The following is a 115343-nucleotide window of genomic DNA, read 5'->3' as shown; positions in this document are numbered from 1 at the left end:
CTTGGTTGGCATCACAGTATGGTTGATGTTGTTGCCCTTTAGACGCCAGCTTGGCAAATTGCTGGATGCTATGGAAGACATTGCTGAGGGTGATAGTGATTTATCCCAACGCATTTTAATGGAGCGCGAAGATGAGTTAGGCAAGCTGGGTGATGCCTTCAACCGCTTTGCCGAAAAGGTGCAGCAGATGCTGCTGCATACCCGACATCTTACTCAAGAGGTTGGCACCGGGGTGATGGATGCGCGCCAAGTGTGCGATCTAGCCGTCTCTTCAGTGTCGTCGCAAAAACAACAAATCGATTCAGTGGCCACGGCCGCTACCCAAATGGCGCAGACGAGCCAAGAAATGGCGATTAGCGCTCAACGGGCGAATGATTTTGCCGAAAAGGCACAGACTCAGGCCCATGACGGTACTCAAATTGTGTCCCGCGCGACCGAAGGCATGAAGGCATTATCGGTTCAAGTGATTGAGGCGGCTAAAGTCATCAAGGAGTTACGTAGCAGCTCAGAGCAAATTGGCGAAGTGTTAAGCGTAATCCGCAACATTGCCGACCAAACCAACTTGCTGGCGCTCAATGCGGCCATTGAGGCAGCGCGGGCGGGTGAGCAAGGCCGAGGTTTTGCTGTGGTGGCCGATGAAGTGCGAACTCTCGCATCCCGCACCCAAGATTCTACCGCCAACATTCAAGGGATTATCCAAACCCTGCAGCAGAGCGCGCTACAAGCCGAGCAGGTGATGGAGTCTGGGGTTGAGCAGGCAAGGGTCGGACAAGACTTGACCACACAAGTGGAGCAAGCCTTAAGTGATATCGCCAGTGCGATTGTGTCGATTCAGCAGCAAACGGTGGAAATTACCGTGGCGATAGGCCAGCAGGCAGTGGTTGCCGATGAAGTGGCGCAAAACGTGGTGAGCGTGCGTGGTTTATCCGATCAATCCCTATTGTCAAGCCAAGATCTCTCCCAAAGTCTACAAGGATTTGAGCAAGCAACTCGAGAACTGACACGTAATATTGGTCAATTTAAAATTTAAACGCTGTTGTTTTAAAACCAAAGGAGCCTTAGCGCTCCTTTGGCTTTTTTGGGAATGTTATGCTTGGATAAGGATGCTTGAGTCGATAGATGAACTTCGCGACTGCGTAAATATGTCCTAGATACTTGATTACTGTTTTTATATACAGTATTTTGGGTGTTGGAGGAACCTTTAGTGCGAAAAATCATTCATGTTGATATGGATTGCTACTTTGCTGCGGTGGAAATGCGAGACTTTCCCGAATACCGTGGTAAACCGCTGGCCGTTGGTGGTAGCCGTGAGCGGCGAGGGGTTATCAGCACCTGTAATTACGAAGCGCGCCGATTTGGTGTGCGCTCTGCTATGGCAACGGCTTATGCGCTTAAACTGTGCCCTGACTTAATCCTTGTCCCCGGTCGAATGCAGGTCTATAAGGAGGTATCGCAACAAATTCGCGCTATCTTCTCTCGATATACTGAATTGATTGAACCCCTCTCCCTCGATGAAGCCTACTTAGATGTTAGCGATTGCAAGCTGTTTAAGGGCTCTGCAACTCTGATTGCAGAAGCGATTCGCCATGATATTTTGGCCGAAACAGGGCTTACTGCTTCGGCTGGCGTTGCTCCTGTTAAATTCCTCGCCAAGGTGGCCTCTGACTTAAATAAACCTAATGGTTTGTATGTTATTTCGCCCGACAAGGTTCCTGAGTTTATTAAAACCTTATCCCTACGCAAGATCCCCGGTGTGGGGAAAGTCACCGCAGAAAAACTTTCCTCTTTAGGGTTGAATACCTGCGGCGATATACAAACTTATCCAAAACAAGACCTTATTACTCGTTTTGGCAAATTTGGTGCTGTATTAATTGAAAGATCCCATGGGATTGATGAGCGTGGGTTATCAGTGAGTCGCGAGCGTAAATCTGTCGGCGTTGAAACTACGTTGGCGCAGGATATTTACAGCCTCGAGCAGTGCCAGCAGGTAATGTCGGGATTAATACAAGAGTTATCAACTCGCCTAAGTCGTAGTGCCAAGGATCGACAAATCCATAAGCAGGTGGTGAAGCTTAAATTCAGTGACTTTAAACAGACCACAATCGAGCATCGCAGTGACGAGGTATCCATAGTGATGTTTTATGAGTTACTGAGCCAAGCAATGGCAAGGCAAGAGGGCCGTGGAATTCGATTACTCGGGATTTCTGTTGGACTCGCCGAGAGTAAAGATACGCTTCAGCCAATCATGGCTCGCGAGACTAAGCAGTTGGATTTGGTATTTTAATATCAATCTTACTGGGCGGATCTCGCTCAGCGCTAATCAAACCTAACTTAGTTAACGCGATAATAAGCCTTACGCAGTGCATAAATAAAAGGTACAAAAAGACCGCATTGGTGAACTCTCTGCGGCCTTTGTCATTTAAGTCTGCTTAGTGACTATTCATCTGTAGCGACTATTCACCTTTAGCGGGAATGCGCTCTAGCACGGCTAATAGTAGATCCCAGTATTGACCAACGGTGGTGATATTGACCATTTCATCTGGGCCGTGCGGATAACGGATGGTCGGGCCAATCGACACCATGTCCATTTCTGGATAGGGCTTTTTAAACAGACCACATTCAAGGCCGGCGTGGATCACCATAATAACCGGTTCTTTATTGTAGATTGACTCATAGGTCTCACGCACAATTGCCATTACCGGCGAAGTGTTGTCTGGCTTCCAACCCGGGTAAGCACCGCTAAGTTCAATATCTGCACCCGCTAAGTTGGTTAACGCAGTAAGCATGCCTTCAACTTGGCTACGGCCAGAATCGATGAGCGAGCGAATTAAGCAAAGAATGCTGACTTCTTCATCGTTAGTGCTGATCACACCAACGTTGAGTGAGGTTTCGGTTACGCCAGTTACTTCATCACTCATGCGCATTACCCCGTTAGGGCAAACATGCAATAAGTCGATAAGGGTATTTTGGCTGTTTTCGCTCATCACGCGTTTTGGCGTTGGGATTTCGCTCAATACTAAGCGCATATCTGGGTCGGCAATGGCCAGCTCGGCGCGGACTAAGGCTTCAAAAGCACGCACTTTTTCATTCAGTGCATCGACATTTTCAGCAGGTAACATAAAGCTGATATTGGCTTCGCGTGGGATAGCATTACGCAGTGAACCACCGGTAAATTGGGTTAACTCTAGGGCTAATTCATCGGCATTTTCGAACAGGAAGCGCGCCAAAATCTTGTTGGCGTTGCCACGACCCAAATGGATGTTGACCCCAGAGTGACCACCTTTTAAGCCCGATAAATGCAGGCTAAATGATGCATAACTTTGCTCCGACGCTTGCCATACCATAGGCAAAGTGATCTGAGCATCGACACCGCCAGCGCAGCCCATGTAGATCTCACCTTCTTGCTCTGAGTCGGTGTTGATCAGGATCTCGGCATCAAGCATACCTGCTTGTAGTCCAAAGGCGCCTGTCATACCGGCTTCTTCGTCAATGGTGAGCAGTACTTCGAGTGGACCGTGTTTGATGTCATCTGAGCCTAAAATCGCTAAGGCCGATGCCATACCAATGCCATTGTCGGCGCCTAAGGTTGTGCCTTTGGCTTTTACCCAGTCACCGTCAACATAGGCTTCGATAGGATCTTTGGTAAAGTCATGCACTTTGTCGGCATTTTTTTGCGGCACCATATCGATATGGGCTTGGATCACAACGACTTTACGATCTTCCATTCCCGCAGTTGCGGGTTTGCGAATGATTAAATTGCCGACGGCATCTTCTACTACATCGAGTTGCTTGCTCTTAGCCCAGGTTTGGATGTGTTGGCTGAGTGCTTGTTCATATTTGGAAGGGTGGGGAATTGCACAGATTTGTTCGAACCATTGCCATAAAGGCTGTGGGTATAACTGACTTAACGCTGTCACAGAAGGTCCCTCATCAGGTCTTGTGGGTATGGGGCAAATTTGCGCTAATCCTAACACATTCTGCTCGGGCGATTAATCATCTCGATAACTCCGTGTGCGTTTGTGGCAGCGAAAGTTGCCACCCTCTGTATTTTCGATAGTGGCAAAGCGATTTTTTGATTGGTAATTAAGCGTTATAGCGGGAATAATGCTGGCACAATAATGAAAAAGGATGGGTCATGTTTCAAGTTAACTTTATTGATGTACAAGCAGAAAATTCCATTTTTGATGGCGAAGGTTGGGATGCGGTTGTGGTGGTCACACCGGATCTCGTTTCTATCGGAATTGATGAGATCAGTTTGTTGGCCGAGCACGGTGCTAAGGTCGATAAGCGGGTTGGTAAGAGCCCGACGTTACTGTTTGCCCCCGGTTTAGCCGGTGGCCGTTTAATCATAGCGCCCGTCACTCAAGTGACTGATGATTATGCCGATGTGCGTATTTATGGCGATGCGGCAAGAGCCGCGATTGCTATCGCCAAAGACGCGGGGGCTAAGCGTCCGCTGCTTTATGTTGTTCCTTCAGCAACCCCTAAGTTTGGTTTTGCGACCGAAGTCGCGGCGTTGGCCTGTGGTCAAGAATTATGGCAAACCTTAGAGTTACGTGAGGCGACAGGTTTAACGCCGGCCTTTGAAGCGATAGGTTTATTGTCGTTATCATCTGAAAAGAGTCAATTGCTCAACGCATTAGAAGCTGGCCGTGTGTTGGCAAGAGATTTATGTGGTACTGAGCCTGAGCGTATGTCGGCGAAGGCCTTTGCTGAATATTGTTTGCAAGCCTTTAAAGGCAGTGTGATTAAAACCGCATTGGTGGAAGATCGGGATATCCTTGAACGGGATTATCCGCTGTTAAGTGCGGTGGCGCGTTCTTCCTTTGCTGTTGGCCGGCATCAACCGCGGGTGGTGAAACTCGAATATCTGCCCGACGGTGAGATTACTCGTACCTTCTTATTTGCTGGCAAAGGCGTGGTCTACGATACGGGCGGCGCCGATCTGAAAGTGGGCGGCGCAATGGCAGGCATGAGCCGCGATAAAGGCGGCGCCGCTGCAGTGGCTGGGTTATTTAAAACCTTGTCTATGCTTAAGCCTAAAGGGATCCGCGTAATTGCCGAACTGGGTTTAGTGCGTAATAGCATTGGCAGCGAAGCGTTTGTCACCGACGAAATTATCACCAGCCATGCGGGCGTGCGGGTACGCATTGGTAATACGGATGCGGAAGGGCGCTTAGTATTGGCAGACCTGTTAAGCCATCTACGGATCAAAGCAGTAACGGCTGTTAAGCCTGAGCTGTTTTCGGTTGCGACGCTCACGGGACATGTGGTGCGCTGCTACGGTAATTATCCCGCAGCGATTGAAAATGCGGTCGCTAGTGGTGCACTGTGCGCGCAGACACTTGCGTCACAAGCGAGCCACTGGGGCGAACCCTTTGAGGTTTCCACATTACGCCGTGAGGATTTTGCCAAGATCCGCGAAGTGTCTGGGGCGGCTGATATTTTATCTTCAAACAATGCGCCGTCTTCAGTAACTGCCCGCGGGCATCAATATCCTGCAGCCTTTCTACTTAAGGCGTCAGGTCTGTTTGAACACGGTGTTAATGCCGCTATTCCTTTAGCTTACACACACTTAGATATTGCGGGCAGTGCAACTGAGGGCGATCCGCTCTACGGTAAACCCACTGCCAGCCCCTTGGTTAGTTTGTATCAATATCTGATCAATCGTTAACGAAATAACGTAACAAATAGAAATAATTCTGTAATATCTTATTTATTAGGTGGTTACAGGGTTATTTCTGTTTTTATGTGATGCAGGTCGCCAATATTTTTGATGGTTTGTGTAATTTAATTACATTAAAAAGCCTTAATCAAAATAAATACAAAAAAAGCTTGTAATAAAACTACGAAAACATATAATAGTTTTCGTGGACAGGGCATTAAGCCTTTCCCCTCTAGTCTATCCAGGATGGATACCCTTCTCCAAGGACCCGAGTGACAAGTCGTCTCAACGGATTTGAGAATCTCTAGTTCCAAGGAACCGAGCCAAGCTTTACTAGAGTACTTAATCTCAACTTTACTTAGGAGTAATTGACTATGTCTTATACAGGCAACAACCATTTTTATTGGCAAAATACTTGGTTTAACACTGATGTTTTGCGTGGCGGTTTATTCGCTATGAGCTTTAAGGGCTAACTATCCCTTTAAACCTAGTTTCCATCATCCATCAACCTTTGTATCGCCTTTTTGGGCGTGTTTAGACTCAAGTAGCATATCGGTGTTTTTGCATGGGTATGCCAGGTTTTTCCCGCTAGCGCGGTAATGTACTTCCCCGAAAGGGACGCTTGAAACATGTCTTGCCTGCTCATTGAGCAGGCTTTTTTTTAGCTTTTTCTGTCGTTATGACGCAATGCCTCTCATTCCTTCCCATAAACGTAAAATTTTTTGCGGCCATCTTGCGATGACTACTCTTCGCAATAGTTAATTTAATTAGCTGTTTTTAAAACATAAAACCTTGTCATTAATCTATTCATCTTTTTGTACGACTTAAGAATGATGAATTTGTTACATTTGTCACATAAAATACAAATGCAAATCGTTCTCAATGGTGTTACCGTATGCGCACCTTGACAAAACTTGCTGAACGACTATGCGTTTTAATCTACTTCCTCTGGCGGCTGCGGTCACGCTAGCCTTGAATCCTTTGGCATTGATGGCTGAAGAACAAACCTCTTCTAAAACAGAGGCACAAGATCAAAATATCGAAAAAATCACAGTGATGGGTAAATACACTGTGAGTCGCAATATTGATACCGCGACAGGTCTAGGACTCACATTACGAGAAACGCCTCAGTCGGTCAGTATCATGACGGCAGATCGAATTGAAGATCAGGCGTTAAATACTGTGGTCGATGTGGTCAACAACACTGTGGGTTTATCATCTTCAAAAACCGACAATGTGCGTAACGGTTTTTCGGCCCGCGGTTTTACCGTGCAAAACTATCAAATTGATGGTGTGCCTTTATCTTGGAGTTTAGGCGGTGATGCTGGCGAAACGGTATCAGATGTGTCTATCTACGAGCGCGTTGAAGTCGTGCGTGGCGCTACCGGATTATTAACTGGCGCTGGCGATCCTTCCGCCTCGATTAACTTAGTGCGTAAGCATGCTGACAGTTCTGATCTTAAAGGTTATGTGGATGTCGCCACTGGAAGTTGGGATAAAAAACAAGTCACCGCGGATGTGTCTAATGGTCTGAATGAAGACGGTAGTGTGCGTGGCCGTTTGGTCGCTAAGTATGTGAATAGCGATTCCTATCAAGATCTATATCAAGACCGTAAAACCATTCTCTATGGTGTTGTCGATAGCGATATCACCGCCAACACTTTACTGCGTGTCGGTGGTAGCTATAACCACAACGATCCGAAAGGGGCGATGTGGGGCGCATTGCCCGCCGTCTTTAGCGATGGTTCTGCCACAGATTGGGATACATCGACCACTACAGCCGCCGATTGGAGCCGCTGGGAAACTAAAAACATTAACTACTTTGCTAACCTAAATCATTACTTTAGCAATGGCTGGCAAGTGGTGGCCAACTACAACCGCATGGAATATGAAACCACCACTAAGATGATTTACATGTCGGGTTTACTCGATAAAGACACGGGGGCGGGGCTTAGTGGTCAGCGTTATCACAGCCATGGTGAAAGTAACTCGAATAACTTTGATGTGCAGCTTAAGGGCGACTATGACCTCTTTGGTCAAACCCATGAGTTTGTGACGGGGGCTTTGTATAGTAAGCAAAAATCCTACGCTGATACCTATGAGCCTATCCGTGACAATATGACGGGTTGGGACTCACAAGTGGTCGATAACTTCTACAAATGGCAACAAAATCAGTTTGCTGAGCCTGAATGGTCGAGCAATGCGAACCGTCAACTGAATATGGATACCGAGCAAAAAGGTTTCTACGCGGCGACCCGCTTGACCATTACCGATGATTTTAAACTGATTGCCGGTGGACGTATTTCAAGCTGGAACCGTGAAGGCGTGAGCTATGGTACCGATACTAACTTTGGTGATGATGGCGTGTTTGTGCCCTATGTTGGCACCTTGTACGATATCAATGACGCGCATCGTATTTACGCCAGTTATACCGGGATTTTTAATCCGCAGAATAAACAGGATGCAAGTGGTGATTATCTTGACCCATTAGAGGGGAAAGCATATGAGATTGGTTTAAAAAGTGCGTATTTAGATGACCGTCTGCACACATCGTTAGCATTGTTTAAAATCGATCAGGATAACTTTGGTAAACAAGACCCGGACTTTGTACCGACTGAAGAGCAAATCGCCAACGGCCAAACGACCGCATACTATGCTATCCAAGGTACGGAAAGTAAGGGCTTCGAGTTAGAAGTGGTTGGGGAGTTTATCGACGGTTGGAATATTTCAGCTGGCTATTCACAATTTAAAGCCGAAGATGCTGAAGGAAATAAGTTGGATACAACCAGTCCACGTAAGCAATTTAAACTGTTTACTACCTATCAATTTGTGGATTTATTGCCAGAGTTAACCATTGGTGGTGGAGTGAATTGGCAAAGCGACAGTTATTCTACAGGTGGCAATGTCACTATCACGCAGGATGCCTATTCTTTGGTGAATCTAATGGCGCGCTACGATCTGGCTGAAAACATGGATTTGCAGTTTAACGTAGAGAATTTGCTGGATGAGAAATATTACGCTTATATGTCAACCTCTAGTTATTTACCAGAAGCTTACAGTGTGTATCACTACGGTGCTCCACGTAACTTTACCGTCAGCTTTAACTATCGCTTTTAAGCATTTTTCCCGTTGAACTCAAAAAGCCGATGCCCTTAAGGGCGCTGGCTTTTTGCTATCGACTTCGATCCCATAGGCTGCGCAGATGCAGCCTAATATGCCTGTATGGGAAAACCATTGTACTGTTTTGTGATTATTTCGCTTTAAAAACAATGCGCTGTTAATCCTGAACGACGTTTGAATTTTTCCTAGATTAAGACTGGTATGCTAACCCCTATTTACAGTGAACTTTAATGTAAATTAAGTGCGGTGGTTTTTTGTTCTGTTTAGCGATTTCTATCAATAAAATCCCTATCAATTTTCTGGCCTGACCAGCACAAACTCCCTATAATCCCCTGCGAAAAACACTGCTACATAGTGTTTACATTTTTAGACCCTACCTACTTAAAAATAAAAGGAACCCAGTTCCATGTTAGAAAAGCTGTTCAAACTGAAACAAAATCAAACGAGCCTCAAGCAGGAAGCGATAGCAGGTTTGACAACATTTATGACGATGGCCTACATCATTTTTGTGAATCCCATGATGTTAGCCGATGCGGGTATGGATCATGGCGCCGTGTTTGTGGCTACCTGTTTAGCTGCGGCCGTAGGTTGTATCGTGATGGGTCTGATGGCGAATTATCCTATCGCGCTCGCCCCAGGTATGGGACTCAATGCCTTTTTTACCTACACTGTGGTGGGTGAGATGGGCTACAGCTGGGAAACGGCACTCGGTGCGGTTTTCTTATCGGGGATCTGCTTTCTAATCCTATCTTTAGTGCGTATTCGCGAGTGGATTGTTAACAGTATTCCTATGTCGCTGCGTATTGGTATTGCTGCGGGTATTGGTCTGTTCTTAGCGCTGATCGGCCTTAAGAGTGCAGGCATTGTAGTGGCAAGCCCTGCAACCTTAGTGACCATGGGCGATATTACTGCGTTTCCGGCGGTGATGGCTGTATTAGGTTTCTTCCTGATTATTGCTATGGTGCAGCGTGGCATGAAGTCAGCGGTGATTTTAAGTATCCTGATCATTACTGGGCTTGGATTGGTGTTTGGCGATGTGCATTACAACGGCATCGTCTCTATGCCGCCTTCAATTGCGCCCACGTTTATGGCGATGGATTTATCCCAAGTGTTTGAAGTAACGATGCTCTCAGTGGTGTTTGCCTTCTTATTTGTGGATTTGTTTGATACTTCAGGCACCTTGGTTGCGGTTGCACAGCGTGGTGGCTTTCTCGATGAAAAGGGCCGTTTACCTCGATTAAATCGTGCCTTAACCGCTGACAGTTTAGCGACGATTGCGGGAGCAGCTTTGGGGACTTCTACCACCACCAGTTATATCGAAAGTACTGCTGGGGTGAGTGCGGGCGGTCGAACTGGCTTAACGGCGGTGGTGGTTGGTTTGCTGTTTATCTTGGCATTATTTTTATCGCCTTTAGCAGGGATGATCCCCGCCTATGCCACGGCAGGTACGCTGTTTTATGTGGCTATTCTGATGATGTCAGGGTTGGTTCACGTTGAATGGGAAGACTTAACTGAGGCTGCGCCTGTAGTCGTGGTGTGTATCCTGATGCCGCTGACCTTCTCGATTGCGACGGGGATTGCACTGGGAATTATTTCCTATGCGGCCATCAAACTGTTAACGGGTCGGTTTAGCGATTTAAATATCGGTGTGCTTGTGCTCGCGGCGATGTTTATTGCGAAATTTATTTACGGCTGATACTTAGAACGAGTTGCCGTTTAAGGGATATTTTTTGAGGGTCATCTAATCGATGGCCCTTTTTAATGCGCGATCCCAAGCAGAATTGAAAATTTCTACCCGCATCCAGCCCTCTGACTACCAATTATCTAGCGGATTAGGTATAAGGATTGTACGGTTATTTTCTACAAATGAATAATGAACTTAAGTGAGATAGCGTATCGCCGCGTGGTGGTGAAGTTGGGGACGAGTGTGCTGACCTCTGGCAGTAAACAGCTAGATAAAGCCCATATGGTTGAGCTTGCTCGTCAAATGGCCGCACTGATGAGATCAGGGGTCGAAGTCGTATTATGTACTTCTGGGGCAATTGCCGCAGGACGCGAACATCTCCAATACCCGGTATTGCCCGACACTATGGCTAACAAACAGTTATTAGCCGCTGTCGGGCAGAGTCAGCTTATTCTCGCTTGGGCGCAACTCTTTAGCATCTACGGTTTACATGTGGGCCAATTGCTGTTGACCCGTGCAGACCTACACGATAGAGAGCGCTATTTGAATGCCCGCGATACGCTTAATGCCTTGCTGGCACACAATATTATCCCCATCATCAATGAAAATGATGCGGTTGCAACTAACGAAATCAAAGTGGGTGACAACGACAACTTGTCAGCGCGCGCAGCATTGCTGTGTGATGCTGATCTGTTGATTTTGTTGACGGATCAAAAGGGCTTATTCGATGCTGATCCACGCACCAATCCCAATGCCAAACTGATTTCGCAGGTTGAGAAAATTGATGACAGTTTGCGCCTGTTAGCGGGTGGTTCGGTCTCGGGGTTAGGCACCGGGGGGATGTCGACTAAGCTCGAAGCGGCCGATATCGCTCGTCGTGCGGGGATTGAAGTGGTCATTGCCTCGGGCCATCATCCTGATGTGATTAAAAAGGTGGTCGCTAAAGAATCCATTGGCACCCATTTTAGTGCCATCGAAAATCCGTTAGAGAGCCGTAAACAGTGGATTTTAGCGGGACCCGCCGCCCAAGGTTCACTGGTGCTCGATGCGGGCGCCGTTAAAGCCGTGACCGAAAAAGGTCGCAGCCTGTTATCGAAGGGCATTATTGGCGTTAAAGGGGAATTTGAACGCGGGGCAACCCTGCAATTGGTTGACCAAAAAGGCAAAATCATTGCCAGAGGCATAACTCGTTACTGTGGTGAGGCCTTAGGGTTAATTGCAGGTAAACATTCCGACGAAATCGAGTCTGTACTCGGTTACGATTATGGTGACGCAATAGTGCACCGCAACGACATGGTCGTCTTATAAGCGAGGTCTGTTTTGAGTCAAACTAATCAAGCGCAATATTTACAACAACTGGGTAGTCAAGCTAAGCAAGCCAGCTATGCCTTAGCAAATCTAAGCGCCGCACAGAAAGCGGATTTACTCGAGGCGATTGCCGAGGCCTTGACGCAGAACACTCAGGCTATTCTTGCGGCGAACGCCAAGGACGTTGTAGCCGCAAAGGCTGATGGTTTGAGTGATGCGATGATCGACCGTCTATTACTGACCGAGTCGCGCCTAGCGGGGATTATCGGTGACATTAGCGATGTGGTTCGCCTTGCCGATCCCGTTGGCGAAGAGTTCGGTAGCCGAGTGTTGGACAATGGCTTAAGGCTCACGCGCCGCCGAGTCCCGCTTGGGGTGATTGGGGTTATCTATGAGGCACGGCCGAATGTAACGGTCGATATTGCGGTGTTGGCACTTAAAACCGGTAATGCGGTGATTTTACGTGGCGGAAAAGAGACCCTCGAATCCAACAAACTGATTAGTGAAGTGATCCGTGGCGCGATTGCAAGCCAAGGGCTGCCTGTCGATGCGGTGCAATTGATTGATTCTCCCGATAGAGCCTTAGTCACAGGGTTACTTAAGCTCGACCAATATGTCGATATGATAGTCCCCCGTGGCGGACAAGCCTTACAGCGTCTTTGCGCCGAGCAAGCGACAATTCCGGTGATTTTAGGTGGCATTGGGATCTGCCATCTGTATGTCGATAAACATGCCGATCTTGAGCGGGCTCTTGAGGTGATTGCCAACGCAAAAGTGCAGCGCCCAACGGTATGCAACGCTCTGGATACCTTGCTGGTGGATAACGCTGTTGCCGAGCGCTTTGTGCCACAAATTGCCGAATACTTACATCGTTTAGGTGTGCGTTTTTCGGTGTGCGAACAAAGCTATACACTGCTCGATGGGTTGGGGTTTGATATTTCCCCGGCAACGGAGCAAAGCTTTGCGACCGAATGGTTATCTTTGACCTTAGGCATTAAAGTGGTGAGTGATATTCATGCAGCAATTGCCCATATCCGTACCTATTCCAGTGGACACTCTGAGGCGATTCTGACCGATGATATCCATGCTGCAACGTATTTTATGAATGAGGTTAATTCGGCCGCTGTGTATGTAAATGCCAGTACCCGCTTTACCGATGGCGGCCAATTTGGCCTAGGTGCCGAGGTGGCAGTGAGTACGCAAAAGCTCCATGCCCGTGGTCCAATGGGGCTTGAGGCGCTAACCACCTATAAGTGGTTAGCGTGGGGCGATTATACGAGTCGTTCATAGCCTGATTGGTACACTAAAAAGCCGCTGAAAAGCGGCTTTTTAGTGGTAAATCTTTATCTTAGTGGATAAGTGGGGTATAGGTGGCAATCAGCCATAAACATACAAAAGCGATTGACATCACTGTGGTGAATTTTCGAAAGGGCCGGATATATTCCAAGGTATAGATAAAATACTTCTCTTGCACTTTGCGAGTCAGTAATACCGACGGAAGTAAAAAACTGCAATAGAGCATCACCACCATGGTGGTAAAACCATTCCCCCAAAAATGCTCGTAGATAAAAAGGGCGATACACACCAGCATGGCAACCCAACCGATAGGGGTTATGCCATCTTCTTGATTCCAATGGGTTGATTTTTCCATATGACTATCCTTAGTCACTTAACCGATTGTTTAATTTATAGACGGTTAAGGGGGGCTTTTCAATGATTTTATGGATAGCGTGTAAAAGAATTTTCTAGACCGAGTTTAAGTTATAGGGTTTTAATATCGGCAAATGATCCGCGGCACAACTTCGCTAAGTCATTTGCAGCGAGACATATCTCAAGCCCACGGCGACCAGCACTGACATAGATGTTGTCAAATTGCTTCGCAGTTTCATCAATCAGCGTTGGCAGTTGCTTCTTTTGCGCTAACGGGCTGATCCCTCCAACCAAATAGCCGGAAGACTTTTGCGCTAAATCCGCATCGGCCATTTGCAGTTTTTTCTGGCCTAAACATTTGGCTACGGCTTTTAAATTGAGTTGATGATCAACCGGAACGAGCGCAACCGCAAGCGGCGAATGCGCTTTATCGGTCGCGACCAGTAAGGTTTTAAATACCTGCGCGGGAGCGAGGCCTAATACATTGGCGGCTTCTTCGCCGTAGGCGGCGCAGTGTGGGTCGTGGCTGTATTCTAAGATTTCAAAGGGGATTTTGGCTTTCTTTGCCATTTGTACGGCAGGTGTCATGCTTTACTCCTTGCGTCAATTTCTGGGGCAATAAAAGTCCGCCATAGTAGCTCTTTATTGGCGTTTAAAATGTTAGCTCGGGCATAAATTATCTATACCCGAGTAAGGCACCTTATCCGTTGCTTAGTCCGCAAGTTTGGTATTGAGTTTGGTTTTGCGCTCCAGATAGCGCGGGAATAACTGCTGCAACATCATGCCGCTTAAAATAAAGCCTAGGCCAATGTAGGTTGCGGTGGCGATGGTTTCTTGCAAAATCCAAGCAATAAAACCAATCGACATCACCGGCGATAAAAACACTAAGGTGCTGATATTGGCGGTACGAGTCGCAGTTTTAAGCGCCATTAACCAGAGTACAAAGGTAATCCCCATTTCAAATAAGCCGACATACATCCCCGCCATCACGGCTTTAATGCTAAAGCTAGGGATCGCATCGGTAAGTAACAGCGTGATGGTAATAAAGGGTAAACCGATTAAAAAGCTCAACAGTAGGCTGACGACGGGGTCGCCTTGATCTTTGGTGTTCACAATCCAATATAGGCACCAGAGCAGGGTGCTAGTCAGCGCCAGCCCAATGCCAAGGGGGCTATCGAAGCGAAAACCGCTAATATCGCCGCCAGTGGCAATAATAAATACCCCAGAGTAGGCAATCAGTGCCGCAATCATATCGCTCTTACGTAAATGTTGTTTTAGCAGTGGCGCAGCTAACAGCGGTAGCAATACCGCCCAGGTATAATTAAGTGAGAGCGCCTGCTGGGCGGGTAACAGTGAATAGGCTTTAAACAGCACCACATAATAAAGAAAGGGATTAATCAGCCCAGTGATCAGATAAAAAGTCGGGCGACGTAACAGCTGCGCTTTAAGTAGCGGTAGCTTTTTTTGCCAAGCGAGAATGGCGCCAAGGGCGACGATAGAGGTGAGTACCGCCACAAACACCAGTTGCAACGGGCTATAAAATCCGAGGGCAATCTTAAAGGCGGTTGCCACCGTCGACCAGAGGAATACCGCAGCCATGCCGTACACATACGCCAAATTTGAAGACTTCACACTCTTACCTTATGTACTTAAACCGCCACTCAATGTGCGCAGATTGAATAACAGCTATTGTTGATATGCAAGCGGATTTTACCATTTTGAATATTTTATACAGCTGAGTTTTTCGAAAAGATAAATCAGAAAATTTTTTGTATGGCCCTTGTAATTAAATTCCCTGTCCCAATATAGGTGTTAAGGCTGAGAAGGTGGCCAACAGTGGACTTGAAAAAAATGCGTCCGGCCCCATATCAAAACCAACTTATTAATTTAGTTTGACAGAAATTTTTCGGAGGACCTCATGGGTAAAATTATTGGTATCGACTTAGGCACAACAAACTCTTGTGTAGCTGTCCTCGATGGTGGCAAAGCACGCGTATTAGAGAATGCTGAAGGCGATCGCACAACTCCGTCTATCATCGCTTACACCGATGATGAGACCATCGTGGGTCAGCCAGCAAAACGCCAAGCTGTAACTAACCCAAATAACACATTCTTCGCGATCAAGCGTTTGATCGGTCGTCGCTTCAAAGATGACGAAGTTCAACGTGACGTGAACATCATGCCATTCAAAATTATCCAAGCCGACAACGGTGATGCTTGGGTTGAATCACGTGGCAACAAAATGGCTCCACCACAAGTTTCTGCTGAAATCTTGAAAAAGATGAAGAAAACAGCAGAAGACTTCTTAGGTGAAGAAGTGACAGAAGCGGTAATTACCGTTCCTGCATACTTTAACGATTCACAACGTCAAGCCACTAAAGATGCTGGCCGCATCGCAGGTCTTGAAGTTAAACGTATTATCAACGAACCAACGGCTGCAGCTCTGGCCTACGGTATCGACAAGAAGCAAGGCGACAACATCGTTGCAGTGTACGACTTAGGTGGTGGTACATTCGATATCTCGATCATCGAAATCGACAGCAACGACGGCGACCAAACCTTCGAAGTATTAGCGACTAACGGTGACACTCACTTAGGTGGTGAAGACTTTGACAACCGTTTAATCAACTACTTAGCTGACGAATTCAAGAAAGAGCAAGGCTTAGATCTACGTAAAGATCCATTAGCAATGCAACGTCTGAAAGAAGCGGCTGAAAAGGCGAAGATTGAGCTTTCAAGCACCAACCAAACTGAAGTGAACCTGCCATACATCACTGCCGATGCAACAGGTCCTAAGCACTTAGTGGTGAAAATCACCCGTGCTAAGTTAGAGTCACTGGTTGAAGACTTAATCATTCGTACCTTAGAGCCATTAAAAGTGGCACTGGCTGACGCTGACTTATCAGTATCAGACATTAACGAAGTGATTTTAGTGGGCGGTCAAACCCGTATGCCTAAGGTTCAAGAAGCGGTTTCTAACTTCTTCGGTAAAGAACCTCGTAAAGACGTAAACCCAGACGAAGCCGTAGCCGTAGGTGCTGCGATTCAAGCGGGCGTACTGTCAGGCGACGTGAAAGACGTTCTGCTGTTAGACGTAACACCACTGTCTCTGGGTATCGAAACCATGGGCAGCGTAATGACCAAGCTGATTGAGAAAAACACTACTATTCCGACTAAGGCACAGCAAGTGTTCTCAACAGCCGATGACAACCAAAGTGCAGTAACCATTCACGTACTGCAAGGTGAACGTAAGCAAGCAAGCGCGAACAAGTCATTAGGTCAGTTCAACCTTGACGGTATTGAGCCAGCACCACGTGGCATGCCACAAATCGAAGTGATGTTCGATATCGACGCTGACGGTATTCTGCATGTTTCTGCAACCGATAAGAAAACCGGTAAGAAACAAAACATCACCATCAAAGCTTCTTCTGGCTTAAGCGAAGAAGAAGTGGCGCAAATGGTACGTGACGCTGAAGCCCACGCTGAAGAAGACAAGAAGTTTGAAGAGTTAGTGCAATCTCGCAACCAAGCAGATGGCTTAGTTCACGCAACTAAGAAACAAGTTGAAGAAGCGGGCGATGCACTGCCAGCAGACGACAAAGCTAAGATTGAAGCGGCAATGAGCGCAGTTGAAGTTGCAGCAAAAGGCAACGACAAAGAAGCCATTGAAAAAGCGACTCAAGAGCTGATTGAAGCGTCTGCTAAGCTGATGGAAATTGCTCAGGCTAAAGCTCAAACTCAAGGCGGCGCACAAGAAGGTGCTGCTAAACAGTCTAACGCGACTGCCGATGACGTTGTCGATGCTGAATTTGAAGAAGTGAAAGACGACAAGAAATAACATTTGCTCTCAATCAAATTGATTGATTTCAAATAGTTAATTTCTAGGCGGGCGTTACGGGGAAACCCTAACGCCCGTTCGTTCAACTTAAGCTGAGAAGCATGAGATTATGTCAAAGCGAGATTATTACGAAGTATTAGGCGTTGGTCGTGACGCCAGCGAACGTGAAATTAAAAAAGCCTACAAGCGTTTGGCGATGAAGTTTCACCCCGATCGCAACCCTGGCGACAAAGCTGCTGAGGCGAGCTTTAAAGAAGTTAAAGAAGCCTACGAAATCCTTACCGATGCCAACAAAAAAGCGGCCTATGACCAATTTGGTCATGCGGGTGTGGATCCGAATCGCGGCGGCGGTGGTGGCTACGGCGGCGCGGGAGATTTCGGCGATATTTTCGGTGATGTCTTTGGCGATATTTTCGGCGGTGGACGTCGTGGCGGTCAACGCCAAGCGGCCCGCGGCTCAGATTTACGTTACAACCTAGAGTTATCACTGGAAGAAGCCGTAAAAGGCCTCACCAAAGAACTGCGTATTCCAACCTTAGCTAGCTGTGATGTGTGTGACGGCAGCGGTGCGAAAAAAGGCACTTCGGCGACCACTTGTACAACCTGTCATGGTCAAGGCCAAGTGCAAATGCGCCAAGGTTTCTTCACCGTACAACAGCCATGTCCAACCTGTCATGGACGCGGCAAGATCATTAAAGATCCTTGTACTAAGTGCCATGGCGATGGCCGTGTCGAAAAAACGAAGACATTGTCAGTTAAGATCCCAGCAGGTGTCGACACTGGCGACCGTATTCGTTTAGCGGGTGAAGGTGAAGCGGGCGAGTTTGGCGCGCCAGCGGGCGATTTATATGTTCAGGTCAGTGTGCGTGAACATGCCATCTTTGTTCGCGATGGCAACAACCTCTACTGCGAAGTGCCGATTTCATTCAGTAAAGCGGCGCTCGGCGGCGAGATTGAAGTGCCAACACTGGACGGTAAAGTCAGCCTGAAGATCCCTGCCGAAACGCAAACGGGCCGTATGTTCCGTCTGCGTGGTAAAGGGGTTAAATCGGTTCGCAGCCATGCCGTTGGCGATTTGCTCTGCAAAGTCGTGATGGAAACGCCAGTCAACCTAAACGAGCGTCAGAAAGAATTACTGCGTGAGTTTGAAGCGACCTTAACCGGCGAATCAAAGAAGCACAGCCCAAAGGCTGAAGGCTTTTTCGATGGCGTGAAGAAGTTTTTCCAAGACCTAAATAGCTAATTAGGTTGGGTGGCGCAGCGGTTATGTTAGCAGCGCACGAGATAAATAAAGCCTCGCAGTGTTTAGCACTAGCGGGGCTTTTTTATGCTTGATTGCATGCTCAAATTTCAAACTCTGTCCGCAGCAATCAATTAAGCACTGTCATTTCAGTGACTCGCCATAAACTCTTCCCTGAGGGCTCGACGACGGCATCCATGCCGTCAACGGTCACTTCCATGGCAGTGCTTAATTCTTTTTAAGTCCTGCGTATACCTGATAAATGTTCTGTCTAGCCGATCTTTCCTGTAACGGTGCTCCATGAATGGGAGGCAATCAAATCGGCAAAATAGCGCTTCAAATCATATGTAGTCAAGTGGGCTGGGCGGCAATCAAAATAAGTCGCAATTCGGCGTATCGCTTGGCTATAGACATCAATGGTTGCAGACCTCTTGCCATGCAAGGTTAAGTGGGTAAGATGTTGTTCATCAGGTAAATCAAAGCGTTGTTGTTCGTGAATGTCCATGATGATATTTCTAGGTGTGCGGCCGAAGCAGGTTGCGTCTAGCAAGTATTTTGAATGTAGGGAAAAAGATGGCTTTATCTTGTTCCTGGCAAAAAGCGACTTCGTTCAACAAGTGGCTCAACTGTTCGCTTCGTTCACTGGGACGTTCTAAAGCCCGCCTCTTGACTAAAGTTATGCACTAAATCAAGGTTGAAAACATGGAATCAAATCAGTTTTTAGGTCTAGTAAAATTCTTCAGGAACGAAGATTTCCTTGATAGTTTACGAGATGGTTGTTTCCACTGTACACCTCCAGAAGTTTATCGGCTTGATGAGCAAGAAGGTGTTTCAGACAAGTTTGAGAGCTGCGCATACTCTTATAGAAAAGATCGAGGCGACTCGCCAATCATAGCCAAATTTGGTGATATTGATATTAGCGATGCTTTAGGGATAACAGTACATAATCGAAAAGAAAAAGATGCTTGGATGCATTGCTGGTTTTCACTGCGTTTACCTAAGGATCTGGAAGCTCTAGAAAAGCTGAAAGATGATGTGGCTAAAATGAAAGCTCAATTTGGGACTCATTACGCGTTCTTACCTGCTCAAAATCTAAAGCCACTGGTTTCCAAGTTACAAGGCTTAAGTAATAAACCACTATTTTGTGGTGAGGTTGAATACACTGGAGACAGATCAAAGTGGGGAAATTTGGTTAAAGCTCTGGATTATGCATATCAACGCGAATATAGATTTTTGTTTGGTGAATGTTCTACAACTGAGACTGATTACTATATATTCAATAGTCATGATGGCTTTTCAGATCTAATTCTTAAAAATACCGATTTTAAACTACAGAGTGATGATGGCGAACAAATTTGGTTTGATCTCAGAGCATAGCAAATAGTTGGTGCTCGTAAATTTCCGTAGAGCGCGGTGTTATGTATGCGATAAACACTAGTAATAAGAAACGCGAAGATTTTTTACTAACCACCGACTTGTATAGGATTTTATAGGTTGATTCTTAAATGCAAATACAAATTTTAATGAGTACATATTTATCTATACATCACGCAAAATCAGCCGCTCATTTTTCCAGACTTGCTGCCCGTATAGAAAATAATGAAAATCAACTGAATAGGAGCGAAATAGCCTCCCATGTGGGAGCTTCAATACTTTCTGCTGTCGCATTTTTGGAGGCAACAATAAATGAGTTGTTTGCTGAATCGGAAAGGGACTCAAATGCTTGGTTAGCTAATGTCACGGACAAAAGTAAGAAATTAATCAAAACGTTGTCAGAAATCGATGCAATAGATAGAGCCAATATACTTGAGAAATATGACATATTTTTAGTTGCTGCGGGTTTTGAACCAATAAGTAGAGGTTGTCCTGAAAGCCAAAATGTAAAGGCCCTGATTACTTTGAGGAACAACATTACTCACTATAAGGCTTCTTGGCTGGACTCTGGATCTAAGGAGCTAATGCGCAAAGGTAGCTCTCACAAGGGTAATTATTGGATTGAACTGAACCAGCTTATTTTCGGTAAAAATCACAATCACAAAGCACATACGTGGGAACAAAGCGAGTATGCCGAATGGGCTTGTAAATCTTCATTTGAATTCGTTGAGGCCGTGTTTAAAGTATTAGGATCTCCGTCAAACATTAATCATGTGCAAGAAGATTTACTTCTGAGATAGCATCAATAAAACAATTTCAGAACAGGCACAAAAAGTAGTTCATTCTCTAGTGGCAGAACAAAAGAAACACAAAAGAAAGGACAGGCGGAACTCTTTCAAGATTAACAGCTGACACAGTAATTTCAGGAGTTCACCTTCCCCTGCGAAGTTGCTGAAGGGCGTTGAAGGAAATCGCGTGAGCGAGGCATGGATGCCGAGTTAGCTTTCGGGGTACAGGATGTACCATCGGAAGCGTTAGCGATTTTCGAATAAGCACGAAGCCAGTCTCTAATGCATGTAACTTCGCTAGGGCGGCAAGGGAGATCCAAGAGGGGATTGCTGTTGATCCCCTCTTGGTCGGGTGTGGGTTGAAGACCCACGACTTTGATTTAAAAACCTTTAACTCAATCATTGCTTGTCGATAGTTGGTAATCCGATACGTCACTGGATATGACGAAACAACTATCCCAAGGCTTTAGTCCAAGCCGAAACAACATTGGTATTAGCAGCCAACTCTGCGTAAACTTTCGCTCCCATGTTTTTATCGGTGTTGTGATGACCATTCCTAAACCTTCTCCTTCCACAGAGTCTTCCCCTGAGCCGTTAACCTTTGCCGAGCTTGGCGTCAATGTGGCGTTATGTTCGGTATTGCCAGCCGGGCTCAAGCATCCGACACGGGTGCAGCAATTAGCGATTCCGGCGATTCTGGCGGGGCGGGATGTGTTAGCGCTGTCGCAAACCGGTAGCGGTAAGACCTTGGCTTTCGGTTTACCTTTGCTGCAAATCCTCTGGCAACAAATTGCTGAGCAAACGATGGCTAAATCCGTGCCTGCGGCTAATCCACTGGCATTAGTGTTGGTGCCAACGCGTGAGTTAGCGCAGCAGGTAACGATAGCGTTGCACGCGCTGGCGAGTAAGTTATCGTCTTCTTTGAATATTCAGCTCCTCTGTGGCGGTATCGCGCAGGAAGAGCAATTAGCCGAACTTGCCGCTAAACCGCAGTTTGTGGTGGCAACCCCTGGGCGCTTATTGGATTTATGCACGCAGTCCTATATCCGTCTCGATTCGATAAAATATCTAGTGCTAGACGAAGCCGACCGCTTACTGGAAATGGGATTTTGGCCCGATGTGCAAAAGCTGATGACCATGATGCCTAAGCGTAAGCAAACCTTACTGTTTTCAGCCACCTTGCCAGAGGCGTTGGATTCCTTGGTGGGTAAATTGCTGAGCAATAATCCCCTGCGGGTTGAAGCCAGTACACGCAATGCTGTCGCCGCCGAAATCGAAGAGCAACTGTATTTAGTCAATAAGGGCAGTAAGGCGCAGGCATTGATTGCGTTACTCAAACAATATCAATGGCCGCAAGTGCTAGTGTTTATCAGTGCCCGCGATGATGCTGATGCGATAGCGAAACGACTCGTTAAGGCGGGGATAAATGCTGCTGCGCTGCACGGTGAAAAAGATCAAACCGTGCGCAGCCAAACCTTGGCCGACTTTAAAGCCAATCGTATTCAAGTGGTGGTGGCGACAGATTTGATGGCCCGAGGTATTCATGTTGATGCCTTACCAGTGGTGATCAATTTAGATTTACCCACCAGTGCGCCTGTATATGTGCACCGTATTGGCCGCACCGCAAGGGCGGGCGCCAAAGGGCTCGCTATCTCTTTGGTGTGCCATGGTGAAGTGCCAAGCTTAACCGCGATCCGCAACTTGACGGCGCGTGAGTTACCGTTAGCATCATTGGCAGACTTTCCGGTGACCGATAAGCCGAGCGAAAGAGCTAGAGAAGATGGGGCCGAGAATAAGGTTGTACCTAAGCGTCCACCTCGGGATAAACAGGCGAATCGTCGCAGTATTAATAAGCACAGCGTCAAAGCCTTTAAAGGCAAGCGTTGAGATAAGCCCGCGCTGCTATCCATAAACTGCTAGCACTTATTGGTACTGTTTACCGGTTTCCGCTGGGTGAACTATATAGCGAGTTTAGGGACTTACTGACATTAGCGGTTTATTCACATGAAAGGAGCTGGCATGGCGTCGACATTGGCGATAGGTAACGCACTTCACCATATGGTAAATCACGGTTTAACCACCCAACGTTTTACGCTTCGAGCATTTCAGCGAGCGGATCTTGAAGCTTTTACCGCCTATCGAGCCGAGCCTAAGGTCGCCAAATATCAAAGCTGGACGGATTACTCTTATAGCGATGCTGTCGCGTTATTCGAGAATATGGATTACGCACAATTTGGCGCGGCGGACACTTGGTTTCAATTGGCGATTGTCACTGAGGCATCGTTTGCGACGCCTGCCACCTTAGTGGGCGATGTGGCGCTGCATTTTATCGATGAGCAGCAAATGGAAATCGGCTTTACGATTGCGCCTGAGTATCAAGGCCAGCAGGTTGCGTTTGAGGCCGTCAGCGCATTGCTGGGTTATCTCTTTGTGGAATTAGATAAGCATCGTGTTATTGCGATAACCGATGTAGACAATCTTGCCTGCTGTAGATTACTCGAAAAACTCGGCTTTCGGCGCGAAGCCCATTATGTCAAAAATATCTTCTTTAAGGGTGCATGGGGCGATGAGTATCTCTATGCCATGTTAAGGGAAGACTATATTGCACCTTAACTGGCGCTAGGCTCACTCGTGCTACCAGACAAGATTCTGAATCTCGTTTGGCTTCTGCTTGCTATCTCAGTAAAATCTTAATCATGATTAGTTGAGTCTGCTAGCTTCAGCCTCGTTCGGATTAAGGAGTTCCCTATGAAATCAATAACACTCGCCTTAGTGGCGGTTGGACTCACGTTAGGATTATCGGGCTGCGCGACCACTAAATCGCCCACGGGGCGTGGCCAAACCTTGCTGTATTCGGCATCGCAAATGCAGCAAATGGGGGATGCTTCTTTTGAAGAAATGAAAAAGCAGCAAAAGATCAGCAGCGATAAAAAGCTCACCCAGTATGTAAATTGTGTGGCGAATCGCGTCACCGCTGTGCTACCCGATCAAAGCCAGAAGTGGGATGTCGTGCTATTCAACTCCGAGCAAGTGAACGCCTTTGCATTGCCTGGCGGACACATTGGCGTGTATACCGGATTATTAAAAGTCGCGAGCACGCCGGATCAACTCGCGACAGTCTTAGGCCATGAAGTGGCCCACGTATTAGCCCAGCACGGTAATGAGCAGGTCTCTCGGGCGCAGATGACGGGGATGGGGATGCAAATCGCCGATGCCGCCCTTGGCGCGAGCGGCGTTTCAAACCGTGACTTATATATGTCGGCTTTGGGGCTTGGTGCGCAGGTCGGGGTGATTTTACCCTTTGGCCGCGCTCAGGAGAGTGAGGCGGATGTGATGGGGCTGGAGCTGATGGCACGGGCAGGGTTCGACCCTGCCCAGAGCGTGGTGCTGTGGCACAATATGTCGAAAGCGGGAGGTAGCCAAGGGCCAGAGCTGTTATCAACGCATCCATCCAACAGCAATCGCATTGCCCAACTCGAGCAATTACAGGGGCAAATGCAGCCTTTGTATCAGAGCGCAAAGGCGAGTATCAAAAATCAATGCGTGTTGCCTAAATAGTCATTCAGAGCGTGGCGATCGTTTAGATGCAGGCCTTATCTTGCCGCAATTAGGCGCTATTGCTGGATAAATACGCATCGGTTACGTAAAATCGCCGCCAAAGTTAAATAAGCAGTCAGTTTATCAGCATAGGGCGTGGAACTATGGTAAACTGGCGCGCAAAATTCCATTGAACATTGAGAGTCGTTAATTATGTCTGATAAATTCAGTACTGTTGAACAGCAAGCAAGCTATGGTGTTGGTCGTCAAATGGGCGAGCAACTGGCTGCCAATTCTTTTGAAGGTGTGGATATTGCTGCTGTTCAAGCAGGCTTAGCCGATGCGTTTGCTGGCGTTGAAAGCGCTGTATCTATGCAAGATATGCAAGTTGCATTCACTGAGATCAGCCGTCGCATTCAAGCGGCTCAAGAGCAAGCAGCTGCTGCGGCTTCTGCTGAAGGTGAAGCGTTTTTAGTGGAAAACGCTAAACGTGCAGGCGTGATCGTGACTGACTCTGGTCTGCAATACGAAGTATTAGTTCAAGGTAGTGGTGCAAAACCAACCTACGAAGATACTGTTCGTACTCACTACCATGGTTCTTTCATCAATGGTGATGTGTTCGACAGCTCTGTTGTTCGTGGTCAACCAGCTGAATTCCCAGTATCTGGCGTTATCGCTGGCTGGACTGAGGCACTGCAACTGATGCCAGTAGGCACCAAGTTAAAATTATTCGTTCCACATCACTTAGCTTACGGTGAGCGTGGTGCGGGTGCTTCTATTCCTCCATACTCAACCTTAGTGTTTGAAGTCGAGTTATTAGACATCGTCTAATGTGATTGAAACGCCTAAGCCAGTCTTAGGCGTTTTTGTATGGAAGACAAAAAAGATTGAGGAGATTGAAATGAGTGGACAAGTGAGAGTTGCAATTGTCGGTGCGGGTGGACGCATGGGACGGACTCTTATTGAATCGGCTTATCATCAAGAGCACATTCGCTTAGGCGCGGCGATTGAGCGTTCAGGTTCAAGCTTAATTGGCGTGGATGCGGGCGAGCTTGTCGGTGTGGGTAAGTTAAATGTCATTATCATGGATTCGCTTGACTATGCGACCGATGACTTTGATGTGCTGATTGATTTTACTGCGCCAGAGGCCAGTATTGTCCATTTAGATTGGTGCGTACGCCATAAGAAAGCCATGGTGATCGGCACAACCGGTTTCAATCATGCTCAAAAAGAACAAATCAATGCCTTTGCCGAGCAAACGCCGGTGGTGATGGCGCCGAATATGTCTGTGGGTGTCAATCTGATGTGGAAATTGCTTGAGTTGGCCGCTGAGGTCATGGGCGATTACACTGATATCGAGATTATCGAAGGTCACCACAGATATAAGAAAGATGCGCCATCTGGCACGGCACTAAAAATGGGTGAAGTGATTGCCAAGACCTTAGGTCGTGATCTTGAAAAATGCGCCGTCTATGGCCGCGAAGGGATCACTGGCGAGCGTGACCGTGAAACCATCGGTTTTGCGACTGTGCGCGCGGGTGATTTAGTCGGTGAGCATACCGCCATGTTTGCCGATATTGGTGAGCGTTTAGAGATCACCCATAAAGCCTCAAGCCGTATGACCTTTGCCAACGGCGCTATGCGTGCCGCTCATTGGTTGGTGGAGCAGAAACCGGGTCTGTATGATATGCAGCAGGTATTAGGTTTACATTAAAATTAAAAAACGCCATTTGGCGTTTTTTTTTGCACTCAGATACCAATGTATAGACGAGTTTGAGTTTATCCTGTAAACTCGCTGGAATTTGTCAAAATTTCGTAAATCAGCGGAAATTGGTATCTTAACATAACATAAAAACATTATATTTCAGTGGCTTGGCTCTTTATGGAGGTCGCGTTGACAAAGTCTGCCTTACTCGTACTCGAAGATGGAACCGTATTCACTGGCACAGCAATAGGTGCCGATGGTCTCTCAGTTGGTGAAGTTGTTTTTAACACTTCGATGACGGGATACCAAGAAATTTTAACTGATCCCTCTTATTCACGCCAGATAGTAACTTTAACCTACCCCCACATTGGTAATACTGGTACCAATAATGAAGATGTCGAATCCAATGGGGTTCATGCTTGTGGTTTAATCATTCGCGATCTTCCGCTCATAGCAAGTAGTTTCCGTAATCAACAAACCCTTAGCGATTATCTCAAAGCAAACAATGTTGTTGGCATCGCAGATATCGATACTCGTAAATTAACTCGAATCCTCCGTGAAAAAGGTGCCCAAGCGGGTTGCATCATGGCGGGTGCTGACTTAGATGAAGTCAAAGCGCTTGCAGCTGCTAAAGCCTTCCCAGGTTTAAAGGGCATGGATTTAGCGAAAGAAGTCACTACTGACAAAGCCTACCAATGGCGTAAAGGTAGCTGGCGTTTAGTGGGTGGTTTGCCTGAAGATACTCCAGCAGAAGCGCTTAAATACAAAGTGGTTGCCTACGACTACGGCGTTAAGCAAAACATCCTGCGTATGTTGGTTGACCGTGGCTGTGATGTGACGGTTGTTCCTGCAAAAACACCCGCTGCTGACGTGTTAGCGATGAACCCAGACGGTGTGTTCCTCTCTAATGGTCCCGGTGACCCAGAGCCATGCGACTACGCGATTGAAGCGATTCAACAAATCCTGAAAACCGATACGCCGATTTTCGGTATCTGTTTAGGCCACCAATTACTGGCATTGGCATCAGGCGCGAAAACCTTAAAGATGAAGTTTGGTCACCATGGTGCTAACCACCCAGTGAGCAATATCGAAAAAGGTAACGTGATGATCACCAGCCAAAACCACGGTTTTGCTGCCGATGAAGCCACATTACCTGCCAATATCAAAGTGACCCACAAGTCACTGTTCGATGGTTCACTGCAAGGTATCCATCTGACGGATAAACCTGCGTTCAGCTTCCAAGGTCACCCTGAAGCGAGCCCTGGTCCGAACGATGCGGCCCCACTGTTCGATCACTTTATCGAGCTTATTGAACACTATCGTCTTGTAACGAAAAGTCAGAACGCTAAGTAATACGCAAGCTAGGAGAAGAGAGAAGCAATGCCAAAACGTACAGATATAAAGAGTATTCTTATCCTAGGTGCAGGCCCGATTGTCATTGGTCAGGCGTGTGAGTTCGACTATTCAGGCGCTCAAGCCTGTAAAGCCCTGCGTGAAGAAGGTTACCGCGTCATTCTGGTGAACTCTAACCCTGCCACCATTATGACCGACCCTGAAATGGCCGATGCCACTTACATCGAGCCAATCCAATGGGAAGTGGTACGTAACATTATCGCTAAAGAACGTCCTGATGCGATTCTGCCTACCATGGGCGGTCAAACCGCTCTAAACTGCGCGCTTGAGCTTGAGGCTAAAGGCGTGCTGGCTGAATTTAACGTTGAAATGATCGGCGCGACTGCCGACGCGATTGATAAAGCCGAAGACCGTAGCCGCTTCGACAAAGCCATGAAGAGCATTGGTTTAGAGTGTCCACGCGCGGGCATCGCCCACAGCATGGAAGAAGCCTATGGCGTTCTTGAGCAAGTGGGTTTCCCTTGTATTATCCGTCCATCATTCACTATGGGTGGCTCGGGCGGTGGTATCGCCTATAACAAGGAAGAGTTCGAAGAAATCTGTTCTCAAGGTTTAGATTTATCGCCAACCAAAGAGCTGCTCATTGACGAGAGCTTAATCGGTTGGAAAGAATACGAGATGGAAGTGGTTCGTGACCGTAACGACAACTGTATCATCGTGTGCTCTATCGAAAACTTCGACCCAATGGGTGTGCATACTGGCGACTCTATTACCGTTGCACCCGCGCAAACTCTGACTGACAAAGAATACCAAATCATGCGTAATGCCTCTATGGCCGTACTGCGTGAGATTGGGGTTGAAACGGGCGGTTCGAACGTACAGTTTGGTATCAACCCGAAAGATGGCCGTATGGTGATCATCGAGATGAACCCACGGGTATCGCGTTCATCGGCATTGGCATCAAAAGCAACTGGCTTCCCGATTGCAAAAATTGCGGCCAAGTTAGCGGTGGGGTTCACCCTCGATGAGCTGATGAACGACATTACTGGCGGCCGTACGCCAGCGTCGTTCGAGCCTGCAATTGACTATGTTGTGACTAAAGTACCTCGCTTTAACTTTGAAAAGTTCGCTGGTTCTAACGACCGCTTAACCACGCAGATGAAGTCTGTGGGTGAAGTGATGGCGATTGGCCGTACTTTCCAAGAGTCACTACAAAAAGCCCTGCGCGGTTTAGAAGTAAGCCGTCACGGTTTAGACCCGATTACTGACATGTCTAAGCCTGATGCGTTAGCCCGTATCCGCCTCGAGCTAAAAGAGCCTGGCTGTGACCGTATTTGGTACATCGCCGATGCGATGCGTGCGGGTTTAACCCTGGATGAAATCTTCCGTTTAACCAATATTGACCCATGGTTCTTAGTCCAGATTGAAGAGCTGATTAAGCTGGAAGGCCAAGTGGCCGAAGGCGGTTTAGCCGGTCTTAACGAAGAACTGCTGCGTAAGCTTAAGCGTAAAGGTTTTGCCGATGCGCGTCTGGCGGCGGTCCTTGGCGTAAACGAGACTGAAGTCCGTAAATTGCGTGACCGTTTCGACATCCACCCAGTTTACAAGCGCGTAGATACCTGCGCGGCTGAATTTGCGACTGACACCGCTTACATGTACTCAACCTACGAGGAAGAGTGTGAAGCGAACCCATCTGACCGTGACAAAATCATGGTGTTAGGTGGTGGTCCAAACCGTATCGGTCAAGGTATCGAATTCGATTACTGCTGTGTGCACGCGGCATTAGCCCTGCGTGAAGACGGTTATGAAACCATCATGGTGAACTGTAACCCTGAAACCGTTTCTACTGACTACGACACCTCAGATCGTCTGTACTTCGAGCCTGTTACCCTAGAAGATGTGTTAGAAATCGTCCGTATCGAGAAGCCAAAGGGCGTTATCGTGCAGTACGGTGGTCAAACTCCGCTGAAACTGGCTCGCGCCCTTGAGGCGGCGGGTGTGCCGATTATTGGTACTAGCCCAGATGCGATTGACCGTGCAGAAGACCGTGAGCGTTTCCAGCAAGCGATTCAACGCCTGGAAATGAAGCAGCCTGAAAACGATACCGTCACTACGGTTGAAGGTGCGGTAATTGCCGCTGAGCGTATCGGTTATCCACTGGTTGTTCGTCCATCCTATGTACTGGGCGGCCGCGCGATGGAAATCGTTTACGACCAACAGGATTTACTGCGCTACTTCAACGAAGCGGTAAGCGTATCTAACGCATCACCAGTACTGTTAGACCACTTCCTAGATGATGCTATCGAAGTGGATATCGACGCAGTCTGTGACGGTGAAACTGTGGTTATCGGCGCGATTATGGAGCATATCGAGCAGGCGGGTGTTCACTCAGGTGACTCAGGTTGTTCTCTGCCTCCTTACACCCTAAGCCAAGAAATCCAAGATCGCATGCGCGTACAAGTCGGCAAGTTGGCGATGGAGCTGGGTGTTGTCGGTCTGATGAACGTGCAGTTTGCCGTGAAGAATAACGAAATCTACATGATTGAAGTTAACCCACGTGCAGCGCGTACCGTGCCATTTGTGTCGAAAGCCACTGGTGTGCCGTTAGCGAAGATTGCCGCCCGTGTGATGGCAGGTCAAAGCTTAAAAGCGCAAAACTTCACTGAAGAAGTTATTCCACCTTTCTACTCTGTGAAAGAAGTGGTACTGCCATTTAACAAGTTCCCTGGCGTTGACCCACTGTTAGGCCCAGAAATGCGCTCAACGGGTGAGGTAATGGGCGTGGGCGATACCTTCGCCGAAGCCTATGCTAAGGCGCAGTTAGGTGCGACTTCTGAAGTGCCTAAGTCTGGTCGTGCACTCTTGTCTGTGCGTAACAGCGATAAGAAACGTGTTGCCGACTTAGCCGCTAAGTTGATTGAGCTGGGTTATCAAATCGATGCCACCCACGGTACAGCGGTTATCCTAGGTGAAGCGGGTATCAACCCACGCTTAGTGAACAAGGTACACGAAGGCCGTCCACACATTCTTGACCGCATCAAGAACGGTGAGTACACCTACATTGTGAACACCACCGAAGGCCGTCAAGCGATTGAAGACTCGCGTCAATTACGTCGCGGTGCACTGCGTTACAAAGTGAACTACACCACGACCATGAACGCGGCATTTGCCACTTGCATGGCACACGCTGCGGACGATCGCACTAACGTGACGTCAGTGCAAGAGCTGCATCAGCGCGTATTGGCTAAATAAGCCATAAGCTTCTGAAATCAAAAGGCCGGATAACGTTGTTATCCGGCCTTTGTTTTTAAGGGGTAAAAGGTTTATAAACCGATACGCTCGGTTTCCATTGGCGGCGCATCATTGGGCAGCCAGCGGTGATAAATTTGTGCAAAGGTGCCATCGGCCTTGATGCTGACTAGTGCTTCTTTCCATTTATCAACTTCCTCCGTTGGTGTGCCTTGAGAAAATGCAATGTACAGATGATTCGCGCTGATGGTGTAGAGGGATTTTACATCATCAATACTGGCTCCGGCTTCTGCAAGAATACTTGGCGCCGTGAGATTAGCGTTGCACCATAGATCGATTCGCTGCTTCATTAACTGCTTTGCGCTTAGTAGTGGTGTCGATGAGGGGGCGAGATTTGTAAACCCATGATCCATTAATAATTGTTCTTCGACAGAGGAACGATACACCCCAATTGCTTTTGCCTGCTTAGCACCTTCAATTGAGTCAATGTTAAGCTTGCTACTTTTTAGAGCATAAAAGTTTGTTGTGCCAACCGCGACAGGGCCTATCAAACTAAACATACGCTCACGCTCTGCGGTACGTGTCATTGTGAATAACACCGTGTTGGGTTGTTCGGTGATAATTTTCCAGCCGCGAGCCCAGGGCACAATCTTGATAGGATCTTGGTTATCGATACGTTTTTGGATTTCTTGCACGACTTGTACAGCTAATCCATCGGGTTGGCCATCAACCGAAAAGCTAATCGGAGCCCATTCTTCTGTATAAATATTGAGTGTGGCCTGAGCTGTGTGCGGGATAACGCAGAGAAGCATAACGCGCACTAAATGGGTAAAAAATGTCATTAATAACCCTAGGAATTAGAATGTTATATGCGAGTCTCACGGCGTGCTCATATTGAATTAAAGATGACAACTCTTAAGCTCGCAAGCCACTTTAGGGTTATTTTGTGATCTGTACTCTTGGGTTAGAAAATTATTGATAAATCATATTGGTCATTGAGGCAAGATAGAATTGCCTCCTTGTTGTGCAAAGGAGGCTGCCGATGCGCTATATCTGTTTTAGTGAGCTTTAGATGAGTGAGGTTGCTAATTGATGCCCCATGAATAGGTCACTTAAAAAGCGCGCTATTCATGGGTATATATTGCTGTTACTAGCGATAAACATCTCGTAGTAGATTATCGAGGCAATTAACGACTCGCATGCTTGAGTCTTCCATTAAACGTAATTGTCTGACCATTTCGGGTAAATTAACCTCAGATCTGGTTAAGCCAGCACTAAATTAGAGCTATCTAACAGTTCAAGCTCCTGAGCTGTTAGATTTAACGATGGCTTTTCTTCTTTTAAACAATATGCAATCAATCCACCAAGTAGATTGAGCATGAACCCATGCTCGCTGCGGTGTCTTGAGTGTTCAATATAGGAAATGTTCTTCAATTGGTCATTCACTGTTTCAATGATGAATCGCTTTTTTAAGATTGCTCTATCCCATAGAGAAATAAACTTTTTCTTCATGTTCTTACGAACTGTGGTGATTAACTCAACGCCCTTTTCCAAAAGCTCACCTGTTAGGGCTTGGCTAATATAGCCTTTATCACCATAAAGCTTACCAAAAAGAGACTCAGCCATTTCACTGACAGGTTGCCTGTCATCGACATTACCTTTCGTCAGTTTTAACGCTACAATTTCACCCAAGTGATTGATAATAAGATGCAGTTTAAATCCAAACGACCAGCCCATAGTTCCCTTTCCATGTTCGGCAATGCCTTCAAAAACCTTATTTCGCTTCGCTCGAATAATATGACAGACTTCAATTTTAGTGGAGTCGACAAACTGAATTCCCGTTGGCTTTCCAAGCTTTGAAGTCAGATAGCTACACATAGGGACAACGACGCTAGGCATTAATGCAAGGAAACGAGTGTAGCTCAACAACTCTGGAAAATAGGGTTTTAGCTGGCGACAAACATAGTGCAGATAATAATTTTTGAAATCTCGGTAATGTGATTGATGGAAATGAATGATAATGGTCATCACTTCTGCGGGAGAAAGGCGACAAGGTCTATTACGCTTCATTTCACCATTATCAAGCAATAAGCGTTGCCAATGTGGGATAAATAACTGACAGAAATCATCGACATCACAGTAAGTTTCAACTAGTTTGTTCATGCTCGTTCCTTTTTCTAATCACTCTTGGTCGAATGATCGGATCAGGGAACGAGCATTTAGTTCCTTTTGGGAGCTAAATTCTTATCCGAAGCTCAGGTTAAATTACCTTGTTGCCTTGCCGCGAGTGCTGCTTTACCTGCATCGTGCACCGCTTTATGGGGAGCATCCAACGCCTTAAAGTTGCTTAAATGCTGATAATTTTCAGCGCCAAAGCCTTTGAAATACCATTGGCCTAAGCGGCACTCAGTATGGGAATTTACGCCATGATTGTGCTGATTTTTTTCAATGAGTTGGTACACATTACTCTTCCAAACAGCGTGGTCGAGTTTAGTGGTATTTAAAAATGATGCGGTCGCAGCATTATGAATCACCTGCTGCATATTATTAGAGCGTTGCAGTACATCTTCAACCACTTGGCCGATTTGGGTGGAAGAGGAGGCGACATCGAGGGCACTGTTTTGATTATTATAAACAATCTCTTTAATATTAGAGGCTTGCGTTACAATCTGTTTAACCAGTTTCTCGATTTGGCTACTGGCCTCATGTGCTTTACTGGCTAATTGCCTGACTTCATCGGCAACAACAGCAAAGCCACGACCCGCTTCACCCGCCCGAGCGGCTTCAATTGCAGCGTTGAGAGCAAGTAGGTTGGTTTGCTCTGAGATACCTTGAATGGCGGCAACAAATTGGTTAATAGATGAGGTGGTACTGTTGAGCTCCGTCACCGCTTGCATGCTACTGGTGGCTTGCTCATTAATATAGGTCGCTCGATTGCCTAAATTAACAATGGCTACCCGCGTTTGATCAAAAATCTTATCTAATTCAGATAATGATTCTTTTTCTTCAGTGAGTAACTCGGCGCTGCTCGCGAGTCCTTCTCTCACCGCATTTAACATCTCGCCACCTTGGTTTTGGCAGGCAATAACTTCACTATAAAGATCGGTATTTTGGCGGGACTGTTGTTGCATGGCTTCATTTTCGCGGGCCATATTTTTTAGCTCTTCGATTTCAACTTCGTATCTATCTTGTTGATCAATGAGCTTTTGCTTCAGCACTTCGTTTTCTGCTTTGAGTCTTGAATTAAACCACATAAAAACCTCTAAACTTTTATTGATATTGTTATGGCCACTGAATTAATAACGTCTAAGGTGCAATCCCTGCGGTATTAGGGTAAGTAGGAAAGTGTGGTAAGAAAATATTAACGTATATCAATGCCATAATCTTACTTTTTTATTGAATAACAATGAATTTATGAACTTGAGCAAATAAATTGCCCAAGTCCATTTTGGGTAACAAGTGAATATCTCGTACTGTATTTCTACAAATTGCGATTCAACCTTAATTGAGCTTGCTAGTTTGAGTGTTAACGCTTTTCATCAGCATCGCAGCAAAAGCGTTGTAACTCTTTTAAGCCACAGGTAAATCTAAAATCATTGTAGCAATACTAAAGTAAACGAGCACACCAATGATATCGGCGATTGAGGTGATAAGTGGTGCGCTGGCTGAAGCCGGATCCATTTTTAACTTGCTGAGTAAAAAGGGCAGTGACATGCCAATCAGGCTGCCAATGATCACGACGATCTGCATGGTTAATGCAACGACCAAGGCGATTTCTGGACCACCGCGCCAAAACCCAAGTAGCGATACTGCTAAGGCCATGCTGGCACCGAGTAATCCTGCTACCCCTAATTCACGCCCCAGCAATGAGAGCCAATCCTTGAGTATCACTTCGCCAGTGGCTAAGGCTCGCACCATCAAGGTGGCTGATTGTGAACCCGCATTACCGCCGCTATCGATGAGCAGGGGAAGAAAGAACACCAAAGAAACATAACTGGCAATGGTATCTTCAAAAAAGGCGATGCCAGCGCCTGAGAAAATATTACCAAACACCAAAATGACCAACCAAACGACTCGTTTACGATAGAGCAAGCCTATGCTGGCGGTTTTTAAATTGTGATCAATATTGCCGATGGCCGCAGTTTTAGTAAATTCAACATCAACCTGTGAACTGGCAATGTCCATCGCATCGTCATAGGTGACAATACCGACTAACTGTCCCTTGCCATTGATGATGGGGAGAGCCAACAAATCGTAATGGGCGATCATCTGTACTGCCTCTTGGCAAAGGGCGTTGGCATCTAAGGCGATGGGGTTGGGTTTCATAAAGTCGACCACTCGCTCTTCTGGCTGCGCTAAAAGTAATTGTCTAAGTGATACCGTTCCAATTAAACGGCCTAACATATCGACCACATAGGCTTGATAAATCGTCTCTTTATCGGCGGTTTCCGTGCGCAGCATTTCAATCGCCTGGGCGGCGGTATGACGGCTATTGAGCAGAGTGTAATCCGATGTCATCGCCGCACCGACCTTGGTTTTATCGTAGGCGGCTAAAGTGCGCATATCCTCTCGTTTTGCCTGTGCTAACACGGGCAATAGTCGTTTTTGTTGTTCAGGTTCGAGCAGGTTATAAAGATCGGCGCGCTCGTCCGCTGCCATAGTGAGCAACAGCGATGACAGCGTGGTTTTATCTAACTGCTGCACTAATTCTGTTTGTAATTCATCACGTAAATAACGAAATAAATCCGCCGCAATTTTGGCGGGCGCAAGTTGCAAAAACCGTAATTGCTGTGGCTGAGTAAAGCTACCAACTACAGCGGCAATATCTGCGGGGTGACGCTCTTTCGCTAAAGCCGTAATGCCTGCTGTATCGCGCTGCTCTAAAATATTTTGGATAGCTACGACGATTTGCTTAGTATTTTTTTGGTTGTTGTTCATGTTCATAGTTCATTCTCCCAACGATCTATTAATTAAAGAAAAAGGTAAAGTCAGCGCCCAGCTGTTGTGTGTTTCCTTTTAGGCTGTTGCCTAGGCTTAGTTGAAGTTGTAACTGTCTTTTAAGTAAATATTGATATGCGAGTTTGTAGGCTCGTTCATGGGACTCATGGCGATAAAATTCGGCTATCCATTGCTGCTCAGTGTCGTATTCGAAGGCGATAGCAACTCCTGCAATAAGCTGGGGCGATTGAGCGCCATACTGATCTATACCTAGGTTGCTATAGAGGCGTAAATTCTGAGCTGCCAAGTCATATCCCAAAATCCCTACAATTTGCGTTGTTAGAGGGTGGCTGCCTTGATGATTTTTTTGCAAATTAACAGCCAGCGCACTTTGCCAAGGGGCATAGTCTGCATTTAATGGCAATTTGAATCCCAGCTCGGTTTGCTGCTCATTGATAGCATTATTACTTTGTTGTTCAATGCCTAAGTGCCATTCCCACTGGCCTGAGTTGCAGGTGCCACTGCCATTTATCTGTTTTGCGCTATGATCGGATCTCGGCTGTTGCCAACCTAGCTGTAACTCGCAGTGTTCGGCGATGCTGGGATCATCCACATCGAGTTGAGAGGCATGTGTTGCGACGCTAATGCATAGTCCCAAAAATGCCCAAGACTGAAAAGCAAAGGTGAATGGCTTGTTTGTGTACGCCATGGTTTAACTCCCTGAGTGTGGGGAGCCAACTGGGGCAAAATAGGCGTGAAGATGTATTCAATAGGCAGCACTTATCCTCCGGCTCAATGCCGGAAAAACCAATAGGCGAGCGCTAACGCTAGCATGACTGGCTAATATTAAGGTCTGAAATTGAATGTACGGGTGTGGGGTGAGATGTGTCACGCTACTACCCTGCTTAGCAGGTAGCAGCAAAATATTGCGGGCTAGTGCTAGGCGTTAAATCCTGTCTTTTGGACAGGGCATCTACTGTCGCTTATGTGTGTGCCCACAGTGGGTCTCCTAATGGTAAAATCGGCTAGATTCTAAACCGCTGACAATGAAAGTCAACCCAATAGGCAATTACCTATGTTTATGTTTCAATTTTGCTTTTATTCTTGAGTTGATTTTTGTTTTAGGTTTTTGCTGTGTTGCATTTTGGTGTGCAGTAGGTTGCCTTGGGGGCTGGCTGTATTTTTATAAGGTTTGATATTTATTAATTGCTGTTGTTCTGCGCCAGTTAATGGATGTATTTAATGATAAAATCGATTTATCGCAATCAGTTAAGAACCGAGTTTAATTAGCACAACGGTTTGGCTAAAGAGGAATCACCTGTGACATTTGCTTCCCAACAGCAGTCCATTTCGGCTGAAAACTGCCATTCGAATATTCGTATTGCGACTATCAATCTATTTAATTTTATTGAACCACCTTTAGCCTTTTACGATTTTGAAAATATCTATAGCCATGGCCAGTGGCAAAAGAAGTGTCAGTGGTTTGGCGAGCTTTTAAACCAATATCATCCGGATATTGTCGGGTTTCAGGAGGTGTTTAGCCCTGAGCCATTAAAACAACTTGCGGCGCAGCAAGGGTTAACACATTTTGCCATAGTTGATAGCGCCACTTTGATCTGTGATTACATTTATCAAAGCCCTGTGGTTGCGCTAGCGTCGCGCTTTCCAATCCTTGAGGTGCATGCGATTGAACCCGATGCACATTTAGTGGCAGCGATGGGGTTATCGAGCCAATTTACCTTTAGTCGTAAAGTACTGCGGGCGACGGTGGATATACCGCAAATTGGCGCTTGTGATTGCTATGTGGTGCATTTTAAATCTAAGCGCCCGGGACTTGCGTTAGAGCCACATCCCTTAGGCTTAACCTTAAGTGCGCCACCTACGCTTGCGTTGCACTCTGAGACTAAGTTATTAACTGAGCAAGCCCTAGGTCGCTGGGCATCGACCATGCAGCGGGGCGCAGAGGCGGCATTGTTGTTCCATACTATTCTCGCGCGGCGGCAAAGCATAAGATATCCGGTGATCCTGATGGGTGATTTTAACGATAGTTTGTCCATGGGGGCGTTGGATGCATTAACGCTCCAAGGCGAGCATCTCCACAGCAACGATATCAAGGCCGCGGGACTTGGGCATTTGTCTGATACTGCACGTTCGGCTGTGTTTGCCCAATATCGACTGCAAGATGCTTACGAGTTATTTATTGCGGCGAATATGCCCGATAACCTAGTCCATTCTCGGGAGCATCGAGCTGCAACCCATTACTACGGCCCTAAAGGTTCGGTACTCGATTATATTTTGCTTTCCAATGAGTTTGATGCCAGTGATAGTCGCAGTTTGGCTCAGGTGGTGGATTATCAAACCTGCGATAGACACTTAGTCAGGCCCGAATATGAGCGCGATGCTTACAGTACCGACCATGCACCGGTATGGGTGGAATTGGCGCTGCGGCGTTAGCAAGTAAAATAACTGTCGAGGATGCCATCAAGAACAACATCTCATCTTGAATCGTTAACACGCCCTCGGCCCAGGGTTTTACCCGCGAAACTGGAGTATGATCGCAGACCATGGGAATGGAGAGCTGATGTTTTGGACAGATGGCTCGCACTTGAACCCTATTAGGTATATTATCCGCTTCCATTTTTAGAGGGCGGCGCCTAGTGTTCGAGCGGTACTATTGATTACGGTGGTACAACACACAGGCGGTACAATTATCAAAGGCGGTACTATGGCTATCAGAATCAAACTTAAACCCGGTCGCGAAAAGTCCCTTGAGCGTCGTCATCCTTGGGTCTTTTCCAACGGGATCCACAACGTTAAAGGTAAGCCTGAACCGGGGCAGACCGTCGATGTGGTTGCCCACGATGGTCATTGGTTGGGCCGTGGTGCTTGGTCTCCTGAGTCTCAAATCCAAGTACGAATTTGGACTTTTGATCGCGAAGAAGAAATTGACCGTGAGTTTTTTAAGCGTCGTATTCTGCGTGCACAAGCGGGACGCGATGATTTGATCCGTGAACAAGGCTTAACGGGTTACCGTTTAATTGCCGCTGAGTCCGACGGCTTACCCGGTATCACTATTGATAAATATGCCAATGTATTGGTGTGCCAATTACTGAGCATGGGCGCCGATGTATGGCGTGACACTATTGTCGATGTGCTCGCCGAGCTGTACCCCGATTGCGCGATTTATGAGCGCTCAGACGTCGATTCCCGTAAGAAAGAAGGCTTAGCCTCTACCATGGGTTTACTCCATGGCACGCTGCCTGAAATGCCCGTCATTATTGAAGAAAACGGTATCAAAATCGCCGTTGATGTGACTAAGGGTCATAAAACCGGTTTCTACCTCGACCAGCGCGATAACCGCGCCATCGCCGCCCGTTTTGTGAAAGGCAAATCGGTACTGAACTGTTTTTGCTACACCGGCACCTTTGGCCTCTATGCTGCTAAGGCGGGCGCGGCCAGCATTGAGAACGTCGATGTCTCATCACTTGCCCTCGATACTGCGCGTTTGAATATGCGAGTCAATGGGTTAAATGATGACAATGTGCATTACAACGAAGCCGACGTGTTTAAGCTGTTACGTCAGTATCGCGATGAGGGTAAAACCTTCGATGTAATTGTACTCGACCCGCCAAAGTTTGCCGACAATAAGTCGCAGCTCAACGGTGCCTGTCGTGGCTATAAAGATATCAATATGATTGCGCTGCAATTATTAAATCCGGGCGGGGTGCTGCTGACCTTCTCTTGCTCGGGATTAATGCCTGCGGATCTGTTCCAAAAAATCGTTGCCGATGCCGCACTGGATGCCAAACGTGAGATCCAATTTATCGAGCGTTTAAGCCAGGCGAGCGATCACCCGATTGGCAGCGCCTTCCCCGAAGGTTTTTACCTCAAGGGCTTAGTGGCTCGAGTGTGGTAATCGCTTAATGGCCATAGGGTCATAAAAAATGCCGGTGCAGTTGCATCGGCATTTTTGTTTCTCGCATGGGAGTCTTTCGACTCACCTTGCCTTAAGCGGTAAAGGTTTTCACGCCTTCAGGGGTGCCAACCAGTAACACATCGGCGCCGCGTTTTGCGAATAGACCGTTGGTCACTACGCCGACGATGGCGTTGATCTTATCTTCTAATTCCTTAGGATTGATGATCTTAAGGTTGTAAACGTCGAGGATCACGTTGCCGTTATCAGTCACAACGCCTTCACGGTACACTGGGTCGCCGCCGAGTTTGACGAGTTCACGGGCCACGTAAGAGCGCGCCATTGGGATCACTTCAACGGGCAGAGGGAATTCACCCAAAATATCCACTTGTTTAGTGTTATCCACGATACAGACAAACTTTTCAGCCACAGCCGCAACGATTTTCTCGCGGGTTAATGCCGCGCCGCCGCCTTTGATCATGTCCATATGGCCGTTGATTTCATCGGCACCATCGACATACACAGATAATTTATCGACGCTGTTTAAGTCATAAACTGGGATGCCAAGGGCTTTCATCTTTTGGGTAGAGGCTTCTGAGCTTGATACTGCACCTTCAATATCGGCCTTCATTGTCGCCAAAGCATCGATAAAGTGGTTAACGGTTGAGCCTGTGCCCACACCTACAATGCTGTCCTTCTCAACGTATTTGAGTGCAGCCCAGCCTGCGGCTTTTTTCATTTCATCTTGAGTCATGTTGACATCCTGTAATGGCAAATGAGTAAAAAATTCTGCGCTTAGTATACTCTTTTCCGCCAAATAGTGTGGTGCTATTGCACTATGGCTGTGATCTTGCTTACAGCCCGCACTGATTTAATCTGTGTATAAAGGGAAGTGCTTTAAGATAAAGTACATCTGGATAGAGACAATACTCTATGCGGGCTTAATCTAACTAAGTTACTATTGCCAAAGCAGAATCGGCAAAATAAAACATTGGTTTAAGGGAGTGTGTATGGCAGGGGCAAGTTTATTAACCTTACTCGACGATATTGCATCCATTTTGGATGATGTGGCAGTGATGAGTAAGGTCGCGGCCAAGAAAACCGCTGGGGTGTTAGGCGACGATTTAGCCTTGAATGCGCAGCAGGTGACAGGCGTGAGTGCCGACCGTGAATTACCAGTTGTCTGGGCGGTGGCCTTAGGCTCTTTTCGCAATAAATTGATTTTAGTGCCAGCAGCCATGTTGATCAGCGCCTTTATTCCTTGGGCTGTGACCCCCTTGTTGATGTTCGGCGGCTTGTTTTTATGTTTTGAAGGCTTTGAGAAATTACACCACAGCTATAGCCATCGAAAAGACAAACACGCGGAGCAGACCGAATCGGACTTACCCGAGATAAGCGATCTGGCGGCCTATGAGAAGGAAAAAGTGAAGGGTGCTATCCGCACCGACTTTGTGTTGTCGGCAGAAATTATCGCCATCACCTTAGGCATAGTCGCGGACAAGTCGCTCTCGACGCAGTTTTTTACCCTCGCCGTTATCGGTATCGTGATGACCATAGGCGTTTATGGTTTGGTCGCGGCGATTGTCAAAATGGACGATGCGGGTCTGTATCTGAGCCAACGTCAGGGCGAGTCGAGCTTTACTCGCTTTAATCGTAAGTTGGGTTTTGGTTTACTCAGCGCGGCCCCCGTGTTGATGAAGAGCTTAACCATTATTGGTACTGCCGCCATGTTTATGGTGGGCGGCGGCATTCTAACCCATGGATTACATTGGGTCGGCGAGCAAATCCACCATGCCGAGCAATTCGTGGAAACCTTTGCCCTAGTCGGCCCAGTGCTTGGGTTACTGACGCCAAGCATTCTTAACGCGCTCTTTGGCATCGCGGCGGGCGCGGTGGCGGTATTGGTGATGACTGGATTTCAAAAGCTGCGTAGCTGATCCGTTGTCATCCTTTCATAGCTGGCGATTATAGCGTCAGCTAATCCGAGCTGTGCGAGTGCGAAGGTGCTCGCCGCGATTATTTCAGCGCTCAAGGACGAATTATGCAATTAATGCGTTATTGCCTTTCCCCCAATAAGTTGGCTTGGCTGCGTGAGGAATTAGGCGAACATGCCGACAAACTGCTGGCGGCGATGGATGCGGCGGGCAGCAACTATCTGGCGGAGTTAACCGAGCTCCAAGCGGGGGATTTATCGGCAGGCGATTCGCAACTCAAGTTTGCATGGTTTCAACAAAAGCTTGCCTTAACCACGCGCTTAACGGATGCCGAGCTGGCTAATCTTTCGCCACTGTCGCTGGTGGATATGCGGGACGACATGCGGGTGGAAATGCGAGTAGAATTAGTCATGCTCGATAAGCTTACCGCCGCCTTACAACAACTTAGCAGTGAATCCGTGCTGGGGTTTGATACCGAAACGCGGGCAAGCTTTGAGCCGGGTGTTCAACATCCCTTGAGCTTAGTGCAATTGGCGACCTCCGATACCTGTTATTTATTTCAACAGGCGGTATTGGGTGAGAGGCTCGCTGAGCTTAAACCTTTGCTCGAAAATGAGCAGATCCTCAAAGTGGGGATTGGATTAAGGGGCGATGGCCAAGCACTGAAACGAGATTGGGATATTCATGTCTCCCCTCGACTCGATTTGAATTGGGCGATGGCGCAGCTCCGGGCTGGGAAGGAGATGGGCACGCGGCAATTGGTGGCGGCATTACTGCATAAACGCATCGATAAACCTAAAAAAATTACCCTCTCGAATTGGCAACAGGTGCCTTTATCCCAAGCGCAAATTCAGTACGCCGCCCTCGATGCATTGGCGGCAAACCTCTGTTTTTGGCAGTTAATCGACAAGCTGCAAGGTTTTTATGGCAAAACGACTGTCGGTAATAAACCCTTATTGCCGCCGAGTTTAGCCACACGACTCGCGAGCTATTTTCATCCAGCTTAAGACTTGAGATAAGGTCGCGAAGATAAGGATTAGGGGGGCAAGAGATGTTGGATGCGATTTGTGTACTCACAACCGAGGCTGCGGCAGAGCAGGCTTCGTCACCATTACGACTCAATCCTCATGCTCAGGCCGGTGTCACCTACAGTGTGTTCAAGTTTCAGCAGTTACCCGAGGCTGAGATTGAGCGTTTGCGCCAGCATTTATATTGCCCCGCCTGCTACGGCAAAGCCTATTTTCGTAAAGCATCTAAGGATGGTAGGGCCGCCTGTTTTGGCTCCCGTTACCATGAGCTCGATTGCATCGAATTTAATCCGTCGGCGCAAAAGTCCCGTGAAGAACAAGATGCCCTCGAAGTGCAGCAACAACTGCTCGACGCAGATGCCTTGGTTATCGATTTCTCACTTAATCCCAGTAATAAGAGACCATCTAACTCAGCGCACAAAATCAAGGCTCCCCAAGAGCAAGAGGTTGGAGCCAAAAGTGACATTGAAAATGATACTGAGCAATTAGCGTCAGTACAGGAGCCCAAAGCTGACTATCAGGTAGCGGCCGATAAGCCAGAAATAGCCATCACGGCAAAGCGTACACCGAGCCAAGGGCTAGAAAAGTTACTCCATAGCCTGCTGCGAGGCTCCGATCTGGCGACTTCGGATCTTTGGGTTTATACCGATGATGAGCGTAAGTACCGCTGGCGGGCGAAGAATTTGTTTGTGAATTTTGCCGATGCGGATCCGACGGATAATAAACCCCATATGTACTGGGGCACTATCTCCCATAGCGACCCGACGTTATCTTGGCTCAATCCTGCCGACAGTAAAGACATAGGCATTCCTATTGAGGCCGTCAAAATCAAACTGTTTAAGCGCTTTAATATCGAAGATAAGCGGGATTTAGAGGGCGCAGGGCTTATCCTGTTTGGTAAGTGTTTTTGGAATAAGGATAAGACCCGCAAGATTATCCAGCTTTGGGACAATGATTTGCGGCGAATTTTTATCTCAACCCTTGATGATTAACTTTCAGCGATGGGATTAATTAGTGAGTGCTTGGTACGCACAGCGCTTAAATTTATCCTTTAAGGCGTTTTCACGACTCTTTTGTGAGTTTCTGGGGCATAGACAGAGCATCAGGTTTCACCGTTTACGCTGTTGCCAGCGGGTTTTGAACATTCTGCAATGAGCTTACATGACGACTTTTTCAGCTTTATGCCAATTAAATCAACAGTAGATGCAAAACTTGTTTGAAAATTCCTCAGTTAATTAAGTTTGTCATAAAAAGTCCTTTACCTTTGAGAGTGCTTTTAGCATAATGCCCCACGTCAACAGGGGTGTAGTTCCAATTGGTAGAACAGCGGTCTCCAAAACCGATGGTTGCGGGTTCGAGTCCTGCCACCCCTGCCAAATAAAACAACGGCTTGCATAGAAATATGCGAGCCGTTTTATTTTAGCCGTCATAAAATTTCGTAGTGCATTTGCTTACATTTGTTAAGTAAAGGTATTTGCAACTTTCGTAGTGTCTAACATACAATCGCAATCCATTTGGTTTGAGGATGTATGGTTTGAGCTCTGTGATGCAAACAAGGCGCAGATTAGCACTATGGCTTGCAGCCATCTTAGTGTTGCTGTCTGTTGCGTTTGCGGTGCACAGTGTTTCCCACCTCAATGATGATACCAAAGCCCATTGCGCGCTGTGTTTGCATCAGCACCAATTGCAGCATGCCCTCTCATACTCTCCTTTAGATTTTCAAGTTGCTCAACAGGGTGTTATCTCGGTTGAGTTTGATGTTATTTCCTTTAAGACGCCATTTAGGCGCAACTTCCTTAGCCGCGCGCCGCCGCTAGCAGCCTAACTCCTGCTTTTTATCTATTTCTCTTATTTTTCGAGCGCCTTGGCTTAACCAAGGCGCCCGATGCTGTTTATTTTTGGAGTAAAAAATGGCTACTTATGTCATTCAAAAGCGCTCGGTATTACTGCTGGGCGTGACGTTGTTGGCGTTGGATACGAGTGTTCCCCTATTGGCCGCCGAGGCGCTGCAAACTGATAACACTGGACTTAATAATGATATCGAGCGTTTAAGCATTCATTATCGACAGGCCTACCGCGGCAATGTGCCTGCGACTGAGTTACCTCAGGCCATCACAGTGCTGGATGAGCAACTGATTAAAGATACTGGGCTGACGCGTTTTCAAGACTTATTGGATTATTCTGCCAGTGTCGCGCGGCAAAACAACGGTGGTGGGCTATGGGATAGTTTTTCGTTACGGGGCTTTCCTGGGAATGAAAACATGCCATCGGGCTATTTAATTAATGGTTTTAATGGTGGCCGAGGTTTTAGTGGTCACCGAGATCTATCGAACGTAGCCTATGTGGAAATCCTTAAAGGCCCGGGCTCGGCGCTTTATGGACGCTCGGAGCCCGGCGGTACTGTGAATATTGTGACTAAAAAACCGCAGTACGAGGCGCAGGGCTATTTAAAAGCCTCCGCGGGGAGTTTTGAGCAATATCGGTTAGAAGGGGATTTTACTTCGGGGCTGACCGATACCTTGGCCTTTCGGATCAATGGCGCTTGGCAGGAGCATGACAGTTTTCGCGATCATGTATTTAGCGATAAAAAGATCGTCACGCCATCGCTACGCTGGCAACTGTCCGATAAGTCATCGCTCCTGTATGAGGTTGAATATCTTAAGCAAGAACAGTTATTTGACCGTGGCGTAGTAGTGCTCAATAACGACTTTAATACCGTGCCCCGTTCGCGTTACTTAGGCGAGCCCAACGATGGGCCAACTAAAGTGGATGCGACTGGGCATCAGCTTACCTATGAGTATGAATTAAATGAGGATTGGTCGCTTACCGCGGGTTATAACTACCGCGATTCGAGTCTGAATGGCTACTCATCGGATGCCGAATTAGCAAAGGGACGTCAATCATTATATGACGATGGCCGTACTCTGACGCGGCAGCATCGCTATCGAGATTACGCTTCTGAAGACCATTCTGTTCGGGCCGAACTCAGCGGCCAGTTTGATACTGGCAACATAAGGCACAATCTGCTGCTCGGGACGGATGCCTATCATTATCGACTAAAAACGGGACTCTACCGTTATCGAGGCAAGAAGGGCGCCTATGCTATCGATATTTTTACGCCCCAATATGGCGCGGCTCAGCCTGAGGTCAGTTTGCTCTATGAAAACCGAGAGACTCAAGATGCCTGGGGTGCCTATTTACAGGATCAATTGGAGTTAACCGAGCACTGGAAATTGCATTTAGGGTTAAGGTTTGACCGTTATTCCCAAGAAATTGCAGAGCAGATCAACGAGAGTCTGTCGGATCAAAGCGATCACAGAGTCAGCCCGAAAGTCGGATTAGTGTATCAATGGTCTGAGGCGTTAAGTGTTTACGGCTCCTATTCGGAAGGGTTTTTACCGCTTTCTGGCACTGATTATGCGGGTAATCCCTTCGAGCCAGAGGAGAGTAAATCCATCGAGTTAGGGGTTAAGTTCAACAACACTTGGTTTGAGTTACCCGTTAATGGCAGCTTGGCTTGGTTTGATGCGCAAAAGAGCAATATCTTGACCTCAGATCCCGTCAATGTCGGCTTTTCGGCAACCCTTGGTGAAGCTAAGAGCACGGGGATTGAATTGGATGTCGCGACCGAGTTGACCGAGAGCTTACAAGCGACTTTGTCCTATGCCTACCTGAATACTCGCACGGTGAACGACAGCCTGAATCTGGATTGGGGCGTGTTAATTCCGGCGGGCAGTCCGCTGGTCAATGTGCCAAAACACACGGGCAGTATCATTCTCAAGCAGGACTTAAATGATCTTTCTATCGACGGTCATTTAGGGCTGAGTTGGCGTTATGTGGACTCTCGTTTGGGTGATTCGGCCGATCCGAGTTTTCAATTACCGAGTTATCAGTTACTTGGAATGTTTTTCACGACTCGACTTGCTGACAACTTAAGTCTCGCGCTCAATGTCGATAACCTGCTGGATGAGCACTATATCGCTAGCAGTTATTCGGCGCTGTGGGCCGTGCCGGGTGAGCCACGTAACGTTAAAGTGAGTGTTAGCTATGAATTCTAATGTCACAGTGACACCCATGGCTTCGTCTGTGGCGCCTCAGCTGCAAGGGCGTCAGCGAATCAATAGCATCGACATGATGCGCGGCTTAGTGATGCTGATTATGTTGCTCGACCATGTGCGGGAGCGGTTTTTCCTGCATATGCAGGTGAGCGACCCAGTGGATTTAAGCACAACAAACTGGGCGCTGTTTGTCAGCCGTTTTGCAGCGCACTTTTGTGCGCCTGTGTTCGTCTTTTTAACTGGGGTCTCGGCCTGGCTTTACACCAATCGTGGCTATGGTGAGCCGCGCTCTGCACGCGAGTTTTTAATCAAGCGCGGGCTATTCTTAATCGCCCTCGAGGTGCTGGTGATTAATTTTTCATGGATGGGCAATTATCACACCCTCTGGTTGCAGGTGATTTGGGTGATAGGGCTGAGCATGTTGGCCCTTGCGGCATTAATCAACCTCCCGAGGTTGTGGATGGCATTACTCGGACTATTGATTATCTTTGGCCATAACCTATTGTCGCCTATTCATTTTACGCCAGACGAGTGGGGCTATAGTCTGTGGACGATACTGCATGACCGAGGTTATTTGATTGCCGAGGGCGAGCTTAAGCTGAAAATAAGTTACCCAGCGCTACCTTGGATTGGCGTGATTTTATTGGGCTATGTGGCTGGCCCCTTATTTGGCAGAGGGAGTGATGCGGGGCTGCGTCAGCAAAAATTAATACTGTTAGGACTTGGCTGCGCTCTGCTGTTTGGCTTGCTGCGCGGATTCAATATCTACGGCGAGACGTTGCCTTGGCAGTTTGGCGATACTCTAGGTCAAACCTTAATGTCGGTATTTAATCTAACTAAGTATCCGCCATCACTGAGTTTTTTGTTGGTGACCTTGTGCGGGATGTTCTACGGCTTAGTGGTGTTTGAGCGCTATTTTGCTACAGGCAGAGTATTAGGTTGGATGGGGCAGAGGTTAGCAGTGTTTGGCTCTGTACCTATGTTCTTCTATATCTTGCACTTATATGTGCTGCTGTTGCTGTATTCGCTGGCTAAAGGGATATTTGGCGCCAACCATGGTGAGCTGTTTGGCGTAGCGCATATGGGGTGGGTATGGCTGATAAGCTTAGTCTTAATTCCTTTGCTCTATTATCCCGTGCGCTGGTTTAGCCGTTACAAAGGACAGAGTCCGCAGGCTTGGCTTAAGTATCTCTAAATTAGCTTTACCCTAAAACAATGCCCAATAAAAATAGCCGAGCGCGTGACTGCTCGGCCATTTGGCTTGGGGATGATGAAAAGGTTATTCGCTTAATAAGCTACGTAACATCCACGCATTTTTCTCATGGAGTTGAATGCGCTGGGTGAGTAAATCTGCCGTGGCCTCGTCGTTGGCTTGGCTAACCAAGGGATAGAGCGCACGGGCATTTCTAATCACTACTTCTTGGTCGCTTAACAGTTCACGGATCATGGTTTCAGCTTTAGTGACACCTTGATCTTCACGGATTTCGGTCAACTTGGCATAGTCCGAATAGGAACCTAATGCCCTTGCGCCCAATGCTCGTACCCGCTCGGCGATTAAATCGACCGCTAAGGCAAGCTCGGTATATTGCTGTTCAAACAATAAGTGCAAGCTAGTGAACATGGGGCCTGTGACGTTCCAGTGAAAGCTGTGGGTCTTAAGGTAAAGGCTGTAGCTGTCGGCCAATAACTGATTTAACCCTGCGGCGATTTCTTCTCTATGAGCTTGGTTGATGCCGATGTTAATCATGGAAATTCCTCCTATTGTCCTACTCAATGAAGATAGATTATCAAATAAGCTAAACATATAAAGCGGTTAAAATAGATTCATAAAATCGATTTTACAGATTAAAGCGTAAGTAAACGTTTGGCTTGAGCCATGAACCGTATCTTGGCAATAACATTCGGCCCATTTAGCTGGTATCCTTATGTGGTGTCAGTGCTTAATGAAACCCCAATAACCCCATGAATAAATCTGCCTATTTAGCCGCGATGGAGATAACTCCTTGGCAGCTTCGCGATACTAAAGTGCGACCTTATCAAGTGGTTTGGGATGTTGATGATATGTCGTCTGCCGCTGAGCCACTGATTGATACTGTCCTTGGTTTAATTGGGATCAGTAAGGATGACTGTGAGTTCAACACTGAGCCACATAAGGGTAAACCCATCGTCTGGGATTTACGTCGCCACAGGGTTAGGCCCAGAGTGGCTTGGTTAGTGTCGGATCCCCTAGCTGAGTTACTAACGCGCAGTGAGGCAAAGCGCGCCTTGTGGGGGCAGATTTGCCAGTGGCGTGAGCAGCAATTAACGGCCTAGTCGTGTCCAGTACACATTATCGTGAGTTACCTTTTAATTTGGATTTTCCCGTGAGTCATCAAGTCCTTAATACCCTTAACGAATCATTGCAAATCGTGCTTCTGACGCCAACCGATGTGAGTCAAATGGCGCGCATTGAAGCGAGTGCTCATTCCCATCCTATGAGTGAGAATAACCTTGCCGATTGTTTTGGCCACTTGTACCGCGTTATTGGGTTAATGCAACGTGATGAGTTGCTCGGCTTCGCGATTGTGCAGCAGATTGTCGATGAGGCAACGCTGCTGGATATTTGTTTGCCGCCAGAACAACAAGGGCGAGGATATGGGCATCTGCTACTCACGGCGGTTGTCGACTGCGCTAAGGCTGCCAAGGCGGTGGTGCTGATGCTGGAGGTTCGCGAATCAAATCTTGCCGCGCGCGCACTCTATCAGAAGCGGGGCTTTGTCGAAACCGGTCGTCGCAAAGGCTATTATCCTTTGGCAGAGGGCAAAGAAGATGCGATTTTGATGGATTTAGCCTTAATCGAAACGGTTTAAGGTTTTCAAAGTAGATATAAAAAAAAACAGCGCCTTAGCGCTGTTTTTTATGGGGCTAATAAAGCGAAGGTTACTTCACTTCTTTACCTTGAGCTTGCAAGTCTGCATGGTAGCTTGAACGCACTAATGGACCACAAGCAGCATGGGTAAAGCCTAGCTCATCGGCAAGGGCTTTAAGCTCATCAAACTCGGCTGGTGAGACGTAACGCTCAACCGGCAGATGGAACTTAGACGGTTGCAGATATTGGCCTAAGGTCAACATTTCAACCTTGTGCTCACGTAAGTCGCGCAGTACTTGGGCGATTTCTTCGTTGGTTTCACCTAGCCCCATCATCAGTCCCGATTTTGTCGGCACATTGGGATGACGCTCTTTAAAGCGCTTCAGTAGGTCGAGTGACCATTGATAGTTCGCACCTGGACGCGCTTTGCGATAATGCATAGGCGCAGTTTCTAGGTTGTGGTTGAACACATCAGGCGGCTCGGTCGACAGAATGTCGAGGGCGGCGTCGATACGGCCACGGAAATCGGGCACTAAGATCTCAATCTTAATCTCGGGATTGAGCTTACGGATCTCACGGATACAGTCGGCAAAGTGCTGGGCACCGCCATCACGCAAATCATCGCGGTCAACCGAGGTGATTACCACGTATTTTAGCTTCATATCACGGATGGTTTGAGCCAATTTAACAGGCTCTTCCGCATCGGGCTTGAGTGGACGACCATGGGCCACGTCGCAGAATGGGCAGCGGCGAGTACAAATTGCGCCCAAAATCATAAAGGTCGCGGTGCCATGGTTAAAACATTCTGCCAAGTTAGGACAAGAAGCTTCTTCACAGACCGAGTGCAGGCCGTTAGCGCGTAACGCTTGCTTAATATCGAGAATGCGTTGGTTAGACGCGGGCAGTTTAACCCTTAACCAATCGGGTTTGCGTAACATGGTTTCGCGCTCAGAGGGCACGATTTTAACCGGAATGCGCGAGACTTTATCGGCATCTCTTAATTTGACTCCGGGTTGTAAACGTTCAGGCCTATTCATGACGCTGCTAATCCTTGATGATGAACTAGATGTTGGTAGCCCAGTAGTTGGCTAAAGGTAATAATGAGTTGCTCGCCTGCTTCAATCACGGTTTGTGGGCCGCCAAGTTCCTTACATTGCACCATCTCAAGACCAGCATAACCACAGGGGTTAATGCGTCGAAACGGCGCTAGATCCATATCCACATTCAGTGCTAAGCCATGGAATGAACAGCCTTTACGGATCCTAAGACCTAAAGAGGCAATTTTGCGCTCATCCACATACACGCCCGGCGCATCGGCCTTGGCGTAGGCATTGATAGCGTATTTGGCGAGCATATCGATAATGCTTTGCTCGATATGGGTCACAAGTTGGCGGACACCCACTTTACTGCGTTTAATATCGAGGAGAGGGTAGACAACTAATTGTCCTGGTCCGTGGTAAGTGACTTGACCACCACGATCCACTTGGATCACGGGAATATCGCCCGGATTCAAAATATGTTCGCTTTTACCGGCTTGGCCTTGGGTAAATACGGGTGGATGTTCAACGATCCACAGTTCGTCTGGACTGTCGCTGTTACGAGTGTCGGTGTAATGCTGCATTGCATGCCACACAGACTCATAATCCTGCTGTCCCAGATGCCGAATATGCAAAGTGGTGTCTTGCAAGGGCAACCTCTCCCCTATAATTGAGTGGCGCTATTATACGCCTCTTGGCCATAAATGTAAGATAGATCACATTTTATAGCCTTGAGGAATACTTATAGTACGCGGCGAACGCCTTCGATACCGGCAAGCTCAGTGTACAGTATTTCGATATGATCTTTGCTGGTCACAGTGACACGGATAGTGACTGAATAGTAGCTCCCTTTGCTCGAGGCTTTAACTGTTGGTGAATAATCACCTGGAGCGTGTTTTTGCACTACCGCAACCACTCTATCCGTTAAGGTTTCGTGGGCATCGCCAACCACTTTGAATGGGAAGGCGCAGGGAAACTCCATGAGTTCATCAAATTTTGTGTTTAACATAGTCGTGCTCAATAACCATTTTAATAGGAACTATATGGTGGCGATTATACCCGATTCAAGGGCGATACTCCCCCAAAAACAACAAAGCCACCCGAAGGTGGCTGAGTTTTGTGAGCCGGATTAGCTAAACCAACCAGAAAACAGTTGCTTAAAGTAATCAACTAATTTGCTGAACCAGCTGCCTTCGTTGACTTCTTGTAAGGTGACTAGCGGGAATTGCGCAATATCTTTGCCATCTAACTGGAAGTATAAACGACCCACTGTTTCACCTTTTTTCAGTGGTGCGTCCAGTGGCTTAGTCAGTTCGAAGTTGGCTTTTAAGTCTTTTGCACGGCCACGGCTGACGGTAACTGGTGCATCTGTAGCGACACCTAAATCGACGGTACTCTTATCACCGTACCAAATTTTTTGCGTCACGAAGCTGTCGCCGGCCTTGTAAGGGGTCACTGTTTCGAAGAAGCGGAAACCATAGGTCAGTAGTTTTTTACTTTCGGCTTTACGAGCGGCTTCACTTTGAGTGCCTAATACCACTGAAATCAAACGCATACCGTCCTTAGTTGCAGAAGCGACTAAGTTATAACCTGCTCCAGAAGTGTGGCCGGTTTTGATACCATCTACATTCATGCTGTTATCCCACAGCAGACCATTACGGTTATATTGTTTGATACCGTTGAAAGTATAGTATTTTTCGCTGTAGACACGGTATTCTTCTGGCACGTCACGAATGAGTGCTGCACCTAAAAGTGCCATATCATAGGCCGTCGTTTTATGGTTCTCTGAATCTAGGCCATGGGAGTTTTCAAAGTAGCTATCACGCATACCAAGCTGCTTTGCCCACGAGTTCATCATGTCAACAAAGGCGCCTTCAGTACCCGCAATATGTTCGGCCATCGCGACACAAGCATCGTTACCGGATTGAATGATGATGCCGCGGTTTAAGTCAGAAACTTTTACGGTTTTACCCACTTCGATAAACATTTTCGATGAGTCAGAGAAGTTCTTCGACCAAGCATTTTTACTGATGGTGACATCATCATCGGGAGATACGTTACCGGCTTTAATTTCCTGACCAATCACATAGCTGGTCATCATCTTCGTTAAGCTGGCGGGGTTTAAACTCTCGTATGCATTTTCTTCGGCAATGATTTGGCCTGAATTATAATCCATCAAGATGTAAGCCTTGGCGGCCACGGTTGGTGCATCAGGGGTAACAATCGGCTGCGCAGCATAAACAGGAAGAGAAACACTCGAAATTAGCAGCAATGTCTTAATGGGACTTTTTACAAAATTCATCATTAACTTAGCACGTCTTTTTGGTTGTATTGAAAGAAAAGGCAAAATAGTTTCGCGAGTATACCACCCTTCGACAAAGGTTTTCAGTGAAGGTTCCTTCATCTGCGGTATTTTTAAGCTAAATTGACTCCATAATGTGAGTGTTCACTATTCCAAAACCATATAGCCTTCGGGATAGCCATCTTGTTTCACTTTAATGAGTAATCGGTCGGCAAGCTCCGTTTGACCAATCGGACCGAGCTGTAGTCTAAACATATTGTTTGCCGGTTGTACACGAGTCTTGACCTGATATTTCTTCTCCAGATCCTTCGCTATTTTATGGAGTCGCTGTTTATCCTTCGAAGCCACTAACTGTATATAGTGGTTTCCTGAGGATTGAATATTGGCTATTGCCGATTGGGTTGCGGTTTTATTGCCAATATAGATGACATCCAGTTTTATGCGTGCCGTGCCTGTGCCTAGCATACCAAGCTTATAGGCGGCGGCATAGGATAAGTCTAAAATCCGGTCAGAGTGGAACGGACCGCGATCATTAATGCGAATAATCACCTGCTTATTGTTATCTAAGTTAGTGACGCGAGCGTAGCTTGGTAGGGGTAGGGTCTTATGGGCACCAGACATGCCGAACATATCGTAGGGTTCACCATTGGATGTCTCATAACCGTGGAATTTTTCGCCGTACCATGAGGCGCGACCCATTTCGGAAAAGCCTTCCCCCGAGTCTAATACCGTATAGGACTCACCATAAACCGTATAGGGTTTGTTACCGCGGCGGCTATAGGGTTCATATTTTGGGGTCGCATTCGGTACATGATCTACATTGGGTGGATTAAGGGGCATCTTATCGTTTTTAAGCGCGTAGCGGCCCTTATTGGGATCCATATTCTTATTCTTCACGCTGGCTGAGCCAGAGTTAGAACTCGAGCAGGCCGCGAGCGCAAAACAGCAGCCGAGCATCAAAAGCGATAAAAGATTATTTTTTAGCGTCATGTTGTTGCTTCAGTTGTTGGCTAAATTGATAAACAGCCATGGAATACAAGGGGCTACGGTTATAACGGGTGATTACATAAAAATTATTGAGCCCTAACCAGTAATCTTTACTTCCCACTTGTTCTAGCTCGATAAGCATGGCTTTTTGCGAGGCATCTAAATCGCGGGCGTTGGCTAGCGATAAGCTCGGGGAGAGAATATCAGAGACCTTGTATTGTAACTTCTCGCCTGCCCACACTTTGGCTTTAGGTGTATTGGCACTGCTATTCACTAAGGGTAAAGCAACGGGGGCATGCAATTGCCAGCCATGTTCATGGAAGTAATTGGCAACACTGCCAATGGCGTCCTCTGGACTCTGGAGTAAATCACGGTTGCCGCTGCCATCAAAATCCACAGCATAGTGGCGGTAACTTGAAGGAATAAACTGACCAAAGCCCATGGCGCCAGCGTAGGAGCCTTTGAGGTTATTGATATCTAAGTGTTCTTCTTTTACCAGCCTCATTAATTCACCAAATTCCTTGCGGAAGAAGGTGGCTCTTGGCTCGTAATAAAATCCTAAGGTATAGAGTGCGTCGATAACCGGATAATTACCCGTGTACTGGCCATAGAAAGTTTCGATACCAATAATAGCCACAATAATTTGTGGTTCGACTTGGTACTTAGTGGCGGCTTTGGCAATCGTCGCCTCGTGTTTTTTCCAGAAGGCCAGACCTGCGTTGAGGCGTTTTTCGGTTAAGAAAATCGGATAATACTGATGCCAAGGTTTCGCTTCCCAAGGACGCGAAATCGCATCGATAACGGCTTGGTTGTAGTTGGCTTTGGCCAAGAAATTTTCGACTTCGGCTTGGGTAAAGCCTTGTGCCATTTGGGTTTTGATAAACTCAGCCTTTAAGGCCTCAGGTAATACTGGTGCCTCGGTTAATACCGGTGTGGGAGCCTGTGTGGTCACGGCGGCACTTGGCTGTGTTGTCGCGGACTCGTTAGCGGTTGAACAGCCAATAAGGTATGAACTGAGGCAAAGCATTGCCAGTGGAGCCAAACAAGCTCGAAGAATCGGCATTAAGAAGTCCCTAAAAATTATCTATCTACAAAACGTCTATGGGTATGAATGCTCATAAGAATGCCAAACCCTGTCATCAATGTCAGCATTGATGTGCCACCATAACTGACAAGGGGTAAAGGTACACCCACCACAGGCAGGATACCTGAAACCATACCAATATTCACAAAAACATAAACGAAGAAAGTCAATGTGATACTGCCGGCAAGGAGTCTGGCAAAGCTGGTTTGCGCCCGAGAGGCAATGACTAAGCCGCGTCCGATGATGTAGAGATACATCAGGAGCAGGATAATGCTACCTATCAGACCAAATTCTTCACCGATCACCGCAAAGATAAAGTCGGTGTGACGTTCGGGGATAAATTCTAATTGGGATTGAGTGCCATCGAGCCAACCTTTACCCCAGAGGCCACCTGAGCCAATAGCAATTTTCGATTGGATAATGTGGTAACCCGCACCGAGGGGATCTTGTTCTGGATCGAGTAGGGTCAAGACGCGGGTTCTTTGGTAATCGTGCATTAGGAAGTACCAGAGAATAGGCAAAAATGCCAACACGGCGGCAATAAAACCGCCCACAATCACCCAGCTCATACCCGATAAAAACAGTACGAAAATACCTGATGCCGCAACTAAAATAGAAGTGCCGAGATCGGGTTGTTTAGCAATTAATAATGTGGGTATCAGTAGAATGACACCTGCGCCCGCTAGATAGCGTTTTTTGGGCGGTAGTGGGAATTTACTGATATACCAAGCCATAGTAATGGGGAAGGCGAGCTTAATCAGTTCAGATGGTTGAAACTCCATAAAGCCTAAGTTCAACCAGCGTTGTGCCCCTTTGTTAATCTCCCCAAAAAAATGCACCCCAAGCAGTAACACAATGCCTGCAAGGTAAATGGGTAATGCCCAGCGTTTTAGCGCCTCAGGATTAATTTGCGCCATGGTAAACATGATGCCCAGGGATAAAAACATCCTAAACAGTTGGCGTTCCATCATGCCAAGATCTTCACCACTGGCGGAATAGATAACAAATAGGCCAAAGCCCATTACAGCCAATAGGCCGAGCAACAGGGGCAGGTCGATATGTAATCGTTGCCAGATATTTTGACGTTGATGGGCACTCATGGCGTTGGTTTCCAAGTGTCTCTGAGCATATATTCATCGAGCATAGCGCGAGCGACGGGGCCAGCGTTTGCGCCACCCCAGCCGGCGTTTTCCATTACCACAGCCAGCACGATTTTCGGATCTTCAAAGGGCGCGTAGGCGACGACGAGGGCATTATCGCGGAAATGCTCGGCAATCTTATTAGCATCGTATTTCGTGTTTTCGGCCACGCCAATCACCTGCGCCGTACCGGTTTTCATCGCCGCGGTATAGCTTGCGTCGGTGAAGCGAGACTTATGGGCGGTTTGGCGCATGGCTTCGTTAATGATATTCCAGTTGCGCGGATTTTTAAGCTCAATCGGTGGTAACTCGTTAATCGGCGAGTCAATTTTGGCCGTATTATCTTTAATCGATCTTAATAAGTGCGGCGGAAAACGGCGGCCCTTATTGGCGAGAATAGCGGTAGCATTGGCCAGTTGTAACGGAGTTGCGGTCCAGTAACCTTGACCGATACCGACTGAAATGGTGTCACCTATGTACCAAGCTTGATTGTATTTTAAGCGCTTCCATTCTTTCGACGGCATATTGCCCGCTGATTCTTCGAAAATATCGACACCAGTATTTTGGCCAAAGCCGAATTGCTCCATAAAACGGGCTATGGGATCAACACCGATTTTATAAGCTAATTCATAGAAGTAGGTATCGCAGGATTCCACGATAGCACTATAGACGTTAACCCAGCCATGGCCCCAGCGTTTCCAGTCGCGATATTTACGCTCAACCCCTGGGATTTGCCAAAAACCAGGGTCCCAAATACGGGTGTGTTCGGTCACGGCTTTTTCATCAAGTCCCAGTAGGGCAATAATAGGTTTAATCGTTGATGCGGGCGCATATTGGCCTTGGGTAGCGCGGTTAATCAGCGGACGTGATTTGTCATTCAATAAATCACTGTAATCCTTGCTGTTAATCCCTTGCACGAACTGGTTGGGATCGTAACTTGGGCTCGACACTAAAGCTAAAATCCCGCCATCTCTTGGATCGATAGCGACGATTGAGCCTTTATGGCCTTGGAGTAGTTCCACGGCTTTTTGCTGTAATTGTAAATCGAGAGTTAAGTAAATATCTTGCCCAGGCTCCGGCGGCACGATTTTAAGCGTGCGGATAGTCCGGCCGCGGTTGTTCACTTCTTCTTCGAGGTGACCAGGCGTGCCGTGCAGCAGAGATTCATAAAATTTTTCAATGCCTTGCTTACCAATATCCTTGGTGGCAGCATAGTTCTTCCATTGATCGTTACGCTCCAATTGGGCGCGATCACGGGTGTTGATTTTGCCCACATAGCCCAGCACATGGGTGAGCTGGCTCGCATAGGGGTAGTTACGCTTTAAACCCGCCTCGACGGAAATCCCAGGAAAGCGATGCTGGTTCACGCTAAAAATCGCAACTTGCTCTTCAGTCAGCTGATTTTTAAGGGTAAGCGGCTTAAAGCGGCGGTGAAACTTTAAAGCGTCGGTAAAGGTTTCGCGCTCATCTGGGGTGATCTCGATTAACTTGCCTAGCTCGTCCAAAGTCTCGGACATATTGGCAATTTTCTCTGGAACCAGATCGAGGGAGTAAAAGGGTTGGTTTTCGGCGAGGAGTACGCCGTTTCTGTCGTAAATCAGGCCACGGCTTGGGGCGATGGGCACGACGCGAATACGGTTGTCATTAGAACGTGTCGCGTAATCTTTATAGGATTCAACCTGAAGGTGATAAAGATTAGTCACCAACACGCTCAAGAGGGCGACAACACAAAAAAAAGTGAACAGCGCACGGCGCTTAAACAGTGACGCCTCGGCGGCGTGGTCGTGCATGGTTATCCGCTTTTTTGGCGACACTTAGGCTATCTCCAGCTGATCCCATCCGGGTGGTTGACACTCGTTAACATCAAGATCCCGCTATTCTCTGTGATAAGGGTGATTGGTGTTCACGCTCCACGCGCGGTATAAGCTTTCGGCAACCACAATCCGCACCAAAGGATGGGGCAGGGTTAATGCCGACAGGCACCAACTCTGATGGGCGGCTTCCTTACAGGCGGGCGCTAAGCCTTCGGGGCCGCCAACCAGTAAGCTCACATCACGGCCATCGAGTTGCCATTTGTTCATGGCGGTCGCCAATTCTGGCGTAGTCCAGTTTTTGCCGGGAAGATCTAAGGTGACAATATGATTGCCCTTAGGGATAGCCGCTAACATTTGCTCGCCTTCCTTTTGCAGGATACGAACGATATCAGCGTTTTTTCCGCGCTTGCCGGCAGGGATTTCAATCAGTTCCAGCGCCATATCTCGGGGGAAGCGGCGTTGGTACTCTTCAAAGCCGCGGGTGACCCAATCGGGCATCCGTGTCCCTACTGCGATAAGTTGCAACTTCATTAGGCTTGCTTTTCTGACCAGAGCTTTTCAAGCTGGTAGAAATCGCGGGTTTGGTCTTGCATAACATGCAGGATCACGTTGCCCATATCCACCAATACCCATTCGCTGCTGTCGCGGCCTTCGATACCGATTGGTGGAATGCCAGCGGCTTTTGCCTCGAGCACGAGGTTTTCGGCGATCGCTTTCACGTGAGTTTTAGATGTACCTGAACAAATCACCATATAGTCGGTGATGTTAGATTGGTTGCTGACATCGATAACCACGACGTCACGGGCTTTTAAATCGTCGATTTTGTCGACAACAAACTGCTTTAATTCGGCGCTCTGCACGCTGATGTACCTCATTTATTTTAAATAGCGCGCTAGTATATCAGTCTTAAGCGGTGGAATACATTATCTTAGCGGCCGAGTTTGTATTATTGGCGCGGGATTTTGGGCCTAGGAAAAATAAAGCCGTTGTTTTTGAATGTAATTTAAAGTGACGGGCAGCAGGGCATCCTGTGGAATTTCCCCCATCGCCAGTTGTGAGCGAATTTGGGTGGACGAAATATCCTGTGGGCTGATATCGACGGTAAAGATGCGTCCATGTTGCGGCGCGCTTGAGTGACTTAACGCATCAAGCGTTGCGTGACGTACGTTTAACTCATGCAGCATCGGGTGCCCTTCGGCTAAATGCCAGCCCGGGCGCTGACATACTACGATATTGGCTAATTCAAACAATTGCTGCCATTGGTGCCAGCTTTGCAGATGAATAAACGAATCCATCCCCATGATAAAAAACAGTTCGTCATCGGGATAAAGCCGAGTTAACTGCTTAAGGGTGACAACCGTATAGGATGGACTGTCGCGTTTAGCTTCGATATCACAGAGCTCGAAGCCGGGTAAACTCGCACATACCTGCGCGACCATTTCGAGCCGCTGCGCTGTGGTCGAGTGAGTGGTGTTCTTATGCGGCGGAATATGGTTGGGCATCAGCAGGATTTTATCCAGCTTGAGACTGGCTTTGACTTCCATCGCGGGGCGAATATGGCCGTAATGTATGGGGTCGAAGGTGCCGCCTAAAATACCGATACGCATCAACACTCCGCCTTAATCTAAGCTGATATGGGCCAGATGACTGTGGGCTTTAGGATCGAATAATAAGCACAGGTGGCTGAGCCCTGTCCAATCTTCATGGCCTAATTGCTTTAGGTTCAGCTCCAGCTTAGACGCGAAGGCAAGCATATGTTCGATTTGGGTGAGGCTTAAACGCTGCAACGTGGTTTGGTACAGCGGTTTACGCTTATCCCAAATTCGATGTTTGCCAAAGAGACTATTTAAGGGCGCGCCTTGGGCCTGTTCACTCTTGAGGCTAAGCAGTAGCTGCAGCTCTTTAAACAAGGCCCAGAGTAAAATCGGCATGGCCGTGCCTTCACCGTTGAGTTGGGCCAGCATATGTTGAGCACTGTCTTGGCGATTATTCAGCAGCGCATCGGTGAGTTGAAACACGGTAAAGCGGGACTGATCTTCAAAGTAGTGGCTTAACTCGTCAGCACCGATAGGCTTGCTTGGACTTAACAGTTGTAGCAACTGCATGGCCTGATCGGCGGCGAGTAAATTCCCTTCGTAGAGGGAGTACAACATTGCGCGCGCATCGGGCTGTAAATTCAGCTTAAAGTACGCAATGCGTGAGTCGAGCCAACGTCTAAATTGGTCGCCCTCTGGCGTAGTGCAAGGCAAATAAATCCCTAAACTATCCAAGGTTTTGAACCATTTACTGTTGGTTTGCTCGCTGGCGAGTTTTGGGCCTTCAAGGATCAGCAACACATCAGGATTTGGCGTTTGCAGCAACGCTTGTAGTGCCGCCGAACCATCTGCACCGGGTTTTGCGTTGGGCAGAGTTAGCTCAATGATGCGTCGACTAGAAAACAGGCTCATGGATTGCCATTCTTGGGTCAAGTCACCCCAGTTAAAACCTGTTTCTTGAATTAACTGAACGCGCTCTTCAAACCCTTGGCGTTTGGCTGCTTGGCGGATCTGATCCTTGGAGGTTTCGAGCAACCAAGGATCATCACCAAAAATCAGGTAGCAAGCGTGAAGCGGATTGAGATGGCGGGAGAGTTGATCAGGATAAACACGCATTTAAACCACTCTCCACATTTTATTGCAGTGCCACATTAATTTGGACCCTGCATTAATTCACCTCTGTGCTGGCCATGGATTGCAGGATCCGGTCGGCCGCCTGGATACGCATTTCTTTGACTAACAGTTCCATTTCACGGCTTTTCGCCAGTGCGGTGCGAGGGTCGTCTAAGTAATCGCGGCGAATTTCAATCTTGAAAGGCTGCGCCTCTTTGCCCGGCAAGGCCACGGCAAATTCGACGAAATAGATAAGCTCATACTCGGCCACATTGCCCGTAGGGTAAAGCGACAGGGTCGAACGCTCTAAGGAGTCGGTGATGAGCCTTAACACAGGCACATCATTGGCGGCATCGACAATCTTGACGTTGTTCAAACGTAACCGCTCACGCACCAAACGGGTGAGTTCGCTGTATTCGTCCGAGCTACTCAAACTGAGTTGATTGAGCTGCTCGGGGATTTGATAGCTACGTTGAAGCTTAAAACCGCAACCTGCGCTGGTCATAAGAACCAGCGCCATGATTGCGAAAGCTAAGCGTTTAATTAGCATAAGTTTTCGCGGTTTCCTGTTTGTCTTGTGGACAGCATCCGTTTATCACAGCAACGATGTTAGTTGGCAACGATGCTGAGCAGTTTACCGGGTACATAGATAACTTTACGAACCGTAACACCATCTAAGTACTTGATGACTTGCTCGTCCGCCATACCCAGCGCTTCAACTGATGCTTGGTCAGCATCGGCTGCGACTGTGATCTTAGCGCGCACTTTACCGTTCACTTGTACCACGATGAGCTTGCTGTCTTCTACCAGAGCAGATTCATCCACAACTGGCCATTGGCTGTCTTCGATACTGTTGGTGTTTCCCAGCTCATTCCACAGGGTGAAGCTCACGTGCGGGATGATGGGGTACAGTAAACGCACTACCGCAGTTAAGGCTTCGCCGATAATAGCTCGGTCTTGACCTGTGGTTTGTGGCGCTTTTTGCAGATGGTTCATCAGTTCCATTACGGCGGCAACCGCAGTATTGAACATCTGACGACGGCCGATATCATCGGTCACCTTCGCGATAGTCTTGTGCACTTCACGGCGCAGTGCTTTTTGCTCGCTTGTTAATTTGCTGACGTCTAGTGCTTCGCTGTTATCCTGCGCCACATATTCGCTGGCCAGTTTCCACAGACGTTTGATAAAGCGGTGCGCGCCTTCAACGCCAGACTCTTGCCATTCCAGCGTTAATTCTGGTGGTGAGGCGAACATCATAAACAGACGCACAGTGTCGGCACCGTATTTTTCGACCATTACCTGTGGGTCGATACCGTTGTTTTTCGACTTAGACATTTTGCACATACCGGTGTAAACCAGTTCGTTGCCGTCTTTATCGATAGCTTTAGTCACTCGGCCCTTGTCGTCTTTTTCGGTAGTGACTACATCCAGCGGAGACACCCATACACGGGCACCTTTATCGTTGGTGTAGTAGTAGGCATCGGCCAGAACCATGCCTTGGGTCAGCAGTTGTTTTGCTGGCTCGTTAGTGTTTACTAGGCCCGCGTCACGCAGCAACTTGTGGAAGAAGCGGAAATATAACAAGTGCATACAGGCGTGTTCGATACCACCAATGTACTGATCCACTGGCAACCAGTAGTTAGCCTTGGTTGGATCTAACATTTGATCAGCCTTTGGGCTGCAATAACGGGCGTAATACCATGAAGATTCCATAAAGGTATCAAAGGTATCAGTCTCGCGCAGCGCGTCTTGGCCGTTAACTTGGGTTTTCGCCCATTCTTTATCGGCCTTGATTGGGCTTTGGATCCCGTCCATCACCACATCTTCTGGCAGGATCACCGGCAGTTGATCTTCAGGTGTTGGGATAACAGTGCCGTCGGCTAAGGTCACCATAGGAATTGGTGCGCCCCAGTAACGTTGACGTGATACACCCCAGTCACGCAGACGGTAGTTTACTTGGCGTTTGCCTTTACCTTCAGCCACTAATTTGTCGGCGATGGCATTGAAGGCGCCGTCAAAGTCTAAACCGTCGAACTCGCCAGAGTTAAACAGCACGCCTTTTTCGGTGTAAGCCGCTTCGCTGATGTCTAACTCCCCGTCAACAGGTTTGATAACCGCTTCGATTGGCAGATTGTACTTTTTCGCAAATTCGTAATCGCGTTGGTCGTGGCCTGGAACTGACATCACAGCGCCGGTGCCATAGTTCATTAGTACGAAGTTAGCCGCCCAAATGGGTACTTGCTTGCCAGTGATGGGGTGAATCGCGTATAGACCTGTCGCGACGCCACGTTTTTCCATGGTGGCTAAATCGGCTTCTGACGTGGTGCTGTTTTTGCACTCATCGATAAAGGCAGCCAGCTCAGGGTTAGTTTGCGCCGCTAATTCTGCTAATGGGTGACCCGCAGCAATCGCTACATAGGTGACACCCATCAGGGTATCGGGGCGGGTTGTGTAGATGTCGAATGACTTGTCACTACCCGCTACACCAAAGGTCATTTCCACGCCTTCGCTGCGACCAATCCAGTTGCGCTGCATGGTCTTAACTTGCTCAGGCCAACCGTCTAAGGTGTCGATATCGTTTAATAGTTCTTCGGCGTAGGCGGTGATCTTAATGAACCACTGTGGAATTTCTTTTTGTTCTACAGGGGTATCACAACGCCAGCAGCAACCGTCTTGTACCTGCTCGTTTGCCAGTACGGTTTCATCATTAGGGCACCAGTTAACAGAAGCTGTTTTCTTGTAAACTAAGCCTTTTTCGTACAGTTTAGTGAAGAACCATTGTTCCCAGCGGTAATATTCTGGGGTACAAGTGGCGATTTCACGGCTCCAGTCATAGCCAAAACCCAGCAATTTTAGCTGGTTTTTCATGTACTCAATATTTTGATAAGTCCATGGTGCTGGTGCCGTTTTGTTGTTGATTGCGGCGTTTTCTGCAGGCAAACCGAAAGAGTCCCAACCGATAGGTTGTAGCACGTTTTTGCCTTGAAGACGCTGGAAGCGGGCAACCACATCGCCTATGGTATAGTTGCGAACGTGTCCCATGTGGAGTCGACCTGAAGGGTACGGAAACATCGAAAGGCAATAAAACTTTTCTTTGTTTGCATCTTCAGTAACTTCAAAGGTTTTGTTGTCGTGCCAGTGCTTTTGCACTAAGGCTTCAATTTCTGAGGGATTATATTGCTCTTGCATCACGCTATTTCCGGCAGTGCCGCCTATTTATTTGATCTAACGCCATATCGACGCGAATAAGATCTGCATAGAATAAACTAGAAGCGATGCATTAAAAAGGTTCTATGAAGGAGTATTGGTTATGAATGATAGAAGTAGTGCGCTACTAGGACTGTATCAAGCCTTAATTAACGAAGTGAAAGCGCAATTTGCGGAAGATAACTCGCTGACTGCAAAGAATTTATTTAAGTCTGTCACTCAAGGGAAGGAGTTTTTACGCCTCAAAGAACAAGCGGGGGAAGATGAGCTCGCCTTAGTGGAGCAATTCTTAAAGCGTGATATTGCCAGCTTTTTGCGTGAGCAAAATGCCGACAGCTTAAGCCACAGCCCAACGGTGATCACCCTAGAAAACACCCTTTGGCATTGGTTAAGTGAAATCACCGACCGCAGCCAAGTGGAATGGCATGAACTGGCTCAAGACTTTAAACACCACGGCTATTACCAGAGTGGCGATATTGTTAGCCAAGGGGTGATGGTGTGCACTAACTGTGGCCATGAAATGAGTATTGAGTTTCCGGGCGTGATCCCCGATTGCCCCGAGTGTGACCATGAAGAGTTTACCCGTGAGGCGTTAACGCCTTAGCCTTGTGGATGCGCCAGAAATAAAAAACGACGCTTAGCGTCGTTTTTTATTAGCCATCAACAGCCTTGGACATTGATATCGTAAAGCGGTGGTGTGTTGGCATCGGCTGCTTGGGTATAGCGGAAATAACATTGGTCATCGTTGACTAAGGTATTAGCATCCAAGTCGTAGCCATATATGTAATATCAATACCTTGATATTGAATGACGAGTTTATCATCTTTCTCTATCCATTTTTCGATATCGGTATTGTCCAGATAACCCCACTTGAGGCGGGTTTCTGCCACACCATCACCATTGAGGTCGATGTCAATAATATCATCACGGCCTGCGACGGCTTGACTCTGTAAGCTGGGCATTTGGGTCTTGGAATAGGCTAAGGTATTTGCGGCTTTTACACTGGCATGGAGTTGCAGCAGACTTTTTTCCCGCGCCTCTTTGCTCAGGCCGATAAATTTCGGCGCGGCGATAACCGCTAAAATCCCGAGCACTATGATAACGACCACGAGTTCGATTAAGGTAAAACCTTGAGTGCGTTTCTGATTAATCATTTCAAATTCTGTTGCTGCTTTTGACGACGGATAAAACCGAGTAACAGCAGAGCTCCACATAAGGCTAACAGTGGTGTTTGGCCGATTTTAGCAAACCAAGTTTGGCCTGTAACCAGTGGAATGGTGGCTCGCAATACACCCGTTTCAAATTGCGGCAGAGAAGCTGTGATATTGCCATGCTCATCGACAACGGCGGTTACACCATTATTGGTGGCGCGAACCAGAGGACGCCCTAACTCAATGGCGCGCATTTGAGCAATTTCCATATGTTGTAATGGACCATTTGAGGTGCCAAACCAGGCATCGTTGGAGACGGTTAACAGCAGATCCGTCCCGAGATTAACGCTGTCACGCAATTGTTCAGGGAAGGCTATTTCATAACAAATTGCCGGCGCAATTTTATGGCCTACCGCGCTCAAGTTCGGTTGTTGATAATCGCCACGCGCAAAAGAGGACATGGGCAGATTAAAGAAAGGCGCAATCGGCCGCAGTAAGGCTTGAAAGGGCACAAACTCACCAATCGGCAACAGATGGTGCTTTTTAAACTGGTTGCTGCCATCGCTCTCATAATCTGGGCTATCTTGCTGTTTCAGATTATGGTTACCTAATACAATCAGTGAATTATAAAAATCGTCATGTTGACGACTGATAATGCCAGTAATGATGGAGGTGTGGTTAAGGTTGGCCACTTTATTGGCATTATCCAAAAAGTCTTGCACCATAGATTCTGGCGCTGGGATCGCTGCTTCTGGCCAGACGATAATGTCAGCATCAAAGTGTTCACGGGACAAATCCATGTATTTCAACAGGGTTGGCCAGAGTGCATCGGGTTCCCATTTCATACTTTGCGGAATATTGCCTTGCACAAGCGCGACCTTGACCGACTCGCCTGTCGGCTTAATTTGTGAAAGCTTAGGCGCGACCCAAGTAGCGGCTGCGATGATGGGCAGTAAAATCAACAGACTTTTGTAGCGCTTGCTAAAACACAAGGCCAATGCGCCCGCAACCATGGCGATAATGAAACTTAATCCTAAGGCGCCAATAATACTCGCGAGTTCCTTTAATGGGCCTTCAGTTTGGGAATAGCCGGCCCAGATCCAGGGAAACCCTGTCATCACCCAGCCTCTGGCCCATTCGGTTAAGACCCAAAGCGCGGGGAAGAAGAGCAGGTTACGCCATAGCGAGGGAGTATTAGTGCGAGTCAACCACGCTAAACCCAGACCCGTTAAGGCTGGATAGAGGGCTAAATAGAGTGCTAACAGCGCCATTAGCCCTACTGAAGCGGCTAAGGGGAGGCCACCGAAGGTGTCCATACTGACATGCACCCAACTGATCCCAACGGCAAAACAGCCAAAACCAAAGCTTAACCAATGGAAAAAGCTTGCTTTAGGGCTTAAGGATTCACTCTGCCAAAGGGCTAACGCCATGGCGATAGGATAGATGATCCAGAAGGAATACGGGGCAAAGGAAAGCGCTGTACTGGCGCCTAAAATAAACGCCAGTACGAGGCGTAACGCACTCAATCGAGACTTTTGTTGGGCAAAAGCCCGAATGTTAGTTAGCACGGATCATTCTTCTTACAAGGAGAGTTATTCTTACGCAGAGGGTTATTCTACGTCTTCACCGATATTGGGATCGGGGAGTTTTACTCTGAGTTGGATTAAACGTCGGGTATCGGCGTTGATAACTTTAAATTCAATACCTTCGATCATGATGCTCTCATTGCGCTCCGGCAAGTGGCCAAAGGCATGGGACACCAAGCCACCAACGGTATCAAACTCTTCATCGCTGAAATGGGTGTTGAATTCTTCGTTAAAATCTTCGATAGGCGTAAGCGCCTTCACCATATAGACAGTATTGCCGACTTTGCGGATTTCGGTGTCTTCAGGGCTATCGTGATCGAATTCATCTTCAATCTCACCGACGATTTCTTCGAGAATATCTTCAATAGTTACCAGACCGGATACGCCACCGTATTCATCGACGACAATCGCCATATGGTAACGCTGGGAGCGGAATTCTTTGAGTAACACATCGACGCGTTTACTCTCTGGCACAACAACCGCTGGGCGGATCACGCGCTCAAGGGAAAAGGGTTCTTCACTGTTTGAGAAACCATAAGGGATCAAATCTTTAGCCAGTAAAATGCCTTCGATATGGTCTTTGTCTTCGTTAACCACTGGGAAGCGAGAATGGCCTGAACCGATAACAGTTGCGAGCAACTCTTCAACGGTATTGTCGATTTGAATCGCGACAATTTGAGCTCGTGGGATCATAATGTCCCGAACACGCATATCGGAAACTTCCAATACACCTTTAATCATTTCGCGGGTGTCTTCTGATATCAGTTCGCGCTGTTCTGCGCCATCAATTACATCAACTAAGTCTTCGCGATTTTGAGGTTCGCCCTGAAATAACTGACTTACTCTGTCAAACCAGCTTTTCTTTTGGGCGTTCGTACTCGGGGGGATATCGTCACTCATAGTTTTCTCATTAACCTTGATAGAGAGTATCTCAGTTAATTATTGTTCCTTATATGGGTCAGTAAAACCTAAGCTTTCAATGAGTTGAGTCTCTAAAGACTCCATCTCTTCGGCTTCTTCGTCTTCAATGTGATCATAACCTAGCAGATGCAGGCAACCATGTACAACCATGTGTGCCCAATGGGCTTCTAGAGTTTTATCTTGTTCACGCGCTTCATTTTCAACGACTGCGGCACAAATGACAAGATCTCCAAGCAGCGGAAGTTCAATTTCTGGCGGTGCTTCAAAGGGAAACGACAACACATTAGTGGGCTTGTCTTTCCCTCTGTAAGTGCTGTTTAGCATTTGGCTTTCACGGGCATCGACGATACGGATCGTCAGCTCCGCCTGTTCCATGCTATTACCAATGGCGGTTTTTACCCAGAGGGCAAATTGTTCTTCACTAGGAAGATAGTCACTCGCCGTGGCGTATTGCACATCTAAGGCTAAATCAAGACTCATGCTTTATAACTTCCTGTTGCGTTTGTGGGTGCGCTTGTTGATTGTCGCGGCGCTCTTTTTCGGCCTTTAATGCCTGCTCTTTACGATCAAAAGCCTCATAGGCTTCGACAATGCGAGCAACCACAGGATGACGCACAACGTCTTGAGACACGAAGAAGTTGAAGCTGATCTCTTCCACTTGGCTTAATACTTCAATGGCGTGGCGCAGACCTGACTTAACATGTTTGGGTAAGTCGGTTTGGGTGATGTCACCCGTGATCACCGCGCGTGAGTTAAAGCCAATACGGGTTAAGAACATTTTCATCTGCTCAACCGTGGTGTTTTGGCTCTCATCGAGAATAATAAAGGCATCGTTTAAGGTGCGGCCGCGCATGTAGGCCAAAGGCGCTACTTCGATAACGTTTTTCTCGATTAAGCGCTCGACCTTTTCAAAGCCGAGCATTTCAAACAAGGCATCATAGAGCGGGCGCAGATAGGGGTCGACCTTCTGGCTTAAATCGCCCGGTAAGAAGCCGAGTTTTTCCCCCGCTTCAACCGCGGGGCGGGTGAGCAGAATACGGCGCACTTCTTGACGCTCTAGTGCATCAACCGCGGCGGCCACCGCTAAGTAGGTTTTACCCGTTCCCGCAGGCCCAATACCAAAGGTAATATCATGGCGCACAATGTTGGCCACATAGGTGCTTTGGTTGGGGTTGCGCGGTTTTATCACGCCACGGCGGGTTTTGATAAATAAGGCTTTATCGTCACCGCTGTCGTCCTGCTCTAGGGCAATGGCTTCTTGAATTGCCAAATGCACTTGTTCAGGGTCGAGATCCGGCGTGCTGCCCTTGACCGTTTGAGTTTCAATATAGAGCTGCTTAAGTAAGTTATTGGCACTTAAACAGTGACGTGGTAATCCGGTAATTTGGAAATGGTTGTTCTTACGGACTATCTCAACGCCAACGCGACGCTCAATCTGTTTGATATTGTCATCGAAGGGACCGCACAGTGAAGCCAAACGGCGGGTTTCTGCTGGTTCGAGATACAAATTCATTGTGGTTAATTTACTGGACAAACAGTGCTCCTATTGTCAAATAACAAGCAAATTATCAAATACCAAGCAAAGTGCTGAGTGAAAGTCAAGTGCGATGTCAGTTTGCTATCGCTGCCTCTTATCAGAAGATAATTTCAGTTTACGAGCCATCTATCATAATTGCTAACGGAAAATCATCAATTACAGCAGTTGTTAAGGCCATAAAATAAGAGGGCGACATTGTCGCCCTCTTTATATAGGTACACTCACCCAAGATTTAAACCCTTAAGGTTTAAATTGAGTGACACCGAGATCATCATCTTGCTTATGCTTCGCCAGAATATCCGATGGGCGCAGGTTACGGCGCAGATCCATTTCATCTTCACCGCGGATAAATTTACCGCGTAGCGAGTTAGTGTAAACGTCGACAATCTCGACATCCACAAAGGTACCAATGTGTTTTGGTAAGCCTTCAAAGTTCACCACACGGTTGTTTTCGGTGCGACCGCGCAGTTCCATCGGGTTTTTCACCGAGGGGCCTTCAACCAGAATGCGTTGCACTGTACCCATCATATGGCGGCTGTAACGCATGGCCTGTTGAGTGATACGGTCTTGTAGAATCGCCAGACGTTGCTTTTTCTCTTCCATATCAACGTCATCGGGTAAATCTGCCGCTGGCGTGCCTGGGCGCGCACTGTAGATAAAGCTAAAGCTGTGGTCAAAACCTACATCTTCAATCAGCTTCATGGTATCGGCGAAGTCTTCTTTCGTTTCACCAGGGAAACCAATAATAAAGTCGGAGCTGATTTGGATATCAGGGCGGGCTTTACGCAGACGGCGGATGATTGACTTGTACTCAATCGCCATATGGCCACGCTTCATTGCGGTGAGAATGCGGTCAGAACCTGACTGCACGGGTAAGTGCAAGAAACTCACTAATTCAGGCGTATCTTCGTAAACGTCGATGATATCCTGGGTAAATTCAATCGGGTGACTGGTGGTGAAGCGAATACGGTCGATGCCGTCGATAGCGGCAACATAGCGTAATAGCTCGGCAAAGGTACAGATCCCGCCATCGTGGGTTGCGCCACGGTAGGCATTGACGTTTTGACCGAGCAGGTTAACTTCGCGCACACCTTGTTCTGCCAGTTGGGCAATTTCAAGAATGATGTCGTCCGATGGGCGGCTGACTTCTTCACCACGGGTATAAGGTACCACGCAGAATGAACAGTATTTGCTACAACCTTCCATAATTGACACAAACGCCGTTGGGCCTTCGGCGCGTGGTTCGGGAAGACGGTCAAATTTTTCGATCTCAGGAAAACTCACATCGATCACTGCTTTATCGCCGCGGCGTACTTGTTCGATCATCTCCGGTAGACGGTGAAGCGTCTGTGGGCCAAAGATGATGTCAACACAATGAGCTCGGTCTTTAATCGCTTTACCTTCTTGAGATGCAACACAGCCACCCACACCAATAATCAGGTCAGGATTTTTATCTTTGAGTGTTTTCCAACGACCTAACTGATGGAACACTTTTTCCTGTGCTTTTTCACGGATAGAACAAGTGTTCAGCAGCAGAATATCTGCTTCTTCTGCTTCTTCAGTTAAGGTGTAACCTTGGTATTCGCCTAAAAGATCCGCCATCTTAGATGAGTCGTACTCATTCATTTGACAGCCCCAAGTTTTAATATGGAGTTTTTTGCTCATCAGTTGTGTTGCCCTACGCTGCCCTGTAAAAAGAGTCCCGAGCCGTCGTTGCCTTGTAAAAAGACCAACAGACCGCCCAGTCAAAATAGCGCGACATTTTACCCGCAGTTGTGGCTGCTGACCAGCGTTGTCCACATTTTTACTCGCTAATCCTATCGGATTATGATACCCACAAAGAAGCTAGGTTTATCGCTATTGATGGGTTTTAGGTGATTTATTCTTGGTGACTTAGTGCAGCATTTGCCATTGGCAACAAGCTATTGCTGGAGCAAATGCCAATGTCTTCACGGATTTAGAGTCGAAATACGTTCAACATTTCCGTGGTGTAGTGATATAGGGCATAATCGAGCCTGTTGCGGTAACTGACGGTAACGTTTACATGGTTGGTGTGGCAGCCAATGCATTATTTATAGCGCAGCTGTTGCGAATGGCGATGGTGTGACAAGGTGCATTTGACAAGTCTAAACAACAATATGAGTGGTAATTAAGATGAGCCGAACAATGAGCCAAACACAGCAATCTGCACCGATAACATCAGAGACTCAATCCTTTGATGTGGTTTTAGTCGGTAGCGGCATGGTGGGCGCGGCAACGGCGATTGGTCTTGCACAGCAAGGACTTAACGTTGCTGTAGTTGAGTCCTTTACGCCCGAGGCTTATTCTCCAGAGCAGGCATTAGATGTGAGGGTTTCGGCAATAAGCGTTGCCTCTGAACATTTACTTGAGCAGTTAGGCGCATTAGACAGCTTACTTAAGATGCGTAATGTGCCTTATCTTGGCTTAGAGACTTGGGAGCTTGATGGCTGTATTACCCAATTCCATAGCTCACAAATCGGCGCTAGCCATTTAGGCCATATCGTTGAAAACCGTTTAGTGCAGCTCGCCCTGTGGGAGCAAATGCAGCAATGGGAAAATATTCAACTCTTTTGCCCTGAGCGCGTTGCCCACTTTGCGCGTGGCGTTGATACGGTAAGCGTGCACTTACAATCCGGTTATTCACTTGAGGCTAAGCTGTTGGTTGGCGCTGACGGTGCGAATTCTCAAGTACGCCAATGGGCGGGCATTGGGATTTCGGGTTGGGACTATGCTCAATCGGCCATGCTGATTAATATCCAAACCGCCCAAGGTCAACAAGATGTGACTTGGCAGCAATTTACACCTAGCGGCCCACGTTCCTTGTTACCTTTACCCGGTAATCATGCCTCGTTAGTTTGGTATGATGATGCCAATCGCATCAAACAGTTAATGCAACTGAATAATAAACAGTTGGCCGACCAAATTCGCCAGCATTTTCCATCTCGTTTAGACAGTGATTTTACGGTTGAGGCCAAGGGCAGCTTTGCGCTCACGCGCCGGCATGCTCAGGCTTATTTTAAGCCAAATGTGGTGATTTTAGGGGATGCAGCGCACACCATTAATCCGCTTGCTGGTCAAGGGGTTAACCTTGGATTTAAAGATGTTGGAGCTTTATTGACAGCCATCAAGACGGCATTAACTGAGGATAAACCATGGTGGTCAACCGAGGTATTAAGCCAATATCAAGCAAAACGTTACCTTGATAATCAGCTGATGATGACCACTATGGATGTGTTTTACGCTAGCTTTAGTAATGATATTTTGCCGCTTAAATTACTTCGCAATGGCGCATTAAAATTGGCCAATATCAATTCTCCCATCAAACAAACTGTACTTAAGTATGCGATGGGGCTCAATTAGTTCCTCGTTGTGAGCACTTGCTTACTCGGTATTTGTTGACTTACGCATTGAGTGCTAAAATGCCGCGTTTTTAACGAGTATAAGCGGCATTATTAGCTCAATATGGTCGACCTGTGTGCTTTGCCATCGACCAATTAACGCAGTATTGAGTGCCATTAGTGAGTGTCATGAGCGAAATTAAATTAATCGTAGGGCTTGCCAATCCGGGTACTGAATATGCCCAGACTCGCCATAATGCGGGTGCTTGGTATGTGGAAGAATTAGCCCGTATTTGTGGTGTGAGCTTAGTCGCCGATAGCAAGTATTTTGGCCTGACAGCCAGAGCCGTATTACACGGTAAAGATGTGCGTTTACTCATACCGACTACCTATATGAACTTAAGTGGTAAAGCCGTAGGTGCTTTAGCTAATTTCTTTCGTATTACACCTGAAGAAATTCTGGTGGCCCACGATGAGCTGGATATGCCACCGGGCGTGGCTAAATTTAAACTCGGTGGCGGCCATGGTGGTCATAACGGTTTAAAAGACATTATTGCCAAATTAGCCAATGATAAAAACTTCTATCGTTTACGGATTGGGATTGGTCATCCCGGCGATAAAAATAAAGTCAGTGGTTACGTACTGGGTAAGGCTCCCGCGAAAGAGCAAGAGCTGATCAATGCTGCCGTAGACGAAGCCGTTCGCTCAACTGAAATTTTATTTAAAGAGGACATGGTGAAAGCCATGACTCGATTACACTCCTTTAAAGCGGAGTAATATTTGGGTAGGCGCTTTGTTATAGGTCGCTATTCAAACGTCAAGACGATTTATCAATGTGCTGCCAAGGGGCAGTGCGACTAAAACTTGCTGGTGAGTGTGACTTGCCAGCCAATCATCGAGAGAAAGGTAAGAATATGGGTTTTAAATGCGGCATTGTTGGTCTTCCTAACGTAGGTAAATCAACGCTTTTTAATGCGTTAACTAAGGCTGGCATCGAAGCGGCAAACTTCCCGTTTTGTACCATTGAGCCAAACACTGGTGTAGTGCCTGTGCCGGATCCTCGTTTAGATGCGCTGGCGGCAATTGTTAATCCTCAACGTATACTGCCAACCACTATGGAGTTCGTGGATATCGCTGGCCTAGTTGCAGGCGCTTCTAAAGGTGAAGGTTTAGGGAACAAGTTCCTTGCTAACATCCGTGAAACCGATGCTATTGGTCATGTGGTACGTTGTTTTGACGATGACAACATCGTTCACGTTGCAAATAAAGTGGATCCTGCTCGCGACATCGAAGTGATCAATACCGAGTTGGCGCTTGCCGACTTAGATAGCTTAGAGCGCGCCGTTATTCGTCAGCAAAAACGTGCTAAGGGTGGCGATAAAGACGCTAAGTTTGAGGTTGAGGTTCTTGAGAAAATGCGTCCAGTGCTCGATGAAGCCAAAATGCTGCGCTCGATGGATCTTTCTAAGGAAGAATTAGAAGCTGTTGCTTACTTAAATTTCTTAACCTTAAAGCCAACCATGTACATTGCCAACGTGGCTGAAGATGGGTTTGACAATAACCCACACTTAGATGCAGTGCGTGCCATTGCTGAAAAAGAAAACGCCATTGTGGTTTCAGTGTGCGCTGCAATTGAATCAGAATTGGCTGAAATGGATGTTGAAGAACGCGATGAGTTTATGGCAGACCTTGGGTTAGAAGAGCCTGGGTTGGATCGCGTAATCCGTGCGGGTTACCAGTTATTGAACCTGCAAACTTACTTCACTGCGGGCGTAAAAGAAGTGCGTGCTTGGACCGTTTCTGTAGGCGCGACTGCACCACAGGCGGCGGGCGTTATTCATACCGACTTCGAACGTGGGTTTATCCGTGCACAAGTGGTGGCATTTGACGACTTTATTGCCTATAAAGGTGAAGCTGGCGCCAAAGAAGCGGGTAAATTACGTGTAGAAGGCAAGACTTATATCGTTCAAGATGGCGATGTGATGCACTTCCTGTTTAACGTATAAGTTAGTCATTATTGGGCTAAGCTGTAGAAAGTTAGGCAAAATACGGGCAACAGAGGCTGATTTAGTGCATCTGTTGCTCAGTTTGGTGAAGTAATAGCCGAACGGTTTGTATCAAGGAAAATAGCGAAAAAAAGCTGTTGACCTCGATACCTCGAATAAGCATAATACGCCCCGTTCCTCGCTACGAGGGGCGCGCAATAACGAAGTGGCAATGTAGCTCAGCTGGTTAGAGCACAGCACTCATAATGCTGGGGTCGCAGGTTCAAGTCCCGCCATTGCTACCATTTCGTTATACTAGCTTTTGCTAGCATCGCTTCAGGATGTAAAATTGAAACTGTGCGGGAATGGTGAAATTGGTAGACACGCCAGATTTAGGTTCTGGTGCCGCAAGGTGTGAGAGTTCAAGTCTCTCTTCCCGTACCATTATTTTAAACATCTGCGTTAGCGGGTGATGAAACAAGTTTTAGTTGGGGTATCGCCAAGCGGTAAGGCACCGGGTTTTGATCCCGGCATACCTAGGTTCGAATCCTAGTACCCCAGCCATCATTTCATGTTTCTCAGTTTTTGGGGTATCGCCAAGCGGTAAGGCACCGGGTTTTGATCCCGGCATACCTAGGTTCGAATCCTAGTACCCCAGCCATGGCAATGTAGCTCAGCTGGTTAGAGCACAGCACTCATAATGCTGGGGTCGCAGGTTCAAGTCCCGCCATTGCTACCATATTTAAATCCACGTAAATCAATTGGTTTATCTGGTAAAAATCCAGAGATGCTTGTATGAGTGAATCTGGTACATTTTGATGCGGGAATGGTGAAATTGGTAGACACGCCAGATTTAGGTTCTGGTGCCGCGAGGTGTGAGAGTTCAAGTCTCTCTTCCCGTACCATCAAAATGCAACCTTTACGGTTAAAACAAGTTAATTGGGGTATCGCCAAGCGGTAAGGCACCGGGTTTTGATCCCGGCATACCTAGGTTCGAATCCTAGTACCCCAGCCATAATTAAAAAGCCCGTCCTTTGACGGGCTTTTTGCTTTCTGTCGTTTGTATATGCTTGTCGATTCATCCTCTGGTTACTTCGCTATTTTTCAATCTTCTTCTCCATTGTTAGTGTGTTATGGCATTGCTGAGTGTTTTGGCGATATGAGAATGACTAATGGCTAAGATGCACTTAATTGGCTTAGACAGGTGTTTATAGAGATAAAAAGCCACAGTGTTCAATAAACACTGTGGCTAACACCGATAAAAGTGAAATGCGACTAAAAAGCTCGCCGAGCGTTGAGTCGTGGTTATTGTACGGGTTTTACTTCTTTAACTGCTGTGGGAGCTGCGACTTCGTTCACCGCTTTTTCAAGCACCGTTTCCTGTGTAGCTTTTACATCGCCTGTGGCAACCGCTTTTAGGGGCGCAGCTGCTGGGATTTGTTCTTGCAGTTTTTCCGTGCCAGCTTCTATGGCCTTTTGCTGCAGTTTTTGCGGATCCGTATAGTCAGCCAGTTCTTTTGGCCAGCTTGGAACGAGTTTCTCTGCTTGATTGGTAAACTGCTCAGAGATAATTTTTGGCGAGCCACCCGTTAATAACATCACTGCCATTTGGTTGGTTTCTGAATTCCATACAAATCCGGCTTTTTCGGCCATTTCAGGCACGGGAGTATAAGTCGACACCATATAAAATAAGGGGCCTTCCTGTTGAATTTTGTCGGCAGTTTTTAACAGAGATACTGTGGTCTCATAGTTATCACCGAGTAGCGACTTCATACGATCTTTAATGAGAGGCTGTTCGAATAGCCCGACATCATTAGGATTTAATCCTACGAGGGGTTTTAGCAGTGCCCACATCAGTTGGCCTTGAGGCGACATTAACAGCAGTGGAGCAACACAGGCGTTTAGCATTAATGCGAGCCAAATAATGTTAAGGCAACGCATTTTTTTGAGCAGAGTTGTACCCAAGATGATATTTCCTTTGGAAGTACCAGCAAGTCGCCGGCGGCGGATTGTAGCCGATTGTGATTCTGTAAACGAGAGGGGGAAGAGGGTAAATTTTAAGTGTGATTTTAAGTCCAAATGTTGCTTTTTATCTATATGAATTAATTGTAATTCTCCAAATGTTGCAAAGTATCTTTATTCGAGAGTTTGTCTCCCTTCAAGTTATACCAGTGCTGCTTTTATCTAACGCTACCGTATTGAGTATGTAAAGATTGTAAACTTGGTGCTTTTTGATAATAAATATCATTTACTATCAGCCCATTAATTTTATTTCATACAGGCACTAAGTTCTGCTGTGTTTTGGCGATTTTAGGCAGCAATCCCTGAAATACCTTTTTTGAGAGTCAGTCGTTGAAATTTAAAGTCAGTAAATCATCTCTTTCCTACGCACGCATTATCCATGTCTACGTCTCAATGGCGTTGCTTTTGTTAATGCTATTTTTCGCGATTACGGGGATCACCTTAAATCACCCCAATTGGTTTTCGTCTGCGGATCAAGAGCCACTGCGCGAGCAGTTTGATATTCCCAGTTATTTAATTCCCGCTGCGTCGCAGGAGCCCGAGTGGCGTTTAGCTGCGGGGCATTGGCTTAAAAGTCAATGGGATATGGATATTACCACTGCCGATATCGATGAGGATGAAATCAGCCTAGTGAGTAAGGGGCCTGGTACCTATCGCACAGTCACCCTCGATCTGCTCGACGGCAAAGCCTATATCGAGACCTTAGATTATGGCGTTGTCGCAGTGCTAAATGATCTGCACAAGGGCCGTAATACTGGAAGTGTCTGGGCTTGGGTACTCGATCTTTGTGCGCTGTTGATTATTTTGTTCTCACTCACGGGTGCTTATTTACTGTTACCTCAAACCAAAAGACTAAAAAAATCGTTGTTTTATATGGTGATCGTCAGCTCTGGCTGCGCACTTGTTTATGTTTATTTTGTTCCATAGGGAGAGCCGATTGATGATGCGTCATCTTATTCGCACCACTGCTATCGGTGCGTTGTTTGTGAGTTCTGCGGTATTGGCCGCACCGAAAATGACCGTGGATTTAACCTTGCCAGAAATTACCGAGGGCCAGTATCACAGACCCTATGTGGCTGTATGGGTTGAGGATGCCAAGGGCCAAACCGTTAAAACCATAAGCCTATGGGTATGGGATGAAGGCCATAAATGGCTCAAGGATATTCGTCGTTGGTGGCGTAAAGCCGGACGTGAGGATATGAGCTTTGTCGATGGTATCGCCTCAGCAACACGTCCTGCTGGCCACTACAAAATTGATTGGGACTTAAAAGATGATGCAGGTAAACCTCTTGTTCCTGCCTCCTACACGGTGTTTATCGAAGTGGTGCGTGAGCATGGTGGCCGTGATTTGGTCAGACAAAACTTTGATTTATCGGCGGGGGATTTTACCGCCCAATTACCCGCCACCACTGAAACTGGCGTTATTGATATTCGCTTAAGCGGCATGACTCGCTAAGCCTAGTATTTAACGAAAAGGATATGAAGATGAAATTACGTTTTGTTGCCTTAGTTAGCGCACTGTGCATCAGCCCATTTGCCAGCAGCCATGACCGCTGGATTCTACCTAGCCACTACAATGTGTCGGCAGAAAGTAATGAGGCAGTTTGGATTACTTCTGATGTTTCCGCTAGTAACCAAGTGTTTATGGTTGATAAGCCTGTTACGGCTAGCGATGTGAAAGTGTATTTACCCGATGGCAAGGCGAGTTCACCAAGTTCGAGCTACACTGGCGGCCGTAAATCGGTTTTCGATGTGCAGCTATTACAAGACGGCACCTATAAGTTCGAGAAAGAAGTTACGCCTCGGTATTTTTCGGTTTACAAAGTCAAAGGAAAAGAAGAGGTAGTGCGTAGTCGTCTTGATAAAAAAGCGACCGCAGCTGTCATGCCAAAGGATGCCTATGATCTTAAAGGCTCATTAACCGTTGCTAGGGTTGAAACCTATGTGACTCGCAATAAACCAACCGATAAGGTACTGGCACCTAAAGGTGAATACTTAGAATTAGTACCTATCACGCATCCTGCTGATATTGTTGAGAATGAACCTGCAACACTGCAATTTGTCTATGATGGAAAGCCCGTTGAAGGCGTCAGCGTAGCCATTATGAAGGACGGTAGCCTATACCGTAACAAGCCAGAGGAAATTAGCTTAACCTCTGATAAAGAAGGTAAAGTGGCGATGACGTTACCTGCCGCTGGCCGTTATTTATTACATGCCTCTATCGAGCGCCCAAGTCCTGATAAATCACTTGCCGATAAGACGGTAAGCGAAATCTTTTTGACCTTCGAAGCAGGGCTTGAATAAGCTAAGACTTTATTACTAAAGTGATTAATGCCCACAAACTTAGTTTGTGGGCATTTTTGTTTTTGGCTCTTGCCGTAATTAAGATCGCACTATCATTCTTTACTACTAGCATCTGGGCGCTAGCTTCAGTAAGCTGCAAGGGTGCACAGTTCTTGATGCATCCCACGCGCATAACGATTAGAATAGCGCAATTCCACCCTGATTTTACTGTGTTGACCTTAGCGTCGGCACGGGTTGCTTTTGTTTAAAGGAGACGAAAGAAGTTATGACTAAGGTTCCTATGACAGTTGTCGGTGCAGAACAGCTGCGTAAAGAGTTAGATATGCTCAAGTTTGAACGTCGCCCTAAAATCACTGAAGCGATTGCCTCAGCGAGAGAATTAGGCGATCTGAAGGAAAACGCTGAATACCACGCAGCCCGTGAAGAGCAAGGTATTTGTGAAGCGCGTATCCGTGATATTGAAGGCAAACTTTCTAACGCGCAGATCATCGATGTGACTAAGATGGTGAACAACGGTCGTATTATTTTTGGCGCGACTGTGACTATCTTAAATCTCGATACCGATGCTGAAGTTACCTACCGAATCGTAGGTGACGATGAAGCCAACATCAAAGAAAACCTGATTTCAGTCAACTCTCCGATCGCCCGAGGATTAGTGGGTAAAAACGAAGGGGATGAAGTGTCTATCACGACCCCCGGTGGTTTGACCGACTACGAAATTATTTCGGTGCAATATATCTAAGCCTTTATATCATCAGATTATTTACCATTGAAAGCCGCTTTTAGCGGCTTTTTATTTTTAGCCCAAAACCACCTACTTCAGTAGGTGGTTATCATCATTTGAGGCTTTGCCTGTATACCTACCCATGTTAAATGCATCTTTGATTTTTAGCGAAGTCAAAAGAGGCAAATAACATGAGTAGATACGAGCAAGCATCGCATGTGTTCTGGCGATGTCAATATCATATAGTCTGGACACCAAAGTACCGCTTTCGGATATTGAAAGGTAATGTCGGAAAAGAGGTTTATCGATGCATTCAGGTTTATTGCCATCAAATGGGATGCATAGTCATGGAGCTAAATGTTGAAGTTGACCATGTTCATTTAGTGGTGAAGGTACCTCCGAAGATATCTATATCGAATTTAATGGGGGCGTTAAAAGGTAAGATAGCTTTGAAAATATTCAGTAAATTTCCTTACCTACGTAAGAATAAACTTTGGGGAAATCATTTTTGGCAGAGAGGATACTTCGTCGATTCGATTGGAATTAACGAGGAAATAATCCGTAGATACGTTAGGCATCAAGAGAAAGTAGAGCGGCAAGAGCAGGGTCAACTTGCTCTTGAATAAAGGCCCCCTTTTAGGGGGTTAAAACAAAGCCACCTTCTTCAGAAGGTGGATTCTTTACGTCTTTTGGATACTTAACTCGCTGTGCAATAAGTCTCTTTGCAGTGCAAACTTAGCAAGATGGATAAAGTTTAATTTGCCTCTGAGTTGGCAGTTACTTAAGCTGCATGCTTGGAACTTTCTATGTTTTTAATAAAGCTATTCAAGAAAGCGTTGTTTTTCCTGTAAACATTTTTCACGTAAATTGCTGCGTGCACCTTTTAGGATCTGAGTTTGATTAAGTTTTGGCGCCAAGGATTAATGTTACTCTGTGTGTCGATCATTTTGATCGCCCATACGAGTGGCTATGCGCCGCGCAGCTTAACCGCTCAGCATTTTGCGCCTAAAACAGTAGTGACAACTGTGCTGACTGCGGATACGCCGTCAATCGCAGCGCAAGAAAATACGACATCGCGCCATTCAACTGAACAATCGACTGCGAACGAGAGTAAAGCGGTTTGCATTGCTTCTGATAAGGTGCAAGCCTCCGATTGTTCCGAACCTGAATTCGTTAGTCATTCTGACGATTTTAATTTTGCCCCGGTTAACTCCCAGCGCTTTATCAATCTTGTTCAGCATGATATGCGCGAAGTGAAGCCTGTTTACCTGTTGGCCTTTGAGTTCGAACCCGAGCCTGCGCCCGCATTAGGGGAAAATATTCGCCTCGATGCTCGCCCGGATTGGACCCTCTTAGCCGAATCTTCACCCGCGCGGATCTCCGGCTGGAAAGTATCCAACCTCCAATATCGCTTTAGTCAGCAAGCCGCTTAATTCACCGCTCCCTGTAGCAAGTTAGCAAGGCTTATCCATAACGATACCGTTTGAGTTTGTTATCTGAACCAGAGGTCGTTAGGGATACCTTTGATTAACTTCGCATTTTGTCATCCGAAACCTGTACCCGATAACCTAGCATCAAAGCCTGCGGAATGACTGCCGCAGATACGACTGAATTGCATTGGATTAAATGCATTCGGTTTAGACGGATTTGAATCGGTTATCACCACTGAGTTTGCTGCGTTTAGCGTTCTCCTTGTGGGATCGGTGTTTACAGGTTTCACCGTAATACAGTGATTGTTCGCTCATGTTTGAAGGCGTTAATACGCCACTGATTACTATCCGAGCGGGCAAAACTATGCGAGTGATATCTATGGATAAAATTCAGAGTAAAAAGCTGCTAAATCATTATTCAGCTTGGAAATACGTTGTGCTAATTGTCACGATTATTGTGATGTTATTTAGCGCTTTACCGACTTGGTATGGTGAAGACGCCGCCGTGCAGGTGGGCGCTAAAGCAGGGCTTAACTTAACCCCTATTGAACTGCGGGATAAATTAAAAGCGCAGGGCGTTGAGGTGAAGCGTATCGAAGTTAAGCATGCCCAACATGGCAACGCCAATAGCTCAGAAGATGGGCAAACCCTTATTGTACTCAATGATGACAGCGAGCAAACCTTAGTGAAGACCTTAGTGTCATCCATGGTGAGTGAGCCGAAAGAACTCACGCTGGCATTGGTGAGTGCTGCGCCGAGTTGGCTGCAAAATATGGGGTTTGAACCGATTAAGCTCGGGCTCGATTTACGCGGCGGGGTGCAATTTTTGCTGGATGTGGATGTGCAACCTGTCTACCAAGCCCAAGCAGATGCCCTAGTCGAATCCTTAAGACAATTTTTACGCGAACAGCAAATCCGTGGCGCCAGTGTGCGTATTGACAACACGCGCGATGATGCCGGATTACAAATAGCGATTGCATTAACGGATGCTTCAGCATCAGACAATAACGCCCGTGCTGCCATACGTCAGTTTATCCAGCAAAGCTATCCAACATGGCAATTAACCAATGGGGATAATGGCTTAGTGGTAAAGCTTGCTCAAGATGAGCAAATTAAGTTACGTAATTTAACGGTGCAGCAAAACCTACAAATCATGCGTAGCCGTATTGAAGAGTTGGGGATCACTGAGGCTCTAGTGCAGCGTCAGGGTGAACACCGTATCCGCATCGAGCTGCCTGGTGTACAAGACCCAGCAGCCGCTAAAAACGTAATAGGCGCGACCGCAAGCCTCGCCTTTTTTGAGGTTAAAGAATCGGGTTCAGTGAACGCGCAGGTGCTGAAGGATAAATCTGGCAATCCCGTTTATGTGGCACGCACGCCCGTATTAGGTGGCGATCATATTGTCGATGCCCGTGCCAATATTGGTGAAATGGGCATGGCCGAAGTGAACATTCACCTCGACCGTATTGGCGGGCAGAAGATGTCGGAGTTTTCCCGCGCCAATATCGGTAAGCCGATGGCAACATCCTATAGCGAATATAGCCGGGATGAGCAGGGCAAAGCTAAGCAAACACAACAGATCATTAGCGTCGCGACCATTCAATCCCAACTAGGTGATCGTTTCCGTATCACTGGTGCAGGGACCTATCAAGAAGCGCAACAATTAGCGCTGCTGCTACGTGCAGGTTCAATGACGGCGCCTGTGACAATCGTTGAAGAACGCACTATTGGCCCAACACTTGGTGCTGAAAATATTGAAAACGGCTTTGCCGCACTCGGTTTAGGTATGGGGATTACGCTGCTATTTATGGCGCTCTGGTATCGCCGCCTCGGTTGGGTGGCAAACGTGGCACTGATTTCTAATATGGTGATCCTGTTTGGCCTACTAGCGCTTATTCCTGGTGCAGTACTGACCTTACCAGGTATTGCAGGTCTAGTATTGACTGTCGGCATGGCGGTCGATACTAACGTGCTGATATTCGAACGGATAAAAGATAAGTTAAAGGAAGGACGAAGCTTTGCCCTTGCCATCGATACTGGTTTTGATAGTGCATTTTCAACCATTTTCGACGCCAACTTCACTACGATGATCACCGCAGTTGTGCTCTATTCCATCGGTAATGGTCCGATCCAAGGTTTTGCCTTGACCTTAGGCTTAGGTCTTCTGACCAGTATGTTTACCGGTATTTTTGCTTCAAGAGCCTTGATTAACCTTGTTTATGGGCGTGATGCGCGCCGTCATGTGAGGGTATAAAAATGAAGAATATTAATCTGACTAAATGGCGCTATATTTCGAGCGCTATCTCGATCTTTTTAATGCTGGCCTCACTTACTATCATTGGCGTGAAGGGTTTTAATTGGGGCTTAGATTTTACTGGCGGGGTGGTAACCGAAGTACAACTTGATAAAAGAATCACCACTAGCGAATTGCAGCCATTACTGAACGCGGCTTATCAGCAAGAAGTGACAGTGATATCTGCGAGTGAGCCTGGGCGCTGGGTATTGCGTTATGCCGACACTGCACAAAGCAATGTGGATATTGCGCAAACCTTAGTGCCACTGGGCGAAGTGCAAGTGCTAAATACCAGTATTGTCGGCCCGCAGGTGGGTAAAGAGCTAGCAGAGCAGGGGGGGCTCGCGTTATTAGTCGCTATGTTAGCTATCTTAGGCTATTTGAGTTATCGCTTTGAATGGCGCCTCGCCTCTGGTGCGTTATTTGCGTTAGTACACGACGTCATTTTTGTACTCGCGTTTTTTGCGCTGACACAGATGGAATTTAATCTAACCGTGCTGGCGGCGGTGCTGGCTATCCTTGGCTACTCACTGAATGACTCAATCATTATTGCCGATCGTATTCGTGAATTATTGATTGCAAAACCCAAACTTGCGATTCAGGAGATTAACAACCAAGCGATTGTCGCGACATTTTCGCGCACTATGGTGACCTCGGGGACCACTCTGATGACGGTTGGAGCACTATGGATAATGGGCGGTGGGCCGCTAGAAGGATTCTCGATAGCCATGTTTATTGGCATTTTAACCGGCACGTTCTCCTCGATATCAGTCGGGACCTCCTTGCCAGAGTTTCTCGGCTTAGCCCCTGAGCACTATCAAGTTAAACCCATTAGCGATACACCATAGACGTTAAAACAAAACGGCCACTCATTTGAGTGGCTGTTTTGTTTAAGGCTGGAAAATTATTTCGCTCTTGGCAAAGCAATTTTCATTTCTGGTGATTGACGATAAATCACCAGAATATGACCAATAAGTTGCACTTTTGCAGATTGAGTTTCACGTACTATGGCATCAACGATGGCATTTTTTAGCTCTCTGTCGGCAGAGGCTACTTTCACTTTAATCAATTCATGATAAGCGAGTGCGCTTTCAATTTCAGCGAGTACACCTTCAGTCAATCCATTGGCACCAAGCAGCACCACTGGCTTTAAATTATGCGCCAGACCTTTTAAATGCTGTTTTTGTTTGGTTGTTAAGTTCATTTCTACCAACTTTTGCTGAGTTACTGTTGAAAAACCGCTATTCTACCCTTATATAGCCTTTGTGTAACTCTCAATTGTTGCGGATTTTAAATGTCAGGTAAAAAACGTACGGCCAGTTCCAATCGCTGGATGCTGGAACACTTTGATGATCATTATGTCAAACTAGCACAGAAACGGGGATTGCGTTCTCGCGCTGCGTTTAAGCTTGAAGAGCTTCAGCAAAAGGATCAATTGATCCGCCCAGGTATGACGGTTGTTGACTTAGGGGCCGCTCCAGGTGGTTGGTCACAGGTTGCTGTTAAGCTAGCTGGAGACAAAGGTAAAGTCATCGCCTGTGATATTTTACCTATGGATCCCATCGTCGGCGTGGATTTCTTGCAAGGGGACTTTCGTGAAGAGAAAGTGCTCGAAGCATTGCTAACTCGCGTCGGTGCGGATAAGGTTGACGTTGTATTGTCTGATATGGCGCCCAACATGAGTGGTTCAGATGGTGTCGATCAGCCGCGCGCCATGTATTTAGTCGAGTTGGCGTTAGATATGTGTCATCAAGTTTTGGCACCTAACGGCAGTTTTGCGGTCAAAGTCTTTCAGGGGGAGGGGTTTGACGAATATATGAAGGCGGTTAAAGAGGCATTCAAAGTCGTAAAAACACGTAAACCGGACTCGTCGCGGGCACGCTCCCGTGAGGTCTATCTTGTGGCGACAGGGTACAAGTTGTAGTACCCTAGCGTTAATCATCGCAAGACTTTATGAGGTCTAGTAATTTGAGTGACATGGCAAAAAATCTAATACTCTGGGTTGTCATCGCCGTTGTGCTGATGTCAGTGTTTCAGGGTTACTCCCCCTCTTCTTCGTCATCGCAGAAGATGGATTATTCTACTTTCCTAGACAATGTTCGTGATGGACAAGTCGCCAGCGTTGAAGTGAAAAGTGACCAACGTACTATCGAAGGTTCTAAGCGCACGGGCGAAAAATTCACGACCATCATGCCACTGTATGACCAAGATTTAATTAATGATCTTGACCGTAAAGGCATCACTATGAAAGGGCAAGAAGCCGAAGAGTCTGGGTTCCTAACTCAAATCTTCATCTCTTGGTTCCCTATGTTATTGCTTATCGGAGTATGGATTTTCTTCATGCGCCAGATGCAGGGCGGCGGTGGCAAAGGCGCTATGTCCTTTGGCAAGAGCAAAGCCAAGCTGATGAGCGAAGATCAAATCAAGACCACTTTTGCTGACGTTGCTGGCTGTGATGAAGCCAAAGAAGAAGTGAAAGAGCTGGTCGATTATCTGCGTGATCCAACCAAATTCCAAAAACTGGGTGGCCGTATTCCAACGGGCGTGCTCATGGTTGGCCCACCAGGTACAGGTAAAACCTTGCTTGCTAAAGCGATTGCTGGCGAGTCAAAGGTGCCTTTCTTTACCATTTCGGGTTCTGACTTCGTGGAAATGTTCGTCGGTGTTGGTGCATCTCGTGTGCGTGATATGTTCGAACAAGCGAAGAAATCAGCTCCTTGTATTATCTTCATCGACGAAATCGATGCCGTAGGTCGCCAACGTGGCGCAGGCTTAGGTGGTGGTCACGATGAGCGTGAGCAAACCCTTAACCAGATGCTGGTTGAGATGGATGGCTTCGAAGGTAACGAAGGGATTATCGTGATTGCGGCGACCAACCGCCCTGACGTATTGGACTCTGCGCTGCTGCGTCCAGGTCGTTTCGACCGTCAAGTGGTTGTTGGCTTGCCAGATGTTCGCGGTCGTGAGCAAATTCTTAAAGTGCATATGCGCAAAGTGCCACTTTCTGAAGATGTTAAAGCGAGCGTGATTGCCCGTGGTACGCCAGGTTTCTCCGGTGCCGATTTAGCCAACTTAGTTAACGAAGCTGCACTGTTTGCGGCGCGCGGTAATCGCCGTGTGGTCGGTATGGAAGAATTCGAGCGTGCAAAAGACAAGATCATGATGGGTGCTGAGCGCCGCTCTATGGTGATGTCGGAAGCCGAAAAAGAAATGACGGCATACCACGAAGCGGGCCACGCGATTGTGGGCTGTTTAGTGCCAGAGCATGACCCTGTGCACAAGGTCACCATTATTCCACGTGGTCGTGCACTCGGCGTGACCTTCTTCTTACCTGAGGCCGATGCGATTAGCCAAAGCCGTCGTAAGTTAGAAAGCCAGATTTCGGTTGCCTACGGTGGTCGTTTAGCCGAAGAGCTGATCTACGGTAGCGAAAAAGTGTCTACAGGTGCCTCGCAAGACATTAAATACGCGACATCGATTGCCCGTAATATGGTGACCCAATGGGGCTTCTCCGACAAGCTTGGTCCATTACTCTATGCCGAGGAAGAAGGTGAAGTATTCTTAGGGCGTAGCATGGGTAAAGCCAAGGCGATGTCCGATGAGACTGCGACGCTTATCGATGCTGAAGTGAAGGCCTTTATCGACAAAAACTACGGCCGTGCCAAGCAAATTCTGCTGGATAACATCGATATTCTGCATTCGATGAAAGACGCGCTGATGAAGTATGAAACCATTGATTCACTGCAAATTGACGATTTGATGAACCGTCGTGAAGTGCGTCAGCCTGCTGATTGGCAAGCAGATGACAATGGTTCAAATGACAAAGGCAATGGCAAAGGTGAACCTGCGGTTAAAGTCGACGAAGTGGTTAAGTCAGCGCCTGTTGAGTCAGAGCTGAAAGATGCCGATGAGTCACCCGCTAAATAACGTTTGTTAATTGAAAGAGAACCCCGTTAAGGGGTTTTCTTGTTTTATCTTGCTAGAAAATTGACTGCGCTGTCATTCAATATAAATCAGTTACATGAGTGAACTGCGCAGAATACGGATGAAACGCGCTAGCAAGCTGTCCCAAATGGAGTCAATGCGTGTTTGAATTAATTGCTGGAACCAAACGCTTATCCTTAGCTTCGCCCGTAGTCATGGGCATTCTGAATGTTACTCCCGATTCCTTTTCCGACGGTGGAAAGTTTTCTTCTTTTGAACTGGCGTGCCAGCATGCCGATGAAATGGTTGCTCAAGGAGCGCTCATCATCGATATCGGTGGCGAGTCGACAAGGCCTGGGGCGGCCGATGTGAGTGTTGAGGATGAACTCGCACGGGTGATCCCTCTGGTAGAATATGTCGCGAAACACCATGATGTGTGGATTTCGGTTGATACCAGTAAACCAGAAGTGATGCGACAGGCGGTAAATGCTGGCGCGCACTTAATCAACGATGTTCGGGCGTTATTGGAGCCTGGGGCACTAGAGACTGCGGCGCAGTTGAATGTGCCCATTTGTTTGATGCACATGCAGGGCGCGCCGCGTACTATGCAATCGGCGCCCGAATATCACGACGTTGTTGCCGATGTCTTTAAATTCCTCAATGAGCGTATTCAAGCCTGTTTGGAGGCTGGGATCCCGCGGGAACGGTTGTTAATCGACCCAGGTTTTGGCTTTGGTAAAACCTTAGAACATAACTATGAACTGCTAGCAAAGTTAGAGTGTTTTGCGCAGTTCGAACTGCCGATATTGATAGGTTTATCCCGTAAGAGCATGATAGGAAACCTCCTTGCTAGGCCGACCTCTGAGCGTTTAGCTGGGAGCCTTGCTGGCGCCATGATAGCAGCCCAGAAAGGGGCACATATTATTCGTGTCCATGATGTCCCTGAAACTGTCGATATGCTGAAAGTGTTACAAGCGACACAGGCATATCTATAGAGGCTATTTTTGTTAAGTATTTCATTAATATTATGATCCCAATCGAAGGGACACATTGAAGTTTGTGGGGCGATATGAGCGAACGTAAATTTTTTGGAACCGATGGTATTCGTGGCAAGGTAGGTTCAGGCCAGATGACACCCGAGCTGGCATTGAAGTTGGGTTGGGCTGCTGGACGGGTGTTATCCCGTAGCGGCACTAAGAAAGTGATTATTGGTAAAGATACCCGTATCTCGGGGTATATGTTTGAATCAGCTTTAGAGGCGGGCCTTTCGGCAGCGGGTTTGAATGTGATGCTGATGGGGCCCATGCCAACGCCAGCGGTAGCTTATTTGACTCGTACTTTTCGCGCCGAAGCAGGTGTGGTAATTAGTGCTTCCCACAACCCTTACTATGATAACGGCATTAAGTTTTTCTCAACTGATGGCAGTAAGCTTGATGATAATCTTGAGCTTGAAATCGAAGCCGAATTAGAAAAGCCCTTAGAGTGTGTTGAATCACATCTGTTGGGCAAAGTGTCACGAATTGAAGATGCACGCGGCCGTTACATCGAATACTGCAAAGGTAATTTCCCTGCAGATCACACATTAACAGGGTTAAAAATTGTCGTCGATTGTGCCCATGGTGCAACTTATCACATCGCACCAGCGGTATTTCGCGAGTTAGGCGCCGAAGTGATTGCCATTGGTGATAAACCAAACGGAGTCAATATCAATGACAAAGTTGGCGCAACGTCCATGGCAAAGATTTGTGAAACTGTTTTGGCCGAAAGTGCCGATTTAGGGATTGCGCTCGATGGCGATGGTGACCGAATTATGATGGTCAATAGCAAAGGTGAGGTGATCGATGGCGATCAAATTCTTTATATCCTTGCCTGTGATGCCAAGGCTCGTGGTGTGTTACGCGGAGGTGTGGTTGGGACGTTAATGTCTAACCTTGGCCTCGATTTAGCACTTCAGGCGTTGGATATTCCCTTTGCTCGCTCTAAAGTGGGCGACCGTTATGTGATGGAGTTACTCAAAGAACTCGATTGGCGTATCGGCGGTGAAAACTCGGGGCATATTCTTAATCTCGACCATGGCACGACCGGTGATGGTATTGTTGCTGGTATTTTGGTGCTGGCGGCCATGCGTCGTCAAAATGCAACCTTAGAGCAGTTAACTGCGGCAATGGAAATGTTGCCACAGGTGTTGGTGAATGTGCGTTTTGAAGGCGAACATGATCCATTAAGCTCTGATAAAGTTAAAGCTGCTCAAGCTCAGGTTGAATCACAACTGGGCGCTCGAGGTCGCGTATTGCTACGCAAATCAGGTACTGAACCGTTAATTCGCGTGATGGTTGAAGGTGATGATCACAATGCTGTGTTAGCGCACGCTAATTTGATTGCAGATGCGGTAAAATCGGCGAGCTAATCAAACCAATCTTTAGTCGAGTGCAGCTGATACCGATTAAAAATGAAGGTGTTAGCTGCATTAATGAGCAGGAATAGGGTTTGGCGTGTAAAAAGTAAGCATTCCAACCTAATATCTGAAAAATTTCGAATTTAGCTATTGTAACTTAATAAGTGGTTCGCTATTATTCACGCCGCTTTCAGAGGAGACAGTGATGGCACTCAGACGTCCTATGGTAGCTGGCAATTGGAAAATGAACGGCAGTGCGGCGTTAGCCCAAGAGTTGTTCAAGAAGTTTGCCTCAAAGCTCCAAAATGATTCAGCTGAAGTGGTTTTATGCCCGCCTTCTATCTATCTAGAAAGCGTCAGGCAACTGCTAGAAGCAAACAAGGAAGCGTTAGACGGTTCACTTGTTAGGATGGGCGCTCAAAATTTAAGTCAACATGACTTTGGCGCTTATACCGGAGAAGTTTCGGGTCAGATGCTTAAAGATTGCGGATGCCGATATGTCATTATCGGGCATTCAGAACGTCGCCGTATGTACGGAGAGACGAGTAATATCGTAGCGGAGAAATTTGCCGCTGCACAAAAGCACGGTTTAACCCCCATCTTATGTGTAGGTGAATCGGGTCCAGCACGTGAAGCAAGACGTACCTTCGAGGTGATTGCAGAAGAGTTGGATATAGTGATCCAAAAAAATGGCACTATGGCTTTTGATAACGCCATTATCGCCTACGAGCCATTATGGGCTGTAGGGACTGGTAAGAGTGCGACACCAGAGCAGGCACAAGAAGTACATGCGTTTATACGCAAGCGTCTCTCTGAAGTGTCTCCGTTTATCGGAGAAAATATCAGGATTTTGTACGGTGGCAGTGTGACACCGAGTAATGCAGCAGATTTATTTGCCCAACCTGATGTTGATGGTGGACTGATTGGCGGTGCCAGTTTAAACTCTACCGAGTTTTTAAGTCTGTGTACCATAGCGATGAGCGCATAATATGTATGAAGTTTTAGTGGTTGTTTACTTGTTGGTTGCATTAGGTTTAATTGGCCTAATCTTAATCCAGCAAGGTAAAGGAGCTGATATGGGGGCCTCTTTTGGCGCCGGTGCATCAGGTACCTTATTCGGTTCAAGCGGTTCAGGTAACTTCCTGACACGCACAACGGCGATTCTTGCCATTGCGTTTTTCACGTTAAGTCTGCTGATTGGCAACTTAAGTGCAAACCACGCAAAAAATGAAGATGCATGGAAAAATTTAGGTGCTGATGAACAGGTTACCCAGCCAGTTGATCAAGCAACCGAAAAGTCAGAAACCAAAATTCCTGACTAGTAAAAGGTGTCGCCGAGGTGGTGAAATTGGTAGACGCGCAGCCTTGAGGTGGCTGTGTCCTAACGGACGTGCGGGTTCAAGTCCCGCTCTCGGCACCATAATTAAACTAAGTAAGTCCAAACAAGAACTGACTTAGTTATTGCAAGCAAAGACGATAGTCAATATACTTGCACACAGTTGACGCGGGGTGGAGCAGCTTGGTAGCTCGTCGGGCTCATAACCCGAAGGTCGTCGGTTCAAATCCGGCCCCCGCAACCAGCTCCTAGTAATGAATGTTGTTTAATTCATTATGGTTTACAGGTTCTTGAAGCTAATAACCTCGTCATTACGGGGTTTTTTGTTGTCTGGGACTTTTAAATTTGTCGTATTGTTTACGGCGTTTTACTAGGGCTATTAAGCCCTTTTTTGTTTTTTCGGGGGTCAAATTTGGCAACATTAGAATCCAGACTGGCAGACATGCTCAAAGTGCCTGTGGAAGCACTCGGCTTCCAACTTTGGGGCATTGAATATGTTCAAGCGGGTAACCATTCAGTCCTGCGCGTGTTCATTGATGGTGAGAATGGCATCAATATCGAAGATTGTGCCAACGTAAGTCGCCAAGTCAGTGCTGTGCTCGATGTTGAAGACCCTATTTCTACTGAATATACCTTAGAGGTTTCTTCGCCTGGTGTAGATAGACCGCTGTTCACTGCTGAGCAATATGCGTCCTATATCGGCGAGGATGTCAAGCTTCAACTGACTATGCCTGTCGCGGGCAGTCGTAATTTAAAAGGCGCCATTACTCAGGTTGACGGTCAAATGCTGTCGGTGAAAGTAAATGGTAAAGAGCTGGTTGTCGCCTTGGATAATATCCGTAAAGGCAACATCATCGCAAAGTTTTGATGGTTTCAAGGTGAACGAGGCAAGACAAAATGAATAAAGAGATTCTGCTAGTCGCTGAAGCGGTTTCAAATGAAAAGGCCGTTCCACGCGAGAAGATTTTTGAAGCGCTGGAGACTGCTCTGGCTACCGCTACCAAGAAAAAATACGAAGGTGATATCGACGTTCGTGTTGCTATTGACCGTAAAACTGGCGCTTATGAAACTTTCCGCCGTTGGATGGTGATCGATGACAACGGTGTTGCGTTAGAAAATCCATACCGTGAGATTACCCTGGAAGCAGCACGTTTCGAAGATCCAGAGATTCAACCAGGTGAATTTATTGAAGACCAAATTGAATCAGTGGCGTTCGATCGCATTACTACCCAAACCGCTAAGCAAGTGATCGTACAAAAAGTACGTGAAGCTGAGCGTGCGCAAGTGGTTGAGCAGTTCCAAGATAAAGAAGGTGAGCTGATCACTGGTGTCGTTAAGAAAGCAACCCGCGAAAGTGTAGTTGTGGACTTAGGCAACAATGCTGATGGCGTATTATTCCGTGAAGACTTGATTTCACGCGAATCTTTCCGTCCTGGTGACCGTGTTCGTGCACTGCTTTACTCTGTTCGTCCTGAAGCGCGCGGTGCGCAGTTATTCTTAACTCGCACTAAGCCAGACATGCTGATTGAGCTGTTCCGTGTTGAAGTGCCGGAAATTGCCGATGAACTGATCGAAGTAATGGGCGCAGCGCGTGACCCTGGTGCTCGCGCTAAGATCGCAGTGAAATCGAACGATCGTCGTATCGACCCAATTGGTGCTTGCGTTGGTATGCGTGGTGCACGTGTGCAAGCGGTATCGAATGAACTCGGTGGTGAGCGTGTCGACATCGTATTGTGGGATGACAACCCAGCGCAATATGTGATCAACGCCATGGCGCCAGCTGATGTGGCTTCTATCATCGTTGATGAAGACAACCACTCAATGGATATCGCTGTTGAAGCGGAAAGTTTAGCTCAGGCCATTGGTCGCAATGGTCAAAACGTGCGTTTAGCGACTCAGTTAACAGGCTGGGAACTGAACGTGATGACAGTGGAAGACATGAACAAGAAACACCAAGCCGAAAGCGCTAAGGTGAAGAGCTTATTCATGAAATCTCTGGATGTAGATGAAGATTTTGCACAAGTACTGGCTGATGAAGGTTTTACTTCGCTCGAAGAAGTGGCTTATGTGCCTGTGTCAGAATTATTGGCAATTGATGGCTTTGATGAGGATCTCGTCGAAGCATTACGTGAACGTGCTAAGGCTGCGATCTCAACTCGAGCGCTCGCATCCGAAGAAGCACTAGATGGTGTGGAGCCAAGTGAAGAGTTATTAGCACTTGAAGGTGTTGAAAGACACTTAGCCTATGTTTTAGCGAGCAAAGGTATCGTGACTCTAGAAGACTTGGCTGAACAAGGCATTGATGATTTGATCGAAATTGAAGAATTGACAGAAGAAAAAGCAGGTGAGCTGATCATGGCTGCCCGCAACATCTGTTGGTTTGGCGAAGAAGCATAAGTCGATCAACAGGGGGATTTAACTGATGGCAGATACTACCGTAGAGAAATTGGCCACGGAAGTGGGTAAAAGTGTTGAACGTCTGATTGAGCAATTCTCTCAGGCCGGAATAAAGAAAGGCCATACTGATAATGTGTCTGAAGCTGAGAAGCAGCAGTTACTGGATTATCTGAAGAAGCAACATGGCGCCGATAATGCGCCGACTAAAATGACGCTGCAACGTAAAACCGTATCGACCCTGAGTGTGGCCGGTAATGGTGGTCAATCTAAAGACGTTAAAGTTGAAGTGCGTAAAACCCGTACTTTTGTTAAACGTGATGTGAGTGACGCAGTGCTTAAAGCGGAAGAAGAGGCTAAAGCCAAAGCAGAAGCCGAAGCGAAGGCCAAAGCAGAAGCTGAAGCGAAAGCGAAGGCAGAAGCCGAAGCTAAGGCTAAAGTGGAAGCAGAGGCGAAAGCGAAGGCAGAAGCTGAAGCGAAAGCAAAAGCGAAAGCAGCAGCGGAAGTGAAAGTAGCTAAAGATATGTCACCAGAAGCTGAAGCAGCTCGTTTGGAAGCTGAACGTTTAAAAGCAGTACAAGAAGCTGCGACTAAACGTAAACAAGACGAAGAAGCCGCCAAAGCGGCAGAAAAAGCGCGTCTGTTAGCAGAAGAAAACTCTAAGCGTTGGGCTGAAGAAGAGCGTCAACGTTTAGAAGCTGAGCGCTATAGCGATCACCATATCACTACTTCTAAAGTGGCTCGCGCTGCTGAAGATTCGTCTGATATGGATGAAGAAAAACGTGGCCGCCGTGCGCGTAACAAAAATACCGCCAAAACCAAACGTGGTGGTAAAGATGCTCGTGATGGTCGCGAAAAACACATGCGTAACCGCAGCACAGCGCCAGAATCAATGGCACACGGCTTTAACAAGCCAGTGGCTGCTGTTAACCGTGATGTGCGCATCGGTGAAACTGTTACAGTGGCAGAACTTGCTCACTTAATGGCAGTTAAAGCGACTGAAATCATCAAGCAAATGATGAAGATGGGCTCAATGGTTACGATCAACCAAGTGTTAGATCAAGAAACTGCCCAATTAGTTGCTGAAGAAATGGGCCACAAAGTGGTACTTATTCGTGAAAACGAATTAGAGCAACAAGTACTTTCTGAGCGTGACGAGGAAGGCGGCGTGAAGCTTGAGCCTCGTGCACCTGTTGTAACCATTATGGGTCACGTTGACCACGGTAAAACATCGCTCCTTGACTATATCCGCCGCGCGAAAGTGGCAGCGGGTGAGGCCGGTGGTATTACTCAGCATATTGGTGCATACCATGTTGAGACCGAAAACGGCATGATCACTTTCTTAGATACCCCTGGTCACGCTGCGTTTACCGCAATGCGTGCTCGTGGTGCTAAGGCGACGGATATCGTTGTACTCGTTGTGGCTGCCGATGACGGTGTTATGCCGCAAACCATTGAAGCGATTCAACATGCTAAAGCGGGTAACGTGCCATTAATTGTTGCAGTTAACAAGATGGACAAGCCAGAAGCCGATATCGACCGCGTGAAGAGCGAATTGTCTCAGCACGGCGTGATGTCTGAAGAATGGGGCGGAGACAACATGTTTGCCTTCGTATCTGCTAAGACGGGTGAAGGCGTTGATGATTTGCTTGAGGGTATCTTACTCCAAGCTGAAGTGCTTGAACTCAAAGCTGTTCGTGATGGTATGGCTGCTGGTGTGGTTATTGAGTCTCAACTGGATAAAGGTCGCGGCCCTGTAGCAACGATTCTGGTTCAAGAAGGTACACTGCGCCAAGGTGACATCGTTCTATGTGGTTTAGAGTACGGTAAAATCCGTGCGATGAAAGACGAGAACGGCCGTTCAATCACTGAAGCTGGCCCATCAATCCCTGTTGAGATTTTAGGTCTGTCAGGTGTGCCATCAGCCGGTGATGAAGCAACCGTTGTGCGTGACGAGCGTAAAGCCCGTGAAGTCGCGCTGTACCGTCAAGGCAAGTTCCGTGATGTGAAATTAGCTCGTCAGCAGAAGTCTAAGCTGGAAAACATGTTCGCGAACATGACCGAAGGCGAAGTGAAAGAACTGAACATCGTTCTGAAGGCAGACGTTCAAGGTTCACTCGAAGCGATTACCGACTCCTTAATGGGTCTGTCTACCGACGAAGTGAAAGTAAACATCATCGCTCGAGGTGTAGGTGCTCTGACCGAAACCGACGCGACTTTAGCTGCGGCTTCTAACGCGATTATGGTTGGCTTTAACGTGCGTGCCGATGCGCAAGCGCGTAAGACTATCGAAAACGAAAGTGTTGACTTACGTTACTACAGCGTTATCTATAATCTGATTGATGAAGTGAAAGCGGCGATGACAGGTATGCTGTCACCTGAATTCAAACAACAGATTATCGGTCTGGCTGAAGTTCGTGACGTGTTCAAATCACCAAAACTGGGCGCAATCGCTGGTTGTATGGTGACTGAAGGCACCATCAAGCGTAGCGCACCAATTCGCGTTCTGCGTGATAACGTGGTGATCTTCGAAGGTGAACTCGAATCATTACGTCGCTTTAAAGATGACGTTAACGAAGTTAGAAATGGCATGGAATGTGGTATCGGTGTTAAGAACTACAACGATGTCCGCGTGGGTGACCAAATCGAAGTATTCGAAACCGTCGAAGTGGCACGTACACTGTAACGATAAAGAGGGCGGCATTAGCTGCCCTTTCAATTTAATGACATTAGCTATTATGGTAACTCTATTATGGCAAAAGAATTCAGTCGTACACGTCGTATAGGCCAGCAGTTACAGCAAGAGCTGGCTGTTGTCCTACAACGCGACATGAAAGATCCCCGTATTGGTTTTGTGACCGTCAATGACGTTGATGTTTCTCGCGATTTAAGTTACGCCAAAGTCTTTGTCACCTTCTTTGAAGAAGACAAAGAAGTTGTGCAAGAAAAGCTGAACGCGCTGATTGCTGCCGCTCCTTATATTCGCACCTTAGTGGCAGGCCGCATGAAATTGCGCGTGATGCCAGAAATTCGCTTTGTTTACGACAGCTCATTGGTTGAAGGCATGCGTATGTCTAATCTCGTCAGCCAAGTCATCAACAGCGATAAAGCCAAACAACAACAGTTTGGTAGTGCTGAAGATGGTGTTGTTGATAATGACATTGACGAGAGCGATGACACCGAAGGTAAAGCGTAATGGCAAGACGTTCAAAGGGCCGCTTTATTGACGGTATTGTATTGTTGGACAAGGCCACTGGCATGAGCTCCAACTTTGCATTACAGCGAGTAAAGCGCTTTTTTAATGCCAACAAAGCGGGGCATACGGGGGCGCTCGATCCACTGGCGACGGGCATGCTGCCAATCTGTTTAGGTGAAGCGACTAAGTTTTCCCAGCATTTGCTCGATTCGGATAAGCGTTATCTGGTCACGGCAAAACTAGGGCAACGTACCGATACCAGCGACTCAGACGGCGAAGTCGTACAAACACGCCCGCTCGAGTTTACAGAGGCGCAGTTAATGTCTGCCTTAGCGCATTTCCGTGGCGATACTTTGCAAGTGCCATCCATGTATTCAGCGCTCAAATATCAAGGCCAACCCTTGTATAAGTATGCCCGAGAGGGGATTGAAGTGCCGCGTGAGGCGCGTCCAATCACTGTCTTTGAACTGAACTTCATCGGTCTAGAAGGCGATGAGCTAACCTTAGACATTCATTGCTCTAAGGGCACTTATATTCGCACTATTATTGACGATTTAGGCGAAATGCTCGGTTGTGGCGCCCATGTGATCATGCTGCGCCGTACTCAAGTTGCACATTATCCCTACGATAAAATGGTCACTCTTGAGCAGCTAGAAGCCTTAGTCGCTAAAGCACAGGAACAACAACTTGATCCAAGCAGTTTGTTGGATTCGTTACTGTTACCTATGGATACGGCGGTTGCCGATTTTCCTGAGGTCAATGTCCCTGATGCGAGTGCAGCTTACTTAATGCAAGGTCAAGCGGTGCGAGTCGCGAACTTAGAAGCAAATAAGCTGGTACGGATTACCTTAGGGACTGCACGTCGTTTTGTTGGTATCGGTGAGATGAATGATGATGGCTTACTGGCCCCGAAGCGTTTAGTCGTTATTCACGACGAACCTAAAGCATCTTAATGGATTTGCTCGGATATTATTCCACCGCTTTTATTGCGCATGCCAAAGATTATGGGTAGAATAGCGCGCCCTCTGGCTGAGTTAGTGATCGGCTAGGGATTCACATTTTATATTTGGAGAGACACATGTCACTAAGTACTGAAGCGAAAGCAAAAATCCTGGCTGAATTTGGCCGTGGCGCAAACGACACTGGTTCAACTGAAGTTCAAGTTGCGCTGTTAACTGCTCAAATCAACCATTTGCAAGATCACTTCAAAGAGCACATTCACGATCACCACTCACGTCGTGGTCTGTTACGTATGGTTAGCGCTCGTCGTAAGTTATTAGCTTACCTGAAGCGTACCGAAGCTACACGTTACAATGAGCTGATCCAAAAGTTAGGTTTACGTCGTTAATCTCTCGTCGATTAACGTAAAAAAGGAGGCTTAGCCTCCTTTTTTATTGCCTAAAATTCAGTATGTTGAACTATATCCTCAGTACATTAGGCACCACGTAATCCATCAATATTACTAATGGTTGCAGTTTGACTGGCAATATATAGCGTCTCAAACTCAGCCTGTGGTAAAGGTTGGCTAAAGTAAAAGCCTTGACCTATCTGGCACTCATTACTCTTAAGCCAATCGAGTTGCAGCTCGTTCTCAATCCCTTCAGCCACAATAGTTAGGTTTAATTGCTTACCTAACATCAAGATTGTTGATGCAATTGCACTATCCTTGGGAAGATCGGAAACAAAGCAGCGGTCAATTTTCATAGTGGTGATTGGCAGATGGCGTAAGTAAGAGAGGGAGGAATAACCAGTACCAAAATCATCTACCGCGATACCAAATCCTGCCGATTTAAGTTGCTCTAATTTGTTGATAGCAAGTTCTATATCATTCATTAATGAGGTTTCAGTAATCTCTATTTCTAATAACTCGGGTTGAATTTGGTATCGTAGCGCCATTTGTTTGATATCAGAGACTAAGCTTGCGTCGGCAAATTGTTGTGAGGCGACGTTAATTGCGATAGGAATGGCATAGTTATATTTCTTCTGCCACTCCCGGAGTACTCGGCAACTCTGCTCTATCACCCAACGACCGATAGGGATAATAATGCCGGTTTCTTCTGCCACCGGAATAAAGGACATGGGACTAATTAAGCGGCCCTCTTTTTGCCAACGAATTAAGGCTTCACATCCGGTAATTTTACCTGTTTGCAGATCAAGCTTAGGCTGGAAGTAGAGCAGAAATTCATTATTTTTCAGTGCATCATGTAGTGATGCTTCTGTCCGAAGTCTAACCGCAGCTCGTTCTGTCATTTGCTGTTTGAAGAAAGCCCATTGATTAGAACCTGCCGCTTTTGCACTGTACATCGCAATATCAGCATGGCGGATAAGATCTTCGGCGCTATTTCCATCCTCAGGATAGATAGATATTCCGATAGAAGCCGCAGGGTGAATCGCGTGTTCATTTAATTGGATGGGGACATTAAGTTGCACTAAGAGTTTATCGACAAAGTCAGCAGCTTGGTCTGGAGAGTGAACTGAGTCGGCTAAAATAACGAATTCATCACCGCCTAGGCGAGATACAGTGCCTTTATCACCCACTACACGTTCGAGGATGCGCGCGATACGGGCGAGGAATTGATCGCCAAGGGCGTGTCCTAGGGAGTCATTAATATTTTTAAAGCGATCTAGGTCGATAAACATCAGGGCAAAGCTACGTTTGTGTACTCTAGAGCGTTGGATTGTGACGGCAATTGTTTCGAGCAGTAAAGTACGATTAGGCAATCCGGTGAGTGGATCTCGTGTTGCCATTTTTCGAAGTTTTGACTGGGTTTGACTAAATTGAATTAAGATCTGATTAAATTTCGACGTTACCAGTCCCAATTCATCATCCTTATGTGCATTGGACATGGGGAGCAGGTTTTCGTCGGGCGAATCGGGTGCGATTTTATCGATTGCTTCACTTATCCGGGCTATCGGCTGGGTTAAGAAGCGGTGGAAGACGACAGATAATACCAAGGTGAGCAAAAGTGCACGGGCTAAGGTTGCAAAAAAACTAAACCTGAGTTGGCTAAAGAGGGTATTAGTCAGTTCCTGTGTGTCATAGAAAATAGTCAATGTGCCAATAAGTTGTTGTTTTTGTGTGCCTTCGAAATAGAAGGGACGATACAGTGGGCGTGAAATTTCTTTAAGATCATCAAACAGTTTATTGCTGAGGCTTATAAAAGTTTGTGAGCTGGTTTTCTGATTATTACTCACTGACACAAACATGGAGCCATCATCGAGTTCGATGACTGCTGAGCCGACATGCTCAACTTTTATTGCACCTTCTAAGGTTTGTCTAGCGAGATTATCATCTAGTGCCCAAACGGCGTTAGCTGAAGGTTGTTCTACCGAATCGAGCAATTCCTGTTGAGTGGTAGTGAGTTGTTGTTTGGTGGATACCACCACAAGGGCAATTTCAACAATAAAAATAGCGATAGCAAAAAATAACGCAGTAAAAACGACGAGGTTAGTCTGTTTCCAAGTTAGGGATTTAAAACGACCCGTCATTCAGATCTTCCTTTTAATTGTTATTTTTCACCAGAGGGGATTGCCTATATCACTGTAGAGCATAACTCTTTGTTGATTTAACCACTTTAGTGAAAAGATAGCAGTTTGTCATCATTATCTGCTCTTTATCTATGGTTCATAATTGCAGTATACTTACGCGCGTAATTCAAGGTCATTAATTAAGGAATGGGTCACGTGAATCCAATTGTAAAGAGTTTTGAGTATGGTCAACATACAGTCACCCTGGAAACAGGCGTTATAGCGCGTCAAGCTGATGCAGCCGTGTTAGCGAGTATGGGTGACACGACAGTGTTAGTCACTGTTGTAGGTAAAAAAGAAGCCGATGCAGGCCGTGACTTCTTTCCTCTGACTGTTAACTATCAAGAAAAGAGCTACGCAGCGGGTAAAATTCCTGGTGGTTTCTTTAAGCGTGAAGGCCGTCCTTCAGAAGATGAGACATTAATCGCTCGCCTGATCGACCGTCCAATTCGTCCTCTTTTCCCCAATGGTTTCACCAACGAAGTTCAAGTTATCATCACTGTGGTATCTGTCGATCCACAAATCGAGCCGGATATTATTTCGATGATCGGTACTTCGGCGGCGCTTGCCATTTCGGGTATTCCATTCAGCGGTCCATTAGGTGCGGCGCGTGTGGGTTACATCAATGGCGAATACGTACTGAACCCAACAGTGACTCAGTTAGAAAGCAGCCAACTAAACTTGGTTGTTGCAGGTACTGAGAGCGCGGTATTGATGGTTGAGTCAGAAGCTCAAGCCTTACCAGAAGAAGTGATGTTAGGCTCAGTGGTTTATGGTCACGACCAACAACAAGTGGTTATCAAAGCGATTGCTGAATTCAAAGCAGAAGCCGGTAAACCAGCTTGGAATTGGACTGCTCCAGTGCAAGATGAAACGCTGGTTGCTCAAATCAAAGCGCTTGCTGAAGCGGGTTTAGGCGATGCGTATAAAATCCAAGTAAAGCAAGATCGTTATGCTCAAGTTGCTGTAGTTAAAGCTGCAACGAAAGAAGCGTTATTAGCAAGCAATCCTAATATTGATTTACGTGAAGTTGATGGTCTGCTCGGTAGCTTAGAGAAGAAAGTAGTTCGTGGTCGCATCATCCGTGGTGAGCCGCGTATCGATGGTCGTGAGCCAGATATGATTCGCGCATTAAGCGTATTGGCAGGCGTATTACCACGTACCCACGGTAGTGCACTGTTTACCCGTGGCGAAACCCAAGCGCTGGTGACTTGTACTTTAGGTACTGAGCGTGACGCACAGAAGATTGATAGCATTATGGGCGAGCGCACTAGCCGCTTCATGCTGCACTACAACTTCCCTCCTTATTCTGTTGGTGAGACAGGTATGGTGGGTTCACCTAAGCGTCGTGAAATCGGCCACGGCAAGTTAGCATGGCGCGGTATCAACGCAGTAATGCCATCTGCTGAAGAGTTCCCATACAGTGTGCGTGTGGTTTCTGAAATCACTGAATCTAACGGTTCAAGCTCTATGGCATCAGTCTGTGGTACGTCTCTTGCGCTGATGGATGCGGGTGTACCTATCAAGACTTCTGTAGCGGGTATCGCTATGGGTCTAGTGAAAGAAGGCGATGACTTTGTGGTTCTGTCTGACATCTTAGGTGATGAAGACCACTTAGGTGACATGGACTTCAAAGTAGCCGGTACCCGTGACGGTGTGACTGCACTGCAGATGGATATCAAGATCGAAGGTATTACCAAAGAAATCATGGAAATTGCACTGCAACAAGCCTATGGCGCACGTGTACATATCCTAAACGTGATGGATCAAGCGATTGGTTCGCACCGTGATGATATCTCTGACCATGCTCCACGTATCACAACTATCAAGATCAACCCAGAGAAGATCCGTGATGTTATCGGTAAAGGCGGCGCGGTAATTCGTGCACTGACCGAAGAAACTGGCACGACTATCGAGCTTGAAGATGACGGTACAGTAAGAATTGCTTCTTCTAATGGCGAAGCCACCAAAGAAGCTATTCGTCGTATCGAAGAAATCACTTCAGAAGTTGAAGTGGGTCGTATCTACAACGGTAAAGTTATCCGTATCGTTGACTTCGGTGCCTTCGTTAACATTCTGCCAGGTAAAGATGGTTTAGTGCACATTTCGCAAATCAGCGATGAGCGTGTTGCTAATGTCTCAGACCACCTTGAACTGAACCAAGAAGTCACCGTTAAAGTGATGGAAGTGGATCGTCAAGGCCGTGTAAGACTGTCAATCAAAGAAGCACAGACTAAAGAGTCTGCTGCTGAATAATGGTCTAAACAGACATTATCGGTGTCAGTTTCGACGTGACGTGACTAAAAGGAGATCAATTGATCTCCTTTTTGTTTGTTTGGGTTTAATAAAGTTGTGTTTAATGCTATTCCTCAATAGCAGTCCAGTTGTGGGATTGCTATCATGAACATTCTTCTGCGTGAGTTGGGAATCTAAAAAGGTAGAAATGGATGAGTCTTAAAATTAGAACCGCTGTTGTTGCTGTGCTGGCGGGTGCCAGCTTGATGTTGGCTGGATGTGCGACCACTCAATCCCCCTTAGACAACCAAAATGACGTTGAAGGTAAATTGGTTATCGCCCCGGTGATGACTGATTATAAAGTCGAGGTGACCCTTGCTAAGCTCAATGAGATTTTATCAGCTGTTGAATTGACCAACGAGCAGCGCGCTCGTTTCCATTACGATCGTGGGGTAATTTACGACAGTGTGGGCTTGCGTTTAATGGCGCGCATCGATTTTATGCAAGCGCTAAAATTGCAACCCGACTTAGCCGATGCCTATAATTTCCTTGGTATTTATTATACCCAAGAGGGGGAATACGATAGTGCCTATGAGGCGTTTGATGGTGTATTAGAGTTATCGCCAAACTATGATTATGCCTACTTGAATCGTGGTATCGCGCTTTATTATGGTGACCGTAACGATCTTGCCTTAAAAGATATGCAATCCTTCTATGCTGCCGATAATAAAGATGGTTACCGAGCATTATGGTTGTATTTGATCCAATCAAAGGATAATGCCGTTGAGGCTAAACGCCAGCTACAGGAACACCGTAAGGGGCTTGAAGCGGATGCATGGTCAACCGTGATTGTTGATTATTATCTGGGCGTTAAGAGTCGTGAACAGGTATTTGCCGATGCCAAGTTAGGCCTCACTCATCCTAAAGAATATGCTGAACGTTTATGTGAAGCTTATTTCTATCTTGCCAAAATGGCTATTGCCAATAAGCAATATCAAGAGGCTGCAAATTATTTCCGTCTCGCCCTTGCGACTAATATTTATGACTTTGTTGAGCACAGATATGCGCGAATTGAGCTGGCAAAGGTCAAAGGGTTGCTCGAAGGCACAAAATAAGTCTTATCGCCCGAGGCTCATCTTGGGCTTTGCCTAGCCAAGCTCGCACTGAGGCGCTATAATTTGCGCCTTTTTTAGCGATACGAGTGCATAGGTTAAATGTCAGACAATAAAGTAGAGGTCGATAAACGTCGCACCTTCGCGATTATATCGCACCCTGATGCCACCCAGCCTTTCAACGCTTAAAATCACCTTTCATTGCACACCACAATCACATCTCTACTTACTGAATTTAAAGGTTTTTTGTCTTTTTCTCGTTTCTTTGCTTTTCAATGATGTTCAAGCGTAATCTCGGAAAGTGTGTACAAACTTGAGTACAAATTCCGTTTTAGAGGTCTTTGGCGAAAATTCCATGACACAAACCTGGCTGTAGGCCTTGTCGTTACTGGGTTTGACGTAAAAAGTACTACCGTTAAAAAGAGTCTCTTTTTTTGGTAAATGTTTTCTTCTGTGCCAAATTACAAAATTTAATGAGGGAGTCTATTGTTGGTGTAATTTTTGCTCTAGTGTTTGTTTTTGAAGATGCTTGAAGCGAACCAATACGGTTATTTCTAATTGAGATATCAGACTTACCTTCAAATTTAGTTGCTGTTTACACCATCATTTTGCACTTGTTTTTCGACTTGTGTGTACAAAATTTCCTGTAACTGTGTACAAACTTCCTCTTTGTTGCACTTATCTTCTGGCGATTTGACGCGAGTTCTTCTGTAGCCCTTGCTGTATAAGGTCTGAGCGACAAAAGTACTTAGGGAGTTTGATGCGTCAGTTCGCGATTATCAGCGAGAGTATCGCTCTTTTGTCGATGACAAAAATCTCATTCTACTTATATATTATTATGTATCAGTTCATGGCTTTTGATGTGTAATAGCTAATCGAATTTGTATTATTTGAGCCACTGTGATATGTTTTTGTATATAATTATTCTTAAGTGATGCATTAAGGCGTATCAAAATGAGCTATGTAACAGAGCAGATACTCAAAAGTCTTCGAGAAGCTCGGGTACGAAAGGGGTTTAGCCAGAGAGAGTTAAGTGCTCGTTCGGGGGTGCCTCAAAGCCATATTTCGAAAATCGAGTCTGGCAGTGTTGATTTAAGAATATCCAGTTTGATTGCACTTGCCCGTGTACTAGACCTAGAGCTATTGGTTGCGCCTAAAAAATCTGTACCTGCCATCAAGTCGATCATTCGAAGTGGACAAGGTATTAACGGCATCAGCGACGAGGGTGAGCCAATGTCGCCCGCATATCAGTTAGAGGAAGACGACGATGACTAACCATGTCTCTACGCTCAACGTTTTGCTTTACGGTGAACCCATTGCAACGATCACCAACGTGGGCAATGACAGAACGATTTTTGCCTTTATGGATTCGTACATTAATGATGAATCACGGCCTGTGTTAGGGCTTGGCTTTAAAGATTCGCTAGGTGGCTTGCTGACTAGCTTCAAACCGACCCAAACCAAGTTAACCCCGTTTTTCTCTAACCTTTTGCCAGAAGAAACCATGCGAAATTACCTGGCAGAGCGTGCCGGTGTTAATCCAGCGCGGGAGTTTTTTCTATTGTGGGTACTGGGACAGGATTTGGCAGGCGCAATCACGGTTGTGCCTGCGGATGGTGAAGCTTTACCACCTAGTGTGCATCAAGACATAGAAGATGAAACGAAAACAGATGAGCCAATGCGTTTTTCATTGGCGGGAGTGCAGTTGAAGTTTTCAGCTGTGCAGCAGGCAAATGGCGGTTTGACGATCCCAGCAACCGGTCAAGGTGGCTCTTGGATTGTAAAATTACCGTCGTCTCGGTTTGAAGCTGTGCCAGAAAATGAATATTCGATGATGGAACTGGCTCGAATGTTGGGAATGGACGTGCCAGAAACGCAGCTACTCCCCATTAATCGGATTGCTAATATCCCCAATGGCATTGGCAAATTTGGTGACAGTGCGTTTGTGATTAAGCGTTTTGACCGTGCAGATGGTCAAGCTGTTCACATTGAGGACTTTGCGCAAGTGTTTGGTGTTTATCCTCAAGATAAATACAAAAAAGCCAGTATGCGCAATATTGCTCATGTTATCGGTATTGAAGGGCAAGACGAAGACATTGCTGAATTTACTCGCCGATTGGTGTTCAATACTCTAATTGGTAATGCTGATATGCATTTGAAGAATTGGTCTGTGATCTACAAAGATAAGCGCACCGCATCGATTGCGCCTGCTTATGACTTTGTTTCAACCATTCCTTATATCCCCGATGATAGTGCATCGCTGAAGGTGAGCCGTAGCAAGAGATTCAGCGATTTCACGCTGGATGAGCTATCACACTTAGCGGCTAAAGCCATGTTGCCAGAAAAATTGGTGTTAGATACTGCAAAGCAAACTGTAGCAGGCTTCCATGAGGTATGGGCGAAAGAAAAAGCGCATTTACCCCTCACTAAGTCAGTGATTGAAGCCATCGAAATGCACTTACGAAGTATACCGCTACGCTGAATTCCTAGTAGCTAGAGCGTGCATATCGATAAAGATGGTTTAACTTAATGCGATTTTACGGCGCTTTTCGCCGTAAACTGGAAATTTGGTAAACTGCACAATGATACCGGTGTCATGATAAGGCTGATCTTCTGAACAAATCATGCATCTTTCTGACCATCAACAAGTGATGAATCAGGCGATGATAGCTTTACATTGATTTTCAGGAGAATGCAGATGACAGCAGTAGCGCACCAGGTAACCCCTTTTCTAACATCTTACGAAGTGATGGCTCGTTACCACATTAGCTATACGACGCTCTGGCGAAGAATAAAAGATGGTAGCTTGCCGCAACCTCGTATCAACCGAAATACACGAAACAAGCTGTGGCACATTGAAGATTTGGAGGAGTATGAGAAGAAAGAGGACTGAGCCTCTTTCTTTTATTTTATTGTCCGAAACGCCAGTTGAACGGAAAGCCTGTCGGCTCGATGATGGTCTCTAGCTGTTGATACCAAACGTCGTAAGCATGACGCATTTCATCCAGGTACTGATATTGGTTGTAGATAGCATCCAACCCTTTTTTGCTGTGGCCAATCATCAACTCGGCAACTTCTTGCGTGGTGATGGCTGACATTCGCGTTCGCATCGTTCTGCGAAGATCATGCATAGACCAGTGTTCCATCTCAATACCAAGCGATCTGCGAGCCCAGATTTTCACATTGTTAGGAATAGTGGTATCAAAGCCATTTGTGGCAAGCTCTTCTTGTCCGTTCGCGGGAAACAAGTAAGTTGATTTGCTCATTTGCATCGCCAGTTCAATCAGCTCGATAGCTGGTTTAATTAATGGCCGCATGATCGGCGCTCCAATTTTCTCACCTTGTTTGCGGATCTCTATGGGCACTGTCCACATTGCAGATTGCAAGTCAAAGTGATGCTTTTCAGCTTGAATGAGTTCGCCCTTGCGACCGCCCAATAGCAGAAGCAGTTTTATGTAGATGCGGTTCTTCTCAGTGATTTTTGACTCGTGCAAATAGCGCCAAAGTATCCTGATCTCGTTGTCATTTAGCACCCGAGTTCGTTTGCCTTTCTTGCCGCCGACTTTCTTTGCTGTGATCCCTGCGGCAGCGTTAATTTCCAAAATTTGTTCATCAATCAGCCAGTCATAAAACTTATGCAGCACAGACACTAGGCGCTCTGTGTTCGAAGGGGACGACTCCGAAACCTCACGAAGACAGTTTCGCAAGGACAATTCATTGATGTCAGTTAATGGGTACTTGCCAAGTCGGGGCAGCAAATATATTTCACTGCTGCGTTTTTGGTAGTGCCACGTTTTCTCCTTTAGCCCTTGCTTACCGGCAGAGTCTATCCAGTCTCGAAAAATCGATTCGAAGCTTTGGTTGGCAGAATACTTGGCCCGTTCCTGCTGTAGGTAGAGCTTGGGGTTTCGGCCCTGATCAAGTACCGCCCTTAACCTATCCAGCTCATTCCTAGCTTCAGCAAGCTTCATAAGTGGGTAAGTACCAATGTCTACCCGCTGTTGCTTGCCATCGAAACGATAACGAAACTGAAAAACAATTTTGCCCTTGGGCGATACCCGAGCACTTAGCCCATCACGGTCGGCTTTTACTACGGTTTCTTTTGCTTCTTTATTTAACCTGGCATCGAGCCAGCTAACTGATAACGCCATGTTATAAGCCCAGCCCTAGTTTTGATTTTAATGATTGTTTACGTGATTCTGCTTTGGGTTCTAGCGCTGTACTCACAGAAGTAATTTCAACTTCTGGTGCATGGCCATCCACCGGTGCAGATGTAGTGGATAGATTGGGTTGGCTCATTTGAATTAACCCAAAGGTGGCCAGCATCCGCAGACGCTCAGCGCGTTCCCGTGGTGGCGTCTTTTCCAATTCTTTGAGCAGTTCAGGGTGGCTCCCTGGGGGAATGTTGACGACAACTCTCATAATCAGGCCCCATAAAACCAGAAGCCTCGGACGTTCGCCAAAACAGACTGTTCCGGCACGATGATCTTGCTTCGTGAAAAAATCTCCTTGGCCGCTTCCTTATAAGCCATGGCTCCACCTCCGGCGATCAATACCAAGTCCGCATTAATGCTTTCGTCGCGCATGGATTGGCGCATGGCTGTAAGAGCAACAGGCGCTACCTTTTTCATGGCAGCATTCAGATAAGGTGAAATATCGACCTTTTCTCCAAACAGCAGCACCTGCAAGTCGCTGGTTCTCATGGCTTTTTCAAGTCGATCCATACCTACTTTGGCACCGTGATCTTCCGAAATCAGCTTATCAATGGTTTCCAGTAGCACGGACATTGCCTGAAGACTGGTTCCTGATGAGCTGTAGCGAATTTCTCCGGCCTCAAGGGCAACCCAGTCAACAGAAAAAAAGCCGGGATCTATGACGACGACGCGACCTTCTTCAATCAAGCCCAAATCTCCACCTGTTTGAACCAGATCCATATAGGCACCGGCAGGCTGCGGCAGCACTCTGACGTCATGAACTGTGATGCTGCGCTTAGGCGTCACTTGATGGACACCTTTTAAACGCTGCACAAGGTCAGACTTACGTTGTGGTTCATGAAACTGGGAAACCGGTAATCCAGTGACAACCAAATCGATGGATTCTGTTTCAGCCATTAACAAGGCGGCATGAAAAAGTGCCTTATAGGTTTTTGTGGTGGGATATTCCGGGTGAAGCTCTCGTTCCCAGCCTTGAAGTCGTCCAGCAGGAACACCAGCGGCCCAACGCTCGTTATCGACTGACACATACAAACAAGTTTCATCATCGCCTCCACCGATACGCTCTGGCATACGATCCGCAGGACCGGCACCCGCAGGCAGAATAATGGTTTTCGGTTCACTGCCTGATTGGCCAATTGCCAGCTTCAGGTTTGAGTAACCGATATCTACGCCTAGTACAAACATACTTATCTCCTGTGCACTCAAAGTGCTCTAACGGTTTTCAATCAACCGCACTGGCCACGCTTGGGCATTTCCAAGTGCTCTGGCGGTTCACTCAAATGTCATTATCAGGATTCGGTGCACTGGCGGTGGGCAGAAAGGTGACAAATCCTTTCATCTATCTGCCTATTGCATTTTCGCAAAAGTATGAGAATAGGCTCTGTTTGGCGGCGGATGACCTAGTCAAAAAAATCGAGACGCCAAACGTCGTTTGCATTCTGGCCTGAACTCGCCAAACGGTTTGTATCTTCATGACGATACGTCGTTTTAGGCGTTTTTAAGTTAAATCGGGCTGTATCCCTTGTCAGGTATGGGATTGCGCGAGTTGATTTATATCGAGACGCCAAACAGTGATTGTTACGGCAGTTTTACGTTTGGCGTTTCGATCCAAAAGCCAAACGGATAGTGGTTTTGGCTTTTGGGGTTAATTGGATGGGGAAATTGGTTTGGTAGAAATCGTCAATGAACAATGGAAAGCAGAGGTATCAGATTTACTTCAGCAAGAAACAGACAGGCTAAAAGCGCTGGCACGAGCTGAAGTTGATGACTTTTGGGTTACCCATTACAAGGTTCGCGAAAATGCGCCCTTTAAAGATTGGGGGCTGCTTGGTGTCCGTATCAGAGACTTTAAGTATGGCTTTGGCATAGAGTGGTACATCAACAGTTTTCACGGTCAACGAGGCAAGCGCGTGGTATTTAGCAAGGGGCTGCGTATCTCAAAGACGAAGCTGAGATACTCATTTTTGGACTGCCAAGGTTTGGCCAAAGAATGGGAGTTAGCGCTGGCCATGGAGAAAGAAGAATTCTTCAGTGATATTCGACGCCAAGTTGATAAGCTCAACATGCTGCGTCGCAGAGTGAATGCCTATTGAGTTAACTGCGCTACTTCACTCGCGGCAACTGGTCCCAGCGTGTTGTGTAGGCGGGAGACAAATGTTCTCGCTTCATCGACCAATCTTTCTTCGTACCTTGTCCAGCAAAGAAAACCTTTCCGGCACCGCTTTGGTTAATGGTGTCCAATACAGACATTAACTGCTGGCTATTGGAGCGGGTCGATACGTCATCGAATAGTCCTGGTTGAAACATGCCTGGATCGTAAAAGTCAGACAGCATGACGCCCGCTTTGGCATAACGAAAACCATCCTTCCAAATTCGCTTGAGTAAGTGATTGGCCAGCTCGATAAAATCCCGCGTATCGCAACTGGGGATCAGTAACTCACCGGATGCGGAATTGCTGTACTGCGGCTCGTTGTCCTTAAAGGGGCTGGTTCGTATAAACACGGTCATCACTTTGGCTTGCTGCTGTTCTTTGCGTAGCTTCTCAGTGGCGCGGGTTGCGTATTCACATACGGCCTCACGTAACAATTCAAATTGCGTTACTTTTGCGCCAAATGAACGGCTACAGACGATTTGCTTCTTAGTTGGCGGGATCTCTTCAAGTTCAATGCACGACTCACCATTGAGCTCTCTGACGGTTCTCTCTAAAACCACCGAAAACTGGTCTCTGATAGCTCTAGGAGAGGCATTGGCGAGGTCTAAGGCTGTGGTGATACCCAACGCATTTAAACGCTTAGAAAGCCGTCTACCAACGCCCCAAACATCATCAACTGGGACTAATGAGAGCAATCGACGTTGCCGATCTGGATTGGTCAGGTCTACAACCCCTTGAGTGGCTGGATACTTCTTGGCTGCATGGTTAGCCAGTTTGGCGAGTGTTTTAGTCGGTGCAATGCCTACACAAACGGTGATCCCAATCCAGTGGCCTATGCGCTCTCGCACTTGTTGTCCGAACTCGACAAGAGATATGGCAGACTCAATACCGGTTAAATCCAAAAACGCTTCGTCAATAGAGTAAACCTCTACTCGTGGTGCCATCTCCTCCAAAGTGCGCATCACTCGACTGCTCAAATCTGCATACAGAGCGTAGTTGGACGAAAATGCCAAAATGCCATGGCGCTGCATTTCAGATTTGATCTGAAAGACGGGTACGCCCATTTTTATACCGAGTAACTTAGCTTCACGCGACCGTGCAACCACGCAGCCGTCATTGTTGGACAGCACCACAACCGGCGTATCCTTTAAATCAGGACGAAACAGCTTCTCACAACTGGCGTAAAAGTTGTTGCAGTCCACCAAGGCAAATACAGGCATGGGATCGTCACGACTTACGGCGCATGTTTCGCACCACATTGGTGACCACACCAAATATCTCTAACTCTGTCCCTTCAGGAATATGAATGGGCTCATACGCCTGGTTTCTTGGGATCAGCATGACGCACGGCCTTAGTTGAAGCTCCTTTACCGTGAGTTCACCATGGATACCTGCGATGACAATGTCACCGTGTTCGGCTTGGACAGAGCGATCAACCACCAAAATATCATCTGGGTGAATCCCGGCATCAATCATTGAATCACCTTCAACACGCACAAAGAACGTTGCAGCCGGTCGCTTGATGCACAGCTCGTTGAGGTCGAGCGTTTGCTCAACATAATCCTGCGCTGGTGAGGGAAAACCAGCAGAAACACGTTCCATGAACAATGGAATACGAAGGCGCTTGGCTTTGATGAAGGCAAGTGCGCCGCTACGGCCTATCAGCGAGACACTCATGACGAACCTCGAAAAATCGCAATTGATACTGTTTGTTTATACAGTATCTAATGCTATGCTGATTTCTACAAGTAAAATTGTAGGTAAAACTGTAGTTGTTCGAGTAAGACGCTGTGTTGTCGGTGATTTCTTTTTTGTGTTGAAAAGCTTGATGTGGGGGATCGCTCGCCCTCGTCAAAGCCTGCAAGGCTTGGACAATACTGCTTCTGCCTACTGCTCTTGTTTCTGTTACTGATCCTGTTACTGCTACTGGTTAACGCATGGGTCAAGTAACCGTCAAACAAGGCTTATTGAACCCTTTGCAAAGGGTTTAAAAACAGTTAGTAAAATTCTGCTTCGTATTGAATTTACTGGCTTAAAGCGAAGTTAGGAGCACCATTAAAATGCTCAGTCGAACTCGGTTCAAGCCTTTTGCAACCGTTTGAAAAGGGGTTGGCTAAGCCATACGTAAAGGGTATCGGTAAGGGTTACCTAAAGGGTTTAGCTAAGGCTTTCTGAAAGGCTTAGTCAAAGCCTTTATACATGGGTTCACCCAGTAGAAAGAAAAAAAAACGCTGAGGTATCCAAGGTGCATTTTGTACAAATGCGTTTATAAACGGACAGGGCACAGTGAAATAACCCAAAGCGAACAATAGAATTGAAGAGGAACTATCAATGACAAGAGCCCCTGCGCCATTTCCGCTAGAGCGCCTCGCGGATATCCCAGACAGACCAGAAGATTTTAGATTGCTGGAGCGCATTCCATTAACGCGTGAGCCGCAGACTTGGCCACTTGAACTTTCTCCTATGGTCGGTGATGAACAACCGATGGTGCTGCTCGATACAGAGACAACCGGACTGTCTGCTGATGACGAGTCCATTATTGAGCTTGGTATGGTTAAGGTGCTTTACAGCCCATCGGCTCAGCGGATTGTGTCGATTGTTGATGTGATCAGCTTGTATGAAGATCCCGGCAAGCCAATCCCCGAGCTGATTACCGAGTTAACCGGTATCACCGATGATATGGTGCAAGGCCAGCACATTGATGATTCACTGGTAGCGAGTTGGTTATCCGATGATCCGCTGGTGGTCGCGCATAATGCTCAGTTTGATCGTCCTTTCTTTGAAAAGCGGTTTGCCGCATTAGGCCATCTATCTTGGGCCTGTTCAGCCAGTGGCATAGATTGGAAAGCACTGGGCTTTGAAAGTCGAAAGCTTGAGTACCTGCTGCTTCGCTTAGGTTGGTTTTATGAAGGACACCGAGCTGCAACCGATTGTTTGGCGATGGCTTGGTTGTTCCATTTGTTGCCCGAGTCTGTTGCAAACTTGTTGTCTGAAGCAGATAGGCGAACTGTGTTAGTTCGTGCGTTTGGTGCGCCGTTTGACGTAAAGGACTATTTAAAAGAGCGCGGTTACCGCTGGCATGACGGTGTTAAAGGTGCCAACAAACATTGGTGGCGCGAAATCAGCGAAGACGAGTTGCCGCAGGAACAAACTTACCTGGATGATTTGTATCATCGTGGCTCAGAACATGCCCACTATGACTACAAAGATGCCCGCAATCGATTTAAAGCTTTGTCATAGCCTCTTGCATATTTGAAAATCTCTGGAAAATGGAAAGTGAACTCATGGTTTAACCAATAAGAGGAATCTTTCCATGTACCAAGACACCTACATTAAATACTGGGGCGAAATCTTCATCTCTGCCCGCATCATTGAATTTGGCATCACGTTCGAGCGCTTTCTTAAAGATCCATGGAAGCACTTGATGTCCTGTGGCCAAGAGTCTGCCCCAGACGCGATTGCTGAAGGGATGCTGCCATTGCTACCAGCCCAGGCAGAAGTTGCTAGGCGCATTCGGGAAAGTGAGCAACGAGTCCCGATGTCTACAGAGTCGGACAAAGGGGGATCTCATCGCGGTAACATCGTGGTGCCACTGGTTCGGGTAGCGCATTGATAGCGGCTATCAGCATTGGCACGAAACAAGGTCTTCACGCTCATGACTCAGCGGCAATTGCAATCCAGATCAAAAAGTTGCCGCTTACTCTTCCCTACAAAACAATTTGTGATAGGATGACACCTAATAAAATTAATTAGGTTGAAGCCTATTCAGTGTTTTATGGTCATCTGTTCAGCTTCAACCGGTAGAGACTGCTAAGTCATTGCGGATAAAGAGCAGCATTGAGTGACACTATTCAATGTGATTACGCGATGTCTGACCGTACTTTATAAACAGAGTTTTAAGAAACTGGTTGAATTGGATAAACAAGACGCATGACAAATGATGGTCTGAAACAAACGGTAGCAGCGAGTTCACTCGCTAAAGAAAGTGCGAAAGGAAAGCCAGATAGGCTTTCGCAGATAGCGCAGTTGCCACAAGCAACAAGGGATCGCATTGCCCATATCGATTTCACCTTATTGTTTAAGGGAGAAGCGGTACGGGCAGACTTAGTAGATCGGTTCAGCATAGCTGCTGCACAAGCAACGAAAGACTTCACAATGTACCGAGAGCTTGCACCAGGCAACATTGAGTATGACCAAAAGCTCAAGTTGCATAAGCGTGGTGAAGCATTTGAATCCTTGTTCGACTACGACGTTGTGAGAACACTGGCAACCATTAGCCAAGGGTACGGTGATGGTTTCACTGGAAAGGTAAAACCACCACTGGCTTGTGAAGCGCCTTATCACCTTAACAAGCCGAGTTTATCGATAGTAGCGAAAGTCACCGAGGCCATTCACAAAGGCAAAGCCTTGTGTATCACCTATGTATCGTTATCGAGCGGTGAAACCACGCGTGAAATTGTGCCGCATACGCTGGTGGACAATGGCCTGCGTTGGCATGTTCGTGGTTTTGACCGCAAGCATAATGAGTTCCGTGACTTTGTACTGACCCGAATTAAAGCAGCGGTTGTACTTGAAGACTCAAGGTTATCTGAAGCCGAACTAGAAACCCAGGACCGGCAATGGAACCGCTTTGTAGAGCTAGAGTTAGTGCCGCATCCACGTATTGAGCACAGCGAAGCGATAGAGCTGGACTATGGCATGACGGGTGGCGTTCTAAAGCTTGAGATTAGAGCGGCAACCGCTGGGTATTTGCTTCGCCAATGGCATGTGGATTGTTCCAAAGCACACAGCCTTCAAGGCACTGAATACCAACTTTGGTTAAAGAATACTCCGACACTCTACGGGGTCGGAAATTTGAATTTAGCTCCAGGGTTTAACGAATGATGTTCGACGACAGTGAATATTGCATAACCCATAAACGAATTATGACGAATTAAAAGCAGGAATTAACAAATGACAAGTTTACAACAACGTGCCGAACTTCAACGCCAAATATGGGCGATTGCCAACGATGTAAGAGGCTCAGTGGATGGTTGGGATTTTAAACAATATGTACTGGGTACGCTGTTCTACCGTTTTATCAGTGAAAACTTTGTCAACTACATCACAGGCGGAGATGAGAGCGTTAATTATGCTGCCATGTCTGACGATGATGAAAACATCAAGTTTGCTAAAGAAGATGCCATTAAAACCAAAGGCTATTTTCTTTACCCTAGCCAGTTGTTCAGCAATGTGGCGGCAAATGCGCACAAGAACGAAAATTTAAACACAGACTTAGCCGCTATTTTTGCTGCAATTGAAAACTCAGCCAATGGCTATGATTCAGAAAAAGACATCAAAGGCTTGTTTGCGGATTTTGATACCACCAGTAATCGTCTGGGTAATACGGTAGAGGCAAAAAACAAACGCTTGGCAGCTGTGTTAAAAGGCGTGGCAGGTTTAACCTTCGGTAATTTTGAAGACAATCAAATTGATTTATTCGGTGATGCTTATGAGTTTCTGATTTCAAACTATGCCGCCAATGCGGGTAAATCCGGTGGTGAATTTTTCACGCCTCAGCATGTTTCAAAACTCATCGCGCAACTTGCCATGCACGGCCAAACCAGTGTCAATAAAATCTATGACCCTGCGGCGGGTTCGGGCTCGTTGCTCTTACAAGCTAAAAAGCACTTTGATGCGCATATTATTGAAGATGGCTTTTGGGGTCAAGAGCTCAATCACACCACCTACAACTTAGCGCGTATGAACATGTTTTTGCACAACATTAACTACGACAAGTTCAATATTCAGTTGGGTGATACCTTAGCCGAACCGCACTTTTTAGATGACAAACCCTTTGATGCCATTGTCTCTAACCCGCCTTACTCGATTAACTGGATGGGTAGCGACGACCCAACCCTAATCAACGACGACCGCTTTGCGCCCGCTGGTGTGCTGGCGCCGAAATCAAAAGCCGACTTTGCCTTTGTGCTTCATGCACTGAGTTACCTATCAAGCAAAGGTCGTGCAGCCATTGTTTGCTTCCCCGGTATTTTTTACCGTGGGGGTGCTGAGCAAAAAATTCGCCAGTACTTGGTTGATAACAACTATGTTGAAA

The 115343-nt window shown here is 46.9% G+C and carries 100 protein-coding genes, 10 tRNA genes and 2 pseudogenes (2 of these 112 cut by a window edge); 72 read left to right on the top strand and 40 right to left on the bottom strand.

Annotated elements, in window-relative coordinates; all coding sequences use genetic code 11:
• Window positions 1-1030, top strand: the 3' portion of a protein-coding gene (locus FJD32_RS17705; protein WP_069453370.1) for a methyl-accepting chemotaxis protein. It extends 974 nt beyond the left edge of the window; the window shows 1030 of its 2004 coding nt (coding positions 975-2004); its start codon lies beyond the left edge, outside the window; the stop codon is at window positions 1028-1030.
• 174 nt (window positions 1031-1204) lie between these two features.
• On the top strand, window positions 1205-2284 hold the full coding sequence (gene dinB / locus FJD32_RS17700; protein WP_069453369.1) for a DNA polymerase IV: 1080 nt from the start codon (window positions 1205-1207) through the stop codon (window positions 2282-2284).
• A 169-nt stretch (window positions 2285-2453) separates the two neighbouring features.
• On the opposite strand, the gene FJD32_RS17695 is transcribed toward dinB, so the two are convergent.
• The gene (locus FJD32_RS17695; RefSeq protein WP_037427053.1) at window positions 2454-3917 is read right to left on the bottom strand and encodes an aminoacyl-histidine dipeptidase; all 1464 of its coding nucleotides are present in this window, start codon (window positions 3915-3917) and stop codon (window positions 2454-2456) included.
• 218 nt (window positions 3918-4135) lie between these two features.
• Between FJD32_RS17695 and FJD32_RS17690 the strand changes: the two genes are divergently transcribed.
• The 5 genes from FJD32_RS17690 to FJD32_RS17670 all read left to right on the top strand — a co-directional run bounded on the left by FJD32_RS17690 (window position 4136) and on the right by FJD32_RS17670 (window position 13067).
• The gene (locus tag FJD32_RS17690) at window positions 4136-5674 is read left to right on the top strand and encodes a peptidase M17 (protein WP_037427051.1); all 1539 of its coding nucleotides are present in this window, start codon (window positions 4136-4138) and stop codon (window positions 5672-5674) included.
• A 918-nt stretch (window positions 5675-6592) separates the two neighbouring features.
• The gene (locus FJD32_RS17685) at window positions 6593-8782 is read left to right on the top strand and encodes a TonB-dependent siderophore receptor (protein WP_055647154.1); all 2190 of its coding nucleotides are present in this window, start codon (window positions 6593-6595) and stop codon (window positions 8780-8782) included.
• A 409-nt stretch (window positions 8783-9191) separates the two neighbouring features.
• Complete coding sequence (locus FJD32_RS17680) at window positions 9192-10481, top strand: NCS2 family permease (RefSeq protein ID WP_037414991.1); 1290 nt, start codon at window positions 9192-9194, stop codon at window positions 10479-10481.
• A gap of 177 nt (window positions 10482-10658) precedes the next feature.
• Complete coding sequence (gene proB, locus FJD32_RS17675; RefSeq protein WP_037414989.1) at window positions 10659-11777, top strand: glutamate 5-kinase; 1119 nt, start codon at window positions 10659-10661, stop codon at window positions 11775-11777.
• Between the two features lie 12 nt (window positions 11778-11789).
• A complete protein-coding gene (locus FJD32_RS17670; RefSeq protein WP_088586011.1) occupies window positions 11790-13067 on the top strand; it encodes a glutamate-5-semialdehyde dehydrogenase in 1278 nt (425 codons plus the stop codon).
• Window positions 13068-13125: 58 nt separating this feature from the next.
• On the opposite strand, the gene FJD32_RS17665 is transcribed toward FJD32_RS17670, so the two are convergent.
• From FJD32_RS17665 to FJD32_RS17655, 3 genes are all read right to left on the bottom strand, one after another.
• Window positions 13126-13428, bottom strand: a complete 303-nt coding sequence (locus FJD32_RS17665; protein WP_088586010.1) for a hypothetical protein — start codon at window positions 13426-13428, stop codon at window positions 13126-13128.
• Window positions 13429-13538: 110 nt separating this feature from the next.
• Complete coding sequence (gene ybaK, locus FJD32_RS17660) at window positions 13539-14015, bottom strand: Cys-tRNA(Pro) deacylase (RefSeq protein WP_088586009.1); 477 nt, start codon at window positions 14013-14015, stop codon at window positions 13539-13541.
• 123 nt (window positions 14016-14138) lie between these two features.
• Window positions 14139-15059 carry a DMT family transporter gene (locus FJD32_RS17655; RefSeq protein WP_037430408.1) on the bottom strand — a complete coding sequence of 307 codons (921 nt, stop codon included), beginning with the start codon at window positions 15057-15059 and terminating at the stop codon, window positions 14139-14141.
• Window positions 15060-15345: 286 nt separating this feature from the next.
• On the opposite strand from FJD32_RS17655, the gene dnaK reads away from it, so the two are divergent.
• On the top strand, window positions 15346-17265 hold the full coding sequence (dnaK, locus tag FJD32_RS17650) for a molecular chaperone DnaK (RefSeq protein WP_023268338.1): 1920 nt from the start codon (window positions 15346-15348) through the stop codon (window positions 17263-17265).
• A gap of 109 nt (window positions 17266-17374) precedes the next feature.
• Window positions 17375-18508, top strand: coding sequence for a molecular chaperone DnaJ (gene dnaJ / locus FJD32_RS17645; RefSeq protein WP_037414972.1), 1134 nt, complete (start codon window positions 17375-17377; stop codon window positions 18506-18508).
• A gap of 268 nt (window positions 18509-18776) precedes the next feature.
• Here the strand turns inward: dnaJ and FJD32_RS17640 are convergent, their stop codons facing one another.
• Window positions 18777-19010, bottom strand: a complete 234-nt coding sequence (locus FJD32_RS17640; RefSeq protein WP_050991405.1) for a phage integrase N-terminal SAM-like domain-containing protein — start codon at window positions 19008-19010, stop codon at window positions 18777-18779.
• A gap of 197 nt (window positions 19011-19207) precedes the next feature.
• On the opposite strand from FJD32_RS17640, the gene FJD32_RS17635 reads away from it, so the two are divergent.
• The 9 genes from FJD32_RS17635 to carB all read left to right on the top strand — a co-directional run bounded on the left by FJD32_RS17635 (window position 19208) and on the right by carB (window position 30514).
• Window positions 19208-19882, top strand: coding sequence for a hypothetical protein (locus tag FJD32_RS17635; protein ID WP_037430410.1), 675 nt, complete (start codon window positions 19208-19210; stop codon window positions 19880-19882).
• Between the two features lie 128 nt (window positions 19883-20010).
• Window positions 20011-20679, top strand: coding sequence for a hypothetical protein (locus FJD32_RS17630; RefSeq protein WP_037430411.1), 669 nt, complete (start codon window positions 20011-20013; stop codon window positions 20677-20679).
• A gap of 534 nt (window positions 20680-21213) precedes the next feature.
• Window positions 21214-22554, top strand: coding sequence for a DEAD/DEAH box helicase (locus FJD32_RS17625; protein WP_088586979.1), 1341 nt, complete (start codon window positions 21214-21216; stop codon window positions 22552-22554).
• Window positions 22555-22686: 132 nt separating this feature from the next.
• Window positions 22687-23280, top strand: a complete 594-nt coding sequence (locus tag FJD32_RS17620) for a GNAT family protein (protein WP_037430412.1) — start codon at window positions 22687-22689, stop codon at window positions 23278-23280.
• 135 nt (window positions 23281-23415) lie between these two features.
• On the top strand, window positions 23416-24225 hold the full coding sequence (locus FJD32_RS17615; RefSeq protein ID WP_037415087.1) for a M48 family metallopeptidase: 810 nt from the start codon (window positions 23416-23418) through the stop codon (window positions 24223-24225).
• A gap of 192 nt (window positions 24226-24417) precedes the next feature.
• Window positions 24418-25035, top strand: coding sequence for an FKBP-type peptidyl-prolyl cis-trans isomerase (locus FJD32_RS17610; RefSeq protein WP_037430413.1), 618 nt, complete (start codon window positions 24418-24420; stop codon window positions 25033-25035).
• Between the two features lie 70 nt (window positions 25036-25105).
• Complete coding sequence (dapB, locus tag FJD32_RS17605) at window positions 25106-25918, top strand: 4-hydroxy-tetrahydrodipicolinate reductase (RefSeq protein WP_037415093.1); 813 nt, start codon at window positions 25106-25108, stop codon at window positions 25916-25918.
• A 168-nt stretch (window positions 25919-26086) separates the two neighbouring features.
• Window positions 26087-27262, top strand: coding sequence for a glutamine-hydrolyzing carbamoyl-phosphate synthase small subunit (gene carA, locus FJD32_RS17600; protein WP_086024082.1), 1176 nt, complete (start codon window positions 26087-26089; stop codon window positions 27260-27262).
• Between the two features lie 27 nt (window positions 27263-27289).
• Window positions 27290-30514 (top strand): carbamoyl-phosphate synthase large subunit, encoded by a 3225-nt coding sequence (gene carB / locus FJD32_RS17595; protein ID WP_055647163.1) that lies wholly within the window; start codon window positions 27290-27292, stop codon window positions 30512-30514.
• 71 nt (window positions 30515-30585) lie between these two features.
• Here the strand turns inward: carB and FJD32_RS17590 are convergent, their stop codons facing one another.
• The 5 genes and pseudogenes from FJD32_RS17590 to FJD32_RS17570 form a co-directional block, all read right to left on the bottom strand.
• A complete protein-coding gene (locus FJD32_RS17590) occupies window positions 30586-31323 on the bottom strand; it encodes an ABC transporter substrate-binding protein (RefSeq protein ID WP_231640356.1) in 738 nt (245 codons plus the stop codon).
• A 451-nt stretch (window positions 31324-31774) separates the two neighbouring features.
• Window positions 31775-32674: an IS982 family transposase gene (locus FJD32_RS17585; RefSeq protein WP_088585327.1), complete on the bottom strand. Its 900-nt coding sequence runs from the start codon at window positions 32672-32674 to the stop codon at window positions 31775-31777.
• A 98-nt stretch (window positions 32675-32772) separates the two neighbouring features.
• A pseudogene (locus FJD32_RS25265) lies at window positions 32773-33765 on the bottom strand (methyl-accepting chemotaxis protein); the annotation flags it as partial.
• 316 nt (window positions 33766-34081) lie between these two features.
• Entirely contained in the window at window positions 34082-35455 is a 1374-nt protein-coding gene (mgtE, locus tag FJD32_RS17575; protein ID WP_037430572.1) for a magnesium transporter, read from the bottom strand.
• Between the two features lie 22 nt (window positions 35456-35477).
• Window positions 35478-36158: a hypothetical protein gene (locus FJD32_RS17570; protein WP_037430570.1), complete on the bottom strand. Its 681-nt coding sequence runs from the start codon at window positions 36156-36158 to the stop codon at window positions 35478-35480.
• Between the two features lie 611 nt (window positions 36159-36769).
• Between FJD32_RS17570 and FJD32_RS17565 the strand changes: the two genes are divergently transcribed.
• Window positions 36770-37903, top strand: a complete 1134-nt coding sequence (locus FJD32_RS17565) for an endonuclease/exonuclease/phosphatase family protein (protein WP_088586002.1) — start codon at window positions 36770-36772, stop codon at window positions 37901-37903.
• Window positions 37904-38174: 271 nt separating this feature from the next.
• Window positions 38175-39365 carry a class I SAM-dependent methyltransferase gene (locus tag FJD32_RS17560; protein WP_047536960.1) on the top strand — a complete coding sequence of 397 codons (1191 nt, stop codon included), beginning with the start codon at window positions 38175-38177 and terminating at the stop codon, window positions 39363-39365.
• Between the two features lie 91 nt (window positions 39366-39456).
• Here FJD32_RS17560 and rpiA read toward each other — a convergent pair whose 3' ends face one another.
• Complete coding sequence (gene rpiA, locus FJD32_RS17555) at window positions 39457-40116, bottom strand: ribose-5-phosphate isomerase RpiA (RefSeq protein ID WP_039978629.1); 660 nt, start codon at window positions 40114-40116, stop codon at window positions 39457-39459.
• 256 nt (window positions 40117-40372) lie between these two features.
• Here rpiA and FJD32_RS17550 point away from each other — a divergent pair, with 256 nt between their 5' ends.
• The 7 genes from FJD32_RS17550 to FJD32_RS17520 all read left to right on the top strand — a co-directional run bounded on the left by FJD32_RS17550 (window position 40373) and on the right by FJD32_RS17520 (window position 47577).
• Entirely contained in the window at window positions 40373-41299 is a 927-nt protein-coding gene (locus FJD32_RS17550) for a DUF808 domain-containing protein (protein WP_088586001.1), read from the top strand.
• Between the two features lie 104 nt (window positions 41300-41403).
• A complete protein-coding gene (locus FJD32_RS17545) occupies window positions 41404-42303 on the top strand; it encodes a 3'-5' exonuclease (RefSeq protein ID WP_088586000.1) in 900 nt (299 codons plus the stop codon).
• 44 nt (window positions 42304-42347) lie between these two features.
• The gene (locus tag FJD32_RS17540) at window positions 42348-43316 is read left to right on the top strand and encodes a hypothetical protein (protein WP_037430564.1); all 969 of its coding nucleotides are present in this window, start codon (window positions 42348-42350) and stop codon (window positions 43314-43316) included.
• A 307-nt stretch (window positions 43317-43623) separates the two neighbouring features.
• A tRNA-Trp gene (locus FJD32_RS17535) sits at window positions 43624-43700 on the top strand.
• 158 nt (window positions 43701-43858) lie between these two features.
• Window positions 43859-44149: a hypothetical protein gene (locus tag FJD32_RS17530; RefSeq protein ID WP_037430576.1), complete on the top strand. Its 291-nt coding sequence runs from the start codon at window positions 43859-43861 to the stop codon at window positions 44147-44149.
• A gap of 85 nt (window positions 44150-44234) precedes the next feature.
• Window positions 44235-46382: a TonB-dependent siderophore receptor gene (locus FJD32_RS17525; protein ID WP_088585999.1), complete on the top strand. Its 2148-nt coding sequence runs from the start codon at window positions 44235-44237 to the stop codon at window positions 46380-46382.
• Window positions 46372-47577: a heparan-alpha-glucosaminide N-acetyltransferase domain-containing protein gene (locus tag FJD32_RS17520; protein WP_181159775.1), complete on the top strand. Its 1206-nt coding sequence runs from the start codon at window positions 46372-46374 to the stop codon at window positions 47575-47577. The genes FJD32_RS17525 and FJD32_RS17520 overlap by 11 nt, the downstream gene beginning before the upstream one ends.
• An 84-nt stretch (window positions 47578-47661) precedes the next feature.
• Here the strand turns inward: FJD32_RS17520 and dpsA are convergent, their stop codons facing one another.
• On the bottom strand, window positions 47662-48129 hold the full coding sequence (gene dpsA / locus FJD32_RS17515) for a DNA starvation/stationary phase protection protein DpsA (protein WP_037415139.1): 468 nt from the start codon (window positions 48127-48129) through the stop codon (window positions 47662-47664).
• 215 nt (window positions 48130-48344) lie between these two features.
• Between dpsA and FJD32_RS17510 the strand changes: the two genes are divergently transcribed.
• Window positions 48345-48695 (top strand): DNA polymerase III subunit psi, encoded by a 351-nt coding sequence (locus tag FJD32_RS17510; protein ID WP_037415143.1) that lies wholly within the window; start codon window positions 48345-48347, stop codon window positions 48693-48695.
• A gap of 125 nt (window positions 48696-48820) precedes the next feature.
• On the top strand, window positions 48821-49231 hold the full coding sequence (gene rimI / locus FJD32_RS17505) for a ribosomal protein S18-alanine N-acetyltransferase (RefSeq protein ID WP_226871917.1): 411 nt from the start codon (window positions 48821-48823) through the stop codon (window positions 49229-49231).
• A 70-nt stretch (window positions 49232-49301) separates the two neighbouring features.
• Here rimI and lipA read toward each other — a convergent pair whose 3' ends face one another.
• The 14 genes from lipA to leuS form a co-directional block, all read right to left on the bottom strand.
• Complete coding sequence (lipA, locus tag FJD32_RS17500) at window positions 49302-50267, bottom strand: lipoyl synthase (protein WP_023268311.1); 966 nt, start codon at window positions 50265-50267, stop codon at window positions 49302-49304.
• On the bottom strand, window positions 50264-50917 hold the full coding sequence (gene lipB, locus FJD32_RS17495) for a lipoyl(octanoyl) transferase LipB (protein ID WP_088586977.1): 654 nt from the start codon (window positions 50915-50917) through the stop codon (window positions 50264-50266). Before lipB ends, lipA begins: the two co-directional genes overlap by 4 nt.
• A gap of 92 nt (window positions 50918-51009) precedes the next feature.
• Complete coding sequence (ybeD, locus tag FJD32_RS17490; RefSeq protein WP_037415150.1) at window positions 51010-51276, bottom strand: DUF493 family protein YbeD; 267 nt, start codon at window positions 51274-51276, stop codon at window positions 51010-51012.
• A gap of 120 nt (window positions 51277-51396) precedes the next feature.
• Window positions 51397-52572, bottom strand: a complete 1176-nt coding sequence (locus FJD32_RS17485; RefSeq protein ID WP_037430803.1) for a serine hydrolase — start codon at window positions 52570-52572, stop codon at window positions 51397-51399.
• Window positions 52573-52716: 144 nt separating this feature from the next.
• Complete coding sequence (locus FJD32_RS17480) at window positions 52717-53559, bottom strand: septal ring lytic transglycosylase RlpA family protein (RefSeq protein ID WP_037415153.1); 843 nt, start codon at window positions 53557-53559, stop codon at window positions 52717-52719.
• Window positions 53543-54619, bottom strand: coding sequence for a lytic murein transglycosylase B (gene mltB, locus FJD32_RS17475; RefSeq protein WP_088585997.1), 1077 nt, complete (start codon window positions 54617-54619; stop codon window positions 53543-53545). The genes FJD32_RS17480 and mltB overlap by 17 nt, the downstream gene beginning before the upstream one ends.
• Window positions 54620-54636: 17 nt before the next feature.
• A complete protein-coding gene (gene rodA / locus FJD32_RS17470; protein ID WP_037415160.1) occupies window positions 54637-55740 on the bottom strand; it encodes a rod shape-determining protein RodA in 1104 nt (367 codons plus the stop codon).
• Window positions 55737-57593, bottom strand: a complete 1857-nt coding sequence (mrdA, locus tag FJD32_RS17465) for a penicillin-binding protein 2 (protein ID WP_055648083.1) — start codon at window positions 57591-57593, stop codon at window positions 55737-55739. Before mrdA ends, rodA begins: the two co-directional genes overlap by 4 nt.
• A gap of 60 nt (window positions 57594-57653) precedes the next feature.
• Window positions 57654-58124, bottom strand: a complete 471-nt coding sequence (gene rlmH, locus FJD32_RS17460) for a 23S rRNA (pseudouridine(1915)-N(3))-methyltransferase RlmH (RefSeq protein WP_011621784.1) — start codon at window positions 58122-58124, stop codon at window positions 57654-57656.
• Window positions 58124-58453, bottom strand: coding sequence for a ribosome silencing factor (rsfS, locus tag FJD32_RS17455; RefSeq protein ID WP_037430791.1), 330 nt, complete (start codon window positions 58451-58453; stop codon window positions 58124-58126). Before rsfS ends, rlmH begins: the two co-directional genes overlap by 1 nt.
• A 108-nt stretch (window positions 58454-58561) precedes the next feature.
• Window positions 58562-59200: a nicotinate-nucleotide adenylyltransferase gene (nadD, locus tag FJD32_RS17450; protein WP_055648084.1), complete on the bottom strand. Its 639-nt coding sequence runs from the start codon at window positions 59198-59200 to the stop codon at window positions 58562-58564.
• Window positions 59201-59212: 12 nt separating this feature from the next.
• Window positions 59213-60244 carry a DNA polymerase III subunit delta gene (gene holA, locus FJD32_RS17445; RefSeq protein WP_055648085.1) on the bottom strand — a complete coding sequence of 344 codons (1032 nt, stop codon included), beginning with the start codon at window positions 60242-60244 and terminating at the stop codon, window positions 59213-59215.
• Between the two features lie 52 nt (window positions 60245-60296).
• A complete protein-coding gene (lptE, locus tag FJD32_RS17440; protein WP_055648086.1) occupies window positions 60297-60791 on the bottom strand; it encodes an LPS assembly lipoprotein LptE in 495 nt (164 codons plus the stop codon).
• A 59-nt stretch (window positions 60792-60850) separates the two neighbouring features.
• Window positions 60851-63430, bottom strand: coding sequence for a leucine--tRNA ligase (leuS, locus tag FJD32_RS17435; protein ID WP_047536928.1), 2580 nt, complete (start codon window positions 63428-63430; stop codon window positions 60851-60853).
• Between the two features lie 121 nt (window positions 63431-63551).
• Here leuS and FJD32_RS17430 point away from each other — a divergent pair, with 121 nt between their 5' ends.
• Window positions 63552-64052 (top strand): zinc ribbon-containing protein, encoded by a 501-nt coding sequence (locus FJD32_RS17430; protein ID WP_023268299.1) that lies wholly within the window; start codon window positions 63552-63554, stop codon window positions 64050-64052.
• A gap of 56 nt (window positions 64053-64108) precedes the next feature.
• Here the strand turns inward: FJD32_RS17430 and FJD32_RS25260 are convergent.
• The 6 genes and pseudogenes from FJD32_RS25260 to miaB form a co-directional block, all read right to left on the bottom strand.
• Window positions 64109-64602 (bottom strand): annotated as a pseudogene (locus tag FJD32_RS25260) (prepilin-type N-terminal cleavage/methylation domain-containing protein).
• Entirely contained in the window at window positions 64599-66167 is a 1569-nt protein-coding gene (gene lnt / locus FJD32_RS17420) for an apolipoprotein N-acyltransferase (RefSeq protein ID WP_055648087.1), read from the bottom strand. Before lnt ends, FJD32_RS25260 begins: the two are co-directional and overlap by 4 nt.
• 42 nt (window positions 66168-66209) lie before the next feature.
• The gene (corC, locus tag FJD32_RS17415; protein WP_055648088.1) at window positions 66210-67085 is read right to left on the bottom strand and encodes a CNNM family magnesium/cobalt transport protein CorC; all 876 of its coding nucleotides are present in this window, start codon (window positions 67083-67085) and stop codon (window positions 66210-66212) included.
• 39 nt (window positions 67086-67124) lie between these two features.
• Window positions 67125-67586 carry an rRNA maturation RNase YbeY gene (ybeY, locus tag FJD32_RS17410; protein ID WP_023268295.1) on the bottom strand — a complete coding sequence of 154 codons (462 nt, stop codon included), beginning with the start codon at window positions 67584-67586 and terminating at the stop codon, window positions 67125-67127.
• Window positions 67576-68640, bottom strand: coding sequence for a PhoH family protein (locus FJD32_RS17405; RefSeq protein ID WP_055648089.1), 1065 nt, complete (start codon window positions 68638-68640; stop codon window positions 67576-67578). The genes ybeY and FJD32_RS17405 overlap by 11 nt, the downstream gene beginning before the upstream one ends.
• Window positions 68641-68883: 243 nt before the next feature.
• Window positions 68884-70308, bottom strand: coding sequence for a tRNA (N6-isopentenyl adenosine(37)-C2)-methylthiotransferase MiaB (gene miaB, locus FJD32_RS17400; RefSeq protein ID WP_055648090.1), 1425 nt, complete (start codon window positions 70306-70308; stop codon window positions 68884-68886).
• Window positions 70309-70809: 501 nt separating this feature from the next.
• On the opposite strand from miaB, the gene FJD32_RS17395 reads away from it, so the two are divergent.
• The 10 genes from FJD32_RS17395 to FJD32_RS17350 all read left to right on the top strand — a co-directional run bounded on the left by FJD32_RS17395 (window position 70810) and on the right by FJD32_RS17350 (window position 75002).
• A complete protein-coding gene (locus tag FJD32_RS17395) occupies window positions 70810-72024 on the top strand; it encodes an FAD-dependent monooxygenase (protein ID WP_055648091.1) in 1215 nt (404 codons plus the stop codon).
• 167 nt (window positions 72025-72191) lie between these two features.
• Entirely contained in the window at window positions 72192-72779 is a 588-nt protein-coding gene (pth, locus tag FJD32_RS17390; RefSeq protein ID WP_037431406.1) for an aminoacyl-tRNA hydrolase, read from the top strand.
• A 137-nt stretch (window positions 72780-72916) separates the two neighbouring features.
• Entirely contained in the window at window positions 72917-74008 is a 1092-nt protein-coding gene (gene ychF / locus FJD32_RS17385) for a redox-regulated ATPase YchF (protein WP_037431408.1), read from the top strand.
• Between the two features lie 207 nt (window positions 74009-74215).
• Window positions 74216-74292: transfer RNA gene (locus FJD32_RS17380), tRNA-Met, on the top strand.
• A gap of 54 nt (window positions 74293-74346) precedes the next feature.
• Window positions 74347-74431, top strand: a tRNA-Leu gene (locus tag FJD32_RS17375).
• A gap of 45 nt (window positions 74432-74476) precedes the next feature.
• Window positions 74477-74551, top strand: a tRNA-Gln gene (locus tag FJD32_RS17370).
• A 22-nt stretch (window positions 74552-74573) separates the two neighbouring features.
• Window positions 74574-74648: transfer RNA gene (locus tag FJD32_RS17365), tRNA-Gln, on the top strand.
• A gap of 1 nt (window position 74649) precedes the next feature.
• A tRNA-Met gene (locus FJD32_RS17360) sits at window positions 74650-74726 on the top strand.
• Window positions 74727-74807: 81 nt separating this feature from the next.
• A tRNA-Leu gene (locus tag FJD32_RS17355) sits at window positions 74808-74892 on the top strand.
• A 35-nt stretch (window positions 74893-74927) separates the two neighbouring features.
• Window positions 74928-75002 (top strand) — tRNA-Gln (locus FJD32_RS17350).
• 290 nt (window positions 75003-75292) lie between these two features.
• Here the strand turns inward: FJD32_RS17350 and FJD32_RS17345 are convergent.
• Window positions 75293-75928, bottom strand: coding sequence for a hypothetical protein (locus FJD32_RS17345; RefSeq protein ID WP_047540206.1), 636 nt, complete (start codon window positions 75926-75928; stop codon window positions 75293-75295).
• Between the two features lie 411 nt (window positions 75929-76339).
• Here FJD32_RS17345 and FJD32_RS17340 point away from each other — a divergent pair, with 411 nt between their 5' ends.
• The 8 genes from FJD32_RS17340 (at window position 76340) to secF (ending at window position 83608) form a co-directional block, all read left to right on the top strand.
• Window positions 76340-76936, top strand: a complete 597-nt coding sequence (locus tag FJD32_RS17340; protein WP_047535327.1) for a PepSY-associated TM helix domain-containing protein — start codon at window positions 76340-76342, stop codon at window positions 76934-76936.
• A gap of 16 nt (window positions 76937-76952) precedes the next feature.
• Window positions 76953-77465: a DUF2271 domain-containing protein gene (locus FJD32_RS17335; RefSeq protein ID WP_037415282.1), complete on the top strand. Its 513-nt coding sequence runs from the start codon at window positions 76953-76955 to the stop codon at window positions 77463-77465.
• A gap of 29 nt (window positions 77466-77494) precedes the next feature.
• Window positions 77495-78313 (top strand): DUF4198 domain-containing protein, encoded by an 819-nt coding sequence (locus FJD32_RS17330; protein WP_055648092.1) that lies wholly within the window; start codon window positions 77495-77497, stop codon window positions 78311-78313.
• Between the two features lie 265 nt (window positions 78314-78578).
• Window positions 78579-79055 carry a transcription elongation factor GreA gene (greA, locus tag FJD32_RS17325; protein ID WP_011071421.1) on the top strand — a complete coding sequence of 159 codons (477 nt, stop codon included), beginning with the start codon at window positions 78579-78581 and terminating at the stop codon, window positions 79053-79055.
• Between the two features lie 173 nt (window positions 79056-79228).
• Complete coding sequence (tnpA, locus tag FJD32_RS17320) at window positions 79229-79663, top strand: IS200/IS605 family transposase (protein WP_037431905.1); 435 nt, start codon at window positions 79229-79231, stop codon at window positions 79661-79663.
• A 297-nt stretch (window positions 79664-79960) separates the two neighbouring features.
• Window positions 79961-80470 (top strand): hypothetical protein, encoded by a 510-nt coding sequence (locus tag FJD32_RS17315; RefSeq protein WP_037431841.1) that lies wholly within the window; start codon window positions 79961-79963, stop codon window positions 80468-80470.
• A 376-nt stretch (window positions 80471-80846) separates the two neighbouring features.
• Complete coding sequence (gene secD / locus FJD32_RS17310; protein ID WP_037415217.1) at window positions 80847-82721, top strand: protein translocase subunit SecD; 1875 nt, start codon at window positions 80847-80849, stop codon at window positions 82719-82721.
• 2 nt (window positions 82722-82723) lie between these two features.
• Window positions 82724-83608: a protein translocase subunit SecF gene (gene secF, locus FJD32_RS17305; protein ID WP_037429700.1), complete on the top strand. Its 885-nt coding sequence runs from the start codon at window positions 82724-82726 to the stop codon at window positions 83606-83608.
• Window positions 83609-83664: 56 nt separating this feature from the next.
• On the opposite strand, the gene yhbY is transcribed toward secF, so the two are convergent.
• The gene (yhbY, locus tag FJD32_RS17300; protein WP_011071425.1) at window positions 83665-83964 is read right to left on the bottom strand and encodes a ribosome assembly RNA-binding protein YhbY; all 300 of its coding nucleotides are present in this window, start codon (window positions 83962-83964) and stop codon (window positions 83665-83667) included.
• 90 nt (window positions 83965-84054) lie between these two features.
• On the opposite strand from yhbY, the gene rlmE reads away from it, so the two are divergent.
• From rlmE to rpsO, 14 genes are all read left to right on the top strand, one after another.
• Window positions 84055-84684 (top strand): 23S rRNA (uridine(2552)-2'-O)-methyltransferase RlmE, encoded by a 630-nt coding sequence (gene rlmE, locus FJD32_RS17295; protein WP_011625490.1) that lies wholly within the window; start codon window positions 84055-84057, stop codon window positions 84682-84684.
• Between the two features lie 29 nt (window positions 84685-84713).
• Window positions 84714-86687, top strand: a complete 1974-nt coding sequence (gene ftsH / locus FJD32_RS17290; protein WP_037429699.1) for an ATP-dependent zinc metalloprotease FtsH — start codon at window positions 84714-84716, stop codon at window positions 86685-86687.
• A 158-nt stretch (window positions 86688-86845) separates the two neighbouring features.
• The gene (gene folP / locus FJD32_RS17285; protein WP_037429697.1) at window positions 86846-87679 is read left to right on the top strand and encodes a dihydropteroate synthase; all 834 of its coding nucleotides are present in this window, start codon (window positions 86846-86848) and stop codon (window positions 87677-87679) included.
• Between the two features lie 74 nt (window positions 87680-87753).
• The gene (gene glmM / locus FJD32_RS17280; RefSeq protein WP_037429695.1) at window positions 87754-89091 is read left to right on the top strand and encodes a phosphoglucosamine mutase; all 1338 of its coding nucleotides are present in this window, start codon (window positions 87754-87756) and stop codon (window positions 89089-89091) included.
• Between the two features lie 193 nt (window positions 89092-89284).
• Complete coding sequence (gene tpiA, locus FJD32_RS17275) at window positions 89285-90067, top strand: triose-phosphate isomerase (RefSeq protein ID WP_011071430.1); 783 nt, start codon at window positions 89285-89287, stop codon at window positions 90065-90067.
• A 1-nt stretch (window position 90068) separates the two neighbouring features.
• Window positions 90069-90401, top strand: a complete 333-nt coding sequence (gene secG / locus FJD32_RS17270) for a preprotein translocase subunit SecG (RefSeq protein WP_011716140.1) — start codon at window positions 90069-90071, stop codon at window positions 90399-90401.
• A gap of 11 nt (window positions 90402-90412) precedes the next feature.
• Window positions 90413-90499 (top strand) — tRNA-Leu (locus tag FJD32_RS17265).
• Window positions 90500-90582: 83 nt separating this feature from the next.
• Window positions 90583-90659: transfer RNA gene (locus FJD32_RS17260), tRNA-Met, on the top strand.
• Window positions 90660-90827: 168 nt separating this feature from the next.
• Entirely contained in the window at window positions 90828-91283 is a 456-nt protein-coding gene (gene rimP / locus FJD32_RS17255) for a ribosome maturation factor RimP (RefSeq protein WP_037415241.1), read from the top strand.
• 29 nt (window positions 91284-91312) lie between these two features.
• Window positions 91313-92812: a transcription termination factor NusA gene (gene nusA / locus FJD32_RS17250; RefSeq protein ID WP_037415246.1), complete on the top strand. Its 1500-nt coding sequence runs from the start codon at window positions 91313-91315 to the stop codon at window positions 92810-92812.
• Window positions 92813-92837: 25 nt separating this feature from the next.
• Window positions 92838-95495 carry a translation initiation factor IF-2 gene (gene infB, locus FJD32_RS17245; RefSeq protein WP_037415258.1) on the top strand — a complete coding sequence of 886 codons (2658 nt, stop codon included), beginning with the start codon at window positions 92838-92840 and terminating at the stop codon, window positions 95493-95495.
• A 66-nt stretch (window positions 95496-95561) separates the two neighbouring features.
• The gene (gene rbfA, locus FJD32_RS17240) at window positions 95562-96005 is read left to right on the top strand and encodes a 30S ribosome-binding factor RbfA (protein ID WP_037429693.1); all 444 of its coding nucleotides are present in this window, start codon (window positions 95562-95564) and stop codon (window positions 96003-96005) included.
• The gene (truB, locus tag FJD32_RS17235) at window positions 96005-96958 is read left to right on the top strand and encodes a tRNA pseudouridine(55) synthase TruB (protein WP_037429691.1); all 954 of its coding nucleotides are present in this window, start codon (window positions 96005-96007) and stop codon (window positions 96956-96958) included. The genes rbfA and truB overlap by 1 nt, the downstream gene beginning before the upstream one ends.
• Before the next feature lie 125 nt (window positions 96959-97083).
• On the top strand, window positions 97084-97353 hold the full coding sequence (rpsO, locus tag FJD32_RS17230; RefSeq protein WP_037415266.1) for a 30S ribosomal protein S15: 270 nt from the start codon (window positions 97084-97086) through the stop codon (window positions 97351-97353).
• 86 nt (window positions 97354-97439) lie between these two features.
• Here the strand turns inward: rpsO and FJD32_RS17225 are convergent, their stop codons facing one another.
• Window positions 97440-99494, bottom strand: a complete 2055-nt coding sequence (locus tag FJD32_RS17225; RefSeq protein ID WP_140907605.1) for an EAL domain-containing protein — start codon at window positions 99492-99494, stop codon at window positions 97440-97442.
• Window positions 99495-99689: 195 nt separating this feature from the next.
• On the opposite strand from FJD32_RS17225, the gene pnp reads away from it, so the two are divergent.
• The 5 genes from pnp to FJD32_RS25310 all read left to right on the top strand — a co-directional run bounded on the left by pnp (window position 99690) and on the right by FJD32_RS25310 (window position 105773).
• Window positions 99690-101789 (top strand): polyribonucleotide nucleotidyltransferase, encoded by a 2100-nt coding sequence (pnp, locus tag FJD32_RS17220; protein WP_037429689.1) that lies wholly within the window; start codon window positions 99690-99692, stop codon window positions 101787-101789.
• 191 nt (window positions 101790-101980) lie between these two features.
• Entirely contained in the window at window positions 101981-102883 is a 903-nt protein-coding gene (nlpI, locus tag FJD32_RS17215; protein ID WP_037429687.1) for a lipoprotein NlpI, read from the top strand.
• A 951-nt stretch (window positions 102884-103834) separates the two neighbouring features.
• Window positions 103835-104155, top strand: a complete 321-nt coding sequence (locus tag FJD32_RS17210) for a helix-turn-helix transcriptional regulator (protein ID WP_032479294.1) — start codon at window positions 103835-103837, stop codon at window positions 104153-104155.
• Complete coding sequence (locus FJD32_RS17205; protein ID WP_032479293.1) at window positions 104148-105362, top strand: HipA domain-containing protein; 1215 nt, start codon at window positions 104148-104150, stop codon at window positions 105360-105362. Before FJD32_RS17210 ends, FJD32_RS17205 begins: the two co-directional genes overlap by 8 nt.
• 216 nt (window positions 105363-105578) lie before the next feature.
• The gene (locus tag FJD32_RS25310) at window positions 105579-105773 is read left to right on the top strand and encodes a DNA-binding protein (protein ID WP_000127614.1); all 195 of its coding nucleotides are present in this window, start codon (window positions 105579-105581) and stop codon (window positions 105771-105773) included.
• A gap of 16 nt (window positions 105774-105789) precedes the next feature.
• Here FJD32_RS25310 and FJD32_RS17200 read toward each other — a convergent pair whose 3' ends face one another.
• The 3 genes from FJD32_RS17200 to FJD32_RS17190 are packed head-to-tail and all read right to left on the bottom strand — an operon-like array spanning window position 105790 to window position 108279.
• The gene (locus tag FJD32_RS17200) at window positions 105790-107031 is read right to left on the bottom strand and encodes an integrase family protein (RefSeq protein WP_025441390.1); all 1242 of its coding nucleotides are present in this window, start codon (window positions 107029-107031) and stop codon (window positions 105790-105792) included.
• A 1-nt stretch (window position 107032) separates the two neighbouring features.
• Window positions 107033-107302, bottom strand: coding sequence for a hypothetical protein (locus FJD32_RS17195; RefSeq protein ID WP_032479292.1), 270 nt, complete (start codon window positions 107300-107302; stop codon window positions 107033-107035).
• A gap of 2 nt (window positions 107303-107304) precedes the next feature.
• Window positions 107305-108279 carry a ParM/StbA family protein gene (locus FJD32_RS17190; RefSeq protein WP_032479291.1) on the bottom strand — a complete coding sequence of 325 codons (975 nt, stop codon included), beginning with the start codon at window positions 108277-108279 and terminating at the stop codon, window positions 107305-107307.
• A 464-nt stretch (window positions 108280-108743) separates the two neighbouring features.
• On the opposite strand from FJD32_RS17190, the gene mobI reads away from it, so the two are divergent.
• Entirely contained in the window at window positions 108744-109187 is a 444-nt protein-coding gene (gene mobI / locus FJD32_RS17185; RefSeq protein ID WP_032479290.1) for a conjugative transfer protein MobI(A/C), read from the top strand.
• 10 nt (window positions 109188-109197) lie between these two features.
• On the opposite strand, the gene umuC is transcribed toward mobI, so the two are convergent.
• Together umuC and umuD are read right to left on the bottom strand one after the other, a co-directional pair.
• Window positions 109198-110466 (bottom strand): translesion error-prone DNA polymerase V subunit UmuC, encoded by a 1269-nt coding sequence (gene umuC / locus FJD32_RS17180; RefSeq protein WP_001963828.1) that lies wholly within the window; start codon window positions 110464-110466, stop codon window positions 109198-109200.
• 7 nt (window positions 110467-110473) lie between these two features.
• Window positions 110474-110923 (bottom strand): translesion error-prone DNA polymerase V autoproteolytic subunit, encoded by a 450-nt coding sequence (umuD, locus tag FJD32_RS17175; RefSeq protein WP_001963830.1) that lies wholly within the window; start codon window positions 110921-110923, stop codon window positions 110474-110476.
• A gap of 654 nt (window positions 110924-111577) precedes the next feature.
• Here umuD and FJD32_RS17170 point away from each other — a divergent pair.
• The 4 genes from FJD32_RS17170 to FJD32_RS17155 form a co-directional block, all read left to right on the top strand.
• A complete protein-coding gene (locus FJD32_RS17170) occupies window positions 111578-112486 on the top strand; it encodes a 3'-5' exonuclease (RefSeq protein WP_084998274.1) in 909 nt (302 codons plus the stop codon).
• A 73-nt stretch (window positions 112487-112559) separates the two neighbouring features.
• The gene (locus FJD32_RS17165; RefSeq protein WP_084998271.1) at window positions 112560-112859 is read left to right on the top strand and encodes a hypothetical protein; all 300 of its coding nucleotides are present in this window, start codon (window positions 112560-112562) and stop codon (window positions 112857-112859) included.
• 317 nt (window positions 112860-113176) lie between these two features.
• Window positions 113177-114130, top strand: coding sequence for a WYL domain-containing protein (locus FJD32_RS17160; RefSeq protein WP_084998269.1), 954 nt, complete (start codon window positions 113177-113179; stop codon window positions 114128-114130).
• A gap of 69 nt (window positions 114131-114199) precedes the next feature.
• Window positions 114200-115343, top strand: partial view of a type I restriction-modification system subunit M gene (locus tag FJD32_RS17155; protein WP_140907604.1) — the 5' portion only. 416 nt of this gene lie beyond the right edge of the window; the window shows 1144 of its 1560 coding nt (coding positions 1-1144); its start codon is at window positions 114200-114202; the stop codon falls past the right edge of the window.

Source organism: Shewanella sp. LC6 (genome assembly GCF_006385735.2).
Taxonomy (GTDB): domain Bacteria; phylum Pseudomonadota; class Gammaproteobacteria; order Enterobacterales; family Shewanellaceae; genus Shewanella; species Shewanella xiamenensis.
The sequence above is the reverse complement of the archived record's forward strand: the minus strand, read 5'-3'. Positions and strand labels throughout refer to the sequence as shown.

Excerpts from the sequence above, each read along its gene's own strand:
- FJD32_RS17690 (WP_037427051.1), top strand. The coding sequence starts at position 4,136 with ATGTTTCAAGTTAACTTTATTGATGTACAAGCAGAAAATTCCATTTTT.
- FJD32_RS17685 (WP_055647154.1), top strand. The coding sequence starts at position 6,593 with ATGCGTTTTAATCTACTTCCTCTGGCGGCTGCGGTCACGCTAGCCTTG.
- FJD32_RS17680 (WP_037414991.1), top strand. The coding sequence starts at position 9,192 with ATGTTAGAAAAGCTGTTCAAACTGAAACAAAATCAAACGAGCCTCAAG.
- proB (WP_037414989.1), top strand. The coding sequence starts at position 10,659 with ATGAACTTAAGTGAGATAGCGTATCGCCGCGTGGTGGTGAAGTTGGGG.
- FJD32_RS17665 (WP_088586010.1), bottom strand. The coding sequence starts at position 13,428 with ATGGAAAAATCAACCCATTGGAATCAAGAAGATGGCATAACCCCTATC.
- ybaK (WP_088586009.1), bottom strand. The coding sequence starts at position 14,015 with ATGACACCTGCCGTACAAATGGCAAAGAAAGCCAAAATCCCCTTTGAA.
- dnaK (WP_023268338.1), top strand. The coding sequence starts at position 15,346 with ATGGGTAAAATTATTGGTATCGACTTAGGCACAACAAACTCTTGTGTA.
- dnaJ (WP_037414972.1), top strand. The coding sequence starts at position 17,375 with ATGTCAAAGCGAGATTATTACGAAGTATTAGGCGTTGGTCGTGACGCC.
- FJD32_RS17640 (WP_050991405.1), bottom strand. The coding sequence starts at position 19,010 with ATGGACATTCACGAACAACAACGCTTTGATTTACCTGATGAACAACAT.
- FJD32_RS17635 (WP_037430410.1), top strand. The coding sequence starts at position 19,208 with ATGGAATCAAATCAGTTTTTAGGTCTAGTAAAATTCTTCAGGAACGAA.
- FJD32_RS17630 (WP_037430411.1), top strand. The coding sequence starts at position 20,011 with ATGCAAATACAAATTTTAATGAGTACATATTTATCTATACATCACGCA.
- FJD32_RS17625 (WP_088586979.1), top strand. The coding sequence starts at position 21,214 with ATGACCATTCCTAAACCTTCTCCTTCCACAGAGTCTTCCCCTGAGCCG.
- FJD32_RS17620 (WP_037430412.1), top strand. The coding sequence starts at position 22,687 with ATGGCGTCGACATTGGCGATAGGTAACGCACTTCACCATATGGTAAAT.
- FJD32_RS17615 (WP_037415087.1), top strand. The coding sequence starts at position 23,416 with ATGAAATCAATAACACTCGCCTTAGTGGCGGTTGGACTCACGTTAGGA.
- FJD32_RS17610 (WP_037430413.1), top strand. The coding sequence starts at position 24,418 with ATGTCTGATAAATTCAGTACTGTTGAACAGCAAGCAAGCTATGGTGTT.
- dapB (WP_037415093.1), top strand. The coding sequence starts at position 25,106 with ATGAGTGGACAAGTGAGAGTTGCAATTGTCGGTGCGGGTGGACGCATG.
- carA (WP_086024082.1), top strand. The coding sequence starts at position 26,087 with ATGGAGGTCGCGTTGACAAAGTCTGCCTTACTCGTACTCGAAGATGGA.
- carB (WP_055647163.1), top strand. The coding sequence starts at position 27,290 with ATGCCAAAACGTACAGATATAAAGAGTATTCTTATCCTAGGTGCAGGC.
- FJD32_RS17590 (WP_231640356.1), bottom strand. The coding sequence starts at position 31,323 with ATGCTTCTCTGCGTTATCCCGCACACAGCTCAGGCCACACTCAATATT.
- FJD32_RS17585 (WP_088585327.1), bottom strand. The coding sequence starts at position 32,674 with ATGAACAAACTAGTTGAAACTTACTGTGATGTCGATGATTTCTGTCAG.
- mgtE (WP_037430572.1), bottom strand. The coding sequence starts at position 35,455 with ATGAACATGAACAACAACCAAAAAAATACTAAGCAAATCGTCGTAGCT.
- FJD32_RS17570 (WP_037430570.1), bottom strand. The coding sequence starts at position 36,158 with ATGGCGTACACAAACAAGCCATTCACCTTTGCTTTTCAGTCTTGGGCA.
- FJD32_RS17560 (WP_047536960.1), top strand. The coding sequence starts at position 38,175 with ATGGCTATCAGAATCAAACTTAAACCCGGTCGCGAAAAGTCCCTTGAG.
- rpiA (WP_039978629.1), bottom strand. The coding sequence starts at position 40,116 with ATGACTCAAGATGAAATGAAAAAAGCCGCAGGCTGGGCTGCACTCAAA.
- FJD32_RS17550 (WP_088586001.1), top strand. The coding sequence starts at position 40,373 with ATGGCAGGGGCAAGTTTATTAACCTTACTCGACGATATTGCATCCATT.
- FJD32_RS17545 (WP_088586000.1), top strand. The coding sequence starts at position 41,404 with ATGCAATTAATGCGTTATTGCCTTTCCCCCAATAAGTTGGCTTGGCTG.
- FJD32_RS17540 (WP_037430564.1), top strand. The coding sequence starts at position 42,348 with ATGTTGGATGCGATTTGTGTACTCACAACCGAGGCTGCGGCAGAGCAG.
- FJD32_RS17525 (WP_088585999.1), top strand. The coding sequence starts at position 44,235 with ATGGCTACTTATGTCATTCAAAAGCGCTCGGTATTACTGCTGGGCGTG.
- FJD32_RS17520 (WP_181159775.1), top strand. The coding sequence starts at position 46,372 with ATGAATTCTAATGTCACAGTGACACCCATGGCTTCGTCTGTGGCGCCT.
- dpsA (WP_037415139.1), bottom strand. The coding sequence starts at position 48,129 with ATGATTAACATCGGCATCAACCAAGCTCATAGAGAAGAAATCGCCGCA.
- FJD32_RS17510 (WP_037415143.1), top strand. The coding sequence starts at position 48,345 with ATGAATAAATCTGCCTATTTAGCCGCGATGGAGATAACTCCTTGGCAG.
- rimI (WP_226871917.1), top strand. The coding sequence starts at position 48,821 with ATGGCGCGCATTGAAGCGAGTGCTCATTCCCATCCTATGAGTGAGAAT.
- lipA (WP_023268311.1), bottom strand. The coding sequence starts at position 50,267 with ATGAATAGGCCTGAACGTTTACAACCCGGAGTCAAATTAAGAGATGCC.
- ybeD (WP_037415150.1), bottom strand. The coding sequence starts at position 51,276 with ATGTTAAACACAAAATTTGATGAACTCATGGAGTTTCCCTGCGCCTTC.
- FJD32_RS17485 (WP_037430803.1), bottom strand. The coding sequence starts at position 52,572 with ATGATGAATTTTGTAAAAAGTCCCATTAAGACATTGCTGCTAATTTCG.
- FJD32_RS17480 (WP_037415153.1), bottom strand. The coding sequence starts at position 53,559 with ATGACGCTAAAAAATAATCTTTTATCGCTTTTGATGCTCGGCTGCTGT.
- mltB (WP_088585997.1), bottom strand. The coding sequence starts at position 54,619 with ATGCCGATTCTTCGAGCTTGTTTGGCTCCACTGGCAATGCTTTGCCTC.
- rodA (WP_037415160.1), bottom strand. The coding sequence starts at position 55,740 with ATGAGTGCCCATCAACGTCAAAATATCTGGCAACGATTACATATCGAC.
- rlmH (WP_011621784.1), bottom strand. The coding sequence starts at position 58,124 with ATGAAGTTGCAACTTATCGCAGTAGGGACACGGATGCCCGATTGGGTC.
- nadD (WP_055648084.1), bottom strand. The coding sequence starts at position 59,200 with ATGCGTATCGGTATTTTAGGCGGCACCTTCGACCCCATACATTACGGC.
- holA (WP_055648085.1), bottom strand. The coding sequence starts at position 60,244 with ATGCGTGTTTATCCTGATCAACTCTCCCGCCATCTCAATCCGCTTCAC.
- lptE (WP_055648086.1), bottom strand. The coding sequence starts at position 60,791 with ATGCTAATTAAACGCTTAGCTTTCGCAATCATGGCGCTGGTTCTTATG.
- leuS (WP_047536928.1), bottom strand. The coding sequence starts at position 63,430 with ATGCAAGAGCAATATAATCCCTCAGAAATTGAAGCCTTAGTGCAAAAG.
- FJD32_RS17430 (WP_023268299.1), top strand. The coding sequence starts at position 63,552 with ATGAATGATAGAAGTAGTGCGCTACTAGGACTGTATCAAGCCTTAATT.
- corC (WP_055648088.1), bottom strand. The coding sequence starts at position 67,085 with ATGAGTGACGATATCCCCCCGAGTACGAACGCCCAAAAGAAAAGCTGG.
- ybeY (WP_023268295.1), bottom strand. The coding sequence starts at position 67,586 with ATGAGTCTTGATTTAGCCTTAGATGTGCAATACGCCACGGCGAGTGAC.
- miaB (WP_055648090.1), bottom strand. The coding sequence starts at position 70,308 with ATGAGCAAAAAACTCCATATTAAAACTTGGGGCTGTCAAATGAATGAG.
- FJD32_RS17395 (WP_055648091.1), top strand. The coding sequence starts at position 70,810 with ATGAGCCAAACACAGCAATCTGCACCGATAACATCAGAGACTCAATCC.
- pth (WP_037431406.1), top strand. The coding sequence starts at position 72,192 with ATGAGCGAAATTAAATTAATCGTAGGGCTTGCCAATCCGGGTACTGAA.
- ychF (WP_037431408.1), top strand. The coding sequence starts at position 72,917 with ATGGGTTTTAAATGCGGCATTGTTGGTCTTCCTAACGTAGGTAAATCA.
- FJD32_RS17345 (WP_047540206.1), bottom strand. The coding sequence starts at position 75,928 with ATGCGTTGCCTTAACATTATTTGGCTCGCATTAATGCTAAACGCCTGT.
- FJD32_RS17335 (WP_037415282.1), top strand. The coding sequence starts at position 76,953 with ATGCGTCATCTTATTCGCACCACTGCTATCGGTGCGTTGTTTGTGAGT.
- FJD32_RS17330 (WP_055648092.1), top strand. The coding sequence starts at position 77,495 with ATGAAATTACGTTTTGTTGCCTTAGTTAGCGCACTGTGCATCAGCCCA.
- greA (WP_011071421.1), top strand. The coding sequence starts at position 78,579 with ATGACTAAGGTTCCTATGACAGTTGTCGGTGCAGAACAGCTGCGTAAA.
- tnpA (WP_037431905.1), top strand. The coding sequence starts at position 79,229 with ATGAGTAGATACGAGCAAGCATCGCATGTGTTCTGGCGATGTCAATAT.
- FJD32_RS17315 (WP_037431841.1), top strand. The coding sequence starts at position 79,961 with ATGTTACTCTGTGTGTCGATCATTTTGATCGCCCATACGAGTGGCTAT.
- secD (WP_037415217.1), top strand. The coding sequence starts at position 80,847 with ATGGATAAAATTCAGAGTAAAAAGCTGCTAAATCATTATTCAGCTTGG.
- secF (WP_037429700.1), top strand. The coding sequence starts at position 82,724 with ATGAAGAATATTAATCTGACTAAATGGCGCTATATTTCGAGCGCTATC.
- yhbY (WP_011071425.1), bottom strand. The coding sequence starts at position 83,964 with ATGAACTTAACAACCAAACAAAAACAGCATTTAAAAGGTCTGGCGCAT.
- rlmE (WP_011625490.1), top strand. The coding sequence starts at position 84,055 with ATGTCAGGTAAAAAACGTACGGCCAGTTCCAATCGCTGGATGCTGGAA.
- ftsH (WP_037429699.1), top strand. The coding sequence starts at position 84,714 with ATGAGGTCTAGTAATTTGAGTGACATGGCAAAAAATCTAATACTCTGG.
- glmM (WP_037429695.1), top strand. The coding sequence starts at position 87,754 with ATGAGCGAACGTAAATTTTTTGGAACCGATGGTATTCGTGGCAAGGTA.
- tpiA (WP_011071430.1), top strand. The coding sequence starts at position 89,285 with ATGGCACTCAGACGTCCTATGGTAGCTGGCAATTGGAAAATGAACGGC.
- secG (WP_011716140.1), top strand. The coding sequence starts at position 90,069 with ATGTATGAAGTTTTAGTGGTTGTTTACTTGTTGGTTGCATTAGGTTTA.
- nusA (WP_037415246.1), top strand. The coding sequence starts at position 91,313 with ATGAATAAAGAGATTCTGCTAGTCGCTGAAGCGGTTTCAAATGAAAAG.
- infB (WP_037415258.1), top strand. The coding sequence starts at position 92,838 with ATGGCAGATACTACCGTAGAGAAATTGGCCACGGAAGTGGGTAAAAGT.
- rbfA (WP_037429693.1), top strand. The coding sequence starts at position 95,562 with ATGGCAAAAGAATTCAGTCGTACACGTCGTATAGGCCAGCAGTTACAG.
- truB (WP_037429691.1), top strand. The coding sequence starts at position 96,005 with ATGGCAAGACGTTCAAAGGGCCGCTTTATTGACGGTATTGTATTGTTG.
- rpsO (WP_037415266.1), top strand. The coding sequence starts at position 97,084 with ATGTCACTAAGTACTGAAGCGAAAGCAAAAATCCTGGCTGAATTTGGC.
- FJD32_RS17225 (WP_140907605.1), bottom strand. The coding sequence starts at position 99,494 with ATGACGGGTCGTTTTAAATCCCTAACTTGGAAACAGACTAACCTCGTC.
- nlpI (WP_037429687.1), top strand. The coding sequence starts at position 101,981 with ATGAGTCTTAAAATTAGAACCGCTGTTGTTGCTGTGCTGGCGGGTGCC.
- FJD32_RS17210 (WP_032479294.1), top strand. The coding sequence starts at position 103,835 with ATGAGCTATGTAACAGAGCAGATACTCAAAAGTCTTCGAGAAGCTCGG.
- FJD32_RS17205 (WP_032479293.1), top strand. The coding sequence starts at position 104,148 with ATGACTAACCATGTCTCTACGCTCAACGTTTTGCTTTACGGTGAACCC.
- FJD32_RS25310 (WP_000127614.1), top strand. The coding sequence starts at position 105,579 with ATGACAGCAGTAGCGCACCAGGTAACCCCTTTTCTAACATCTTACGAA.
- FJD32_RS17200 (WP_025441390.1), bottom strand. The coding sequence starts at position 107,031 with ATGGCGTTATCAGTTAGCTGGCTCGATGCCAGGTTAAATAAAGAAGCA.
- FJD32_RS17195 (WP_032479292.1), bottom strand. The coding sequence starts at position 107,302 with ATGAGAGTTGTCGTCAACATTCCCCCAGGGAGCCACCCTGAACTGCTC.
- FJD32_RS17190 (WP_032479291.1), bottom strand. The coding sequence starts at position 108,279 with ATGTTTGTACTAGGCGTAGATATCGGTTACTCAAACCTGAAGCTGGCA.
- umuC (WP_001963828.1), bottom strand. The coding sequence starts at position 110,466 with ATGCCTGTATTTGCCTTGGTGGACTGCAACAACTTTTACGCCAGTTGT.
- umuD (WP_001963830.1), bottom strand. The coding sequence starts at position 110,923 with ATGAGTGTCTCGCTGATAGGCCGTAGCGGCGCACTTGCCTTCATCAAA.
- FJD32_RS17170 (WP_084998274.1), top strand. The coding sequence starts at position 111,578 with ATGACAAGAGCCCCTGCGCCATTTCCGCTAGAGCGCCTCGCGGATATC.
- FJD32_RS17165 (WP_084998271.1), top strand. The coding sequence starts at position 112,560 with ATGTACCAAGACACCTACATTAAATACTGGGGCGAAATCTTCATCTCT.
- FJD32_RS17160 (WP_084998269.1), top strand. The coding sequence starts at position 113,177 with ATGACAAATGATGGTCTGAAACAAACGGTAGCAGCGAGTTCACTCGCT.